Raw genomic sequence first — 111,297 nt, 5'->3', positions numbered from 1 at the left:
GCGCGAGGAGGAACCCGCCGCCCACGCCGAGCAGCCCGGTGAGGAATCCGACGACGACGGCAGCGAGGACGCTCGGCGCCCAGCAGCGGAGCCGCGCGGGCACGGACCCCTTCGCGCACCCGGGCTCCCCGGCGTGCTCGGTCTTCCGGCGCATCGCCGCGAGGGCCGCGATCACCGCCAGGACGGCGACGCCGAGCAGCAGGAACGGTCCGGGTATGTTCTTGCCCACCATCGCCCCGAGCGCCGCGGCCGGGGCGCCGAACGTCGCGAAGGTCGCGGCGATGCCCCAGCGGACATGGCGCCACGCGCCACCCGCGAGGGCGACCACGGCGGCCGCCGTGACGACGAGCAGCGAGGCGGCGACGGCGTCGTGCGCGGACAGGCCGAGCAGCACGAACGCGGGCACGGCCAGGATGCCGCCGCCCGAGCCGAAGAGCCCGATGACGGCGCCCACCCCGAGCGCGGCGAGCAGTCCCAGGAAGAGCGCGCTCACGCCGGGATCTCGACGCGGCGGCCCTCGGCCTGCCACTGCATCATGCCGCCGGCCACGCTGTACGCCTCGTAGCCGAGGGAGGTCAGCGCCTCGGCGATGCGGCCGCTGCGGTTCCCCGAGCGGCACACGACGCTGACGGGCCGGCCCTTGTCGAGCTCGTCCAGGCGCGAGAGCATCTGGCCCATCGGGATGTGCCGAGCGCCCGGGATCATCCCGTCGGCGACCTCGAAGTCCTCGCGGACGTCGATGATCTGGGCGCCCTGTGCTGCTGCTTCGGCGGTCTGCGCGGTGGTGGTCTCGATCATGGTTCCCTCCGGGCTTGTCGTGGTCGTCTGGCCGTCAGTGGCCCTGATCCGAGTATGCGAATACCCATAGGGGTATGTCAAAATACGGGGAGGGGTATAATTCGAAAGAGCGAAACCAAGGAGGAACCGTGAACGTGGAACCGGAGAGCATGAGGTCGGCCATCAACCGGCTCAAGCGCGCGCAGGGGCAGCTGAACGCCGTGGTCCGCATGCTCGAGGAGGGCCAGGACTGCAAGGCGATCATCACGCAGCTCTCCGCCGTCTCGAGCGCTGTGGACAAGGCGGGATTCAGCATCATCGCCACCAACCTGCAGGCCTGCATGGCCAAGCCGGACTCCGACCTCGAGGTCGCCGAGCTGGAGAAGATGTTCATCAGCCTCACCTGAGGCCGCCGGGCCCAGGGGCGGCGTGTGGCAGGCTGGAGCGCATGAGCCTCCGCCGCCTCGCCGCCTCGACCCGCTCGCACGTCCCGCCGTTCGCCGTCATGGACATCCTGGCCCGGGTCGAGGCGCTGCGCGCGGCCGGACGCGATGTCGTGAGCCTGTGCGCCGGCGAGCCCTCCGGCGGCGCGCCGGACCTCGTCTCCGCGAAGGCCGCCCAGATCCACGGCTCGGGCCTCGCCCTGTCCTACACGCCCGCCCTCGGGACCGCCGAGCTCCGCACCGCCATCGCGGGCCACTACCGCCGCTGGTACGGCCTCGACGTCGACCCCGCCCAGGTCGCCGTCACCACCGGGTCCTCGGGGGCCTTCATGCTGGGCTTCCTCGCCGCCTTCGAGGCCGGGGACCGCGTCGCCCTGGCCCGTCCCGGGTACCCCGCCTACCGGAACATCCTCGCCGCCCTCGGCTGCGAGGTCGTGGAGGTCGACGCCGGCCCGGACTCCCGCTACCAGCCCACCCCCGCGATGCTCGACGCCGCGGCCTCCGAGCGCGGGCCGCTCGCCGGCGTCGTGCTCGCCTCGCCTGCGAACCCGACCGGGACGATGGTGGACCGCGAGGAGCTCACGGCGCTGGCGGACTGGTGCGCGGCGCACGACGTGCGGCTCGTGAGCGATGAGATCTACCACGGGATCACCTACCCCGGCTCGGTGGCGGACGAGCACAGCCCGCGCGGGGTGTGCGCCTGGGAGATCGACCGGGAGTCCATCGTCATCTCGAGCTTCTCGAAGTACTGGGGCATGACGGGCTGGCGGCTCGGGTGGATGCTGCTGCCGGAAGAACTCGTCGGGGCCGTGGACGCCCTCGCCGGGAACGTCGCGCTGTGCCCGCCCGCGCCATCGCAGCTCGCTGCCGTCGAGGCGTTCTCGGTGGAGGCGTACGCGCAGGCGGACGCGTGGGTTTCCGGGTACGCCAAGACGCGGCAGACTCTGCTCGAGGCGCTCCCGGCGCTGGGATGGGGGCCAGCCGCACCCGCCGACGGCGCGTTCTACCTGTACGCCGAGCTCGGGGACCGGCTCGAGCGGTTCGGCGACTCACGCGAGTACTGCCGGGCCCTGCTCGAAGCCGAGGGCGTGGCCCTCGTGCCCGGGACCGACTTCGACGCCGTCCACGGATGGCGCGCGGTCCGGCTCTCCTTCGCCGCCGGCCAGGAGGCGGTCGAGAAGGCGATCGAGCGCATCCTGAGGTTCCAGGGCTCCTAGGCCGCTCAGAACCGCGACGAGCTGCCGGCCCCCGAGAAGCTGCCGCCGCTGCCGCCGTAGCCGGTGCTCTGCGACGAGGACCGGGACGAGTTCACAGCGCTGTAGCCGGCGTTGATGCCGTTGCTGTAGGCCATGACATTGATGATCGGGAGCGTCGGGTAGGCGATGTCCAGGATGCTCCCGCGGGTGCGCCGGCCGCGGCGCCAGTCCTGCGCGGAGCTCTCGAGCTTGCCGCGCATGAGGTCGCGCTCCTTCTCGTTCTTCGCGTACTCGTACATCACGGCGTCGGCATGCCGGTCGAGGAGCTCGCCGACCCGCCGCCGCTCGGCCACGAGCTGGTCCAGCGCCTCGTCCGGGCTGACCCTGCGGTCCTCGAGCCGCGCGGCCAGGCGCTCGACCTCGTCACGGGCGTGCTGCGCCCCGGCGCGCAGGGCCGCCGCTGTCTCGGGAGTGCCGGCGGTCTTCTTCTCGGCGAGCATCGTCTCGACCCCGTCGAGCTGCTCGACGAGGTCACCGGCCTGATTGCGCCAGGCCTCGCGCCAGCGCGAGTCGAGGTTGAGAAGCGAGTTCGAGTCCGCGATGGCGTCGTCGAGCCCGTCGAGGGTCTGGCACAGCTCCTCGTAGCGGCGCGCATCGGCGAGGTTCTTGCCCACCGAGCGACCCCTCGCGTCCAGCGCGGTGAGCCTCTCGCGGAGCTCGGTCGCCTCGCGGTGCTGCTGCCGGAAGCTGTGCCAGCGCTCGAGCACGAGCGCGCCGTAGGTCGACTTCTCGGGGATCGTCGAGGCGTTGAGCTCGGTCTCGTCCAGCCGCATCGTCACGGAGGAGTACGAGCGGTCGCCGCTTTCGAGCGCCTCGGCGAACTTCTTCCGCCGCCACGCCCTGATCCCGAGCCACGTCCCGGCGCCCGCGAGCCCGACCAGCCCCGTGACCCCCGCCGTGATGAGGACCGCCGGGGAGAGGTACCACGGCCTGGCGATCCTCGACGCCGCGGACTTGACGCCAGCGATCACGCCGTCGGTCCACTGCGCCTCTCGGAACAGCTGGTGAGTGTCGTCCTGGATGGCGGCCTGCTCGTTCAGGCTGACCTTGCGGTCCTCCCCGAAGTACGTCCCGACCTGCCGCCCGGTGGTGTCGAGGGCGAAGACGAAGAGGCCGTCGGCCCACTTCTGCCCGTCGGCGGAGATCCACTCGGGGTGCCTCTCGCGGGCGAACCGCAGGACCTCCTCATTGAGGTTGTCGCTCGGACTGCCCGCGCGCGTGAAGATGGCGACCTTGGTCGGCTCGTAGAAGGAGATCTGTGCGAGCGCGGGGTCGAGCTGCGGACGGTAGAGGGCACCGGCGGTGTCCTCTACCACCACGTCGGACGGCGGGCTCGCGACTGCGGGCGGCGCCGCGAGCCCGAGCCACCCCAGGACCGCGGCACCGATCCAGAGGAGCACGACGACGGCAGGCGGCAGCTTCTTCACGATTCCCCCGAATCTCGCCTCGGCGTCGGCCCAGAGGTGGGCCGACGACGCCAGCCTAGCCGCCGGCGTCGTGCGCCCCTACCCCCTTTGGTCCCGTCCTCTTTGGTTCGTCCTGCGGGACCATCGGGCACCGGCTATGCGGCCGGGAACTCCTCGGTGTCCACGTCGGCCTGCCCCGCGACCGAGTACCGGCCGCCGGACACAGTGCGCTCGTTCACGAGCTCGTCGACGCTGGCGAGGACAGCGGCGGGCAGCTCGAGCGAGCCCGCGGCGAGGTCCTCGTCGAGGTGGGCGGCGCTGCGCGTGCCGGGCAGCGCGATGACGTGCTCGCCGCGGGAGAGCACCCAGACGATCGCGAGCTGCGCAGGCGAGCACCCGGCGTCGTGCGCGAGGGCGCCGAAGCGGTCGAGGAGGGCGAGGTTCGCCGGCCAGTGGTCGGGGTCGAACCGCGGAACGGTGCGGCGGAAGTCCCACTCCGGGAGCGACTGCGGGTCGCGGAGCACCCCGCCGAACGCGCCGCGGCCCACGGGGCTGAAGGCGACGAACGCGATGCCGAGCTCGCGGCAGGCCTCGAGGGTGCCGAGCTCGGGGTTGCGGGTCCAGGGGGAGTATTCGTTCTGCAGCGCGGCGATGGGGTGCTCGGCGTGGGCCCGGCGGAGGGCGTCCGCGCCGATCTCGGAGAGGCCGACGCCGCCGATCTTGCCTTCGCGCTCGAGCTCGCCGAGGGCTCCCACGGACTCCTCGATCGGGACGCGACGGTCCCAGCGGTGGAGGTAGTAGAGGTCGATCTTCTCGGTGCGCAGCCGGGACAGTGACGCGTCCACGTGGGCTCGGAGGGCCTCGGGGCGGCCGTCGATGACCCGGCCGCCATCCCCGGCAAGCATGCCGCCCTTCGACGCGAGGAAGAACTCGTCCCGCCGCGCCGACAGGGTCTCGCCGAGGAGGGTCTCGTTCGCGGTGGCGCCGTAGATCGTGGCGGTGTCGAAGTGCGTCACGCCCGAGTCGAGTGCGTGGAGGAGGAGCTTCGCGGCGTCCTCGCGCGCGGGCAGCGGGCCGTACGCGTGGTTCAGGTTCATCCAGCCGAAGCCCACAGGCCCCACGGACGTGCCGGCGATTACTCGGGGGTTCACAGTCATGGGCACGAGTCTTGCAGATCGGCGCGTCACCCCACGCTGAATTCCAGCATGAGGGCCGGCAACTCGTCGGCGAGTTCGCGGGCGAGGAACCCGAGGGGACCGAGCCTGCTGGCCAGCCGGTCGCCCGCGGAGGCGTGGAGGTGGGTGCCCCAGCAGGCCGCCTGCACGCTGCTGGCTCCCCGCGCCCGGAGCCCGGCGATCGCGCCGGCCAGGACGTCCCCGCTGCCGGAGGTGCCCAGGCCGCCGTAGCCGGTTGTGACCTGCCACAGCTCCGGTTCCTCTGGATCCAGCCCAGACGGCTGGGCGATGAGACTGTGGCAGCTGACCACGGCGTCGAATCTGCGGGAGATCTCGGCCAGGTCCTTTTCCAGGTGGTCCACGTCGCGGCCCAGCAGGACCGCCGCCTCCTTGGTGTTCGGCGTGAGGATCAGCCTGCCACGCCAGGGGTCCAGGCGGTCCTCGAGCGGCGCGAGGGCGCTCAGGGCGTAGGCATCGAGGACGACGGCGGGCCCTCCCCGCCCGCCAGCGTCGCCGCCGGGCCGGTCTCCACGGGGCCGGTCGCCACCATCGGTCTCGCGTTCGAGGAGCGCGACGAGCAGCTGCGCGGCAAGGTCGGGGTCGTCCAGCCCGGGACCCACCAGGATCGTGTCTGCACCGTCCAGGTAGGAGGAGATCCGGTCCAGCTCGGGCCTGACCGAGCCCTCCGCGGTTTCCGGCAGGCCAATCGAGCCGCACTCGGGCAGCGCCACCCCCAGCTGCGGGGCCACCGATTCGGCCACCGCCAAAGTGAGCTTGCCTGCTCCTGCGCGCAGGGCTGCGACTCCGGCAAGCAGCGCCGCGCCGGGGGTGGCCCGTGCTCCGCCGATCACCAGGACGGACCCGCGCGAGTACTTGTCATGGCCCGGGGCCGGGAGCGGCCACTCCCGCAGGAGCGACGGCGTCACCGGGGTGGCGCCGGAGGGATCAGTGCGGCCGGGCACTGGTGTCTCCCCCGTGCTCAGTGACGGCGACGCCCTGCTCCGTCAGGTGGTCGGCCACGTTGAAGCTCTCCAGCGTCCACGGCCCGACGCCGGAGGGGCGGACGAACCGGGTCATGGAGGCGTTGAGGATGGTCTCGGTGGCCGCCAGGTCCAGCAGTTCCCTTTCGCTGAGGCCTTCCAGCACGTAGCGGAACAGCATGATCACGGCGTCATGGCACACGAGCATCACCCGGTGTCCCATGCCCAGATTGTTCAGCTCCGCAAGCACGGATCGCAGCCGCAGGGCCACGTCCGCCCAGGACTCGCCTCCCGGCGGCCGATAGTAGAGCTTGCCCAGCCATGCCCGCCGCTCGGACTCCTCGGGGTAGCGGTTCTCCACGCCCAAGCGGGTGAGCCGGTCCAGGATGCCGAGCTCGCGGTCGCGCAGCCGCTCGTCTGTGCGCACCTGCAGCGGCCATCCCGCTGTCTCTACCGCTATCTCGGCCGTCTGGCGGGCCCGCGCGTAGGGGGAGGACACGACGGCGTCCGGGCGGAGGTCCGCGACGATCCGGCTCAGGGCCGTGCCCAGCGCCTTGGCCTGGTCCCGGCCGGTGCCCGAGAGGTCGACGTCTGCATCGCGGGCGGGGACGTCGATGACCTCCACGCCGGCCTCACGCGCTTCTGTGGCCGCGACGTTGCCCTCGCTCTCGCCGTGCCGGATCAGCAGCAGCTCGACCGCCCCGGCCTCCTGGACGGCCTCGGTCAGGCCGTCGTCGGTGGTCGAGTCCCTGTTGGCTGACGTCTCCTTCACGAAACCACCCCGTCCTTGCCCTGCCGGATGCCGGAACACAGCAAAGGCCTACCCAGAGGGCACCGGAGAATAACGTACGCGCAGGGACATGACCCCTCATCCCGGGCGGGGTTGAGGGGTCATGTCCGTGCGGGTGGGCTCGCGTTCGGAGCGCACTACGCCCTGCCGCAGGACGAGCTGCTGAACCTGTTCAAGGTCAGCACCGGGGACAGCTGGGTCGCCCGGAACTGGGACTCCGTCTCCGAATGGACCGCGGACACGGCACTGGCGGTGCTCCTGAAGGACCTCAAGGCCGCCCACCTCAAGGGCCTTGAACACAACATCCCGATGCCCTTCAACGCCCTGTCCTCCACCCAGCTCTTCCACTCGATGGGCAAGCAACCGAAGGCCACGTAGACGGCCGAGCAGGATCCCGCTAGCTCCCGCGGCTCTCCCCCCGCAGCCGCTCCATCTCGCGGCGGTCCTTCTTGGTGGGCCGCCCGGCGCCGCGGTCGCGCTGCGGCAGGCCGAGGAACGGCACCGGCGGCCGCTCTGGGGTGTGGTCGGTGTAGCACTTGGACGCTGCCTCGGCCCCGACGCGCTTGACGATGAGCACGTGGACCTCGAGGATCCGCTCGAATCCCGCCTCCCGGAGGCGGATCGTGTCGCCCGGCACGACGGTCTGTGAGGCCTTCACCGGGTTGCCATTGAGCCGTACATGTCCGGCGCGGCATGCAGCCGTCGCGGCGGAGCGGGTCTTGAAGGCGCGGATGGCCCAGAGCCAAGAGTCGACCCTCACAGCTGCGGGGGGCGAGGATCTGGACGATGCAGGAGCAGGCGAAGGGGGCATGGTGCCCAGCATCTTACCGGCGTATCCTTCGTGAACATCGGGGGGATGATCAAAGGAGCTCAGACATGCCTGACAAGCAGCCTCACCAGCCCGAAACCCACAAGAAACCGTCCAAGACCATCAAGGAGCAGCGCGCGGCGAAGAAGGCCAAGAAGGCCGTCGCCCTCGACTCCGATCCGGTGTCGCACCTGCGCAAGCCGCGCAGCAAGTAGCACCGCGCAGACCGAAGCGGACGACGCCGGCCGGGAGGCCGCCGTCGTCCGCTTTCGTGTGTCTGAGGTGCTTAGCGCCCGGCCTTGAGGCCGGCGCGGGCCATCGCGTCGGCGTACGCGCGTCCCATGTCGATGAGCCACTCGGTCTGGCGCTCCTTCGACCCGGCGAACGCGCGGCCATGCAGGGCGCGGGCCTTGTAGACCTTGAGGCCGCGCCGCCAGATGAGCGGGTTGTCGGTCTTGAGGAGCATCTGGGCGAGGCGGTTGGCCTCGGTTCCGTGGGCGACGATCGCGGACACGCGCGGCACCGTCTTGAGGAACGTCAGCAGCGGCTTGAGGCCGGCGTGCAGCTGCTCGGGGGTGAGCTTGCCGTTCGCCTCGCCGGGGGTGAACCAGGGGTATGCGTTCCACGGCATGATCCACTCCGGCCGCAGGCCGAGCTGGTACTGCAGGCCGAGGAGGCGGGTGGCCGCGGCGTCGTCGCCAGCCCAGACGTAGCCGTTCGGGCTCGCCTCGCCGGTGTTGGAGAAGAGGCTCACGATCCGGCACTCGTCCACGGAGTGCATGGGGTCGACGTACGGGACCTCGAGGCCCGGGCGGAGCTTGCGGAGGAACTCGACGTGCTGGTTCACGGGCGCGATGTGCGGGGCAAAGTTCGGATCCGCCGAGGTCACCCCCACCGCAGCCGAGGTCACCCCCACCGCAGCCGAAGTCACCCCCTCCGGCGCCGAAGCGCGCGCGAGCTCAAGCTCCGCGGCGGCCCGAACGGCGGCCTCCTCAGCGTCCGCCGACGCAGCAAGCGCAGCCTGCGCGGCGTGCTCGGCCGCGGAGGCCTCCGCGGCGGCAGCCTTCGCGGCAGCGGCCTTGGCGACAGCTTCCGTCACGGCCTTCTTCGCGGCGGCAGCAGCGGCGTCGGCGGCAGCCCGGGCCTGCTCAGCAGCGGCACGGGCCTCGGCCACAGCGGTCTGAACCAGGGACGGAACCAATCGCAGAGCCACCGGGTCCTCGGCCGGCGCGGCCTCACCAACAGCCGGGGCCTCCTCCACAACCTCAAGCGCCTCTTCCGCGACCGCAGCGGCCGGCGCAGCACTCAGCGGCCGGTCGAGGTCGTCGTCGTCCGCCTCCGCGTCGCGCACCGGCGTAGCTGCCCGCGCCGCGAGGGCTGCGCGGCGCTCGGCGATCGTCGTCACGACCACCTCGGAAGCCTTCGGCGCGGACTTCGAGCTGACGGTCTTCTTCGCGGTGGCGCCGGCCGTCGCGCTCGAGACCGCACTCGCCTTTGCCGTCGCCTTCTTCGGCGCGGCCTTGGGCTTGACCGGCTCGTCGTCATCCTCGTCGTCGAAGATGTTCTCGAACAGGTCGTCGAAGCCGTCGTCCTCGTCCTCGTCATCGAGCTGCGGGCTGAAGCCGAACCCCTCCTCGTACTTGGAATCCAGCTCGGAGCGGAAGTCGGAGTCGAAGTCGTCGTAGTAGTCGGGCTCGGCCAGTGCGGTCATGAGGGGCGGGGTCTCCTCTTCTCGGGCGCGGGCCGGCAGCGGGCACGCTGGCGCGCGACCGTTCCGGTCTGTTCAGGGGGCGGCTCGCAGCCCTGGAGCGGGCGGAGCTTTAAGAGCTTAGCAAGCCGCCGTTGCCGTTCGGTTCCCCCATCGTTCATCCGTGCCGAGCGTCACGCCGCCGAGCCCCCGTCCCTGCAGTCCCCGCACGCCCCCACACCCGCGCCGTCGGGCCCACCTCGCGACGGGCTGAGCCCCGCAGAATGCGGCGTGTCGCAACGACCCGGGCGTGTCGCGTGGGACGCGCGGGGACGCCCGGCACCGGCGCGCCCCCGGTACCTCCCCGCGGGCCCGCGCCAGGCCTACGATCGCACCATGAGCGCCGTGACGATCGTCGGCCTGGTCAAGGCCTTCGGCTCCTTCCGCGCCCTCGACGGCCTGGACCTCGAGGTCCGCGAAGGCGAGGTCCTCGGCTTCCTCGGTCCCAACGGCGCCGGGAAGTCCACGACCCTCCGGGTGCTCCTCGGCCTCCTCCGCGCCGACGCGGGGCGCGTCGAACTCCTCGGCGGAGACCCGTGGCGCGACGTCGTCCGGCTGCACCGCCGCGTGGCCTACGTCCCCGGCGACGTGAGCCTCTGGCCTTCCCTCACCGGCGGCCAGGCCATCGACCTGCTCGGAAGGCTCCGCGGCGGCCTCGACGAGGCACGGCGGGCCGAGCTCATCGAGACGTTCGAGCTCGACCCGAGCAAGCGCGGCCGCACGTACTCGAAGGGGAACCGGCAGAAGGTGGCGATCGTCGCGGCGCTGTCCTCCCGAGCCGAGCTGCTCATCCTGGACGAGCCGACTGCCGGCCTCGACCCGCTCATGGAGGCCCTGTTCCGCGAGGAGATCCGGCGCGAGAAGGCTGCCGGGCGCAGCGTCCTGCTCTCGAGCCACATCCTCTCCGAGGTCGAAGCCCTCGCCGACCGGATCAGCATCATCCGCCAGGGCAGGGTCGTCGAGACGGGGACCCTCGAGCAGATGCGGACCCATGCCCGCACCAACGTCGCTGCGACCCTCGACGACGCGTCCACGCACGCCGCCGCCCTCTCCCGCGTCCCCGGCCTCCGGGACCTGCACGTCGAGGACCACCGGGTCCGCTTCAGCGTCGACTCCGACGGCCTCGGCCCCGCCATGAACGCCCTCGCCGCCCACGGCGTCCGGGCGCTCACCGTGACGCCGCCCAGCCTCGAGGACCTCTTCCTCCAGCACTACGGCGAGCGGATCCCGCCCGACGAGGGCACCGCCGGCCGGAGCCCCGCGCGTGGCGAGGAGACGCACGACGGCGCGGCGCGGCGTCGTGCGCACGGCCGGCACCGCGGTCACCCGCCCGACGAGGGGGAGTGATGACGGCCTTCACGGGAACGTGGCGGCTGCTGCTCCTCGGGCTGCGGACCGACCGGTTCAAGCTCGCGCCGTGGATCCTGATCATCGCGTTCTTCCCCGCCACCGTGTACAACAGCTACTCCACGGTGTTCGCCACCCGGCAGGAGGCCAAGGAACTCGAGCAGACGCTGAGCACCAACCCGGCGTTCACGCTCCTCATCGGCCCCGCGCACCACCTCGACGACCCGTTCGGCTTCACGGTCTGGCGCATGCAGGTCTTCGCCATGTTCTTCGCCGCCCTGATGGCCGTCTTCGCGGTGACCCGGCACGCCCGCGCCGCCGAGGACTCGGGGCAGGCCGAGCTCGTCGACTCGGGGGCCGTGGGCCCGCACGCACGGCTCGCCGCGGCGGTCCTCCTGGCCTGGCTCGCCTCGGCGGCAGTGGCCCTCATCGTCGCGGGGACCCTCGTCGCCTCCGGCGCGCGGACGGCCGAGGCGTTCGCGCTCGGCAGCCTCATCGGCGGCATGGGAGTGGCGTTCGCCGGCGTGGCTGCCGTGACGTCGCAGATCGGTTCCTGGTCACGGACGGCCAACACCCTCGCGGCGGGAGTCCTCGTGGTCAGCTATGTCCTGCGCGGCGTCTCGGACACCCTCGCGGACAGCGAGTGGATGCTGTGGACGAACCCGATGGGCTGGGGCGAGCTCATCAGGCCCGCGAGTGAGCGCAATGTGCTCCCGTTCGTCCTCCTCCTGGCAGCCGGGCTCGTGACCGCCGTGGTCGGAGGCCTGCTGTCGAGGCAGCGCGACTTCGGCGGCGGCCTCGTGGGGCAGCGGCCCGGGCCTGCGCGGTGGAGGGCTGGGATCTGGGGCCACACGGCCACGCTCAACCGCGCCCCGACGCTCATCTGGCTCGCGACCTTCGTGTTCCTCGGCTTCGTCTTCGGCCTGGTGACCGGGACCATGCGCGACTTCTACGAGCGCAACACCTTCGTCCGCCAGCTCCTCGCCGCCCGGGACACCACCGAGGCCGACCTCACGCTCACCTTCGTCTCGATGCTGCTGCTCATGCTGGCCTTGGCCGGCGGCACCTTCGGGATCCAGATCGCTGCCCGCTTCACCGCCGAGGAGGACGAGGGGCACGCCGACTGGCTCCTCTCGACCGGCCTCTCCCGGCAGGGCCACTTCGCCCCCGCGACCGCGGTGGCACTCGTGGCGCCGGCTGTGACCATGTCGACCGGCGGCGTCGTGCTCGCCGTCACCGCGGCGTCGACGGGCGCGCAGGTCGAGGTCGGCGACGTCGCCCGCCAGGCCCTTGCGGCCGTGCCGGCGCTGTGGCTCACCGCCGCCGTCGGGCTCGCGTTCGTCGGTGCGTTCCCCACGCTGCGCTGGATCGCGTGGCTCCTCGTCGTGTACTGGCTCGTCCTGACCCTGTTCGGACCGCTGCTGAAAGCGCCGGACTGGCTGCTGAACACCAGCCCGTTCCACGTCATCCCCCGCGTCACCGCGCCCGACGCCGAGTGGGCGCCGGTGTGGTGGATCCTCGCCATCACCGGTGCCCTGGTCGCGGTGGGCTTCGCGGGGTATCGGGCACGGAACATCAGGGGTGCGTGAACCAGGCCCCGCTCCCGAGTGTGGATTAGCCCAGATTCTGGAAGAATGGTCCTCCAATCATCTGCGCGCGGGAATCGCCCGGCATCTGGCGCAGTTGTACGTCTCAAACGCCGTCCTGAACCACCCTTCCAGGAGCACCCTTGCCTTCCGCACCCCCGAAGCATGAGATCAGCCGCGAGAACCGAGTCGTCGTCACGGTCCTCGTCATCGCCGCATTCGTCGTCATCCTCAACGAGACGATCATGAACGTGGCCCTGCCGCGCCTCATGGCGGAGCTCAGCGTGGACGCCTCGACGGTCCAGTGGCTCGCGACCGCGTTCATGCTGACCATGTCGGTGGTCATCCCCACCACAGGCTTCGTGCTGCAGCGCCTGACCACCCGCACGGTCTACCTCCTCGCGATGGGCCTCTTCAGTGCGGGCACGCTGCTCGCAGCCCTCGCCCCCGGATTCGGCGTCCTGCTCCTCGCCCGCGTCGTGCAGGCCTCGGGCACCGCGATCATGATGCCGCTGCTCATGACGAGCGTGCTGACCCTCATCCCGGTCGCGCGCCGGGGCCAGGTCATGGGGACCGTGAGCATCGTGATCTCGGTGGCACCCGCCGTGGGACCCACCCTGTCAGGCCTCATCCTCCAATTCTTCTCCTGGCGCTTCATGTTCCTCACGGTCCTCCCGATCGCCGTCGCGGCGCTCGTGTTCGGCGCCTCCAAGCTGCGGGGCGCCCCGGAGGGGGAGAAGCCACGCCTCGACCTCCTCTCGGTGGTCCTGAGCGTGCCCGCGTTCGGCGGAGTCGTGTACGGCCTCAGCCAGCTGGGCGGCGAAGGATCCGGCGGGCCGGGACCGGTGCTGCCGCTCGTGGTTGGGGCCGTGGCCCTAGCAGCTTTCGTCCTGCGGCAGCTTGCGCTGCAGAAGTCCGGCTCGCCGCTGCTGGACCTGCGGGCCTTCGCACATCCCATGTACACCATCGCGACCGCACTGCTGATGGTGGGCATGATGGCGCTGTTCGGCATGGTGATCCTCCTGCCGCTGTACCTCCAGCAGCTGCGCGGGCTCGACACCCTGTCCACCGGCCTCCTGCTCCTGCCGGGCGGCCTCGTGATGGGGCTCCTGGCCCCCACGGTGGGGAAGTGGTTCGACCGCGTCGGGCCCCTGCCGCTGACGCTCACGGGGACCTCGCTCATCACGGCGGTGCTGTTCGCGTTCAGCTTCCTCGCCCCGGACACCTCAGTGTGGCTCGTCCTCGGCCTGCACGTCGTGATGTCGCTGGGACTCGCGCTCCTGTTCACCCCGACCTTCACGAGCGGCCTCAACCCGCTCCCACGCCGCCTCTACAGCCATGGATCGGCAATCCTGAGCACGCTCCAGCAGGTGGCCGGGGCGGCGGGGACGGCGCTCCTCGTGGCAGTCATGGCCAGCACGGCGCACTCGGCGGCGAGCACGCTTCCTTCTGCGGACGCGGCGATGGCCGGCTTCCGTGCCGCCTTCCTCGTCGCCGGCGCTGCCGGTGCGGCGGCGGTGGTCCTCGCAGCCTTCCTGCGCAACCGCCCGTCACTCGAGGACGATCACGGCAGCCCGGCAGCGGGACCAGATGCCGAGGTCACCACCGAGACTCCAGCGGAAACCACCCCACGGGGCTGAGAACCGACATTCCCGTCTCGGCATACTCGCTCTCTGGAATACAGGACCTGAACATTCCATAGATGGAATACGTCAGGGTGCCGAGAAGCCGCCGTCCGCATGGAGGAGCTGGCCGTTGACCCAGCCGCCGGCCTCGCTCAGCAGGAAACCCACGACGCCGCCCACGTCGGCCGCGGTGCCGAGCCGTCCCCACGGCTGCCTCGCGGTCAGCGCGCGGCGAGTGTCCTCGTCCATCCACCCGGTGTCCACGGGTCCGGGGTTCACGGCGTTCGCGGCGATGCCGAGAGGTGCGAGTTCCCGGGCCGCGGCCAGCACGATCCTGTCGAGCGCTCCCTTGCTGGCTCCGTACGGGAGGTTGTGCACCGTGTGGTCCGAGGTCAGCGCGACGATCCGGCCCAGACCCGCGAGCTCGGGCGGGAACTGCTCCGCGAAGGCCTTCACGAGGAGCCAGGACGCCCTCGCGTTGACCGCGACGTGTCTGTCGAAGGACTCCGTGCTCGTCGTCAGGATCCCCGAGTCCACGGACTCGGCGTGGCTCAGGACCATCGCGCGGACCGGCCGCCCCGCCCCCGCATCTGACAGCAGCCGGGCGGGGACGCCGGGGTCGGTCAGGTCCGCCTCGACGACTGATACGGCAGCGCCCAGCAGCTCGAGCTCCGCGGCGAGCCGGCCGACGTCGTGCGTCTGGACGCCCCACGGCATGCGCGCGTCGTAGGGGGAGTAGTACGACAAGGCGAGGTCCCAGCCCTGGCGTGCGAGCTCGCGGGCGATGCCCGCGCCGATCCCCACGGCCCTGCCGACCCCCGTCACGAGCGCCAGCGGCCTGCCCGTCCCCTCCATCGCGCCCTGCATCTCGGCCATCCGCCCATGCTAGGCGCCACTCTGCGCCAGACGCCGGACCCTCCACAGACTGTGCACTTCCGGGGGAAAGTTATCCACAGACTGTGGGAAAACCCGTGGATACCGGCTGGTCACCGTGAAGAACACCGCTGTAAGTTATCCACGCGGTGGACAAGGGTGTGGACAGAGGACCCGGGGGAGCGAGCTCAGCCCTCGAACCCGTCGACCACAAGGTCCTGGTACTCCGGGTGCCGCTTGAGGAAGGCGCGCACATAGGGGCAGTAGGGGCGGATGCGCTGTCCCTTGGACCGCACATCGTCTAGGGCGAAGGTCACGAGGCGGCTCGCGAGCCCCAGCCCCGAGTAGCCGTCGCTGACCTCGGTGTGGTCGAACGCCACGACCGCGCCCTCCTCCTTGAGCCGGTACTGGGCAAACCCGACCGTCGCCTCGCCCACGTGCACCTCGTAGCGGTGACGCTGCTCGGCGTGGACGAAGTGGGCGGCATGACGGGCGGCGGTCGATTCCTCAGGCGTGTCCTGCACTGCGGTCATGGGATTCCTTTCTGTCTGCGCGCTGCCGGTGCGCGCGCTCGGACGCGGTCTCAGCCTCACGTGGGGAAGTGGGGGAGCCGGGAGGGGCCCCTCGCCGCCGGTGAGGCCCACGACCGGGGCGAACCGGGCGGCGTCGTCCTCGCCGACTGCCGCCGCCTCGACCCCGATCTGGGCGTTCCACGCGGATCGGTACGCGACGATCTCCTCGTGCGAGCGGCCGACGAAGTTCCACCACATCGTGATCTCCTCGCCGAAGGGAGGCCCTCCGAGGATCACCGCGCGCAGCGGCACCCGGCCCGGGTTGCGGAGGCGGAGGCGGGCGCGCCCGGGGGAGAGGTAGGCGAGGTGGGCGCCCGCGATCCGCTCGCCGTCCACCTCGGCGTCGCCGCCGTCGGGTAGGACCGCGTGCTCGAACTCGGGCTCGACCGCGAAGTCCACGGCGGCACCGGGTTCGAGGACGAGCTCGGCGCCGAGGATCGCGCTGTAGGTCAGCACCGGGGAGGCAGAACCGTGGAGCTCGCCGAGGAAGACCCGCAGCTCGCCGAGCCGCGCCCCGTCGTCGGCCTCGAGCACGACGGCGCGCGGCACGTAGCGCTCGAAGCCCGGCGCAGCGTTCCGGAAGGGTTCGGGGAGGGCGGTCCACAGCTGCACGCCGTGCAGGACGGTGGTGGATGGGGTGGAGTACTCGGAGTGGTTGATGCCCCGTCCGGCCGTCATCAGATTGAGCTCGCCGGGCCTGACCATCGCCTGGTGCCCCGCGCTGTCCCGGTGCTCGATCTCGCCCGTGAAGAGCCAGCTGACGGTCTGCAGGCCGGTGTGGGGGTGTGGCGGTACACGCATGCCGCCCGTGGTCGAGACGTCGTCGGGGCCGTAGTGGTCGAGGAAGCACCAGGCACCTACCAAGGAGCGCTGTTTCGACGGCAGCGTCCTGCGCACCGGCATCGCGCGCGGTCCGCCGAGGGGCACATCGCGCGGCTCGATCACCTCGACGCCGGGCGGCGCCGGGGACTCGGCGCAGAGGGTCTCGGGGGGATCGAGTTCAAGATTGCTCATGGCCGCACCTTCATGGCCAGAGCCTACGCCGGGGCGCCGACAAAGAGCAGGGCCCCTGCCCCTAGGCGCCGATGAAGTCCTCGAGCCGGACCACGGTGAGTCCGGCGGCGAGATGGGCGGCGCGGAAGGCCGCCAGGTCCGCGGCGAACTCCTCGCGGAAGTGCATGAGCACGATGTCCCCGGGGCGCAGCGCATTTCCGTACTGGTAGTCCATCTTGCCGGCGTTCGCCTTCGTCTCCCAGTGGATGATCGCCTTGAGCCCGGCGTCCGCCACCGCCTTCCGCATCGTGCTCGAGTACGCTCCGCCGGGTGGCCGGAAGAGGGTCGGCGCGACGCCGTAGGTCGCGGCGATGTAGTCCTTCATCCCCTTGATCTCGCCCAGCTGGTAGGCATATGCCTTGGTGCTCATAGACGTGTCGTGGCTGAGGGTGTGGTCCTGGATGCGGTCGCCGGTCTTCTGGAAATCCGTGAAGAACCCGGGGTTGTCGCCCATGGCCGACTTCGCGAGGAACAGGGTCGCCGGGTAGTCGTACTGGGTGAGCAGTGCCAGGGACTCGGGATGCTTCACGGCGCCGTCGTCAATCGTGAGGAAGACGACCGGCTGGCTCGTCGCCACTCGCGTGATGACGGGGGCGAGCCCGCCTTGGACCGGCGGGATCGTGTAGTCGGAGACGAAGCGCGGCCGTGTGGGGGTTGGCGTGGAGGTGGGCGACGGCGTGGGGGTGGGGGACGGGGTCGGCGTGGCGGTTCCCGCAGAGGGAGTACTCCCCCCGGAATCTCCATCGGACAACGCCGCCGGGGCGATGTCGTCGCAGCCGGCGGCTGCAGCGCCGATCATCCCGGCCAGGCCCGCGAGGAGTGCCCGCCGACTCACGCGCGGTGCGTCCACCGCTGCCTCCTTCTCCACGCCGCCCAGCGGCGGCTTTGTGCTGATCATAGGTCAGTGCCCGGGCTTTCCTCCGTCAAGCCATGCCCCGCTGTTCCCACAGCGTTGTCCACTTTCCAACAGGGGTTATGCCCAAGGTTGTCCACAGCTGGGGAAAACCTGGGCCGGTGGGCAGCGTGCGCTCCAGCATCCCGCCATCCGCGGCACGGAGTCCGGTGAACTACAGGGATGTAAGTTACGCACACTGTGGATAAGTCCTGTGGATTGACGCTTGACCGCCGGGGGATGCGAGGCGTACCGTCGAAGTATTCAACCAGAAGGTTGATCAACGGATAAGTTGATTGCAGTTGACTGCACCGCATCGTCCGTCCCCCCTTTCGGGGAAGGGACGGACGGCAGACCGGAGGAACGCCATGGCTTCGTCGACTCCCGCTTCCGCGGACCTGGAGACTGCAGCCGCGGACGAGGACCAGCTCAACCGCGCCTTCGCGGCGCTGTCCGATCCGCTGCGGCGGAAGCTCGTGGCACGGCTCGCCCATGGCGACGCGACCGTGAACGAACTGGCCGAGCCGTTCACCGTGACCCTCCAGGCCGTGTCCAAGCACCTCAAGGTGCTCGAGGACGCTGGCCTCATCACCCGCAGGCGCGACGCGCAGCGCCGCCCCTGCCATCTGGAACCCAGCGCATTCGGCCCCCTCGCCCTGTGGATCGAGGCGTACCGGGATCGGACCGAGGAGAAGTACCGCCGCCTCGACGCCCTCCTGGCCGCCGAGGAAGGAAACCAGCCATGACCACCACCACCAACACCACCGACATTCGGGCGGACGCAGGCTCGCCCTACATCGACATCGTCCGGGAGTTCGACGCACCGCGGGAACGCGTCTTCCGCGCCCACTGCGATCCGGAGCTCTTCGCCCAATGGATCGGCCCCGACCGGCTAGAGACGGTCATCGAGCACATGGAGGCGCGCACCGGAGGCTCCTACCGCTTCGTCCAGCGGGACCCGTCCGGAGGGGAGTACGCCTTCCGCGGCTCCTTCCACGAGGTCGTCGAACCCAGCCGCGTCGTCATGACGTTCGAGTTCGAGGGCGCGCCCGGACACGTCGAGATGGACACGAGCACGTTCACGGACCTGCCGGGAGGCCGCTGCCGGCTGGAGATCCATTCGACCTACGAGTCCGTGGAGGACCGCGACGCGATGCTCGCCGCCGGGATGGAGGGCGGCGTCACGGAAGGCTACGCGAAGCTCGACGCGCTGCTGGCGGACGGCGCCCTCTGAACAGACCCGATTCCCGGGTCCCGGCTCGGTCCACAGCCGTCCACAGGGTCGGGGGCAAAGTTGTCCCCAGCATGGGGACGGCCGCCCGTGGACAGGCGCCCAACGACCCGGGATTCGGCCGCCAGCCCCGTCCTGCCGGGGATACGGGCCAGTAACTACAGTCCTGTAAGTTGTGCACAGTGTGGAAAACCCCTGTGGATAGGTCCACAGGGGTTCTCGTTCAGCCCCTTCCGAGGCTGTGCACTTCTACGCAGCCACACCGCCCGGCCCGAGGTCGAGGGCGGCCACCCGCACCACAGTGACGACGGCAAGCACGACGGCGATCGCCACCATCCCGCCCACCTGCACGGGCGTGCGGAGACGGCCGCGCGGCGCATAGGCGATGGCAGCAGTGGCGAGGGCCCCCGTGACGAGGCCGCCGAGGTGCGCCTGCCAGGCGATCTGTGGGATGACGAACCCCAGGACCGCGTTGATGGCGATGAGGACGAGGAGCTGGCGCGAATCGCCTCCGCGCTGGCGCATCACCACGAACAGGGCGCCGAAGAGGCCGAACACCGCCCCCGAGGCGCCCACCACCCCGCCGAGGCCCGGCGGGGTGAGCAGGAAGTACCCGACTGAGCCGCCGACCGCCGAGAGCAGGTACACCGCGAGGAACCGGACGCGCCCGAGCACCGGCTCGAGCGCCTGCCCGAAGATCCACAGCGTGTACATGTTCACCACGATGTGGAGCACGAACGACTGCGCGTGCAGGAAGGCGCTCGTGAGCATCCGGTAGGGCTCGATCCCCGTCAGCAGGGTCGCGTAGGCGAAGTCCTGGTAGACGGCGTCGTTCGGGATGACCCACTGCAGCACGTAGACGAGGGCGCACGCTGCAATGAGCGCGAACGTGACCACCGGGCGGCCGCCCGGCCGGGCGGTGCCGCCGTAGACGGTCCGCGTCGAGGACTGCGCGCTGAGCTCGCGGACGCAGTCGACGCACTGGAAGCCCACGGCGGCCGGACGCTGGCACTCTGGGCACGCCGGCCGGCCGCACCGCTGGCAGCTCACATAGGAGACGCGGTCAGGGTGACGGGGGCAGACCGGGACGGCCTCCGGCCCGGCCGGGCTTCCATAGCTCACAGTTCGTCTGTCCAGTGCTTGTCAGTGCAGGGGGCCGTGCGGCCCTAGAGCTGCTCGACGTCGATCGACGAGATGACGACGTCCTCGACCGGACGGTCCTGCATCCCGGTGCGCACGCCCTCGATCTCGTCGACGACCTTCTTGGACGCGTCGTCCGCGACCTCGCCGAAGATGGTGTGCTTGCCGTGGAGCCAGCTCGTGTCCACCGTGGTGATGAAGAACTGCGAGCCGTTGGTGCCCTTGCCGCCCTGGATGCCGGCGTTGGCCATCGCGAGCTTGTAGGGCTCCTTGAAGGTCAGCTCGGGGTGGATCTCGTCGTCGAAGCGGTAGCCGGGGCCGCCGATGCCCTTGCCCAGGGGATCGCCGCCCTGGATCATGAAGTCCCTGATGATGCGGTGGAAGATCGTGCCGTTGTAGAGGGGCGTGCCGGTCTTGTCCTCGCCCGTCTCGGGGTGCGTCCACGCCTGCTCGCCGGTGGCGAGGCCCACGAAGTTCTTGACGGTCTTCGGCGCGTGGTTGCCGAAGAGGTTGACCACGATGTCGCCGTGGTTCGTGTGGATGGTTGCCTTGGCAGTTGCGATAGCGCTCATGGCCCACATTCTTCCACGGGGCACGTGGGGGTTTCCGGGGAGTCCTCAGGTTCCGCGCTCGGTGAAATCGGGTAACTGTACGGTGTCGCCGGGCGCGGGACCATAGCCCGCGCGCCTGACGTCAACGTAGGCTGGCGTTGGTTCCAGCACATTCCGGAGGTAGCCGTGAAGAAATCAGTCGAGAAGAGCCTGAACAGTACGGAAGCGATCGCCCGCGATGTTGTGCGGGACATCGAACAGAACGTGACCGCCGGCATCGAGACCGCCAGGGACTGGGCGCAGCCTCGGGTCGACGCAGCAGTCCAGTGGGCCGTCCCCCGGATCCAGGAGGGTCTTGACTCCGCGTCGCCGAAGATCCAGGAGGGCCTGAAGTCGGCGGCCCACAACCTCGCCGAAGGGGTCGCGACCGTCACCCCGAGGATCCAGGAGGGCCTGTCCCAGCTCGCCCCCCGCATCACCGATGCGGTGGACAGCGCAGCTCCCCGCCTCCATGGCGCCGTCGACAAGGCGGCGCCCGCCATCAAGGACGCCGCGGACCAGTACCTGCCCAAGATCTCTGAGGGCATCGCGCACGCCGCCGAGTCGGTGAACCGAGGGCTCGCCGTCGCGCCGTCCCGCGTCGACGCCGTTGCCCAGCGCCTCGCCGAGTCCGGCGTCGTCCGGCAGGCGGACGCCGCCGCGAAGGAGGCGGTCGTCGCCGCACAGAAGGCCGCGCACCGGGCGTCGGAGCAGCTCGTCCAGCCCAAGAAGAAGAAGGGCCGGGGCCTGCTCGTCTTCGGCGTCGTCGCAGCCGCGGTGGCCGCCGGCGTCGCGGCGTGGAAGGCTGCCAAGCCGGTCGAGGACCCGTGGAAGACCCCGGTTCCGGTCCAGCCCGCGGGGGGCGCGGCGTCGTCCGCGAGCACCTCCTCGGCGAGCACTCCCGCGCCGGTCCCGGCCAGCGGCACCTCCACGGGCGCTGGCACCTCCACGGGCGCCGTGGGGGCCACGGCTGTCGCCGGTGCCGGCACCCCGACCGAGACGATCCCCGCCTCGGAGGCGTCGCTGACCGAGAACGCCCCGCTGTCCGAGACGGTCGCTGCCCAGGAGGCCGCCGACACCACCGCGTCCACGGCGGCAGAGGCCGAGGCCGAGGCAGCGTTCGACGCCGGCCAGGCCGCGGTGCTCGAGGAGGCACCGGAGCAGGCTGCCGACTCCGAGCGGGCCGACGCCGAGACCGCTGCTGCGGACACCAGCTCGGACTCGCTCGGCGAGGGCAAGCACGTCGCCGAGGACCCGTCCTCCGCCATGCGCTCGGTCCACGAGGCCGCCCAACGCGAGAACGGCAAGGGCGAGAACGGCAAGGGCGGCTCCGCCTCCTGACCCGGGCACGCCGCTCTCCCGGGAGCGGCCGTCACCCCCCGAAGCGGGCCCCGTCATTTTGACGGGGCCCGCTTCACTGCCCGGGCGCTTTGCTAGATTTGTGGATGATGCCTCCCCAACCCGCCGCCTCCCCGACGACGACCCCGGCACCGCCGAGCGTGTCGATCGTCATCCCGGCGTACAACGAGGAGAGCGTGATCCGGCAGTGTGTCACGGCCGCGATTTACCAGTCGGTCCCGGCGCACGAGATCATCGTCGTGGACAACCTGTCCAAGGACACGACGGCGCAGATCGTCCGCCAGCTCGCGCAGGAGTACCCGGAATCGCCCATCCGCCTCCTGACGCAGGACAGGGAACAGGGCCTCATCCCCACCCGGAACTTCGGCCTCGACAGCGCGACCGGGGACGTCCTGGGACGGATCGACGCCGATTCCCTCCTCGAGCCTGACTGGGTCGAGGAGGTCCAGCGGGCTTTCATGGACCCGGAGGTCCAGGCCGCGACCGGCCCGGTGATCTACTACGACATGCCGATGCGCCGCTTTGGGCTCAAGGCCGACGACAAGGTCCGCCAGCTCCTGCTCAAGCTCTCGCGCCACGAGTACCACTTCCTCTTCGGCTCCAACATGGCGATCCGCCGCACTGCGTGGGAGACCATCCGCGGCTCGACCTGCCGCGACGAGAAGGACGAGATGCACGAGGACATCGACCTGTCCCTGCATCTGGCCGAGCACGGCCTGAAGATCCAGTACTGGCCCGAGATGGTCTCTGGCATGTCCGCGAGGCGGCTCGAGGACTCGCCCAAGGACTACCGCTACTACGTCCAGCGCTTCGACCGCACCTACAAGGCGCACAACATCAAGAAGATCGCCCTCCGGGCCCCGATGGCCGTGATCTTCTCGGTGTACTATCCCGCCAAACTGCTCCGCGCGATCCACTCGGCCAACCAGCCTGCGGTCAAGCGGGGCGGCATCTAGCCCGAGGACGGCGCAGGGAGGCAGCGATGGCGGCCGGGCAGCAGAGCGAGGCGGAGCACCACGCGCTCGCGCTGTGGGCCGCCGACTGTGCCGAGCGCGTGCTGCCGCTGTTCGAGCGGGAGAGGCACGACGACGCCCGGCCGCGCCACGCGGTCGAGGCAGCCCGGGCGTGGCTCAGGGGGGAGATCGAGGTTGCCCAGGCGCGCGCCGCAGCCATGGCCGCGCACGACGCCGCCCAGGCGGCCCAGTCGGCCGCCGCCCGTTCCGCCGCCCGGGCAGCCGAGCATGCCGCCGCGACAGCACACGTCGCGAGCCACGCGAAGAAGGCGGCCTCCTACGCCGACCGGGCTGAGCGGGAGGGCGCCGGTGGCAGCTGAGCGCAGACATCCACGCCGGTTGAGCGCAGACACCCACGCCGGTTGAGCGCAGTCGAAACCCACGCCGGCTGACCGCAGACACCCACGCCGGTTGAGCGCAGTCGAAACCCACGCCGGCTGACCGCAGACACCCACGCCGGTTGAGCGCAGTCGAAACCCACGCCGGTTGAGCGCAGTCGAAACCCCGGCCGCCTCAGTCCGCGCCGAGCTCCGCCTGCGCGCGGGCCTCGCGCCGCGTGCGGCGCTGCCCGAGCACCACGACCGCGAGCCCGGCGAGGATGAGCCCGAGGCCGGCATAGATCCCGGCGGGGAGCACCTCGCCGAGGAACGCGGCGGCGAGCAGGGCAGCCCCGGGGATCTCGAGCAGGATGAACATCGACACCACGAGGGGGCTCAGCGTCGCCACGAGGTAGTTGAACGCAGTATGGCCTACGAGCTGCGCAGCGACGGTGATTGCCAGGATCCCCGCCCAGCCCGCAGGCTCGAATCCCGTGAGCCGCTGACCGGTGGCCAGCGCCATGACCGCGACGAGGGCGGCGCAGAGCCCGTAGCACAGGGCTGTGTAGGTTCCCGTGCCCATCGTCTGGCGGGCCTTGCCGCCGGCCATCGTGTAGAGGCCGGCGAGGATTCCGCCAGCGAGGGCGAGGACATCGCCTAGGAGCGCCTGGGGCGAGGACCCGAGGTCCAGACCGGTGATGGCGACCACGCCCGCGAAGGCGAGCCCGAGTCCCACGAGCACGGGCACGGGGAGACGGCGGCCGCGCAGGAGCCCGAACACGGCGATCCAGCCGGACTGGAGGCACACGAGCGCAGTCGAGGCCGCGACGGACGTGAGAGTGAGGGAGCCGATGAAGCACACGAAGTGGAACGCGAGCGCGACCCCGGCCATCGCCGACCAGAAGTACTCGCGCCTCCTGAGCCGCCCGAACTGCCGAGGGTTCCGGACGGCGACCGGCGCCGCCATGACAACGGCGGCGATCGCGTTGCGCCAGAACGCGATCGCGAGGGCCGTCACGGACGTCCCGGCGAGCGTCGCCGCGATGAGCGGCCCGGACGCGGAGACGCCCAGGACGCCGAGCACGACGACAAGGGGGATCACCCGCCCACTCTAGTACCGCCGTCGGGCGCCGAGCCGTCCGCCAGTACCGCCGCAGGCCCCGGCTGTGGTTCTCTGGTGCGGTGGGCTCCATGGGTTCCTCCCGGCTGAAGACGCGGCGCGGACGCTTCGGGCTCCTCGCGGTGCTCGCGCTCCTGCTCGCCGCGGTGCTGGTCGCCACGGTGCTGGTTGTCGGGTGGCTCGTCACGGGCCGCACATCGTCGGTGCCGTACGCGGGGCCGGCCCTGTACCCGGCACCGCAGCACATCTCGGGCGACGGCGCGGCGCTGGACTTCTCCGGGAAGGTCACCCTCGTCATGGACGAGACCACGGACGGAGCGGCGCGAACGGCCCTCGACACGCTCGTGAGGGAGGTCGCCCGGGAGGTTGCTACGACGACATCCGCGCCGCAGGGCGACGCGTCCGCGGCGGGCACGGTCGTGTACCTCGGCACCCAGCACAGCGGCGGCGGTCCGCTCGAGGATGCTCTCAGGGGGGTGCGGTCCGCGGCCGACGACGGCAGCCGCACGGCCGCGCTGGGCCGTCCGGAGGGCTATGTGGTCGCCACCGGGACGGTGTCGGGGCGGCCCACGGCGGTCCTGGCCGGCGCCGACCCCCCGGGCACCTTCTACGCCGTCCAGTCGCTGCGCCGCCTCCTGGACGGCGGGCGGCTCGCCGCGGTGAGCGTCGCCGACTGGCCGCTCATGGGGACGCGCGGGGTGATCGAGGGCTTCTACGGCTTCCCCTGGTCGAGCGAGGCCCGCTCGGCCGTGCTCGATGCAATGGCGCGGTCGAAGATGAACACGTTCGTCTACTCGCCCAAGGACGACCCGTATCTGCGCGCCCGCTGGCGCGATCCGTACCCGGACGACGCCATCGGCGAGATCCGCGATCTCGTCGCGGCCGGCCAGCGCAACCACATCGACGTGGCCTATGCTCTCTCCCCGGGCCTCGACATCTGCTATTCCCGCGCCTCTGACCTCGACACGGCGGCGGCCAAGATTGCGTCGGTCCACGCCCTCGGGATCCGCCAGTTCGTGATTCCGCTGGATGACATCGGCGGCGGCCTCACGTGCCCAGAGGACCGCAGCCGGTTCACCGCGGGCGGCTCGGCCGGGCTCGCGCAGGCGCAGGCCTGGTTCCTCAACCGCCTGCGCGACCGGCTCGAGGCCGACCTGCCCGGCCTCGCCCCGCTCCAGATGGTGCCGACCGAGTACAGCGGGGCCGAGACGAGCCGGTACAAGTCGCGGCTCGGCCGGGACCTCGACGCTCGCATCATCGTGCAGTGGACGGGCGAGGAGATCGTCTCGCACAGGATCACCTCGGCCTCGGCCAGCGCGGCACGAAATACCTATGGGGCACCCGGGAAGGCTCGCAGCATCCTGGTGTGGGACAACTTCCCCGTCAACGACTTCGCCCAGGACCGCCTGTTCCTGAGCGCCGTCGAGGAACGGGACGGCGACCTCTACAAGAGCCTCGTGGGCATGGTCTCGAACCCGATGATCCAGCCGTACGCCTCCCTGCCGGGCATCGCGACGTACGCGGACATGACCTGGAACGGGCCGGCCTATGACCCGGCCGCCTCACTCGACGCCGCGCTTGCCGACCTCGCGGGCGGGGACGCCGACGCCCTCGCCGCCCTCCGGGCCTTCACCGACCTGAACCAGAACTGGCAGCTCGACTACCACCCGCACCCCGCGCCCGCGCTGTCCCAGGATGTGGACGCGTTCTGGTCCGCCTACCGCTCCGGGCGCACGACGCCGGCCGGGCTGGCCGAGCGCGCGCGCCTCCTCGAGCGGGTGCCCCAGCTCCTGACGCACCTCCGCCAGCCCGGGTACGCCACCGATGTCGCGGCGTGGTCCGCCGCCGCGGCGCACTACGGGACGGCGATCGCCAGCGCGGTGCGCATGCTGGGGGCGGTGCACGACGGCGACGCCGGCGCTGCCGACGCAGCCCGGTCCGCCACACTCGCGGCGCGGGACGCCGCCGTTGTGCGCGCCCAGCCGACCCTCGACCGGGGAACGGTGGTGGCGGTGACGGGGGACGGCGTCGTCCAGCAGTTCCTCGACGAGGCGCTGAAGGAGTACGCGAACGCGTTCGGCGGGTGAGCCCTTCTTCATGGGCCACGGGAGCGGCGCGCGCCCGGAGATGCGGAAGGACCCGGCACCGTGGGTGCCGGGTCCTTCCCTGTGGGTGGAGGCAAGGGGACTCGAACCCCTAACCCCCTGCTTGCAAAGCAGGTGCGCTACCAATTGCGCCATGCCCCCGCTGCCCGCGGACGGTGCTACTCGACCGTGTCGGTCGAACCGCTCCAGATGTCCTTCTGGGCTTCGGACTCCTTCGCCTTCCGATACAGGAAAGCGCCCGCAAGAGCGGCGATCACGACTGCGATCATTCTCTTCACGGGCACCTCCGATGCCGGTAAGCAGGGTCCGTGGGCGTACCAGGACTTGAACCTGGGACCTCTTCGTTATCAGCGAAGCGCTCTAACCGCCTGAGCTATACGCCCCTGTGGCCCTCGGGCCGAGACATGACTCTACAGCACATCCCAGCCCGCGGCCAAATCGCCATTGCCGGCGCGGGCGGGTCTCAGTCGTCGGTGAGGGTCACGCCGATGCCGCCCACGAGCGTCGCCGAGATGTTGTACAGAACGGCCGTCAGCATCGCGAGCGCGGTGAGGAGCACGACGTTCACCACGGCGATGATGGTCGCGAACGAGGCCACCTGCCCGAGGGAGGCGACCTTCTTGAGGTCGAACCCTCCGCTCTCCGCGCCGGCGACCTCGCCGAGCAGTCCGTTGATCTTGTCGAAGATCCCGGTGACGTCGAGGATCGTCCACAGGACGATCGACGCGACAACGGTGACGATGCCGAGCGCGACCGAGAGCAGGAAGGCCATCTTGAGCACCGACCACGTGTCGACCTTGCTCACGATCAGCCGGGCACGCCGCTGCTTCGCCTTGGGCGCGGGACGGACGAGCGTGGGCTGGCCGGGGCGCTGGTTCGGGCGCGGGCCCGCGGGACGCTGCTGGGCGGCCGGACGCTGCTGCGCGGCGGTCGCCGTGAGCGGCCGCTCGGCCGGACGCTGGGGGGCGTTCGACGGCGGCGCCGAGGGCCGCTGGGGCGGGCGCGACGGGGGTGCCGCCTGCGGGTAGCCGCCGCTGGACGACGGCGCGTTCTCGGGCGTGCTCACTCGTTACCTCCCGGATTCTGGTCCTGGTCTCCAGCCAACGTTACGGCATCCGCCTGCTCCGGGGCATCGTCGGACTGCCTGCTGGACTCCTCGGCGGTTGCCTCTGGGGACCCCTCGCCGGCCTGGCCGTCAGCAGCTTCCTCGCCCGGCTCCTCGCCGAGGGCCCGCTCGCTGTTCCTGGCCACGGCGATGATGCGGTCGCCCTTGTCCGGCTTGGCGAAGATGACGCCCATCGTGTCGCGCCCCTTGGCGGGGACGCCGGTGACGGCGGAGCGGACCACCTTGCCGCCCTCCATGACCACGAGCGCCTCGTCCTCCTCCTGGACGATGAGGGCTCCGACGAGGTGCCCGCGCTCCTCCTGGTACTTGCCGACCTTGATGCCCAGGCCGCCGCGGCCCTGCACCCGGTACTCCTCGACCGAGGTCCGCTTGGCGTAGCCGCCCTCGGTCACGATGAAGACGAAGGACCCCTCGGTCACGACGTCGGCGGTGAGGAGCTCATCGTCGTCACGGAACTTCATGCCGGTCACGCCGCTCGTCGCACGGCCCATGGGGCGCAGCGCGTCGTCGTCGGCCGTGAACCGCAGGGACTGGCCGTGCCGGGAGACGAGCATGAGGTCGTCCGTCTCGCTCACGAGCTGGGCGGACACCACCTCGTCGCCGTCGCGCAGGTTGATCGCGATGACGCCGGCAGAGCGGTTCGTGTCGTAGTCCTCGAGGCGGGTCTTCTTCACGAGGCCGCCCTTGGTCGCCAGGACCAGGTAGGGGGCCTGCTGGTAGTCGCGCAGGTCCAGGACCTGGGCGATCCGCTCGTCGGGCTGGAACGCGAGCAGGTTCGCCACGTGCTGGCCCTTCGCGTCGCGCCCGCCCTCGGCGAGCTCGTACGCCTTGGCCCTGTACACGCGCCCGAGGTTGGTGAAGAAGAGGAGCCAGTGGTGCGTCGTCGTGACGAAGAAGTGCTCGACCACGTCGTCCCCGCGCAGCTGGGCGCCGCGCACGCCCTTGCCGCCGCGGATCTGCTGGCGGTACTGGTCGCTGCGGGTGCGCTTGACGTAGCCGCCGCGGGTGATGGTGACGACCATCTCCTCCTCGGGGATGAGGTCCTCGACGCTCATGTCCCCGTCGAATCCGGCCACGATGCGGGTGCGGCGGTCGTCGCCGTACTTCTCGACGATCCCGGTGAGCTCCTCCGAGATGATCTGCCGCTGGCGCGCCGGGTCCGCGAGGATCGCGTTGTACTCCGCGATGAGGGCCTCGAGCTCGTTGTGCTCGTCGACGATCTTCTGCCGCTCGAGGGCCGCGAGACGGCGCAGCTGCATGTCGAGGATGGCCTGCGCCTGGATGTCGTCGATCTCGAGGAGCGACTTGAGGCCCTCGCGGGCCTCGTCCACGGTGGGGGATCGGCGGATGAGGGCAATGACCTCGTCGAGCATGTCGAGGGCCTTCAGGAGGGCACGCAGGATGTGCATGCGCTCCTCGGCCTTGCGCAGCCGGAACCGGGTGCGCCGGACGATCACGTCGATCTGGTGGGTGACCCAGTGCCGCACGAAGGCGTCGAGCGAGAGCGTGCGGGGCACGCCGTCGACGATCGCGAGCATGTTCGCGGCGAAGTTGTCCTGAAGCTGGGTGTGCTTGTACAGGTTGTTGAGCACGACCTTGGCCACGGCGTCGCGCTTGAGCACGATCACGAGGCGCTGGCCGGTCCGGCCGGAGGTCTCGTCGCGGAGGTCGGCGATGCCGCCGATCTTGCCGTCCTTGACGAGCTCGGCGATCTTCATCGCGAGGTTGTCCGGGTTCGCCATGTACGGCAGCTCGGTGACCACGAGGCACGTGCGGCCCTGGATCTCCTCGACGTTGACCACGGCACGCATGGTGATGGAGCCGCGGCCCGTGCGGTACGCCTCCTCGATGCCCCTGCGGCCCAGGATCGTCGCGCCGGTGGGGAAGTCGGGGCCCTTGACGCGCACCAGGAGGGCCTCGAGGAGCTCCTCCCGGGTGGCCTCGGGGTTCTCGAGGTACCACTGGACGCCGTCGGCCACCTCGCGCAGGTTGTGCGGCGGGATGTTGGTGGCCATGCCGACCGCGATGCCGGAGGAGCCGTTGACGAGCAGGTTCGGGAACCGGGCCGGGAGGACCGTGGGCTCCTGGTTCTTGCCGTCGTAGTTGTCCTGGAAGTCGACGGTCTCCTCGTCGATGTCCCGGACCATCTCCATGGCCAGCGGGGCCATCTTGGTCTCGGTGTAGCGGGGGGCGGCGGCGCCGTCGTTGCCGGGGGAGCCGAAGTTCCCCTGGCCGAGGGCCAGCGGGTACCGCATGACCCAGTCCTGGATGAGGCGGACGAGGGCGTCGTAGATCGCCATGTCGCCGTGGGGGTGGTACGTGCCCATGACGTCGCCGACCACGCGCGCGCACTTGTTGAACGCGCGGTCGGGGCGGTAGCCGCCGTCGAACATCGCGTACAGGACGCGGCGGTGCACGGGCTTGAGCCCGTCGCGGACGTCCGGCAGGGCGCGGCCCACGATGACCGCCATCGCGTAGTCCAGATAGGACCGCTGCATCTCGGTCTGCAGGTCGACCTGCTCGACACGGTCCAGCAGGACGCCCTCGACGGGGAAGCCGCCAGCCTCGGTGCCGTCGCCGGAGCCGGGGTTCTCGGGAGTCTCGTCGCTCACAGATTCTCTCCTCTAGTTGCTCTCGGGACGGCTCAGATGTCCAGGAAGCGGACGTCCTTGGCGTTCTGCTGGATGAAGTGGCGGCGGGACTCGACGTCGTCGCCCATGAGGACGGTGAACGTCTGGTCCGCGGCCGCCGCGTCCTCCATGGTCACCTGCAGCAGAGTGCGCCGGTCGGGGTCCATGGTCGTGTCCCACAGCTCGGTGTAGTCCATCTCGCCGAGGCCCTTGTACCGCTGGATGCCGTTCTCCTTCGGCAGCCGCTGCCCGTTGGCGAGGCCGGTGCGGATGGCCTCGTCGCGCTCACGGTCGCTGAACACGTAGTCGTGCGCGTGGTTCGACCACTTGATGCGGTACAGCGGCGGCTGGGCCAGGTACACGTAGCCGTTCTCGATCAGCGGGCGCATGTACCGGAACAGGAGGGTCAGCAGCAGGGTGGTGATGTGCTGGCCGTCCACGTCGGCATCCGCCATGAGGACGATCTTGTGGTACCGCAGCTTGGAGATCTCGAAGTCCTCGCCGATCCCGGTGCCGAACGCCGTGATCATCGACTGGACCTCGGCGTTGCCCAGGGCCTTGTCGAGGCGGGCGCGCTCGACGTTGAGGATCTTGCCGCGCAGCGGCAGGATCGCCTGGGTCTCGGGGTTGCGGCCGCGCTTCGCCGAGCCGCCTGCCGAGTCGCCCTCCACGAGGTAGACCTCGCAGCGCGAGGGGTCCTTGCTCGAGCAGTCGGAGAGCTTGCCGGGCATGCCGAAGGACTCGAGCGGGCTCTTGCGGCGTGCGTTGTCCCGGGCCTTGCGGGCCGCCATGCGCGCCTGGGAGGCCTGGATCGCCTTGCGGATCACCTCGCGCGCGGGATTCGGGTTGCGCTCGAGCCAGTCCCCGAGCTGGTCGGTGACGACCCGCTGGACGAAGCCCTTGGCCTCGGAGTTGCCGAGCTTGGTCTTCGTCTGGCCCTCGAACTGCGGCTCGGCGAGCTTGATGCTCACGACGGCGGTGAGGCCCTCGCGGATGTCGTCGCCGGTGAGGTTGTCGTCCTTGTCCTTGATGATGCCCTTCTCGCGCGCGTAGCGGTTCACGAGCGAGGTCAGCGCGGCGCGGAAGCCCTCCTCGTGGGTGCCGCCCTCGTGGGTGTTGATGGTGTTCGCGTAGGTGTGGACCGACTCGGCGTAGGCCGTGGTCCACTGCATCGCGACCTCGAGGGCCATCTTGCGCTCGTGGTCGGTGCTCTCGAAGGCGATGACCTCTTCGTGGATCACCTCGATCTTCTTCGAGGAGTTGAGGTGCTTGACGTAGTCCAGCAGGCCCTCGTCGTACTTGTAGTCGACGACGCGGCGCGTCGGGGTGGAGGCGGACTCCTCGGCGGGCACCGTGGCGTCGGCGTCCTCGCCGGCGACCTCGCTCTCCTCCTCCTCGCCGCGGCGCTCGTCGGTGAGGGTGATGCGCAGGCCCTTGTTGAGGAAGGCCATCTGCTGGAAGCGGGCGCGGAGGGTCTCGAAGTCGAACTCGGTGCTCTCGAAGATCGTCGGGTCCGGGTAGAAGGTCTGGATCGTCCCGGTGGCGTCCGTCGCCTCGCCCTCGTCGAGGCCTCCCACGGGGTGGCCGCCGTCGCGGAAGGACATGCGCCACACGCGGCCCTGGCGGCGCACCTCGGTGTCCACCCGGCTCGAGAGCGCATTCACGACCGAGATGCCGACGCCGTGCAGGCCGCCGGAGACCGCGTACCCGCCGCCGCCGAACTTGCCGCCGGCGTGGAGGATCGTCATGACGACCTCGACCGTGGGCTTGCCCTCGGTCGGGTGGATGTCCACGGGGATGCCGCGGCCGTTGTCCTCGACGCGCACGCCGCCGTCGTCCTGCAGGGTCACCTGGATGTGGTCGCAGTATCCGGCCAGCGCCTCGTCGACCGAGTTGTCGACCACCTCGTACACCAGATGGTGGAGGCCGCGCGGGCCGGTGGAGCCGATGTACATGCCAGGGCGTTTGCGGACAGCTTCGAGGCCCTCGAGCACCGTGATGCTGCTGGCACCGTATTCCTTGGCGTCCCTCCGGTCTCCGCTGGGAGCGCCCTGCTGATCGCTGGACGGGTTCACTGCACTCTCGTCAGCCACAGGCGGTCTCGACCCCTCTTCAGTTCGGCAGGCATAACGTGTCAATTCTACCGGTTCGCGCGCGCGGGAACGGACAACACGGCCGCGGATGCCGCTCAGCGGGCCAGAAACCGTCCAAAGCGACTCTAGACAAGGCCCGATCAAGGGGGAGTGTGGGTCCCGGGCTTCTGAGCGGCCTGCGCGCCGTCCACGGGATCGCCCCTCCTCCCATCTGGGGGTCACCTCCTGGGGGTCACCTCCTGAGGGTCACGCGCAGCGGGTCACCGGGCGCGGCTCACCCGTAGGTGTCCCGCGGGCCCCGGCCGCGCACGTGGCGCGGCCCCTTGCGCCAACTCGGCGCGGCGGGCCCGAGGATCTGCAGCCGGGTCACGACGCCGTCGCCCAGCTCCCGCCGGAAGCGGTCCAGGAGCGCCGTGCTCAACAGGCGCAGCTGCGTGGCCCACGCCGTCGAATCGCAGCGCACCTGCAGGACCGTGCCCTCGAAGGTCTCGGGGGTGCAGTGCGCGGCGACTTCCGGCCCGACCAGCTCGCGCCAGCGGGACATGACGGACCCGACCGCGACCGGCGAGGACCAGCCGCGCTCCGCGACCATCCGGTTCACCACGCTGCCGAGCCCGAGCGGGTCCCGCCCGCTGTAGCCCTCGGGCGCGCGCTGTCGGGACTTCTTCGGGGCCGGTGCGCCGGGCGCGGGCACGAGCGGCCCGGTCGCGCGGACCCGGACCTCCCCCCGGGCCTCCGCGGCGCTGCGGACCCGGTTGAGCGCGGCGCGCGCGGCGTCGACACCTTCCGCGGCACGCTCGGGATTCTCCTTCCCGGGCTGGCCGACGGGATCCTTTTCGCCCCTCGGACCCTCATCCACGGTCGGACTCCGGCACCGGGGCCTCTGCGTCGTCGACGCCACCGGGCACCACGCGCACCCGGCGCCCGCCCAGCTCGGGCGGGATGTCGGCGTCGACCGCGGCGGTGACGAGCACCTGCTCCGCCTTCGCGACGATCGCGGCGAGACGCGCGCGGCGCGTGGCATCCAGCTCGGCGAACACGTCATCGAGGATGAGGATGGGCTCGTCGCCGGCCACGGAAGAGTCGTCGAGCATGACGTAGTAGGAGGCAAGCCGCAGTGCGAGCGCGAACGACCACGTCTCGCCGTGCGAGGCGAAGCCCTTCGCCGGCGCGTCGCCGAGCAGCAGCTCGAGGTCGTCGCGGTGCGGGCCCACGAGCGTGAGGCCGCGCTCGAGCTCCCGCGGCCGCGCCTCGGCGAGTGCGGCCAGGAACCGCTCGCCGATCTCCGCCACGCCGAGCCCCGCGAGTCCGCGGCCGCCGCGCGGAGGCGAGCCGGCGTCGTCGTCCGCTGTGCCGTCCGCAGGTTCCCGGCCCGCCGCCGCGTCCCCGCGCACGACGCCGCCCGCCTCCTCGGGCGCGCCGGCGTCGGAATCGTCGTCGGGCACCGCGCCCTCGATGCTTGACCTGTACAGGGCCCGGGCGACCTTCGACCCGTCGGTGAGCTGCGCGTAGGCAGCGTCGAGATGGGGACCCAGGCGGTCGACGAGCGTGAGTCGCGCCGCGAGCAGCCGGGCGCCGGCCTGGGCGAGGTGCGCGTCCCACACGTCGAGGGTGGACTCCACGGTGGCGCCGCCCGAGGAGTCCCGGGAATCGGGGCCGGAGGACCGGCGGGAGAACCGCGAGGCCCGGGCGCTCTTGAGCAGCGCGTTGCGCTGCTTGAGGACGCGGTCGTAGTCGGCGCGGGTGCCGGCGAGGTGGGGGAGCAGCACCGTCAGGAGCTCGTCGAGGAACTTCCGGCGCGCTGATGGGTCGCCCTTCACGAGGGCGAGGTCCTCGGGCGCGAAGAGGACGGTGCGGGCGATGCCCAGCAGGTCGCGGGCGCGCAGGGGGCTGCCGCGGTTGATGCGGCCGCGGTTCGCGCGTCCTGGGTTGATCTCGAGCTCGAGCGTGGAGCGCTGCGCCCCGCGCACGAAGCCCGCGCGCACGAGGGCACGGTCGGCGCCGAAGCGCACGAGGGGGGCGTCAGAGCTCACGCGGTGGGAGCCCAGGGTGGAGAGCATCCCGAGGGCTTCGACGATGTTGGTCTTGCCGACCCCGTTCTGGCCCACCAGCACGGTCACACCGGGGGAGAGCTCGAGGTCCGCCTGGGTGTAGGAGCGGAAGTCGGTCAGGGAGAGGCGTTCGACGTACACCGGGGCGCGGGGCTCCGCTCTACTTGGCCGGGCGCGTGGCGTGCCCGCCGAACTGGTGCCGCAGCGCCGAGACCATCTTCATCGCCGGGGAGGAATCCGTGCGGGACTCGAACCGGGCGAACAGGGCTGCCGTGATCGCCGGGGCGGGGATTGCGTTGGCGATGGCCTCCTCGACGGTCCAGCGGCCCTCGCCGGAGTCCTCGACGTAGTCGTCGATGTTGACCAGGCCGGGGTCCTCCTCGAGGGCCTTGACGACGAGGTCCAGGAGCCAGGAGCGGACCACGGTGCCCTTCTGCCATGCGCGGAAGGTGCCCGGGAGGTCGGTGATGATGTCCTTCGAGGCGAGCAGCTGGTACCCCTCGGCGTAGGACTGCATGAGCCCGTACTCGATGCCGTTGTGGACCATCTTGGCGTAGTGGCCCGCGCCGACGTCGCCGACGTGCACGAAGCTGTCGGCGCGCTCGCCCTCGGGCCGCAGCGCATCGAAGAGCGGCATGGCGCGTTCGATGTCCTCCGGTGCGCCGCCGGCCATGAGTCCATAGCCGTTCTCGAGCCCCCAGACCCCGCCGGAGACGCCGCAGTCGACGAAGCGGATGCCCTTGGATGTGAGGAGTTCGCCATGGCGCTGGTCCTCGGTGAACCGAGAGTTGCCGCCGTCGATCACGAGGTCCCCGGGCGTTAGCTTCTCCGAGAGCTCTGCGATGACCGCGTCCGTGACCTTGCCGGCGGGCACCATGACCCAGATCGTCCGCGGCGCGGGGACGCTGGCAATGAGCTCGTCGACGGAGGCGACGTCGGTGACGTCCGGGTTGCGGTCGTAGCCGGTGACTTCGATCCCGCCGCGGCGCAGCCGCTCGCGCATGTTGAAGCCCATCTTCCCCAGGCCGATGAGTCCGATGTGCATGGTCGGTGTCCCTTCGTTGAGCGGAGCGGGCTGGTTGGTGCGGGCGGCGGCGAGCGGCCGGCCCTCAGTTGGGCAGGCGGACGGGCATCACGAGGTAGCGGTAGTCGTCCTCGTCTTCGCCCTCGAGCTCGCGCTGGGCGGTGATCATGGCAGGCTTCGGTGCGCTCGTGAACGAGAAGCGGACGAAGGGCGTCTCGATGACGCTGAGCCCCTCGATGAGGTAGTGCGGGTTGAATGCGACCGTGATCTCCTCACCGGTCAGCTGCGCCTCAAGCTCTTCGGACGCCTGGGCGTCCTCGCCGGTTCCGGCGTCGAGGGTGACGAGGCCTTCGGTGAAGGCGAGCCGGACGGGGGTGTTGCGTTCGGCGACGAGCGAGACGCGGCGCACGGCCTCCACGAGCTCCTGGGTGGAGACCACGGCGTGGATGGGGGTTGAGTCAGGGAAGAGCGAGCGGATCTTGGGGTAGTCGCCGTCGACCAGGAGTGACGTCGTGGTGCGGCCGCCGCTCTCGAAGCCGACGAGCCGCGACTCGTCGTCGGCGAGGGCCAGATTCAGCTCGCCCGACCCGCCGAGGGTCTTGGCGACCTCGTTGAGGGTCTTGGCCTTGACCAGGGCTGAAGTCGAGGTGCCGGGATTGGCAGGCTGCCACGGCACCTCGCGCATGGCCAGGCGGTACCGGTCGGTGGCCAGGAGGGTGATGAGCTCGCCCTCGATCTCCATCCGCACACCGGTCAGGATCGGGAGCGTGTCGTCCTTGCTGGCGGCGATGATGACCTGCGAGACGCCCTTGGCGAACGTGTCGCCCGAGACCGTGCCGAGCATGTCGGGCACCGCGGGCAGGGACGGATATTCGCCCTCGGGCATCGTGGCGAGGTGGAACGAGCTGCGCCGGCACGTCAGCGTGACCTTCGTCCCGTCGGTCTCGACGTCGACCGGGGCGGCGGGGAGGCTCCGGCAGATGTCGGCAAGGAGCCGCCCGGAGACCAGGATCGTTCCCTCCTCCCGAATCTCAGCCGGGATCTCCAGCCGGGCGGAGGTCTCGTAGTCGAAGCTGCTCAGGCTCACGACGCCGTCGTGGGCCTTGAGGAGCAGGCCTGCAAGGACGGGGACCGGCGGGCGCGGCGAAAGCGAGCGGGCAGCCCAGCTCACGGCCTCGGTGAGGACATCCCGTTCGACTCGGAACTTCACGGAGGTCTTCCGCCTTTCGTCGCTGTCTCGTCATGGCCGCTGTGGCGCAGGTTCAGGGCAGCGGGCCGCGAATGACACGAAAGGTGCGGACTCGGCGCGCTGACCACAGCTTAGCCCCATGACTGGAGCGGCGTTCAAGCGGGAGTGGGACTGGGGATCGCTGCGTGGGGGTCGGCGGGACGCGGCGACGGGTTGCTGTTATTCAGGGATCTTCAGATTCTTGGGATTCGTGGTGTTAATAACTGCTGTGGAAACTGTGGAAAACCGCTTCTGGCCGCGGAGTGGCGCGGTTCCGGGGTGTTCACGGGATGTTGATCGGCTGCGGATGCAGCCGGGGGAGGCTGTGGACGCCACGATTCCTGTCATTCGTACCTTCCACAGGTCCGGGAGGGGTTTTAAGCCCATGCGCTGCGGATGTGCACTTAACTATCCACAGGCTTGTCCACAGCGCCTTGTTAATAAGGTGCGCGAATGACACGAATCCTTGTGATTCAGCTCCGCAGTGTGGAGGACTAGAGCCCGCGCTGGGCCTGCTTGATCTTGTTGGTCAGCTCCGTGACCTGGTTGTAGATCGCTCGCCGCTCCGCCATCAGTTCCCGGATCTTCCGGTCGGCGTGGATCACCGTGGTGTGGTCCCGCCCGCCGAGCACCTGGCCGATCTTGGGCAGGGACATGTCGGTCAGCTCCCGGCACAGGTACATCGCGATCTGGCGCGCGGTGACCAGCGTGCGGGTGCGGGACTTGCTGTTCAGCTCCTCGACCGAGAGCTTGAAGTACGCCGCGGTCTCGGTGAGGATCTGCTCCGCAGTGATCTCCAGGGCCGAGTCGTCCGTGATGAGGTCCTTGAGCACCATCTCCGCGAGGGCAACATCGACGGGCTGCTTGTTGAGGCTCGCGAACGCGGTCACGCGGATGAGCGCGCCCTCGAGTTCGCGGATGTTTGCTGAGATGCGCGAGGCGATGTACTCGAGCGCGTCGTCGGGCGCCGAGAGGCCGTCGTTGTTCGCCTTCTTGCGGAGGATCGCGATGCGCGTCTCGAGCTCGGGCGGCTGGATGTCCGTCAGGAGCCCCCACTCGAAGCGGGACTTCATGCGGTCCTCGAAGCCGTGCAGCATCTTCGGCGGCTGGTCGGAGGTGATGACGACCTGCTTGTTGCTGTTGTGCAGGGCGTTGAACGTGTGGAAGAACTCCTCCTGGGTGGCGTTGCGCCCGGCCAGGAACTGGATGTCGTCGATGAGGAGCAGGTCCACGTTGCGGTACGTGGTCTTGAAGCTCGTGCCCTCGTCGTCGCGGATGGAGTTGATGAAGTCGTTCGTGAACTCCTCGGAGTTCACGTACCGGACGCGGATGCCGTTGTAGAGCCGGCGGGCATAGTGGCCGATCGCGTGCAGGAGGTGGGTCTTGCCCAGACCCGAATCGCCGTAGATGAACAGCGGGTTGTACGCCTTCGCGGGGGCCTCCGCCACGGCCACTGCAGCGGCGTGGGCAAACCGGTTCGAGGCGCCGATCACGAACGTGTCGAACACGTACTTGGGGTTGAGGCGGCTGACCTCCTGGGAGGTGGTCGGCGGAGTCGGCGCCGGCCGGAGGTCCTCGCGGATCTCGGGCCGCTTGACCGGCTCGAACGTCTCCTCCCGGACCGGGACCATGTCGGTGTCGACGTCGATCGCGCAGCGGATGTCCTCGGAGAAGACGGAGCGGAGGGCGTCGTCGAGCGCGGACTTGATCTGGCCCTGGAGCACTTCCCGTGTGAGCTCGTTCGGGACGGCGACGAGCAGTGTCGAACCGATGAGGCCCTGGGCCTGGGCCAGGGACACGAAGCCGCGCTGGCGCGGCGAGACCCGGTCGTCCTCCTCGAGGAGACGCACGACACGGCGCCACGAACTGCCAAGCGTGTTGGCCTCGTTGGCTTCCTCAGGTCCCATGGACTCCTCTAACTCCTGCCGGCAGGGCGGCGCGTGACGTGATGTGACCGACGATGGCGTCCCCTCGGCGCGGGGTCGCGGTCCAGTTCCCCCGGCCAGCTCCATCCACAGGGATACCCACAGGCGTGGAAGAGGGCACTGGGACAGCCTAGATGATCTGACAACCCGGACGATAGCTGGGTTCAGGGGCCCTATGAATTACACTGGTGAAGTTCGCCGCATGCCCCGCGGGAGGACGGTGTCCACAGGGCTGTGAGTGCCGTTGGACACAGGCTGGGGAAAGAGCGCCGGCAGTCCCGCGGCACAGCTCGCGCGCACCCGAATTGACGCCGCGCGCCGTCGTGCCCTAACGTCGTTAAGTCCTTTGTGTCTGCCTACTGTCCTGTCGCATGCCCTCGGACGCCGCCGCGACGCCAACCCTGAACGGGAAGGCTCCTGGCCGGCGGACGGCATGAGGCGCGGCGGGGCGGCAGGCCCCCAATACGCAGCGTCCGCCAGTTCATTCCCGTTCTGCAGGCGCCCTGGATCCACTGGAGTGAGACCGTGAGCAAGCGGACTTTTCAGCCGAATAACCGCCGTCGTGCCAAGAAGCACGGCTTCCGTCTTCGTATGCGCACCCGCGCCGGCCGCGCCATCCTGGCGGCCCGCCGTTCCAAGGGCCGCGCTGACCTGTCGGCCTGAGTCCTGACTCGGCCCGCCCGGACAGCAGGCACGCGCTGAGGTCGTGAGACGATGCTCGCCGCGACCCACCGCCTGCGCACCGGCGCCGACTTCACGCATACCGTACGTTCCGGCGTCCGACAAGGACGCCGGAACGTCGTGCTGTATGCGGCCGGCACGGGCACCGAAGCGAGCCGCTTCGGATTCATCGTCTCCAAGGCCGTAGGGAACGCAGTCACCCGGAACCTCGTTAAGAGGAGGCTGAGGGAGGCGGCTGCCGCGACCCTCAGACGCCACCCCACCGGCATCGATGTCGTCGTGCGCGCCCTTCCGGCTTCAGCCCAGTCCACTTGGGCCGAGCTCACGAAGGACTACGAGTCCGCGCTCGGTGCCGCCCTGCGAAGGCTGGGGCCCGGTGCCAACGTCGAGGGACGCGGAGAGGAGACGAACCGGCATGACAGCGGCCGCTGAGACTCACGGACCGCCGCGGCGAGCCGGCCTGCCACGGTGGGTCCGCGCCGTCGTGCGTGCAGTCTGGACCTTCCCGCAGCGGGTCCTGATCCTGTTGCTGATGGCCTACCGGGCCGTGATCTCCCCCCTCTACGGACAGGTGTGCCGGTTCTTCCCGACCTGCTCCGCCTACGCACTCGAAGCGGTCACGGTCCACGGCGCTGTGCGAGGATCGTACTTGGCGGTGCGGCGGCTGCTCCGCTGCCACCCGTGGAACGCGGGCGGCATCGACAACGTGCCGGAAGGCCACACGCACTGGCCGGACGATCGCGTCCCCCGGATCGTGGTGCTCAACCACCCCGATCGCTACTGGAAAGACTGACCATGACGACACGAGGAAATAACTGATGGACATCTTGGGCGCAATCATGGAGCCCTTCCGGTGGCTGGTCTCCTTTGTCATGGTGGCCTTCCACGAGGGGCTGACGTTCATCGGCCTGCCCGCGGCGTCCGGCTGGACCTGGACGTTCTCGATCATCGGCCTCGTGATCGTGATCCGCGCCGCCCTCATCCCCGTCTTCGTCAAGCAGATCAAGGCCCAGCGCGGCATGCAGCTGCTGCAGCCCGATCTGCAGAAGCTGCAGGCGAAGTACAAGGGAAAGACCGACCAGCTGTCCCGCCAGGCCATGGCGCAGGAGCAGATGGCGCTCTACAAGAAGCACGGCACGAACCCCTTCTCGGCCTGCCTCCCCATGCTCATCCAGATGCCGTTCTTCTTCGCGCTGTTCCAGGTGCTCTCCGGCATCTCGAACGCGAACAAGAGCGCCACCGGCATCGGTGCCATGACCCACGACCAGGTGGTGCAGTTCGAGCAGGGCTCGATCTTCGGCGCGCCGCTCTCGGCGTCCCTCCTGCACGGCGGCGGCGGCAACGCGGTCTCGGTGGCCGTCCTCTCGATCCTCATGATCGTCGCGATGACCGCCTCGCAGTTCATCACGCAGAAGCAGATCATGGCCAAGAACATGTCCGAGGCGGCCATGGCCAGCCCGTTCATGCGCCAGCAGAAGATCCTGCTCTACATCCTCCCCCTCGTCTTCGGCATCGGCGGCATCAACTTCCCGATCGGCGTCCTCATCTACTGGACCATCTCCAACCTCTGGACCATGGGACAGCAGTTCTACGTCATCCGCCGCATGCCCGCCCCCGGGTCTCCGGCAGCGAAGGCCCTCAATGAGCGCCGGGCCGCCAAGGGGCTCGCCCCCATCGACGTCACCACGGGCAAGACCATGAAGCCCGAGGACATGCCCCCGCCGCCGGAGCCCAAGGCCCAGCGCCAGCAGCCGGTGCGGAAGAACAGGAAGAAGAAGCCATGACGTCAGAGAGCACTGCCGTGAACCTTCCCGAAGGCGACGACGCCGACGACACCGCGGCCATGACCCCGCTCAGCCGCCTCGAGGAAGAGGGCGACGTCGCCGCCGACTACCTCGAGGAACTCCTCGACATCGCAGACATCGACGGGGACATCGACATCGAGGTCCGCAACGGGCGCTCCTACCTCTCGGTGGTGGGCGACGACGACGCCGAGGGACTCGACATCCTCGTCGGCCAGGACGGCGAGGTCCTCGAAGCGCTCCAGGAGCTCACCAGGCTTTCCGTCCTCTCGGCGACCGGCAACCGTTCGCGCCTCGTGCTCGACATCAACGGGTACCGCGGCGAGCGGGGCGTCCGCCTGCAGGAGATCGCGGAGAAGGCCGTGGCGCGGGTCAAGGCCGGGGAGGCCACCGTGCACCTCGACCCCATGAGCTCCTACGAGCGGAAGATCGTGCACGACGCGGTCGCCGAGCTCGGGTTCACCAGCGAGTCCGAGGGTGAGGGCGCCGGCCGGCACATCGTCGTCTCGGCCGACTGAGCTGATGGCAGATCATGCTGAGGCGGCCGACGCCGCGGTGGGAACGGCCCCCGAGCTGGCAGGCGCCGAGCTCGAGGCTGCAACGGAAGTCTTCGGTGACCGGCTCCAGCTCGCGCGCCGCTACGTGGAGCACCTCGCCACCTCCGGCCTCGAGCGCGGCCTGATTGGGCCGCGGGAGGTTCCGCGGCTCTGGAGCCGGCACGTGCTGAACTGCGCCGTCATCGAGTCAGAGTTCCCGGCCGGTGCCGCGGTCGCGGATGTCGGCAGCGGCGCAGGCCTGCCGGGTCTGTGCCTCGCGATCGCCCGCCCCGACCTGCGTCTGACGCTCATCGAACCACTCGAGCGCCGCGTCACGTGGCTCGAGGAGGTCATCGACGATCTCGGCCTCGAGAACGTCACGGTGCTCCGTGCACGCGCAGAGCAGGCTGTCGGAGAGGTCGACGCCGAGTTCGTCACCGCCCGCGCTGTGTCCGCTCTCTCCACCTTGGTTCCCATGACGCTTCCGCTGCTTGCCGGCTCCGGGGTCCTCGTCGCGATCAAGGGCCGAAGCGCCTCCGAAGAGGTGGAGAAGGCTGCCAAGGCCATCAAGAAGTACAAGGGCCATTCACCGGTGGTCCGCACAGTCGGGGAGGACCTCCTCGCCGAGCCGACGACCATTGTGCGCATCACCGTCGGACAGCCCTGACCTGCCTCTGCTGGCGGCTCCAGCCGCTAGTCTAGAAGGAGGCAAACGACGCAAGGTGAGAGTGAGTACCCAGTGAGCAGTGGAGAGACGGCAGCGCAGAGAATCCCTCCGTTCCTGACCCTCGGCTCAGCCCGCCCCCTCGCTACGGCGCCAACTTCGGTTCCGACTCAATCTGTAGAGGTTGTCTCCGCCGTTTCACGTGAAACCTCCTCCTCTTCGTCGGGACCGACCTTCCTCGACCTCCTCGACGAGGGCAGTCCCATCGCGAGCCAGCTTGCCAATGAGGCTCGCCGGCGCGAACGCCTCCAGGGACGAGCTTTCCGACGTCCCGCGAAGACCCGAGTCTTCACTGTCTCCAACCAGAAGGGCGGGGTGGGCAAGACCACGACGACGGTCAACATTGCCGCCGCGCTGGCCTCGGCTGGACTCAATGTGCTGGTCATCGACATCGACCCCCAGGGCAACGCCTCCACCGCGCTCGGCATCGAGCACCACGCGGAGGTCGAGAGCATCTACGATGTCCTGATCAACGACGCTCCGCTCGGCGACGTCGTGGCCCAGTGCCCCGACGTCGAGCACCTCGAATGCGCGCCCGCCACGATCCATCTTGCTGGCGCGGAGATCGAACTCGTCTCGCTCGTGGCCCGTGAGCAGCGGCTCCGCCGGGCGATCGAGAACTACGCCAAGCAGCGCGAGGCCGAGGGGAAGCCCCGGCTCGACTACATCTTCATCGACTGCCCCCCGAGCCTAGGCCTGCTGACCGTGAACGCGTTCTGCGCGGCGAGTGAAGTCCTGATCCCGATCCAGTGCGAGTACTACGCGCTGGAGGGGCTGAGCCAGCTTCTGAAGAACATCGAGATGATCCAGAAGCACCTCAATGCGGACCTCAGGGTGTCGACCATCCTCCTGACGATGTACGACGGTCGCACGAATCTTGCGGCCCAGGTCGCGGCGGAGGTAAGGGAGCACTTCCCTGAGCAGGTTCTCGAGGCCGTGGTGCCGCGGTCGGTGCGCATCTCCGAGGCGCCGAGCTACCAGCAGACCGTCATGACGTACGACCCTTCCTCCACAGGCGCGCTGTCCTATCTCGAGGCTGCGGCCGAGATTGCCGAGCGATAGGGCCTTCGGGTTCCCCGACACGCAGCAAGCACTCAGACAGCCAGTTTGCCCAGTAAACGGTGGGCATGAGGGAGGATTACCGCTATGAGCGAGAAGCGCCGAGGACTGGGCAGGGGGCTGGGTGCCCTGATCCCCAGCACGGCTCCCGCCGCGGGGAATACGACGTCACCTTCATCTCGCCCCGTCGACCTGTTCTTCCCCGACAGTGCCCGACGGTCCGACGCTGCCGTCGGTCCCGAAGAGGGTCAGGCACGCCCGACGACGGGCGCTGACGCAACCGCCGAAAGTGGCGTGACCGAGGCGGAGAAAAGTACTCGCGTGGCTCCGTCCAACGATGGAGACAATACGGCCGCCGAAGGGCCGGCGCCGTCCTCGACCTCTCGGGCTGGGGACGCCGAATCTGCCGGAGGTCAGACTGACACTGGCCGGTCTACAGGCGCGGGGCGGCGTGGCAGCCGGTCGGCCGCGAAGGGAGCCTCGACGGACGACTTGGACCTCGTCGAGGTCCCGGGAGCTCAGTTCGCCGAGCTTCGTGTCTCGGACATCCATCCGAACCGTAAGCAGCCGCGGACCGTGTTCGACGAGGAGGAGATGGCCGAACTCGTCCACTCCGTCAGGGAGATCGGCATCCTGCAGCCGATCGTCGTCCGGAAGTCAACCGAAGACGGTAGTGAACCCTACGAGCTCGTCATGGGCGAGCGCCGCTGGCGCGCCTCCAAAGAGGCCGGCCTCGAGACTATTCCCGCCATCGTCCGCGACACGGGCGACGATGCGCTGCTTCGCGACGCGCTGCTCGAGAACCTCCACCGGAGCCAGCTGAATCCGCTTGAAGAGGCTGCCGCCTACCAGCAGCTCCTTGAGGACTTCGGCGCGACGCATGAGGAGCTCGCCGACAGGATCGGCCGCTCCCGTCCCCAGGTCTCAAATACCATCCGGCTGCTCCGGCTGCCGCCTCTGGTTCAACGCCGCGTGGCTGCAGGAGTCCTGTCCGCTGGTCACGCGCGGGCGCTGCTGTCCCTTCCTGACGACGTGGCAGTCGAGCGGATGGCGCAGAAGATCGTGGCGGAGGGGCTCTCTGTTCGTGCTACAGAGGAAGCTGTAGCGCTCTACCAAGAGCCGGCAGACTCCCGTCGGTCTGCCCCTCGTCCCAACGCGCGCCACGAGCGCCTCGACTTCCTGGCCTCTAATCTTGCTGATCGGCTCGACACGAATGTGAAGATCACGCTCGGTGCCCGGAAGGGCAAAGTGAGCATCGAGTTTGCGTCGGTCGAGGATCTGAATCGCATCATGGCGCTGATCAGTCCCGAAGACGAGTGATCTGAACACGTTGTGGGAAAGAGGGGCGTTTCACGTGAAACGCCCCTCGTTCTATGCCCCCTCGAGTCGCGCTGATATGTGGACGGGTGCGGTGGTGAGCAGTCATGTCATGGCCTCATGGCGCCGTCCGTCGCCGTCACACGGTTGCGCAGCACCGGGATTTGCACCGTCGACCCGGCTTCTCACGGCGCCACGCTCACGCGAGTGAGCGGCTGTGCACAGTTCCGGACAGAGCCCCCGCTCATAGACGCACGGGCCCGGCAGCAGCGCGGCCGAATGCAGCGCGGCATTGAGCGAGAATGGGCGCGGGCTGGTTACGACCAACCAGGGCGCAAGTGCGTGTCTGGCTCGGGTGGATCCAGACGCGGCCAATGGGCGAGACAGGCCACTCGTGAACCCGGCGAGGATGATCGCCAGTCCCGCGCGGTCATCCTGGCAGCATGGCCGTACATCTAGTGGGTCGGTACGTCTATTCGACTTGCCCAATTCCGCTCCGGGGGCGGCGACGGGAAGGGGAAGTGCGGACAGCGATGCCAGGCACGTTCACACGCCCTCGTAAAGCAGCACCGGAAACGGCATGCCGCTTTCTAGGGCGGGCCGAGGAAGGCCTGCCAGCGGGATCGAGCCGCCTTCGCGCCGCGGGCCACCTTCTCGCCAATGTTCAAGTGGCGACGCTTCGCTCGCTCAGGCATAGACGATGGCGAGATCCTGCCTTCCCCGCCGGGGCGATACGGTGGCGGACACGTGCCTAGTCCTTGATCGAGCTAGTGCGGCCGACCGCACAGCGGATCGGCTAAGTTCCGGAACCGAGATTTCTCCTGTTTCACGTGAAACACTCGGCCTGCTTTTCAGCCCCAAAGGACGACCCGAAACGAGCGGTACTCGGAGCGATCTGGGGACGAATAGATTCAGCCGCCATCGTCTCGAATCATCCGAGCTGAATGTCCTGTCCATACGTTTGCACCGCGATCACGGACTTGCCCCGAATGGCGAAGCTACGAAGCCTCGCTGTTAGCAACGCTGCGCAGAGCTCGGCGATCCGGGGAAGGCACGGAAGGAAGGATCGATAATAGCCCCGAACCTCCGTGTGTCGCCGAGTAGGAAGACTCGAGCAAGCCGGCTCTGAGAGATCTACTACGTCCCGGCCTCTTCTTCCTCGACGACCCACGACAACTTTTCCGTCCTGTTTCACGTGAAACCCGAGTCGCTCTTGCCGTGGTGTATCGGAGGCCGGTGCTGGCTCGGCGGAGGAGGTCAACCCAACGGGAAAGTGCCCGCAAGGCCCAGCAGCATGAAAAGCGACTCGGCAGCTTTGCCCCGGTCCGTATCAATGGCCGTGCGCGAGCCCGTCCGCTGGCGCACCTGCTGACTGCCTGCATACCTTGAGCGGATTGCGGTGGCACCTTGCGTGCTAACCGTCCCGGCGGGTTGGGCTCACGGAAGCGGTACGGACCAGTGCGACGTCGAGTTGTCGCCTAGGCTGGACACCGACGAATCTAGCCGCAACGTGGACCGCCTCGATCCGACTCTGGACGATGGCTCGTCACGACTCTGAACCAGGGCTCGACCCGACTCTGGACCAGAACTCGACACGACTCTGGACGAGGGGTTCGCGGGCTGACCCGAGGTTCTGGGTCGTCCTTGTGCGTTCCGAAGGATCACGGGCGTCCTCGTAGGACGATGAGGTGCATGGTTGGAAGAGGTGCCGCGGGTCACTTCGGGCTACCGACGCAAACGTGCTCATCGGGGTAGCCGCCCACATGTGGATAGTTACCTCTCACAGGACGTGCGGCCTGGACTCCTCGTCCTCAGGTTTGGCCCGAGGAGCGTGGGGATTAACCGGCTGGCACCGATGATCGGGGCAAGCGGAGCCTGTGGATATCGGTGTGGGAATCTTGGGGCTGATGCTCCACTCTCCTGTGGATAACTGTGTGGATAGCTGCTGTGGACATTGGCCGGGGGAGTCAGCCCGTCAGCCGTGCGCCTTCCGCGGTGGTGGTGCGCCTCAATTTCACGTAGGTCATGAGGCGTCGGGCTGAGACGGCAGCTCGGGGATGCGCGGGGCGAGCGAGCGCGAGGCGACCGACTTCTACCTGAATCCGCTGCAGAAGGGCTTCGGCGAGGAGAAGACGCCGCGTTCTCCAGCTCTGTGATTCCGGGTTTCGGTCCGCGGAGATGCACCCTCAGTGAACCAGGAGGCGCGTCTCCGGACGGCGGTGAGGTACGTCCGGCTAGGGGAGTGTGGATTGTGCCCGTCCCGCTGTGGATAATGCCTGTGGATTCGGCTGTGGATAAAGCGAGGAAGTTGTCCCCCGCGGGCTGGCGGGTGGCTCGCTGTGGACTGCTCCTGGGCGCGGCCCGGAGCGCTTCCAGTGGGGCCGGTCAGGGGCTCCCGCCTCTCCAGATGAACGCCGCGAGCAGGGTCGGCAGCCGTTCCCATGCATGCCGGTGGCCCGGATCTTAGGCGTCTTCCGGCGACCGGGCGGGGCCAGGCGCACGCACGGCGGGTCGATTGCATATCCCGTATGCTCCGCATGGCAGCGGAGAGCGCGGTGGATGACGTGTGCGCGCCGGCAGCCGCAGACCCCCGGAGGGGCAATGCGGCTCGCGTCGTTTCACGTGAAACGTCGATGCCGAGGGCAGCCAGCTCCTTCGTTCTGTTTCGGGTGACAAGGACAGAGACGACACCGGACACGGTATTAGTGGACGCTACCGCAGGCCGATTCCGAGACGTCAAAGCGCAATACGGCTTCGGCCGCAATGCCAGCTTGATCCAGCACTCGGGGCAGCGTGCATGTTGGTCCTGGTTCGTCACCGACGGAGGCCGGGCCTTGGTCGGGGCGTTCGGTATATGAGGTCACGACGTCCGTGCACCTGTGGTGGCTCCCGGCTGGCGCGGGCGGGGGACGCCGTAGGGGTTCGAGCGGTCATCCTACTGCGAGCCGCCACATTGTGCGTGGTTCGCCTGTCGGGCCCGCACCATTTGTCTTCTCGGTCAACTGATACTACGGGCCGCCTCGGCCGGGAGACAGGGCCGGGCTCGAGCGCGCACCGGTCGGATCCTTGGCGGGTGGTACTTGGTAGATTCCACCTGACTTCTGAGTGGTGGAAAGCTCTTCAAATGGAGGCCGGCTAGTGGATGTGCTATCCGGCAGCGAAGAGACCTGAGCGGCACTTGCAGCGTGTACCTGTTCCCGCGCGCAGAGGTACCTCACTTCTCCCGCGTCCTTTGCGGCACGTGACGCCCGCGGGTGCGCGGCACCTTGCCTCGCGGGGTGTGGACGGTGCCATACATAGCCAAGATGGGCTCCCTAGGCTCCCTAGTCTGGCCCAGCGAGCCGCGTGGTGGATGCTCGAGAAGGCGGAAGACGAGCGGAGCACTCAGCAGCCTTCGAATGAGCACGGAGGCGAGTCGAGGCGGGTGCCTGACAATCTGTGCTCAGTGGTACTGCTGATCAGCGCCAGCCAGTGCCCCTCCTGGAGCCTTACTGCTTCCCTGGACTAAGCACAAAAGGCCGAAGCCCAGCGAACGGCAAAGCTGTGGTTTGGACCCAGGTCTTGTTTCACGTGAAACAAGGTCAGTAGGTCGGGGGGCCGATCGGAGGGGCGACATCGTTAGCAGGCCTGGGGGGCACGATAGTTGGGCCGTGGCGCGCCGAATGCACTATGCGTTGCGCCTGACAGCAGCGCCAGCCTGACAGCAGCGCCAGAACGCCTCTATTTCGACGCTACATCGCCGGCTATCAACAGGACCGAACATCTACCTCACCACTCCGGCTATTGGGCCGACATTGAGCCCGCCTTGTATGTGCACGCAGGACGTCCGATGCGCATGGTGTCTTTCGTGGGGTTTGAACTGCCAGATCTGTCCGATCTTCGCTCGCCCACGAAGGTTGCCGTTCACCGGGTGGTGATACACAACTAGGCACCGTCGGACACAGTAGAGAATGTCGGGCACCGTAGAGAAAAGGGAGCGCGCTCTGCTGACGCTCGCGCTACGACTTGGGAATTCCGCAGACCTGCAGCCGCGCTGCTCGGATTGGGAGGTACTTTGAGTCGAAATCCGGTTGCTCAGTCGGCGAAGAGGGCAGTTCGCCCGTTCAAATGCGGCTTTTTGTCTGGGCTACAAGACGCATCTCGGTCTGGTTCACGTGAAACGATTGGCAGTGACGCCGAGCAGTCCGTACTGGGGCGGCCGACGGAGCTTCATCTTCCAGCGACGTTTGCGCCTCGTTTCACGTGAAACGCGCCGAATCAAACCCCACAAATAAACGGGGAGGGCGCGAACCGTTCGGTTTGCGCCCTCCCTTGGAGCAGTAGAACGTCCTACTTGGAGAGGACCTCGCTCCACTCCTTCTCGAAGTACTGCTTCGGTCGGGCCCCGATCACGGTGCCTGTTACCCGGCCCTTCTCGAAGAGGTAGACCGCAGGGATCGAGGTGATCCCGTATTCGGCGGCGATGTTCGGGTTGTTGTCGACATCCACCTTTACAACCTCGACCTGGTCCGCATACTCGACTGAGATGTCGTCGAGGATCGGCCCGAGCTTGCGGCACGGACCACACCATTCGGCCCAGAAGTCCACAATGACGGGCTTCTCGGACATGAGGACCGAATCGGTGAAATCAGCGTCGGTGACGTTCTTGGCGTTGCTCATACCTGGTATCCGATCTTTTGTGGTTTCTCAGGCCTGCTGCGCGAGGGCGCGCGCTTCGACGTCGGCAAGGTAGTGCTCGACGTCGAGGGCAGCAACGCAGCCGGAACCGGCAGCGGTGATGGCCTGACGGTAGGTGGGATCGACGACATCGCCAGCGGCGAAGACGCCGGGAACGCTTGTCTTGGAAGAGCGACCCTGTACGGCGATCGTGCCCTCCGCCGTCAGCTCAAGGACGTCCTTCACGAGGGCGGTGCGGGGATCATTGCCGATGGCGACGAAGACACCGGTGACGTTGATCTCGGACTCGGATCCGTCGATGGTGCTGCGCAGCCTGAGTGCAGAGACCTTGTCGTCACCGACCACGTCTGCAACCTCGGAGTTCCAAGCGAAGTGGATCTTCTCGTGCGCGAGGGCACGGTCTGCCATGATCTTCGAGGCGCGAAGGCTGTCACGGCGGTGCACGATCGTTACCGAGCGCGCGAACTTGGTCAGGAAGAGCGCCTCCTCCATAGCGGAGTCGCCGCCGCCGACCACCGCAATGTCCTGATCCTTGAAGAAGAACCCGTCACAGGTTGCACACCAGCTGACACCGTGGCCCGAGAGCCGCTTCTCATTCGGGAGGCCGAGTTCGCGATATGCCGAGCCGGTGGCGATGATGACGGAACGCGCGCGGTACGTCTCGCCGCTGGCAAGCGTGACCGACTTGACCTCACCCTCGAGGTCCACCGACTCGACGTCCTCGAACTCGATCTGCGCGCCGAACTTCGCGGCCTGCTGCTCAAGCTTGTCCATGAGTTCCGGGCCCATGACGCCCTCGGGGAACCCGGGGAAGTTCTCCACCTCTGTGGTGTTCATGAGCTCGCCACCAGCCGTCACCGACCCCGCGAAAATCAACGGCTTCAGGTTGGCTCGTGCAGTGTAGATGGCAGCGGTGTATCCGGCCGGGCCAGAACCGACGACAATGACGTCGCGGATGTCTGCGGCGGTCTCTTCAATGCTCACAGGGTTTGTGCCTCTCCCTTTGTTGATCTTGGCGCGGGCCGTTACGAGCCACAACATATCGACGGGCGTCGATATTCCGGGGCGCTCTCGTCCAAGCGTACCCAAGGAAGCAGTGGGGCCCCGGAGAAGTCCGGGGCCCCACGGGCTCATCTTGATGCGCCCGGGAGACCTGCCCTCCGGGACGCCGCTGCTACTCGACCTTGATCTCAGTGAGGCGCAGACCGAAGTTGTACTGCGTCTTCGGTGCGGACAGCCTGGGAAGCGAATTGATCTGGATGATCACGTACTTGGCGCTCGGATTGTTCGCCACCGGGACTGAAACCTGTGGTCCGGTGAACGACGTCGTTCCTGCCAGGGTGGCACCGGAGAGGCTGGGCTGGTCATTCGTGTAGATGCTCAGGTTGCCGCCGGAGCCGCCGGACTGGCTGAGAGTGACCTGCTTGACCGGAACCTTGTCCTTCAGCTCGACGGCGAGGGAGACGCTCCGGACGAACCCGCCCCAGTCCTCCCGCGCGAACTCCATGTCCGACCAGTAGGTCGCTGTGTTCCCGTCGAACGTCGCAGCGAGCTTGCTGTCGTAGTTCAGGGCGAACTGCAGGTCGTTCGGATTGATCCGCGTGACGTTGTCGATGGCCGGCGGCGCGGCCGGCGCGGTGGTCGGCGCATTCGAGGGAGCCGACGGCGCTGGCGAAGCGCCCTGGTTCTGCGTCGGCTGCTGCTGGGCGCCAGCCGTCTGCTGAGGCTGCTGCGGCTGGAAGAGTCCGCCAAGGGTGGTGAAGGCGAAGATGAGGGCAGCGATGAGCACCACGGCGAGCACCCCGCCGACGAGCCACGGCACTGAACGGGGGCGGGTCTCCTCGTCGTCCTCGTCGTCGTAGTCGGTCGACGCCGCAGTCCCCCTCGCCTGCGGAGGGAGCGACGCAGCCGGGCGTGAGGAGGGATAGTGCGGACGGCCCTGGCCGGCGTCCGGCGAGCCTGCTTCCTTCCCGCCCCGGGTGGCTGCGCCTGCAGCAGCACCTGCAGCAGCGCCTGCGGCGGCTCCTCCTGCGGCGGCTGCGCCCGCACGGCCCGCGTCACCGGACGGCAGGCGGGAGGGCTGCGCCCGGGTCGCAGGCTCAGACGAAGGCCGGACTTGAGGCGCCGCCGCAGTGGGCGCCTCCCTGCCGGAGGACTGCTCCTCGGGAGATCCGGGCCGGGCCGGCCACGGAGTCACCTTGGGCTTGGCACCGCCCGCGGTTCCTTCCTCGCCGGGATGGGTGCCGCCCGTCTGGCCCGGCGCAGAGCGCGGCGGAGCCGGCGGGGGCGGCGGGATCGACGCTGCTCCGGCTGCCGCTGCCCCGGCCGCACCTGCTGAAGCGGCGCTCCCCGGCCCCGAAGCCCGACCCGAACCCTGCGAGGGCGCCGGGAAGCGTGACGGCCTCGGCTCCTGCGTCCCCGAGGGGGCGTCGCCGTTTCGTGCCGCACCATTCCGTTGCGACTCGTCCTGGCCGTAGTCGTCGTACTGGATGTACTGGTCGCGGTGGTTGGGATCATAGGAGCCGTCGTATGTCTCGGGCTCGTTGGACCGCCGCTGCCCGAAGATCTCACTGCCCAGGGTGTCCGTGAAGAACGGCTCGACGTAAGGGGTGTCCTGCGGGACGATCAGGTCAAGCAGGTCCGCCGACGACGTGTGGTTGGTGATGAGGTAGGTGGATCCGTGGCTGATGCCGAGGTCGAGGACCTGGACGGCGCCGTGGCGTTCGCCTGTCGCGACCTCACGTGCGCTCTGCGCGAGCTGGTCAGCGTTGGACGGTCCCGAGACGAGGATGCTCACGGGACGGTTGAGGACTTGGTCCACGCCGTCGAGGACGAGATCGCCCTCCTGGGACGACACGATCGAGGACGTGACCTTGTACCGCCCCCCGAGCACTGTGCCGACGTCGATGGACTGGGACACGGAAACCTCCTGGTCGCTGGCGCGGGCGCGGCCGTCGGCGTTGCCCTGTGCTGCTAGTGATCCTAGCGGACCGCGCCCGCGCGCCCCTGAGCGGCCGGACGCTCAGTCCTCCGGGAAATGCGGGTTCTGCCCTGGGGGACCCTGGAACGTGCGCCGCCCGGGCACGCGCTCGATCCGCGCGCTCGAGGGCCGGGCCCGGTACATCACCGGATCGAACTGGCCCGAGATGCGGGGAATGATGCCCGTGTCGTCGGAGATGATCTGCAGTGCGGCGGTGGCCGGGTTCTCATCATCGGCGCGCGCGCGGGCGGCGGCAGCGGCGCCGTCGTGCGCGGCGGCGGGCGACGGCGCTCCCGCGACCCGGGCGCCCAGCCTCCCCAGCAGCGGGCGGAGGAGGTCCTGCAGCTCGGTGACGCGGAAGAGCCGCAGGAGCACGAAGTACACGACGAGCATCGGGACCGCGATGATGGCGATGGCGGCCAGGGCAGCCCAGTTCGAGCTCCAGATGAAGCCCTCAGGCCGGTAGCCGCCCAGGAGCCCGACGGCGACGGCCCCCACAAGCGCCGAACCCGTGGCCGCGTAGCCCATGCGGATGTAGGAGCGGGCCACGTGCGCGCCGTCGAGATGGCCGAGCTGCTTGCGCAGGTAGTGGCTGCTGAGCACGACCGACAGGATGTTGCCCACGGTGTAGAGGCTCGCGATGGAGAAGATGATGTACCGCGGCGGCACGTACTGGATGGCGAAGGCGCCGACCACGTTCAGGATCGCGAGCCACAGCTGGATCTTGAACGGGGTGCGGGCATCCTCTTTGGCGTAGAAGACGCGGGCCATCATGAAGTTCGCGCTCATGAAGGGCGTGCTCAGCGCGAGGATGCTCAGTGTCTGCGCAAGCATGACGCCGTCCGAGGGGCTGCCGCCGGAGAAGAACATCCCCAGCGGTGCGGCGAGGGCGAACAGTGCCAGCGCCGCGAAGACGGTGGCGACGGCCATCGTGCGCAGGCCGTGCGAGAGGGCCTCGCGCACGCCCGCACGGTTGCCCGCCTGAGATGCCTCGGTCATCCGGTTGAAGAGGACCGTCGCCAGGGACAGCGCGATGATCGAGTGCGGCAGCAGGTACAGCTGGGAGGCGATTTCCAGCACGGTGTTGCCGGGGATCTGCTGCCACAGCGGGTCGCCGGCCTCGCGGAGCCGCTCGCGCTCGGCACCGGGCTGGGAGGCGATCTTCATGACATAGAGGAAGGTCAGCTGTCCCACGGCGGTCGTCGCGAGGGTCCACGCGCCGAGGCGTGCCGCCGTCCCGAGGCCGACCCCGCGCCAGCCGAAGGCCGGCCGGAGCCTGAGCCGGAGCCGGATGACCGGCAGGAGCAGCAGGGCCGTCTGGACGAGCACGCCGATGGTCGAGAGCCCGGCGATGAAGAACGTGTGCGCGCCGGTCCAGTTGTCCAGGCTGTGCGGGTTCGTCCGGTTCGCTCCGAAGATCCACACGAACATCCCGAGGCCCGCGATCGCCACGATGTTGTTGACGATGGGCGCCCACATCGCGGGCCCGAAGGCGCCGTGCGCGTTGAGCACCTGGGTCAGGAGGGCGTAGAGGCCATAGAAGAAGATCTGCGGAAGGCACCAGAACGCGAACACTGTCGCGAGTGCCAGCTGCTGCGGGCTGTACCCGGAGGTGGTCAGCTGCATGACCCAAGGCGCGGCGAGCGTGACGGCGGCCGTGAGCGTGAACATCACGAGGACGCCCAGTGTCAGGAGCCTGCTGATGTAGTCAGCTCCGCCGTCTTCCGCCTTGCTCGCCTTGATGATCTGCGGCACGAGGACCGCGTTGAACACCCCGCCTGCCACGAGGAGGAAGATCAGGTTGGGGAGGTTGTTCGCGTTGACGAAGGTGTCCGCGACCGTGGAGCCGAGGCCGAGCGCGAGGATGAGCATCCACGAGCGGATGAAGCCCAGCGCCCTGGAGATGAGCGTGCCGGCGGCCATGATGGCGCTCGAGCGCGCCTCGGACGCCGGGACTGACTTGGGAGAGGCCATGCCTGCCTACCTCACGAGAGCAGGTGCTCGGGCAGCACCTCGCGGGCCAGGTCCGCGATGCGGCGCTCGTTCGGGAAGGACAGGCGCCGGGCAAGCTCCGAGATAGGGACCCACGCGACGTCTACCGCCTCGTGGTCCGGGTCGTTCTCGATGGTCAGGTCCCCCGAGACGGCGCGCAGGAGATAGTGGTGGACGGTCTTGTGCACGCGGTGCCCCGTGACCGTGAACCAGTAGTCGATGCTCCCGAGCGGGGCGAGGATCTCGCCGCGGATGCCCGTCTCCTCGCTGATCTCACGGACGGCGGCGTGCTCATTGGACTCGCGCCCCTCCGGGTGGCCCTTGGGGAGGCACCACTCGAGCCGGCCGCCGCGGTTGAGCCGGGCGATGATCGCGACCGGCAGGTTCGGATCGCTCGTCTCGACGACCACACCGCCCGCCGAGACCTCCTCGACGGTGGGGAGGGAGGAGGGATAGCCCTGCCCAGCCGGGGCGATGTGCGGCCCGATTGCCGACGGCAGGGGTGCACTCCTCCTCTTCTGAGGATCGCTCGGCAACGGGATGACCATGCAGTCCACTGTAACGAACACGGCCCCTGCCGCGATTGCGGCCGGCCCGGGAGGGTCGCCCGCGCCGGGATCTGCCAAGCTTTAAGGACTATGGCATCAGATGAGACGACAGCGCAGGGCAGGCACGGGGCGGGCCTGAAGGACAAGGGCCCCCACAGCAGGGGTCCGAAGGACACCATCGCCGCCGGCGCCAAGGGCGCGGCAGAGACGGCCGCGGCCTTCGAGGTCGATCCGGTGGTCCTCGAGCTCGGCAAGCGCTTCGCGGAGGCGGGCTTCGAGCTCTCCCTGGTCGGCGGCCCGGTCCGCGACCTCTTCCTGGGCCGCACGTCTCCGGACCTCGACTTCACCACCGATGCCAGCCCGGACCAGACGATCGCAGTCATCAGGGGCTGGGCGGATGCGCACTGGGACATCGGCCGGGAATTCGGCACGATCGGCATGCGGAAGGGCGGGCATCAGATCGAGGTGACGACCTACCGGGCGGAGGCCTACGACCCGGACTCGCGCAAGCCCGCCGTCGCCTTCGGCGCCGACCTCGTGGCGGACCTTCAGCGGCGCGACTTCAGCATGAACGCGATGGCGCTCCGCCTGCCCTCGCTCGAGCTCGTCGACCCCTTCGGCGGCCTCGACGACCTCCACGCCGGCGTCCTGCGCACGCCCGGCACCCCGGAGCTGTCCTTCTCCGACGATCCTCTCCGCATGATGCGCGCGGCCCGGTTCGCCTCCCAGCTCGGCGTCGACGTGGCGCCGGAGGTTCGGGCTGCGATGACGGAGATGGCCCAGCGGATCGAGATCATCTCGGCCGAGCGCGTGCGGGACGAGCTCGTCAAGCTCGTCAACGGGACCGCTCCGCGGGCGGGGATCGATCTCCTCGTCGACACCGGGCTCGCCGCCATCGTGCTGCCCGAGATCCCGGCGCTCCAGCTCGAGGCGGACGAGCACCACCGGCACAAGGACGTCTACGACCATTCCCTCACGGTCCTCGAGCAGGCTGCCGATCTCGAGACCGGCCCGGATGGGCCGGTGCCCGGCCCGGACTTCGTGCTGCGGTTCGCCGCGCTCATGCACGACGTCGGCAAGCCGGCCACGCGTCGGTTCGAGCCGGGCGGCGCGGTCAGCTTCCGTCACCACGACGTGGTCGGGTCCAAGCTGGTGAAGAAGCGCATGAAGGCCCTCCGGTTCGACAACGACACGATCAAGGCCGTGGCCCGCCTCGTCGAGCTGCACATGCGCTTCTACGGATACGGGGAGTCCGGCTGGACCGACTCCGCCGTCCGCCGGTACGTGACCGACGCCGGGCCGCTCCTCGAGCGCCTCCACCGGCTCACGCGCTCCGACGTCACGACGCGGAACCAGCGCAAGGCCGACCGCCTCTCCTTCGCCTACGACGACCTCGAACGGCGGATCGCCGAGCTCGCGGAGCAGGAGGAGCTCGCGGCCATCCGTCCGGACCTGGACGGGCAGCAGATCATGGAGGCCCTCGGAATCCGCCCGGGCCCGCTCGTGGGCCGCGCCTACGCGTTCCTGCTCAACGAGCGGATGGAGAACGGGCCGGCTTCCGAGGACGAGGCGCGGGCCAGACTGCTCGACTGGTGGGCGCAGCAGCCAGAAGCAGCCGCAGCGCCCGGCGCCGTGGCAGAGGAAGAGGAGCACTAGATGCACAGCATGGGCCTCCCGGGCGCGGAAGACTACGGCCTCACACGGCTCTGGCTCCTGCGCCACGGCGAGACGGAATGGTCCCGCAGCGGCCAGTACACAGGCCTCACCGACCTCCCGCTCACCACCGAGGGCGAGGAACAGGCACGGCAGGCGGGCAAGACGCTCGACGGCGTCGAGTTCGGTCTCGTGCTGACCTCACCCCTGCAGCGCGCACGCAGGACGGCGGAGCTCGCCGGCTTCCCGGACGCCGAGCTCGAGCCGAACGCGGTGGAGTGGGACTACGGCGACTACGAGGGCGTGCGCTCGGCCGATGTGCGCAAGCAGAACCCGGGCTATCTCATCTGGAACGACGGGGTGCCCAACGGCGAGCTGCTGACGCATGTGGGGGACCGGGCCGATCGGATTGTCGAGAGGGTGAGGACATCCGGCCACGAGAACGTGCTCGTGGTGGCGCACGGCCACTTCTGCCGCATTCTGGCCGCGCGGTGGCTCGGGCTTCCCGCGACTGAAGGGCGGCACTTCATCCTCGGCACGGCCAAGGCCTGCCGGCTCGGATGGGACAAGAGGACTCCTGCCATCGAGGCCTGGGGGCTGTAGCGGCCTGCTCCCGCAATTCTTCTGGTATTTTCTCCGGCCCCCCTTGCCTTTTATCCAGAGGCTGGGCTAGCTTTATTTCCGTGCCCCGGGAATTGTTCCTCGGCGGCCCCGGAATGTTCCCACGGCAGCGAAGGAGGGTGGACCAATGATCGTCACCAAGGTTCTCAACCACGGCGGCAATGATGCGGCGTGGCGGTTCCACGGCGTCCTCCCGTTCCGTGTCGAGGCATCTTCCTGATCTCTTCCTCGACGCGATCCGCGTTCTGACGGGCGGACGGGCCTGACCTCCGCGTACACCCGGCGGCGTCAGCCTCTCGGCGCTTCAGCCCTTGCCGCTTTTGGGTCTGGCGCGCGCCGGGCATCTGACCAGATGCGTCTGCGGCAAGTCCCGCATTCCGTCCCGTGACGTCGCGGCCGTCCTCACGGCAATGGGACCTCGCCGTCTTGGAATTCAATTCCTCTGCATTACCCTTCCTTGAATTCCGTATGGCATTTTGATGGGGACTTCTCTGCCTTTTTCCTGAGCGTTCTCTGCGGGCCGCACAGTTCAATTGCCGACCCGTCTCCGTGCCCTCATCTGCCCTGCGCTGATTCCTGCTGGGCTGATTCCTGCTGCCCCTTCGAAGGAGCTTCCCCATGCCCTCGCACGCCCCCTCCATCGCCTCGTCCTCCCTGACGGACTCCGCGCATGCGGTCACCGTCGCAGCAATGGCGACTAATGCGCCGTCGTCCGTCCCCCTGATCCGGAAGGAGGTGAACAGCGTGTACCGACTCTTCCGCCACCTGCTCTGCCGCCGGATCGACGAGCGCCGCATCGAGCGTCACCGCGAGGACGCATGGCGCGCCATCGGCATGCCGATGCCCATCCACTGAGCGTGAGGTCCAAGTGCCGGATGTGAGCTGGATCTCACGTCCGGCACTTGGCCGCTCCCGGTCTCGTCGTGAAGAATTTTCCCCGTGTGCGCACCGGCGCACGGGGATGGGGAATCATGCGCACGAAACTCGCCGCCGCCCTTGCGGCTCTGATCTCGGTATTCGCCCTCGTCGTGGGCGCAGCACCTGCCCAGGCGAGCACGGGCGGGACAAGCGATACGGAGCACACCGGGGTGGCCTGGATCGTGTCCTATATCCAAGGGCCGCAGGGGACGCAGCGGTCCCGCTGCTCTGCCGTGCTCGTCTCGCCGACGGTCCTGCTGACCGCCGGGCACTGCACCTACGGCGTGGTCGGGAAGACGTACGTGTCGTTCGAACGCGATATTTCTGATGGGCCTACCACGGGTCTTCCAACGGCGACGGATCCCGCCGCCGGCTACACGGCGGACGACGAGCCCATCCACGGCTACATCACCAAGGACTCGGCGGAGCGGACCCTCGGCACGGCCCGGACGCACCCCGGCTACTCGCAGTTCACGGACACGGACAACTGGAACGACCTCGGTGTGATCGTCCTGGACTCCCCGGTCACCCAGCCCGCCTACCCGCTGGCGGGCTTGGGCACTCTGGACGCCATCCGTCCCGGTGACGTGCCCAAGACGATCGTGCGGGCGGTGGGCTACGGCGACGCCATGGGGAAGCCGGATTCCGGCCCCCAGACGCCTACGCCGATTGCCTTCCCAATGGAGCGGCGCTACGTCGACATGCCCCTGCAGGGGAAGATCGAGCACCAGATCGTCCAGGCCAACGGCAATGACAACGACGCACGCGGCACGGGCGGCATCTGCTTCGGGGACTCGGGTGGACCCGTGTTCCTCAACGGGGAAGTCATCGGGATCGTCAGCTTCGGCAGCAACAACTGCCGGTACACGGCCGGAATCCAGCGCGTCGACATCGCCGAAGCACAGGACTGGCTTGCCCGCGTGACGTCGGCGGTCTAGGGCGGAGGGCCGTCTGGCGGCCGGTAGGCTCGGGGGCATGGAGTCGAGAACCGACGAGAGGCCCCCCAAGCGTTACGCGGTGATCTCGCCGACCCGCAACGACCCCCTCCTCCACACGCTCTCCGAGTCGATCGGCGGCCCTCTCGGGGACCATGCGGCGCCCGGCCTCGTCAAGAGCGGCTTCTGGACTCCCGAGCGCGTGCTCATCGTCCTGACCGCGGTCGCCGCCATCATCGGCGTCGTCATCAAGGGATACTGCCGGGTCAACGGCTGGAACACGCCCACCCACTTCTACGCCACGTGCTACTCGGACCTGCCCACGCTCTTCAAGGAGCGTGGGCTTGCCGAGGGTGTCCTGCCGTTCTTCACCCAGGACGCCCTCTTCGAGTACCCCGTGATCATGGGGCTGATCGCGGGGGCGACGGCGCTCCTCGTCCCCGGCTCGGGGGTCTCGGACGCGCGGGCCACCACCTACTTCGACATCAATGCGGCCCTCATCACCGTCATGTGGCTCATCGCGGTCATCGCGACAGCCCGCTCGAACCGACGGCGCCCCTGGGACGCGGCAATGCTCGCGATCGCGCCCGGCGCCATCCTCTCCGGATTCATCAACTGGGACATGTGGGCCGTCGCGCTCCTCGCACTGGGCCTCCTCGCCTTCGCCCGGGACCGGCCGGTGTGGGCCGGGGTGTTCATCGGTCTCGGGACGGCCACGAAGCTGTACCCGATCGTCGTGCTCGGCGCCATCCTCGTGCTCGCCGTCCGTACGGGGAAGTATCGCCCGCTCCTGCTCACAGTCGCCGGCACGGCAGGGGCATGGACTGCGGTGAACCTGCCGATCTTCCTCATGAACCCGCGCGGATGGGGGTACTTCCTCGACTTCACCAGGGAGCGCCCGGCCGGTTTCTCCTCGATCTACTTCGCCTGGAACCTCATCGCCGAGCGGCTCCACTGGATCATGCTCGACGCCCCGGGCATCAACGCGATGGTCACCGTCTCGCTCGTGCTCCTGTGCGCGGTGATCGCCGTGATCGCGCTCCATGCCCCCCGGCGTCCGCGGCTCGCGCAGCTCGCGTTCCTCGTCGTGGCGGCGTTCATCCTGACGAACAAGGTGTACTCCCCGCAGTTCGTCGTGTGGCTCATCCCGCTGCTCGCGCTGGCTCGGCCCCGGTGGCGCGACTTCCTCATCTGGATGGCCGTCGAGGCCGTCCACTGGGCTGCCGTCTGGATGTACCTCGGGCAGTGGACCAGCGGCGGGCCTGCCCAGAACAACATCGACTCGCCCTACTATGTCGGCGCGATCCTCGCGCACATGGGCGCGCTCGTGTACCTGTGCGTCAAGGTCGTCATGGACATCTACAACCCCGCAGGCGACCCGATCCGCCGCAGCCGCCAGGACGACCCGCAGGGCGGCGCGTTCGACGGCGCCCCCGACGTCCTCACCCTCGACAGCCTGCGCAGCTGGTGGGAGCAGCGCCGGAAGGCGCCGGCCCGTCGCTGAGGAAGCTCCGGGCGATCTCCCCAGCGCGCACGGGCGCCGCGGGTAGGCTCGGGGCCATGTTCAGCCGCTCAAGCCCCCCAGCAACGGCAGCCCAGACTCCCCAGCCTTCCCCAAATCCTCCCGCGACGCCGGGCGAGCGGGTCCTCCGCTGGCTCCCCACGGCACTGCACGTGGCCTTCGTGCTCCTGCTTCTGATCGGGACCGTCCGCGCCCTGGCCCCGGCCCCGGACGCAGCCGGGGCCGCACCAGGCATTGTGCTTCCCCTCGCCGGACTCCTCGCAGCGACATACGCGGCCGGGACCGTGCTCCAGAAGCGGCCCGCGAAGGGCCTTCCCTTCGAGCCGGCGCAGTACCGGCTGCACTGGCTCGCGGGCATGTGCGCCCTGTGGGCCGTGCTCGTGGCCGTCAGCGCGGAGTTCGTCTGGGTCGCCATCCCGTTGTTCTTCGTCCAGCTTCAGCTCCCGCTCCCGCCGCAGCCTGCCGCCGCCCGGCGGGCAGAACCCGAACCGAAGCCGCCGCGGGAGGCCCCAGTCCGGCAACCGGCCACGCAGCGCCAGGGCCCCCGCCTCGCAGAGTCCCTCCGGACGCTGTGCGAGCGGACCACCGCCGCATCGTCAGCACGGGGAACGGGCCTCACCTGCCGCTTCGACCTCGAAGGGACCTCCCGCACCCTGCCCGGCGACGCGGAGGACGCGTTCCTCAAGGCCGCCCAGGCGAGCCTCGCGAACGTCTGGCAGCATGCGCAGGCGAGCACCGCCGTCGTGCGCCTGGCCTACCTCGAGGACGAGGTGACGCTCGAGGTCCGCGACGACGGCGCAGGCTTCGACCCCACGGATGCGGACGCCGACGCTGCCGCGGCGCGCGAGAACGGGCTGCGCGTCCTGAGAGAGCGCGTCGAGGAGGCCGGCGCGGCCATGGCGGTCGCCTCGGCGCCGGGCGAGGGCACGCGTGTCACCGTGAGCCTCAGCATGCCCGGGACCCCCACCGGGGACAGCCACTGACCAGCACCCCGGCCCCGCAGTTTTGCGCTTTGTGACGAGCGCTTTTGCGGGCCCGTGCCGTGCCTCGGAACAATCCTGAAGAAGAATCAAGAGATCCGGTGGCAAGCCCTGGCTGGCCGGACGGCAACCCTCCTGCTGTAGCGGGGTGCTCCAGGTGAGGATTCGACGGCGCCGGCAGACCGGCGTCGTAAGTATGGCGCCCCGCGAGCTGGACGCCGTGACACGAAGGACCTCCATGGCCACACAGCTGACCGCGCCCGCCCGCGCAGGGCTCGGGGCGACCCTCCGCGCCAAGCGGCGCATCCTCGCCTCGGCGTTCGTCGGGACAACCATCGAGTGGTACGACTTCTACCTCTACGGCACTGCCTCGGCGCTCGTGTTCAACAAGCAGTTCTTCCCCGACGCCTCGCCGCTCGTCGGCATCCTCGCCTCGTTCGCGACCTACGCCGTGGGCTTCGTGGCGCGGCCCCTCGGAGGGGTGATCGCTGGGCACCTCGGCGACCGGATCGGCCGGAAGGCGCTGCTCGTGTGGTCGCTCCTGACCATGGGCGTGGCCTCGACCCTCATCGGCGTCCTGCCGAACTATGCCGCGATCGGCATCCTCGCCGTGGCCGGGCTCGTGCTGCTGCGGCTCATTCAGGGCCTCTCTGCCGGCGCGGAGTGGGGCGGCTCCGCCCTCCTCTCCGTGGAGCATGCCCCGGCGGGACAGCGCGGCTTCTTCGGCTCGTTCACGCAGGTCGGCTCCGCCGCCGGCATGCTGCTGGCCACCGGTGCCTACGCGCTCGCCCAGGCCTTCCTCACCGCCGACCAGTTCCAGGCCTTCGGCTGGCGCATCCCCTTCCTGTTCTCGGGCGCCCTCGTGCTGGTGGGGCTGTGGATCCGTCTCGGGGTCACCGACGCCGAGGAGTTCACCGCCGTGCAGGAACAGGACCGCGTCGTCGCGCGGCCGGTGGTGCGGGTGCTCCGTGAGCATCCGCGCGGGATCCTCGTCACGGTCGGCCTGCGCCTCGTCCAGCCGGCCATCTACACCCTCATGACCGTCTACATCCTCGGCTACCTCAAGGACCGCCGCGAGGACACGGCGTCGGGGCTTACCGCCATCCTCATCGTCTCGGCGATCGGCCTCTTCTCGGGCCCGTTCTGGGGCTGGCTCTCGGACCGGATCGGCCGCAAGCGGATCGCCGTGGGGGCCGCAATCGGCGTCGCGGTGCTCATTTGGCCGTTCTTCTGGTTCCTGGACCACGGGAACCTCGCGTTCCTGCCCCTCGTCCTGCTCGTGGGGATGAACATCCTGCACGACGCCATCTACGGCCCTCAGGCCGCGTGGTTCGCCGAGCAGTTCCCCACCGAGCTGCGCTACTCGGGCGTTTCCTTCGGGTACCAGGTTGGCACCGTCCTCTCCGCCGCGATCACCCCGCTCGTCGCTGCCTCGCTCCTGCAGGCCGGCGGCGGCCAGCCGTGGCTCGTGTGCGGCTGGTTCGTGTTCCTCGCGATCCTCACCACAGCCGCTGCGCTTGCTGCGAAGGACCCCGCCCGGGGACGTGCTGCCCGGACCGCACTCAAGGAGGCCTCATGACCAAGCCGCTGCTCCTCAACGCGTTCGAGATGCTCGTGCCCGTGCACCAGTCGCCCGGGCTGTGGCGCCACCCCGACTCGGGAGCGCACCGGTTCGCCGAGCTCGGGTACTGGACGGACCTCGCGAAGGCACTCGAGGACGGCGGCTTCCACGGGATCTTCTTCGCCGACATCCTCGGCCAGTACGACGTCTACGGGGGCTCCGCCGACGCCGCCGTGCGTGGGGGCGTGCAGTACCCGACGCTGGATCCGCTGCTCATCGTCTCGGCCCTCGCGGCCGCAACGGAGCGGCTCGGCTTCGGGGTCACGGCCTCGGTCACCTACGAGCACCCGTACCTGCTCGCCCGCAAGTTCGGCACGCTCGACCACCTCACGGGCGGGCGCGTCGGGTGGAACATCGTGACCTCGTACCAGGAGTCGGCCGCCCGGAACCTCGGGCTCGACACCCAGATCCCGCACGACGAGCGCTACGACCGCGCCGAGGAGTTCATGGACGTGGTCTACAAGCTCTGGGAGGGCTCGGTCGACGACGGGGCGGTGGTCGCGGACTCCGCGGCCAACGTGTTCGTGGACCCCGCCGGGGTGCGGGGGATCGGGCATGACGGCGACGTGTACCGGGTGCCCGGGCCAGCGCTCGTGGGGCCGTCCCCGCAGCGGACCCCGCTCCTGTTCCAGGCCGGCGCGTCGGCGCGCGGGCGCGCCTTCGCGGGGCGGCACGCCGAGGCCGTGTTCTTCGCCGCCTCCACCCCGGCCCAGGCACGCAAGTACACGGACGGGCTCCGCGCCGAGCTGGCCGCGGCCGGCCGCGCCCCGGAGTCGGTCAAGGCCTTCAACATCGCCACCGTCATCGTGGCCGAGACCGACGAGGCCGCCGCGGCGAAGCTCGCCGACTACGAGGCGCACGTGGACACCGATGCGGCGCTGGCGCTGTTCGCCGGCTGGACCGGCCTGGACCTCTCCGGCCTCGACCAGGACGCGCCCCTGACGTACATCAGGAGCGAGGCCAACCAGTCTGCCCTCGCGCAGTTCACGCTGCTCGACCCCGACCGCACCTGGACCCTGCGCGAGGTGGCGAAGTTCGTCTCGATCGGCGGCCGCGGGCCGGTGATCGTCGGTTCCCCGACGACCGTGGCGGATGAGCTCGAGCGCTTCGCCGAGGAGGGCGGCATCGACGGGTTCAACCTGACCTCGGCGGTACGCCCCGCGGACCTGCTCGCGTTCGCCCGCCTCGTCTCACCCGAGCTGCGCCGGCGCGGCCTCCTCGCCGAACCCGCTCCCGGGGCGACGTTCCGCGAGGCTGTCCTCGGGAAGGGCCCGCGGCTCGCCGCAGACCATCCCGGTGCCGCCGCACGCGTCCCGGTGGGCTGAGCCGGGAGCCCACGGGCCGTACCCCTGGGCGCGGCACAATGGAGCGGTGACCTCCCCGGCGGCCCCGAAGCCCTTCGACCTCGCGCACATCGGTGCCGGCCTGCCGTTCGCCGGCTCGCTCGGGGAGCTCGAGGCCGTTCTCACACGGGACACGGGCATGGCTGCCGTGGTCCAGGCACCCCCGGGGACCGGGAAGACGACCCTCGTCCCGCCGCTCGTGGCGAACCTCGCCCTGCGGGCCGCGGACCGGCCCCGGACGCCCGTGGCGCACGACGGCGGGGAGCCGCCGCGCGTCGTCGTGACCCAGCCGCGCCGGGTCGCCGTCCGGGCGGCCGCCCACCGGCTCGCGGCGCTGGACAGAAGCCGCATCGGGGAACGCTCCGGCTACACGGTGCGCGGCGAGCGGAAGGCCGGCGGTTCGACCCTGGTCGAGTTCGTGACGCCTGGGGTCCTGCTGCGCCGGCTCCTGGCCGATCCCGGGCTCCACGGCGTGGCTGCCGTTGCGCTGGACGAGGTCCACGAGCGCGGGCTCGAGACCGACCTGCTCGTCGGGATGCTCGCCGAGGTCTGTCAGCTGCGCGGCGACCTCACCCTCGTGGCGATGTCCGCGACCGTCGACGCCCCGCGGTTCGCCGCGCTCCTCGCGGACGACGCCGGCCACCCGGCTCCCGTCGTCAACTGCCCCTCGGCGCTGCACCCGCTCGAGGTGGGGTGGGCGCCGTCGACCGCTCCGCGGCTGGACGAGCGGGGGGTGACGCGCGCGTTCCTCGACCACGTTGCCGACACGGCGGGCGCAGAGCACGCCGCGGCGCGCGCGGCAGGGCGGGACGTCGACGCCCTCGTGTTCGTCCCCGGCGCCCGGGAGGTGCGGCATGTGGCGGAACGGCTGCGATCGCGCGTGCGGGGGACCGATGTCCTCGAGCTGCACGGGCAGGCCCCTCCGGCGGAGCAGGACCGGGCGGTATCGGGCCGAGGCCCGGGGGACGGGCCCCGCATCGTGGTCTCGACGGCATTGGCCGAGTCCTCGCTCACGGTCCCGGGGGTGCGGCTCGTCGTCGACTCGGGACTGGCCCGGGAGCCCCGGCGCGACGCATCCCGCGGGATGTCGGGGCTGGTGACCGTCTCGTGCTCGCGGGCGTCGGCCGAGCAGCGGGCGGGACGTGCCGCGCGCCAAGGGCCCGGGCGGGTGGTGCGCTGCTACGACCAGCGGGCCTTCGCCGCTGCGCCGGCCCATTCGACGCCGGAGATCGCCTCGGCAGACCTGACCGAGGCCGCCCTCGTCCTCGCGTGCTGGGGAGCGCCCGGGGGGCAGGGGCTCGCACTCCCGGACGTGCCCCCCGGCGCGGCACTGGCCAACGCCGTGGCGGTGCTGTCGGCCATCGGGGCCGTGGACGATTCCGGCCACGCGACGGGGTTCGGACGCACCCTGGCGCTCATCCCGGCTGACCCGCGCCTCGGCCGGGCACTGCTCGAGGGGGCTCCGCTCGTGGGCGCACGGATGGCGGCAGAGGTGATCGCGATGGTGGCCCGCGACCTCCGGCCGCCGGGGTCCGACCTCGGCCGGCTCCTCGGCGCGCTGCGCGCGGGCCGCGACCCACAGGCCCGCGCCTGGGCGCACGAGGTGCGGCGCTTCGAGCGCCTCGCCGGCACCGGCGGTGATGCGGGCCCGGGGGGCGACGCCGGCCCGGCAGCGGCGGCGGCGACGGACGCCGAGAAGGCCGGCGTCGTCGTCGCGCTGGCATTCCCGGGATTCGTGGCCCGGCGTGTCCAGGGTGACCGCGAGCAGTACCTGCTCGCCGCCGGCACGCGCGCAGGCCTTCCCGCCGGCAGCCCCCTCGCGGGGCACGAATGGCTCGCCGTGGCCGACGCCGCGCGGGCGGCGGGCCGGGACGCGGCGGGGACGGGCGCCGTCGTGCGTGCCGCCGCCCCGATCACCCAGGAGGCCGCAGAGCTCGCCGCCGCGCACCTGCTCACCGACAGGGTCGAGGCGCGGTTCGAGAACGGCCGCGTCGTGGCACGACGCGAGCGGCGGCTCGGCGCGATCCAGCTCGCCTCCACACCAGTGCGGCCTGGGCGCGAGGAGGGGCACGCGGCGGTCGCCCGCGCGCTGGAGGCCCAAGGGCTCGGGGCGATCGGCTGGTCCGGCGGTGCTGCCGCGCTGCGCCGCCGGCTCGCACTCGTGCGCCGCGAGCTCGGCGACCCCTGGCCCGACGTGTCCGAGCCCGCCCTGCTGGCCCGGCTCGAGGACTGGCTCGCCCCGGAGCTCGACTCGCTGGCCGGCGGGGCGAGCGTGCGGGGGATCGACCTCGCAGAGCCCCTGCGCCGGCTCCTGCCCTGGCCGGAGGCTGCGCGCCTCGACGAGCTCGCGCCCGAGCGGCTCGAGGTGCCCAGCGGTTCGCGCGTGCGGATCGAGTACCCGGAGGCTGCCGACGCGGGTGACGACGGAGCGGCCCGCTCTGGCCCCCAACCGGTCGTCGCGGTCAAGCTCCAGGAGTGCTTCGGGTGGGCCGAGACGCCGCGGCTCGTCGACGGGCGCGTGCCGGTGCTGTTCCACCTGCTCTCCCCGGCCGGGCGGCCGCTCGCCGTGACCGGGGACCTCGCATCGTTCTGGTCGGGGCCGTACGCGCAGGTGCGGGCGGAGATGCGTGGGCGCTACCCCAAGCACCCGTGGCCCGAAGACCCGTGGACGGCCATCGCGACGGCCAGGACCACGCGCCGCATGTAGCGGGTGCGGGCTCAGGCGCGGCGTACGATCGGCCCATGGACGCGCCCCCCACGACGGCCCGCACCCGGCCCGCCACCGCCGACGACTGGCCCCGCATCCGCGACATCTATGCGGCCGGGATCGAAGCCGGTGACGCCACGTTCGAGTCGGCCCCGCCCGCCACGTGGGAGGCCTTCGCCGCGACCAAGGAGTTCGTGCTCGTCGCCGAAGGCTCTGCAGACGGCCACACGGTGCACGTCCTCGGCTGGACGGGCGCGGCCCGGGTGTCTGCGCGCGAGGTGTACCGCGGCGTCGTCGAGCACTCGCTCTACGTGGATCCCGCGGCAGGGCGGCGCGGCGTGGGGACCCTGCTCATGGGAGCGCTCCTCGACGCATCGCGTGACCGCGGCATCTGGACCGTCCAGGCCACCGTTTTCCCCGAGAACCTTCCGAGCCTGGCCCTGCACCGCAAGTTCTGGTTCCGCGAGGTGGGCCGCCGCGAACGCATCGCGCTCATGGCGCACGGCCCACTCGCGGGCACCTGGCGGGACACGGTGCTGCTCGAGCTGCGGCTGTGATCGGTGCGAAACTGCACAGCTCGCGAAAGGATCGCCCGTGAACCACCTCGATACCGCCGTGAGTTGTGCAGTTTGTGACGCAGAGCCGCCGAGCGGAGCACCCTAGGCTGTGGCCATGGGGAATTTCCGTGTGGCCGCTCTCGTCCTCGCCGCCGCCCTCACGGGCGCCGCGCTCACCTCGTGCGACGACGGCCGCCAGACCGCGGCCAAGCAGGCCGCGGGAGAGCTCGCCGCGGCGCTCTCCGCCCTCGACGTCTCGCAGGCGCCGCTGAAGGGGACGGGGCCCGCGGCGGCCCAGGAGAAGCTCGAGTCGACGGTGAAGGGGCTCGGCGAGGCCAAGCCGACCGTCACCGCCGGCGAGCCGAAGCTCGACGGCGACAAGGCTGACGTTGTGCTCGACTACGCGTGGAAGCTTGCCGGGCAGGAGTGGTCCTACCAGACGACGGCGCAGCTCGCCCGGGACGGGGACCGGTGGCTGGCGCAGTGGAAGCCGGACCTGCTCGCGCCCCAGCTTGGCGAGGCCGAGGTCCTCACGCTCGCAACGACCGCCCCGCCGCGCGCGGACATCCTCGGCGCTGGGGGAACTGCCCTCGTCACGGCCCGCCCGGTCCTTCGCGTGGGGATCGACAAGGCGAAGGTCCCCGCCGAGGGCCAGTCCGACGCGGCAGCCAAGCTCGCCGCCCTCCTCAAGGTGGATCCGGCCGAGTACGCGAAGCAGGTCGCCGCCGCAGGGGAGAAGGCGTTCGTGGAGGCCATCGTGCTCCGCGACGAGGCGGGGCGCACTCCCACTGACCTCGAGATCGCCGCCGTCCCCGGGGCGATCACCGTCAAGGACACGATGCCGCTCGCCCCGACGCGCACCTTCGCCCGGCCGGTCCTCGGCACCGTGGGCCCTGCCACTGCCGAGCAGGTCCAGGCCTCCAACGGTGCGCTGCAGGCCGGCGACACCACCGGAGTCGCCGGCCTGCAGGCGCAGTACGACTCGCAGCTGCGCGGGAAGGACGGCCTCGCCGTCTACGCCCAGCCCGCCGACCTCACCCCTGAGAAGCTCCGCACGACGCCGGGTGCGCGCCGCACGCTCTTCGAGTCCGCGCCCGTGCCGGGCACACCGCTCACGACCACGCTGGACCTCAGGCTCCAGCAGCTCGCCGAGGACACACTGGCCGGGGTCGGGCCGGCGTCGGCCATCGTGGCCCTGCGGCCCTCCGACGGCGCCGTCCTCGCCGCGGCCTCCGGGCCCGGCAGCAACGGGTACAACACGGCGATGCTCGGCCAGTACGCGCCCGGGTCGATCTTCAAGACGGTCGACTCGCTCGCCCTCATCCGGCAGGGAGCGACCGCCGAGACCCGCGTGCAGTGCACCCCGACGCTTACCGTGGACGGCCGGACCTTCTCCAATGCCCCCGGCTACCCGGCCTCGTCCCTCGGGGACGTGACGCTGCGGGACGCGTACGCGCACTCCTGCAACACGGCCTTCATCGCGCAGCGGGACAAGGTCTCGCAGGCGCAGCTCGAGTCAGCGGCGACGTCGCTGGGCGTGGCCGTGGACGCGCCCAGACTCGGCGCCGCCGCCTTCCTCGGTTCCGTGCCCGGGGACGCCGCCGGGACCGAGCACGCCGCCTCGATGATCGGACAGGGCAGGATCCTGTTCTCCCCGCTCGCCGCCGCGGTCATGGCCGGCTCGGTCGTGAAGGGCGCGCCCGTTTCGGCGCAGCTCGTCGTCGGCGGGTCGACGCCCTCTGGCAGCGCCCCCCCGAGCACGACGCCGGCCGGGTCGCCGAGTGCCTCGGCCAGCCCCGCGGCGTCGTCCGCGCCGGCCGGGCCCCCGGTCACCGCCGCGGAGGCGGCCGTCCTCCAGGACCTCATGCGCGCTGTGGTGACGAGCGGGCACGCCGGCTTCCTCGCGGATGTGCCCGGCGGACCCGTCGGGGCCAAGACCGGCACGGCCGAGTTCGGCACCGACACGCCGCCGAAGACCCATGCCTGGATCATCGGCACCCACGGCGACCTCGCGGTCGCGGTCTTCGTGGAGGAGGGAGGGCTTGGAGCGACCATCTCCGGCCCGCTGCTCGACCGGTTCCTCACACAGGCCGGGTAGACGCCGCCGGCGCCGGCGTTTGGAGGGTGGCGGCACGGGTAAGCGGACGGTCATGTTCACCCGGGATGCAGCCCCCCGAATCCATCGGCTCGAGCACGCGCGGACCAATCTCTACGTGGTCGAGGACAGCAGTGGACTGACCCTCGTCGACGCGGGGCTCCCCGCAACGGAGGCGCTCCTCGCCCGCGCCGTGCGCGAGCTCGGCCGCGGCCCTGAGGACATCAGGGCGGTGGTCCTGACCCACGCGCACTTCGACCACATCGGCTTCGCGAGGAAGCTCCAGCGGCGCTTCGGCATCCCGGTCTACGCCGATCCCGGGGACCACTACATCGCCGCGCACCCCTATCGCTACAAGCGGGAGCGCAGCCCCCTGCTGTACCCCTTCCGCTACCCGAGGGCGATCCCGGTCCTGACCGCCATGGCCGCCGCTGGCGCGCTCATGGTCCCAGGCGTCCCCGACATGCAGCCGCTCACGCAAGCGGTCCTCGACACCCTTCCCGGCAGCCCCGTCCTCGTGCCGGTCCCGGGCCACACCGCAGGTTCGGTGGCGCTGTGGTTCCGGGAGAGGGACACGGTGGTCAGCGGCGACGCCCTCGTGACGCTCGATCCCTACACGGGGCGGCCGGGGCCGCAGATCGTCGCCCGGGCAGCCACTGCGGACAGCACGCAGGCGCTGGACTCGCTGGCCGCGCTCGGCGACACTGGCGCCTCGATCGTGCTCCCTGGGCACGGTGACCCGTGGATGCACGGCGTGAGGGGCGCTGTGGCACTCGCTCTCGAGGCGTCCGCCCACTGACTGCTCGTGCTGGCGGCGCGCCGCCCAATGGCGCTCAAAATCCGGTCCGGCGGGTCAAACCGGGCTGGCCGGGGCGATCATAGAGGTAGGGGCAGCTTCCAAGCAGAGGGAGCCCCATGTGGCCTGTGGAGTCTTCCCCGCCGGCCGGCCCCTCGTCAGTCAGGTCGAAACCATGCACCCCGAAACGAAGCGGCCCCAGAATGAGGCGTGGGGCCGCAGCTCGCGTTTTCCTGTCCTGGCCTTCCGGGAGGAGCCGCTCCCGCAGCGGCCGTCAGCGGAGCTCCGCTCGTCGGAACGAAGCAGGGAATTGCTCGCATGGCTGCTGTCGGCAGGGTTGACCGAAGACCAGGCCCGTGCCGAGGCGGCGCGCCTCATGGCAGGTGACGTCTGGGGCGGGTAGGACCTTTCTCGTGGACGAAGCGGAGATGGAAGTCCAGGACCGGAAGGCGATGCTGGCCGAGCTGCAGGACCTGCTGCTCGACAGCCCGGATCTGCGCGCCTTCCTGAACCAGCTGACAGACCTCGCAGCGCTCCGTCTGTCCCGAACGGGAACGGCCTTCTGCAGCATCACCCTGCGCCGGCATCGCCGGGGCGTCACCTTCGCCTTCAGCGACCCGGAGGCCGCCCTCTGGGACGAGGTCCAATACGGGCGGGACGACGGACCGTGCCTCGAGGCGATGCGCACCGGTCGGATCGTCGCCACAGCCGACCTCTGGGCCGAGAAGCGCTGGCGCTCCTACGTGGACCATGTCCAGGGGAGGGGACCGCGCTCTCTGATCGCAGCTCCGATTTCGTTGGAGGGCGACGCGGCTGCGGCCCTGAACTGCTACAGCGCTCGCCCCGACGCCTTCGGTGACCAGGACCTCGAGCTTGCCTCCTCTCTCGCCGCTGACGTTTCCTCCTCGGTCAGGATTGCCCTGAAGATCGCTGCGGAGAGCGAATTGGCCGCCGACCTCAGCGCGGCCCTCGGTTCGCGCACGGCCATCAACCTCGCCGCTGGGATTGTCATGGGACAGTCCCAGTGCAGTCAGGAAGAGGCCATGGCGATCCTGATCCAGGCCTCCAACCACCGGAACCAGAAGCTGCGCGACGTGGCCCTCGAGATCATCGCCGCCTACGACCCCTCGGGGCCGAAAACCAGATTCGAATGACAGGGCGCTGTGCTTGCACCCTGACAGACGCCGTGCCTAGGCTCAGAACCGGAGTCCGCGCACGGGGGGAGGGATCATGGATGCGATGAATCCGCAGGGACACCGCGATACGGGAGCCGCCGTGCCGTCCGAACTCCCGCTCGCCCGCGAGCTTGCCGCGCTCACCGCCCATCTGGCTGAACTCCTCCTGACCCATGACACGGTCGATGAAGCGGTCCAGTCCCTCGCGAACGCCGCGAAGGACGCCATCACGGGAGCCTCGGGGGCTGGGGCAAGCCTGATCGACCCGCGGGGGCGGAAGACCAGCAGCGGCGCGACGGATGCGGTGGTCCTCCACGCGGACTCCCTCCAGTACGAGCTCGGCGAAGGGCCGTGCCTGAGTGCGTGGGCCGAGCAGCGCAGCATCACGATGAGCGATTCGCGCGCGGAGACGCGCTGGCCCGGGTGGACGCAGGCCGTTGCCGGTCTCCCGCTCCGCTCAGCGCTGAGCACCCCGCTCATGTCCGGCGACACCGCGATCGGAGCCCTGAAGGTCTACTCCACCGAGCCGGATGCCTTCACCCCGCGGGATATGGAATTCCTCACCCTGCTGGCGCGCCCGGCGGCCCTGATGCTCGCCAACGTGCAGGCGCGCGACGCCGCGCAGCGGCTGAGCAGCGACCTCACCGGGGCGCTCTCGGACCGTGACGCGATCCAGCGGGCCGTGGGGATCATGATGGAACGCGAGGACCTCGCCGCCGATCAGGCGCTTTCGAGAATTGTCGCCCTTTCACGGCTCAGGCAGCGGGCCGTTCGCGACACAGCCCTGGACATTGTCCAAGGGCGCGCGCACAAGGGATAGGGATGGACATTGCGGCGAACGGCGCCGACGGGCAATGGAAGCTCACCCGCAAGGCCATGGACGAGGCCGGTCTGAAGATAGGCGACGTGTGGCTGCGCTACTTCAGCCTCAGCGGCGCAGCGGGCGAGTACGAGCTCGAGGCGTACCTGAGCGGCCTCGTGACGCTCCCGCCGATCCAGAGGGACCTCGTCTCGCACGCCGTGAACGAGCTCATCGATGAGCGTCCGCCCCCGCGGAAGGCGCCCTACAGCGACGAGCTCGGCGAGGGACGCCAGCAGTAGCCAGGGCGTCTCAGCCTTCGGAGAGCCGGCCGCTCTTCTTCTGCAGCCTGTCGATGTGCTCGGATGCCTCGGCCTTGGTCAGGTCGGCGGGAAGCTCCTCGCCGGCCTCGCGTGCGAGGGTGTCGAGATAGCTGCGTTGGGCGGCGGTCATCGGCTCGTCCCCGGTCACCCAGTCTTCGGGGTCCCTGTCCAGACCGCCGCGCGGCTCCGGTTCCGGGCTGCCGATCGTCTCCTTGTCGTTCATGGACTGGCCCTGCCCAGCGCGGCTGCGGCCCAAACCGGGCGTGTCCGGCGGCGGCGCACCGCCGCGGGCGTGGGGCCGGATATCCTCGTGACCGACCACGGGCGCACACCCACGAGACCGCACACCCCACCGACCACGGCATCGAGGCACTCACCGCATGAGCTCCCGCACCGCCAGTCCCGCAGCCCTCCGCGCGGCTGCCCTCGCGACCTTCACGGTCTTCGCGACCAACGGCTTCATCTTCGCGTCCTGGGCAGCGCGCATCCCCTCGGTCACCTCGACCCTCGGGATCACGACTGGCGAGATGGGACTCCTGCTCTTCGTCGGTGCGATCGGCTCCCTCATCGCCCTTCCGCTCACGGGCACGGTCGCCGACCGGATCGGCCTGAAGCGCACGGTCCGCCTCGGCGGCGGCCTCGCAATCACCGGCGGCGCCGTCATCGCCGTCGGCCTCCTGGTCCGCTCGCCTATCGCCGTGGCTGCGGGCCTGGCCGTCTTCGGGGCCGGGATCGGATTCTGGGACGTGGCCCAGAATCTCGCCGGCGCCGATGTCGAGCACCGCCTCGGCCGGACCATCATGCCGCAGTTCCACGCGGCCTTCAGCGGCGGCGCGTTCCTCGGCGCCGTCGTCGGCGCGGGACTCAGCGCGGCGGGCGTGGACCTGCCGCTGCACCTCTTCGGGATCATCCTGGCGGTCGTGCTCGTCATGGCTGTGGCCCCGCGGCACTTCCTGCCGCACACGCACGACGCCGACCACACCGGTGACGCCGCCGGCGCGCCCGGGGAGGTGGCCGCCTCTGGCAAGGGGGGCGCGCTCGAGGCGTGGCGGGATTCGCGCACCGTGCTGATTGGCGTCGTCGTGCTCGGGGCGACGCTGACCGAGGGGGCGGGCAACGACTGGATCTCCAAGGGTGCGGTGGACGGCCTCGGGGCCAGCGAGGCCGCGGGCGCAGGGCTGTTCGCAGCGTTCGTCGGTGCCATGACGCTCGCCCGCTGGTTCGGGGGCCCGGTGATCGACCGGATCGGGCGCGTGAGTGCGCTGCGCATCAGCATGGTCTCCGCGTTCATTGGCCTTGTGGCATATTCCCTTGCCGGCACCTATTGGGTTGCGGCCATCGGCGCCGTCCTGTGGGGGATCGGAGCCGCGCTGACCTTCCCGATGGGCATGTCTGCCGCAGCAGATGACCCGCGCAAGGCCGCCGCCCGCGTCTCGGTGGTCTCGACGGTCGGGTACGTCGCGTTCCTCGCCGGGCCCCCCTTCCTCGGCCTCCTGGGCGACCACGTGGGCCTGCGCCCCGCACTCCTCGCGATCCTCGTGCCCATCGCGGTCGCCCTCCTCCTCGCGGGCGTGACACGCAAGGAGACCGTGACGGCCGAGGAGACCGCGCAGTAGGGTTCTCCCCATGAGCCCCTCCCGCCTGAGCGTCCGCCGGCTGCGGCCGCCCGGCATACCGTTCCATGTCGTGGCGGGCATGGACCGGAGGATCGTCCGAGCAGTTGCCGCGCTGCCCGCTGGCCCGTGGGACGGGGCATTCTCCTGGCTCACGCGCGCTGCCACCCGCTCCGTCCTGTGGATCGCCATCGCGGCGGGCCTCTCGACCCGGAAGGGGCCCCCGCGGCGTGCTGCCGCCCACGGTCTGCTCGCCGTCGCAGTCGCCTCCGCGGGCGTGAACCTCATCGCCAAGCGTCTCCTGCCGCGCACGCGCCCCCACCCGGAGAGCCTCCCGGCCTACCGGTTCCTCCACCCGCAGCCGACCAGCTCCTCCCTCCCGAGCGGCCACTCGGCGTCGGCCGTCGCCTTCGCCGCCGGCGTCGGGATGGTGAGCCCTGCCCTCGGCGCCGCGCTCGCCCCGCTCGCAGCCGGCGTCGCGTACTCGCGCGTGCACACGGGTGCCCACTGGCCGAGCGACGTCGTCCTCGGCTCGGCGCTCGGCGCTGGGGCCGCCCTCGCGACCCGGACGTGGTGGCCGCGCCAGGAGGCCGCGCCGGAGCCGCGGTCGACGCCGGCCCCCGCACCCGCCCTCGAGGGCGGTGAGGGCCTCGTGATCGTGGTGAACCCGCTCAGCGGGAGCACGGAGGAGAGCGTCCGATCGAGCCTGGCTACCCTGTTCCCCCGCGCGGAGGTCCACGAGCTGCGGGAGGACGAGGACGCGCTCGAGGCCGCCCGCGCCCTGGCCGCCCGTCCCGGGGTGCACGCCCTCGGAGTATGGGGCGGCGACGGCACTGTCGGGGCCATCGCCGGGGTCTGCGCGGAGACCCGCCTCCCCCTCGTGGTGCTGCCCGGCGGGACCTTCAACCACTTCGCGCGGGACGTCGGCGCGCTCGAGCCCGACGAGGTCGCCGAGGCTGTCGGGGCGGGCCATGCCATCCGCTGCGACCTCGGCCGGGTGCGCGTGGAACGCGGAGCCCTCGAGAAGCCGGACGTGAGCCACACTGTCATGCTCAACACCGGCAGCATCGGCGTGTACCCGAACCTCGTGCGCCGCCGTGACCACCTGCTCCGCCGCTTCCCGGCCCTGGGCAAGCGGGCGGCCGCAGCGCTGGCGGCACTCGCCACGTTCTCGGCCTCGACCCCCACACGGCTTGCGGTCGACGGCGGCCGGCACAGGCTCTGGATCCTCTTCATCGGCCGAGGCCGCTACTGGCCGCGCGACCTCGCGCCGCTCGAGCGCCCCATCGTGGACGACGGCGTCCTCGACCTCCGCGCGATCGGCGCCGGCCCCCGCTTCGCCCGCCTGAGGGTCCTCGGCGCGGTCGCCACGGGCACCACCGAGAAGAGCCCCGTGACCCACACGTGGGAAGCCGGGACCCTCGACGTCGCCGCCCGCAAGGGCGCGCTCATCCTGGCGGTCGACGGCGAGGTCATCCCCGGCGTCCGCCGCGCCACCATCAGGGTCGAGCCGGGCGCGCTGACCGTCTACTCGCCGCGGGGGGCAGCCGAACCCGCGGACTGACGGCGCCGTCAGCCCGCCGTCGTGAGCGGGCCGTCAGGAACCGGACGCCGCTGTGGACGGAAGCGCCGACGGGCTGGGGCTGGAGGGAGCCTGCGACCGCTGGCCGCGGCGATCGGTGCTGCCCGTCTGGTCGCCCGCACCGGTGCCGCCGCTCTGCGTTCCGACCTGGAACTGGCCCGCACGTCCAGCCGCGCCCGAGCGCGCGTCCACGGCCTTCTGCAGACCAGCCCCGCCGAGGCCCCCAGCCAGGACGAGGCAGACGCCGGCGAGGACCTTCGTGGCCCTCCCGGGGCGCCAGCGCGGAGCCGGGACGAATTCCTGGTCCTCCGGCTCGTCGAAGGCGTCCCCGACCGCTGTGGGCAACGGGGAGATGCGCTCCGTGGGGGCAGTGGTCTCAGGGAAGGGCTCTGTCATGGCGGCTCTATTCATAGCGGAGGGCGTCGATGGGGCGGAGCTTGGCGGCCTTGTTCGCGGGATAGATGCCGAACACCAGCCCGATCCCAGCGGATACGGCCACGCTGAGCCACACGGTCCACCACTGCACCTCCGGCTGGATCCCGAAGAGCTGGAACGCCGAGGCACCGAAGCCCAGGAGGATCCCGACCAGTCCGCCGAGCACCGAGATGATGAGTGACTCGACGAGGAACTGCAGCACGATGTTCCCGCGGGTCGCACCGATGGCCTTGCGGATCCCGATCTCGCGCGTCCGCTCCGTCACCGTCACGAGCATGATGTTCATGACCCCGATCCCGCCCACGAGCAGGCTGATCCCCGCGACCGCCCCGAGGAGGATCGTAAGGGTCTGGGTCGTCGAGGTGGCCGTGGAGAGGACCTGGGCCTGGTTGCGGACCTGGTAGTCACGGTTGTCGGAGGTGACCTGGTGCCGGGCGTCGAGGATCTGCTGGATCTCGTTCTGCGCCTGGGTCATGACGTCCGCGCTCTTGGCCTGGACCGCGATGGAGGACAGGCTCTGGGTATAGCCCGTGAACGTCCCCTGCGCCGTCTGGATCGGCACCATCGCGACGTCGTCCGGATCGTTGAGCCCGCTCGTCCCCTTGGGGGCGAGCACCCCTGCCACCGTGAAGTTCTGGCTGTTGAGCGTGACGGTCTGCCCCACGAGCGAGGAGACGTCCTGGGCGAGGTCGGCCGCCACGCTGTTGCCGAGCACGACGACGGGCTGGCCTGCGTCCGCGTCGTCGAGCACCCGGCCCGCAGCGGCCGTGAACGCCGTGATTCCGAAGTACGACGGCGTGGTGCCCAGCGTCGACGCGATCGAGTGCGTGGACGAACCGAGGGCGGCGGTGACGGACTGGGCCTGGACCACGGGGGCTGTCGTGGCGATGTCCGGCGCGAGGACTGGGTCGTCGAGGGACTGCTGGTCCCCGGTGGTGAGGAACGTGGACCGGGTGCGGACCGCCGTCGCGCTTCCGCCGGTGGTGCGGCCGCCCGTCGCGACGGCGCGGTTCACGGTGAGCACGTTGGTGCCGAGCCGCCCGATCTGGTCCTTGATCATGTTCGTGGTGCCTGCGCCCACGGCGAGGAGGGTGATGACTGCGCTGATCCCGATCACGATGCCGAGCGTGGTGAGGACCGAGCGCATCTTGTTGGCCGCGATGCCGGAGAGGGCGAACCGGACCGCCTCGGCGATCACGCCGTGCCTCCCTGCGTGCCGCTGCCTGCCGGGGACGCTGCCGAGTCCCCGATGATCCGGCCGTCCTGCATCCGGACGACGCGCTCGGCGCGGGCCGCGACATCGGGCTCGTGCGTGATCATGACGATCGTGCGGCCGCGCGCGTGGAGGGCGTCGAAGAGATCGAGGATCTCGTGCGAGGAGCGGGAGTCGAGTGCACCGGTCGGTTCGTCCGCGAGGAGCAGGACGGGCTCACCCACGAGCGCCCGGGCGATCGCGACGCGCTGCTGCTGGCCGCCCGAGAGCTGCGAGGGAAGGTGCCCGGCGCGCGGGGAGAGGCCGACGGCGTCGAGCGCCTCGAGCGCGCGGGCGTGCCGTTCGCGGCGGGGAACTCCGCGGTAGGCGAGGGGCATCGCCACGTTGTCCACGGCCCGCGTCCGGGCGATGAGGTTGAAGCTCTGGAACACGAAGCCGATCTTGCGGTTGCGGATCTGGGCGAGCTGGAACTCGTCGAGCTCGCCCGTGGCGATCCCGTCCATGAGGTACTGCCCGTGGGTGGGGGCGTCGAGGCAGCCGATGATGTTCATCATGGTCGACTTCCCCGACCCGGAGGCGCCGACGATGGCCACGAACTCGCCGCGGCCGATGGTGAGGCGCACGCTGTCGAGCGCCCGGACCTCCGCCTCTCCCTGGCCGTAGACCTTCCGCACGTCCCTGAGCGCGATGACCGGTCGCGGCCGCCGTCCCGGCCGACCGGGTCCCAGAGCCGCGGTGGCGACGCCGCCCGCCGCGTCAGCGGCCGGTGCCGGAGTTGCTGCCGCCACCCGTGCCCCCTCGTGCGCCGTTGCCGTTCGTCCCGCCGTTGCCGTTTGTCCCGCCGCTGCCACCGGCCCCGCCGCCGAACAGACCGCGGGGGCTCTGGGTTGGCGTGTCCGTGGTGCCGGTGACGCTGGGCAGGACGATCTCGTCGCCCTCGCCGAGCCCCGTGAGCACCTGGGTGCGGCCGTTGGCCGTGATGCCGGTCGTCACGGTGACCGGAGTGTCCGCGCCGTCGCGCCGTACGGTCACGGTCTGGCGGGTGCCCGCGGTGGTGATCGCGAGGGTCGGCACCACGAGCGCGTTGTCCGCCGACGCCGTCGTGACCGCCACGGTGGCGCTCTCGCCGAGCCGCACGACGGCGGGCGGGTTCGCGATCGACGCCGTCACGGCGTAGGTCACGACGCCGTTCGTGGTGGTCGAGGTCGCCGCGATCGAGGTGACCTTGCCCGTCACGGGTGCGGCGACGGCGTCGGCCTTGAGCGCGGGGAAGCTCAGGGTGGCCGCCTGGCCGACCTTCATCGCGGCGACGTCCGACTCCGAGAACGCCGCACTCACCTGGAGGTGGGCCGTGTCGCTCAGCGTCACGAGTCCTGCCGAGCTGCCTGAGCCGCCAGTCGCCGCCGCGGCCCCGCCCGTGCTGCCTGAGCCGGAGCCGCCCGAGGAGCCGGAGCCGCCCGATGCCCCCGAGGAGCCGGACGCGCCTGACCCGCCGGATCCGGCTGACCCGCCGGCGCCCACGACCGCACCCACGGCGGTCACCGTCCCGTCGGCCGGCGCCTTCACCACGCACTCGGCCAGAGTGCCCTGCGCGGTCGTGAGCGCGATCTGGGCGCTCGTCGTGTTCGCCGGTGCCGCGTTGGCCTGCGAGTTCTGGGCGGAGGTGAGCGAGACGTTCGCCGACGCGAGCTGCTGCTGGTCCTTGAGGGCCGAGGAGGCCTGCTGGTTCTGCGCCTGCGTCAGCGCCTGCTGGTCCTTCGTCAGCTGCGTCTGCGCCGCCGTCAGCGCGTTGGCCGCCGCCGTGCTGCTCGGGCTGGCCGAGGCGGCCGCCTGGTCCTGGGCGACCGTCCCCTGGTCCGCGTCGACCTGCTTCTGGGCCGCCGCGACGGCCGCGGCCTGCTGCTGGGCGTCGAGGGCCTGGGTCTGCTGGGCATTCGTGACCTGCTGCTGGGCCTGGGCCACGGCGTTCGCCGCACCCGCCGCCTGCTGCCCGGCCTGGGCGTTCGCGGCGTCGAGCTGCGCCCGCGCAGAGTCGACCGCGTTCTGGGCACTGGTGGGGTCGAGGTCCACGAGCTCGTCGCCCGCCTTGACGCTCTGGCCCACCGCGACCTTGACCGCGGTGACAGCCCCCGTGCAGTTGCCGCCACCCACGCTCGTGGTCGTCGAGGAGGAGACGCTTCCGGAGGCGGTCGCGGTCTGGTCGAGCGAGGCCCGCGAGACGGCAACCGTCCTGCTGCTCACGGCGCTGGCAGGGCGCGCGGTCGCAGAGACGGTGGCCCAGATGCCCCCGCTCAGCAGCAGTGCAGCCGCGCCGAGGGCGCTGTTGATCACGATGGTTCGGCGGTTCACGCCAGAACCGTAGGGCGTCAGGCTATGCGAGGGCTGTGCAGGCACTCGGGGAAGGCTGAATGGGGCGTGCCCGAGGGCACAATTCATCCTTGGGGAGGATACGGGGCGGCGACGGCCCGGAAGGTTCATCCTCGCGGGCGTCGCGGCGGCCCCCTGAGCGGCCTAGCGTGGAGGTGTCGATCCACAGCGAACCCAAGGGGAGTGTCATGATCCAGGCCCGAGACCTGGCCAAGGTCTACGGCGCGAAGACCGCCGTCGACGGCGTCACCTTCACCGTCCACCCCGGTCGCGTGACCGGCTTCCTCGGCCCCAACGGCGCCGGCAAGTCCACCACGATGCGCATGATCATGGGCCTCGACGCCCCGACCCGCGGCACCGTGACCGTCAACGGCGAGCCGTACGCGAAGCACCGGGCGCCGCTGCGCGAGATCGGCGCGCTCCTCGAGGCCCGCGCCGTCCACCCCGGCCGGAGCGCCTACAGCCACCTGAGGGCCCTCGCCGCCACCCACGCCATCCCGACCTCGCGCGTCGACGAGGTCATCGACATGACCGGGCTCGGCGCCGTCGCCCGCAAGAAGGTCAAGGGGTTCTCCCTCGGCATGGGCCAGCGGCTCGGCATCGCCGCGGCGCTCCTGGGCGACCCCCAGGTCGTGATCCTCGACGAGCCCGTCAACGGCCTCGACCCCGAGGGCGTCCTGTGGGTGCGCAACCTCGTCAAGTACCTCGCCTCGGAGGGCCGCACGGTGTTCCTCTCGAGCCACCTCATGAGCGAGATGTCCCAGACCGCGGACCACCTCATCGTGATCGGCCGCGGCAGGATCATCGCGGACGCGCCGATCCAGGACATCCTCGACGGCCGGGGAGAGACGCGCACGCGCGTCCGCACGGACCGGCCCGAGCAGCTGGCCGCGCTTCTGGCCCGCGAGGGCGTGAGCATCCGGGCCCAGGAGCGCGAACTCCTCGAGGTCTCCGGGCTCGAGCCGCGCGAGATCGCCCAGGCAGCACTCGGCGCGGGTGTCCTCGTCTACGAGCTGACCCCCCTGACGGCAAGCCTCGAGGAGGCCTACCTCGAACTCACGAAGGATGATGTCGAATACCGCTCAGAGACGGGCCACGCGCACGACGCCGGCCCCTCGCCAGAGCAGGCCCCCGCACCCGCCGCTGCGCAGGGTGCCCAGAACCAGGAGGCGAACCGATGAGCACCGCAGTCCATCCCGCCCGCCGCGCCGGCGCGCCGGCGCTCACCGGCCCGAACTTCTTCCGGGTCCTGTCCTCAGAGCGCATCAAGCTCTTCTCGCTCCTGTCCACGCGAATCCTCCTGCTCTGCGCCGTCGCGCTCATGGTCGGGTTCTCCGCACTCCAGGCATGGGGAGTCGGGCAGGCCCTCACCGCGCAGCGCAACGGCGCGACCGGGCCGCGCGAGGCGATCGACGTCGCCTCGATCGTGCCGCAGCTGCCGTCGGCGGGCGTGTCCTTCTCCCAGCTCATCATCGGCTCCCTGGCCGTGCTGATGATCAGCGCTGAGTTCACGTCGGGCATGTCGCGCGCCACCTTCGCCGCGGTTCCCAAGCGCTGGCCCGTGCTCAGCGCCAAGGCCGTCTACGCGGTCGTCCTCGGATTCGTCGTCACCTACGTCGGCGCGTACCTCGGCGGGCTCGTCGCCCAGCCCATCCTCGGCAACTACGACCTGCACCTCGACATGGCCAGCTGGGACATCCAGCGGCACATGCTCCTGAGCGCCGCGTATGTCGCCGCGGTCGCCCTCATGGGCCTCGGCCTCGGCGCGCTCCTGCGGAATTCGGCAGGCGCGATCGTGCTCCTCGTCGCGGCGCTGTTCGTCCTCCCGATCATCTTCCAGCTCATCCCCGGCGACTTCTTCAAGGAGGCGCGCAAGTACCTCCCGACGAATGCCGCAAACGCCATGATGGAGGCAGGCTCGACCGCCCCGCTCAACACGGCGTACCTCGAGCCGTGGCAGGGCACCCTGGTCCTTGCCGCCTATGTCGTGGCGCTGCTCGTGGCGGCGTTCGCGACGCTCCGGCAGCGGGACGTCTAGGAACGAGCCCGGACAAGCCAGGAGAGGAAGTGCACGCGCCACCCGCGCCGTCCACCGCGTTCGCGGTCCCGCCACGGCGGGGCCGCGTCCGCGCGTACCTCGCCGACCACCCGCTGACAATGGACTGGATTGTCGTGGGTGCCGCGGTGTTCCTTGCCGTGCCGCTGCTCGTCGAGCTCGCCGTGCACGGGCGCTGGTGGCTGTTCGCCCTCCTGGGGATCCAGCAGGTCGCCCTCGCCGGGCGGCGCCGCTCCCCGTGGGCGGTCCTCGTCGTCACCGTCGCGATCGACGCTGCCCTGCTCTACCAGTCGCCGAACAGTTCGGTGATGAGCGCGGCGATCTTCTTCGCGCTCTATGCCGTGGCCGTCGTGGCCCCTGCTCCGGTCGCGTTCGGGGCCTCGGTCCTCGCCTCGGTGCCCGCGTCCGTGTACTACGCGTTCGTCTACACCCCCCACGGCCCGGAGATCCCGGACAACGCGCGGTACGTGGGCCTGGTCGCGGCCGTCTCCGTGCTCCTCATGGACCTGCTCGCCGCGGGATTGGGCATCTGGGTCCGCGGCACGCGCGAGCACCAGGCCGAGGTGCGCGCCTGGGCCATGCGGCACGCCGAGCTCGCCTCGGCGCAGGAGCGCAACCGGATCGCCCGCGAGATGCACGACGTCGTGGCGCACTCCCTGACGGTCATGATCGCCCTGAGCGACGGCGCGGCGAAGGTGACGGGCAAGGACCCTGTGCGGGCGCAGGACGTCCTCGGGGAGCTGTCGCGCACCGGCCGCACCGCCCTGTCGGACATGCGTCGGGTCCTCGGAGTCCTGCGCGAGGACTCCGGGGACGCGAGCCGCACGCCCTCACCCGGGACGGAGAGCCTCCAGTCGCTCGTCGCGGGCTTCCGCACTGCGGGCCTCCCCGCCGCCCTGACCCTCACCGGTGCGCCGTTGCCGGCCGACCCGGCGTTCCAGCTCGCGGTGTACCGGATCGTGCAGGAGTCGCTGACGAACGCGCTGCGGTACGCGCGCGCCGTCGGACGGGTGGGGGTCGAGGTGGCCCGGGAGGGGGGCACCGTGCGGATCCGTGTCGAGAACGACGGCGCAGCGCGGGACGGCGGGTCGGCCCGCCTCGGCACCGGGGGCGGGATCGCGGGCATGCGGGAACGCGCGGCGCTGTACGGCGGGACGCTGCACGCGGGTCCGCGGGACGGGGGAGGATGGGTCGTGGAGGCCACGCTGCACTGGAACGAGGGGGACGCATGACGGAGGCTGGCGACGGAGCCGGGGACGGGACGCTGAGGCTCCTGCTCGTCGACGACCAGCCGCTGCTGCGGATGGGCTTCCGCCTCGTCCTCGAGTCCGAGGACGGCATCGAGGTGGTCGGCGAGGCCGGCGACGGCGCCGAGGCCGTGCGGCTCACCGCGGAGCTCGCGCCCGACGTCGTGCTCATGGACGTGCGCATGCCGGTCATGGACGGGATCGAGGCCACGAGGCAGATCGCCGCGGCGCACAGCGCCGCCCGCGTCATCATCCTCACCACGTTCGACCTCGACGAGTACGCGTTCGCCGGCCTGCAGGCCGGCGCGTCGGCGTTCCTGCTCAAGGACGTCGCCCCCGCCGAGCTCGTGACCGCCGTGCGCCTCGTGGCGAGCGGCGACGCCGTCGTGAGCCCGCGCGTGACCCAGCGGCTCCTCGAGACCTTCGTGCGCGGCCAGGGCGCGGGCCCTCCGGCTGCCCAGCCCGCCCCGGACCCGCTGCTGAAGGACCTCACACCTCGGGAGCTCGAGGTCCTCCGCACCATCTGCGAGGGCCTGAGCAACGCCGAGATCGCGCACCGCTTCTTCCTCTCCGAAGCCACCGTGAAGAGCCACGTGCGGCGCATCCTCACCAAGCTGCACCTGCGGGACCGCGTGCAGGCGGTCGTCTACGGCTACGAGACCGGGCTCATCATTCCCAGCAACCCGGACTACTGAACCGCCCCCTGCGCTGAGGGGTCATTTCCCTGCGCCGCGTGACGCGGTGCCCGTCCGGGACGACAATGGCCCCCATGAGGCCCTTCCTCCTGATCGGCTCCCGCGACCACGACGAGGTCGCCGACGACGAGTACCGTGCCTTCTGCGCCTACGGCGGCCTCGCCCCGGAGCAGCTGCACCGCGTCCGTGCGGAGGCCGCGCCGCTGCCGGAGATCCGCCTTGAGGACTACTCGGGCGTGATCCTCGGCGGGAGCCCGTTCACCGCATCCGATCCGGTCTGGGAGAAGTCGCCGCTGCAGAAGCGCGTCGAGGCGGACATCCGGGTGCTCCTGGACCAGATCGTGGCCGAGGACTTCCCCTTCTTCGGCGCGTGCTACGGCGTCGGGCTCCTCGGGACGCACCGCGGCGCCGTCGTCGACCGCCGCTTCGGGGAACCGGTGGGACCCGTGAAGGTGAGACTGTCCGCCGTCGGGCTCGCCGATCCGCTCTGTGCCGGCGTGGACACCGCGTTCGACGCCTACGTGGGGCACAAGGAGGCCGTACGGAGCCTGCCGCCCGACGCCGCGCTGCTCGCCGGGTCGGACACGTGCCCGGTGCAGATGTTCCGCTTCCGCCGGAACCTCTACGCGACCCAGTTCCACCCCGAACTCGACCTCGCCGGCCTCGAACGCCGCATCGATGCCTACCGGCATTCGGGGTACTTCCCGCCCGAGGAGGCGGAGGCCGTCAAGGAGCGGGCCAGGGGAGCGCGCGTGAGCGAGCCGCAGAAGATCCTGCGCAACTTCGTGCAGCGGTACGCGCGGCTGTGAGGGGAGGCCGGCCGCTGGCCGCTGGCTAGACTCGAGCCATGCCTACCGCCGCGCACCGCCACGCCCAGGATCTCGGACGCTTCGTGATGGCCTCGCCGTCGAGCTTCCACGCCGCCGCGGAGGGCGCGCGGCGGCTCGCGGAGGCGGGTTTCGAGCTCCTGTCCGAGACCGAGGAATGGCCGAGCGCCCCCGGCGCCTACGCCGTGGTCCGCGACGGCGCCCTCATCGCGTGGACCGTGCCCGACGGCGCCCGGCCCACCACGCCCTTCCGCATTCTGGGCGCCCACACCGACTCGCCCACCTTCAAGCTCAAGCCCAGGCCCACCACCGGCCGGCTCGGCTGGCTGCAGGCCGGCGTCGAGGTGTACGGCGGCCCGCTCCTGAACTCGTGGCTGGACCGCGAGCTGCGCCTCGCCGGCCGCCTCGTGACGCACGACGGCGCGCAGCACCTCGTCGCGACAGGTCCCCTCGCGCGCTTCCCCCAGCTCGCGATCCACCTCGACCGGGCCGTCAACGACGGGCTGAAGCTCGGCAAGCAGCAGCACATGAACCCCGTCTGGGGGCTGGGGGACCCCACGACGACGGACCTGCTCGCGCTGCTGGCCGAGCAGGCGGGCGTGGACCCGGCCGAGGTGGGCGGGTACGACATCGTCCTCGCGGACACGCAGGAGCCCGCCGTGTTCGGGGCCGACGGCGGCTTCTTCGCGTCCGGCCGCCTGGACAACCTCTCGTCCGTCCACGCCGGCCTCGCGGCCCTCCTCGCCCAGCACGCGAACCCGGTGGTTGAGCGCAGCGCAGCGGAGTCGAAACCCATCGCCGTCCTCGCCGCGTTCGACCACGAGGAGGTCGGCTCAGCGTCCCGCTCCGGTGCAGCAGGGCCCTTCCTCGAGGACGTCCTGGGGCGCATCGGCGACGGCCTCGGCGCGTCGGCGACCGAGCGCCGTCGCGCGTTCGCCGCATCCTGGCACCTCTCCGCGGACGCCGGCCACGCTGTCCACCCCAACTATGCCGAGCGGCACGACCCGGCCAACCACCCTCTCCTCAACGGCGGCCCGCTGCTGAAGATCAACGCGAACCAGCGCTATGCGACCGACGGGCCGGGGGCTGCGCTGTGGGCGCGGCTGTGCGGCGAGGCGGAAGTGCCGTACCAGGAGTTCGTCTCGAACAACGACGTGCCGTGCGGCTCGACGATCGGCCCGATCACGGCCACGCGCCTCGGGATCCGCACGGTCGACGTCGGCATCCCGCTCCTGTCGATGCACTCGGCCCGCGAACTGGCCGGTGTGCAGGACCCGTGGCGGCTGTCCAAGACGGCGGAGCGGTTCTTCGTCGGCTGAGGCCGGCGGCGGTGTTCAGGAGCCCTGGCCGGCGAGCCCGATCACGAGGTTGATCGTCGCCGCGAGGATGAGGGTCGCGAAGACGAAGGCGAGGATGCTGTGCTTGAGCGCCTCGACGCGGATCTCGTGGCTCTTGATGGCCGTGTCCGAGACCTGGTAGGTCATGCCGAGGCTGAACGCCATGTACGCGATGTCCGTGTACTGCGGCGGGTCGTCCTGGTTGAAGTCGATCCCGCCTGCCGGGGAAGCGCCGTAGTACAGCTCGGTGTACCTGAGGGTGAAGAGCGTGTGGACCATGAGCCAGGACGCGGCGACGACCACGAGGGCGAGGAGCGCGAACGCGGCTTTGGCTGCGCCGTCGGCCTGGTTCCCGGCGACGATGACGATCACGACGGCGATGATCGCCGCCACGTTGGCGCTCAGGATCAGGAAGTCCCGCGTGCTGCGGCGGGGATCCTCCTGGCGCGCGTGGTGACGCGTCTGCTCCGGATCCATCGGCGCGATGCGCACCCAGATCCACACGTCGTACAGGATGGCCGCGGCGCCCCAGCCGGCCGCGGGGGCGTACCACCAGGACGTCAGCAGGCCCGTGGCGACGAGGACCACGAGTCCGACGCCGGCCATCCACCACATTCGCTGCCGGGCGACGCGGGCGCGGTGGGACAGCTCGGGGCCGGAGTCAGTGCTCATGCGCCCGATCTTCGCACCTCTTGCTGGACGGTCCATGGACGGTCCTGCCGTGTTCCGCATTCCTACCGGAGCGCGATGAGCAGCATCTCCGAGGTCCCCGGGATGCATGTCTGGAGGAAGATCGGCGGGTACCCGCCGGCGAAGCCGCCCAGGACGCCTTCCTTTGCCCCCCGCGGGACGACCATTCGCTGGACCGCGGTGAAGGTGCCGTAGCCCTGCACCGAGACGACGGTATCGGGCTGGATCCAGCCCATCCGGTCCCACCCGCCGCAGAGGTCGTGCTCCGCGATGCTGACCGACACCGTGACCGGGGTGAAGCGGACCGGGCCCGCGCACGCGTCCACTGCGGCCTGGCCCCCGGCCGCGACCACGGGGATGAAGACCGCGGCGGGCTGCGGCGCTGGCGCGGGCTGGGCCTGCTGCGCTGGCTGGGCCTGCTGGGCTTCTGCCTGTAGCTGCGCTTCGGCTTGGGCTTTGGCCTGTTGCTGGGCTTCGGCCTGGCGTTGAGCTTCGGCCTGTGCCTCCGCCCGGTGCTGCGCCGCGGCCTGGTGCTGTGCCGCGGCGGCCTCCTGGTCCGCTCGGAGGTCCGGACTCCCTGCCGCGGTGAGGACGGACTCGACGCCGGTGCCGCGCCGGTCTTCCTGCGGGTCCAGCCTGACACCGCCTGATGCCATGCCGGCAGGCAGCGCCGGAGAGACCGGGACGGCCGAGGAGAGTCCCGAGACCGCCAGCAGCCCCGCGGCGGCCGCAGCCGCGAGCCGATGGACCCTGAAGGCTGGGCGTGCCGCCATTCGTCCCCCCTGACCGCCGGCCGGTCGGTCTCCGGCCTCTGGTTCAAGGTCCTCAGAAGCAGGGGTGTGCGGTACAGGGGTTCACGGAGAATAGAGTGCGCATCGGAGCAGATTCGCGTGGTCGGCACCGCCGTCCGCACCCGGACCTGCGTACCCGACCGTCGCCTCGATGGACGGTTGTCCACATGCGCGTCCGTGAGACTGTGGGGCGTCCGGTAAGATAGTGCAGTCTGTGTGTCAGGCCGTCCGCGGCCGGGGGCACGGGCACACGCACATGAACCTCCTGTTGCGGAGAGACCGCAACCGCTTAGCCCAAAGGAGGTGGGTTCACACATGCGTCCTTACGAACTGATGGTCCTCATCGACCCCGAGGTCGACGAGCGCACTGTCCAGCCGTCGCTGGAGAAGTTCCTCTCGGTGATCACCACCGACGGTGGAACCGTCGACAAGGTGGACATCTGGGGCCGCCGTCGCCTCGCCTACGACATCAAGAAGAAGAACGAGGCGATCTACGCCGTCGTCAACTTCACCGCTGAGCCGGCCACGGCCCAGGAGCTGGACCGCCAGCTGTCGCTCAACGAGACGATCCTCCGCACGAAGATCATCCGCCCCGAGGACCAGAAGGTCTCCGCCAAGTAGTCTTGGCGTGATTCCCTCACCCACCAGTACGACGAATCTCTAGTACGCAGGCACGGAACCAGGAGGAAGCATGGCAGGCGAGACCACCATCACGGTGATCGGCAATCTGACGAACGACCCGGAGCTGCGGTTCACACCGTCCGGCTCGGCCGTCGCCAACTTCACCGTGGCCTCCACCCCGCGCACGTTCGACCGCCAGGCCAACGAGTGGAAGGACGGGGAGACCCTGTTCCTCCGCGCGTCGATCTGGCGCGAAGCCGCTGAGAACGTCGCAGAGTCCCTCACCAAGGGCATGCGCGTGATCGTGAGCGGCCGGCTGAAGAGCCGCTCGTACGAAACCAAGGAAGGCGAGAAGCGCACCGTCATCGAGCTCGAGGTCGACGAGATCGGCCCGAGCCTGCGCTACGCCTCCGCGAAGGTCAACCGCACCCAGCGCTCCGGCGGCCAGGGCGGCAACTTCGGCGGAGGCCAGGGCGGGAACTTCGGTGGCGGCGGTGGCCAGTTCGGCGGCGGCAACGCCGGCGGCAACTGGGGCGGCGGCCAGGGTTCGCAGAACCAGGGCGGCGGCTCCGGCGGCTGGGGCGGGAGCTCCGGCGGCGGCCAGCAGCAGGACGACCCGTGGGCAACCCCGGGCGTCAGCAACTCCGGCGGCGGCTGGGGCAACGGCAACGACTCCGAGCCCCCGTTCTGATCCGTCCTTCCATCAACAAACACCAACCATCCCGTGGCGAAGTCCACGGGCTCCAGAGACTGAAGGAGCTCCACGATGGCCAAGGCTGAAATCCGCAAGCCGAAACCAAAGTCCAACCCCTTGAAGGCCGCTGACATCACTGTCATCGACTACAAGGATGTCGCCCTGCTGCGCAAGTTCATCTCGGACCGCGGCAAGATCCGCGCGCGCCGCGTGACCGGGGTGTCCGTGCAGGAGCAGCGCAAGATCGCCCAGGCGATCAAGAACGCCCGCGAGGTTGCCCTGCTCCCCTACTCCGGCGCTGGCCGCGGCTGAGAAGGGAAGCAATAAACCATGGCAAAGCTCATTCTGACTCACGAGGTGTCGGGTCTCGGCACCGCCGGTGACGTCGTCGAGGTCAAGAACGGCTACGCGCGCAACTACCTGCTGCCGCGCGGCTTCGCGCTCACCTGGACCAAGGGTGGCGAGAAGCAGGTCGAGCAGATCCGCGCCGCCCGCGAGGCGCGTGCGCACAAGTCGCTCGAGGCTGCTCAGGCCCAGGCCGCTGCCCTGAACCAGACGCCCGTGCGTCTTGAGGTGAAGGCCGGCAAGGAGGGTCGCCTGTTCGGGACCGTCCGCCCTGAGGCTGTCGCCGGCGCCGTCGAGGCTGCTGGCCTCGGTGCCATCGACAAGCGCCGCGTGCTCCTGCCGGGTCACATCAAGACCACCGGCAAGTACGAGGTCACCGTGCGCCTGCACGACGAGGTCTCCGCTGTCGTCAACCTCGAGGTTGTCGCCGGGAAGTAGTCCTCGCGCGACGCTCCCGCACTGCGGGACGTTGGACTTCAAGGGCCCCCGCCGCCATGTGCGACGGGGGCCCTTGCGCGTCCCGGCCCGGCTGACCCGGTCAGCGGGACAGGTCCGGGAATAGCGTCCGCCCTCCCGCGGTTGAGCAGGTAGATGCAAACGCATGGATCCGGCGTCCGGGTCCGCCGAGCGAAACGAGGCACCATGGCAGTCACCACGAACATCGTCGTCATCTCCGCGGGACTCGGCGTCCCGTCCTCCAGCCGGCTGCTCGCCGACCAGCTGAGCGCGGCCACGGAGAACGCTGCGCGCCAGGCCGGCCTCTCGCCCGTCGTCACGACCTTCGAGCTGCGCGACCTCGCCGTCGACATCGCGAACAACTTCGTGACCGGCTACGCCGCGCCCAACCTCGCCGAGGCGATCGCCGCCGTCGAGCGCGCTGACGCCGTCATCGCCGTGACGCCCGTCTTCAGCTCGAGCTACAGCGGTCTCTTCAAGTCATTCTTCGACGTCGTGGACCCGCGCGCGCTCGAGGGAACCCCGGTCCTGCTCGGTGCCACCGGCGGCTCCGCCCGCCACAGCCTCGTGATCGACTTCGCCATGCGCCCGCTCTTCAGCTACCTCCGCGCCCGCATCGTGGCTACGGGCGTGTTCGCGGCGCCCACCGACTGGGGCCAGGGCGAGGGGGAGCGCTCCCTCAACGGGGGCCTGTCGGCCCGTGTGGAGCGCGCCGCCGTCGAGCTCGTCCGGGAGCTCGCCGACCGCGCGGACGCCGCGCCGGCAGCCGCCGCACGCCTCCCCAAGGTCGCGACGCGGCCCGAAGACAAGTCCTTCGAGGAGCTTCTCGCGGACCTCACCGGCGCGGTCTAGAAACCCCGTCTGGGGTCACCCTCTGGGGTCCCATCGGGTGACCCCCAGAAGGTGACCCCCAGACGTACGATGACGTGATGCAGCCTGCCCCCGGTCCCGCCCAGCGCCACCACGCCCCCGAGCCCCACGCACCCGAGCCCCACGCACCCGAGCCCCACGCACCGGTCTTCGACGGGCACAACGACCTTCCGTGGGCGCTGCGCCAGGACTTCGGCTACGACGTGCAGGCCGCTGGCCTCGCCGACGGCCAGCCGCTCCTGCACACGGATATCCCGCGGCTGCGCGCGGCCGGGGTGGGCGCGCAGTTCTGGTCCGTCTTCGTCCCGTCGACGCTCAGCCCGGAAGCGTCCGTCGTGGCGACCCTCGAGCAGATCGACTGCGTCCGCCGCATCGTCGAGGCGCACTCCGACACGTTCGAGCTCGCCACGACCGCCGCGGACGTCCGCGCCGCCGCCGAGCGCGGACGGATCGCCTCGCTCATGGGCGCCGAGGGAGGGCACAGCATCGCGGGGTCACTCGCTGTCCTGCGCATGCTCGCCCGTCTCGGCGTCCGCTACATGACGCTGACGCACAACGACGACACCCCCTGGGCCTGCTCCGCGACCGGGGAGGCGATGGGCCGCGGCGAGGACACGGGGCTCAGCCCGTTCGGCCGCGAGGTCGTCTCCGAGATGAACCGGCTGGGGATGATCGTGGACCTGTCCCACGTGTCTCCCCGCACCATGGAGGACGCCCTCGACGCCACCAGCAGGCCGGTCCTCTTCTCCCACTCCTCCTGCCGGGCGGTCTGCGGCCACCCCCGCAACGCACCAGACGCCGTGCTCGAGCGGCTGCCCTCCAACGGCGGCGTCCTCATGGTCACGTTCGTGCCCAAGTTCGTCTCCGAGGCCTGCCGCGCCCACGCGCTCGCACTGCGGGACAAGCGGCTCGAACTCGGCCTCCCGGTGGGCTTCCACGACGTCGCGCCTGCCGAGGACCCGGAGGCCGCGGCCGCGTTCTCGCAGTGGCTCGAGCGCAACCCCACGCCCGAGGCGACGGTCGACGACGTCGTGCGCCACCTCGAGCACGCGCGCGAGCTCGTCGGTCCGCGGCACATCGGGCTCGGGGGCGACTTCGACGGCACGGTCGACCTCCCGGTGGGCATGGACGGCGTGGCCGGCTACCTGCCGCTTCTGGACGCGCTCGGGGAGCGCGGCTGGTCGCGGGAGGACGTGGATGCCCTGTGCTGGGGCAACGCCCTCCGCGTGCTCGAGGAGACCGAGGTCTAGGGCGGTCCCGGGCTCGACCGCCCGGAAGCGGGCAGGGCGCTTCGGCCTGAGGTCAGAGCAGCGCGACGAACGCGCGGGCCTCATCGATGCTGATGTCGGAGTGCCGGCGCAGCATCTGGGCCGCGTCCTCGGCGTCGCCGATCTGCGCGAGGGCCTTGATCTCCCCGTAGATCTCGTCGTTGAGCATGTTGCTCGCGACCTCGAGGGTCTGGCGCCCGTCGCTCACGATCGCCCGGTAGCGGTACGGGAAGCGCTGCGGCCTCGGCTCGTCGGCGGCGGCCCGGGCTGAGGCAGGCCTGGCCTCGGCTTCGGCCTCGGGATCGCGGCCGGTCGCCTCCGCGGAAGGCACGACGTCGTCGGGCGGCTCGGGCGCCGCGGGTGCCGCGGGCTCGCGGTGGGGTGCGGGCACTGCCGGCGCCTCGGGCGTCGATGGGGGCTCCGCCGTGGCAGCGGGGCCCTCCGCGGCCTGCTCGGCGTTCTGCGTTGGTTCCCCGGCCGCCCTGCCGCGGAAGGGCTGCGGGTAGCGCTCCAGGAGGAGGACGGCGTTGCGCGCCTCGACCAGACTGGTGGCCGTGGCCTGCCGGTAGACGGCGATGGCCTGGACGGCGAGCCCTCTCGCGATGAGGGAGTAGATCGCCTGGTGCTGGTCTTCGGTGAGCCGGGCCGATGCGGCGGCCGCAGCCTCGGGGCCCCCGGCCATGGCGGTGTCGAGGGATGCCCGGCTTCTGCGCGAGCCGAGACGGATCAGGATGACGACGACGGCCGCGACGGCAACAAGGATGAGGAGCGGGGGCAACAGGTTTTCCATCAGGGCTTCTCGGGTGGCGGAAGGGGTGCTTCCAGCGTAGTCGCTGACGATGGGGCCGACGAGGCGGAACGGGCGATATTCCGCCGCGGACATGGCATAAAGGGCCCCGGGAGGAATATATGTGGCTCATGTCACATTTATCGCCCAACATGAGCGAAAGCACATCAGTCGGCGCCGGGACGAATTCGCAGGCTGTGGATTGCCCCTGTGGAAAAAAATCTTTGGTCCACATGCTGTGCATCCCGTTTCCGCAGGTCAGAGCAGGGTTATCTGAGATCCGGCGAAGATATCCACAGTTGTCCACAGCTTCTGTGAACAACGACAGCGGCGAGTTCCACAGGTTGTCCACAAGGGGGGTGGACAGCGGGCTTCACGAGTGTCGGAGGGTCCCGTTAGCGTTTCCTCATTCCTCCGGAGAGGCGTCGCGCAGGCGCCGTCTCCGGGACGATAGCTAGTGCCCGAGGTGTTGCCGGTGTCCGCTTCCCACGTCGATTCAGCGCCGTCCTTCAGGGACTCCGACGCGGCCCGCACCCCACCGCAGGACATTGTCGCCGAGCAGTCCGTGCTCGGCGGCATGATGCTCTCCAAGGACGCCATCGCCGACGTCGTCGAGGTGATCCGGGGGGTCGACTTCTACCGGCCCGCCCATGAGGCGATCTACGAGGCGATCATCGACCTCTATGGCCGCGGCGAGCCCGCGGACGCCGTCACGGTCTCCGATGAGCTCACCAAGCGCGGGGAGATCAACCGCGTAGGCGGTCCCGCCTACCTGCACGAGCTCATCCAGTCCGTCCCCACGGCCGCGAATGCGGGGTACTACGCCGAGATCGTGGCCGAGCGCGCAGTCCTGCGCCGCCTCGTGGGCGCAGGCACCAAGATCGTGCAGCTCGGCTACGGGCAGGACGGTGAGGTCGAGGACCTCGTGAACCAGGCCCAGGCGGAGGTGTACGCCGTGGCCGAGCGCCGCACGGCAGAGGACTACGTCCCGCTCTCCCAGGTCATGGAGGGGGCCATGGACGAAATCGAGGCGGCGGGCCACCGCGGCGGCGGCATTACCGGGGTCCCGACGGGCTTCTACGAGCTCGACGAGCTCACCCACGGCCTCCACCCGGGCCAGATGATCGTCATCGCGGCGCGCCCGGCCGTCGGCAAGTCGACCTTCGCGCTCGACTTCGCGCGCTCTGCCGCCATCAAGCACAGGATGGCCACCGTCTTCTTCTCCCTCGAGATGGGCCGGAACGAGATCGCCATGCGACTCATGAGCGCCGAGGCATCGATCCAGCTCCAGGACCTGCGGCGCGGCACGCTGCGGGACGAGCAGTGGTCGAAGATCGCCTCGGTGCTCGGCCCGCTGAACGAGTCGCCCCTGTTCATCGACGACTCGCCGAACATGTCGCTCATGGAGATCCGGGCGAAGTGCCGCCGCCTCAAGCAGCAGCACGACCTCAAGCTCGTGGTCCTCGACTACCTCCAGCTCATGAGCTCCGGGAAGAAGGTCGAGAGCCGCCAGCAGGAGGTCTCCGAGTTCTCCCGTGCGCTCAAGCTCCTCGCCAAGGAGCTGCAGGTCCCCGTGATCGCCCTGTCGCAGCTCAACCGCGGGTCCGAGCAGCGTCAGGACAAGCGGCCCATGGTGTCCGACCTCCGCGAGTCGGGCAGTATCGAGCAGGATGCCGATATGGTCATCCTTCTCCACCGCGAGGACGTCTACAACAAGGAGTCGCCCCGCGCCGGGGAGGCGGACATCCTCGTGGCCAAGCACCGCAATGGTCCGACCAAGGACATCGTCGTGGCGTTCCAGGGCCACTACTCGCGCTTCGCCAACATGGCCGCCGACTCGGGCGGCGAGGGGGGCGGGTTCTAGCCCTGTCCAAACGGCCGTGATCCGTGCCACTCTGGTGGGACCGCCCCGTCTGGGGCAGGGATCCCGGCCGAGGAGGTGCGCGTGATGCAGCCGCGCCTCGAGGCTGCCCTCACGGTCTTCGACGACCCGGCCGCCAAGGCCCGCGAGCTGCTGCGCCTCCACCGCGCCTGGCAGTCCACCCATGAGGTTCCGGGCGTGCTGCGTCCCGTGATCGCCCGGGCATGGCAGCGGCAGGGGAGCCTTCCGCCTCAGCATCGTCCCCTCGGGGACCAGCAGGTCGCCGAGCGTCGCGAGCGCGCGGAGGACCTTGCCGCCGTCGTGCCCCTGCTCCAGGAGAGGCTCCTGCCGCTCGCGGCCGAGGCGGGCAACGAGCTCGTCGTGAGCGATGACGAGGGCTACGTGCTCTGGGTGACCGGCCCCGGTCCCGTCCGGCGCAAGAGCGAGGAGCTCGGCTACGTCCAAGGCGCGCGGTGGCGCGAGCGGGACGTCGGCGTCAACGCCCTGGGGACGGCCATGGAGGAGCGCCGGCCGGTCCAGATCTTCGGGCCGGAGCACGGCGACGAGGACCAGCATCCGTGGGTCTGCACGAGTGCGCCGCTCCTCGACCCGCGCACCGGTTCGCTGCTCGGCGTCGTGACGCTCAGCGGCTCCTATCGGACCGCCCACCCGCACACCCTCTCGCTCGTCACAATCGCGGCCCGGGAAGCGACGGACCTCCTGGGCCGGAAGCACGACGGCGCGCTCCGCCGCCTCGCACTCGAGGCCGCCCGGTGCTGGCCCGCCGGTTCGGGCCCGGCCCTCGTCGTGGACGACGCCGGCTGGGTTGCCTCGGCGGACGGCTTCGGCGTGGGCGAACGGGTGCGCCTTCCAGCGGGCCTTGCGCCCGGCACCGCGTGGCTGCCGGGCCTGGGCCAGGTACGCGCCGAGCCGCTCGAAGGCGGCTGGGTCCTCCGCGCGGCCAGCGGCGCCGCCGAGCTCGAGCTCCGGCCCGGTCCGCGGCCCATGGCCGTGCTCCGCGCAGGCGGCCACACCACGGAGATTCCCCTGAGTGCACGGCACTTCGAACTCCTCGGCTTGCTTGCCGCCCACCCACGGGGCGTTGGGACCCGCGAGCTGCTCGCGTGCCTCGACGGAGCCCAGACTGCGGTCACGGTCCGCGCCGAGCTTTCCCGCCTGCGCAAGCGCCTCGGCGGGCTCATCGAGAGCCGGCCCTACCGCCTGACGGTACCGGCCGCCGTCGTGCGCGCCTGACCGTCACCGCAGGGACATGACCCCTCAGCGAGGGGGGCGAGCGTGGACCGCGGGTTTGCAACGTTCTGCAACGCTCCCGTGAGTGTGACGCGCGCCATACCGTCATACGCATCAGCTCAGGCGTTCAAGGGAGAAGTGCAATGAGTGATGCAAGCACATCAGATGCGGCGCTGGAGGGGGCGAGGGCGTGGTTCGCGGACCTCGAGGCGGCGTTCGCGGCGGGCGACGTCACGGCTGCCGCCGTGCTGTTCGGCGACGAGAGCTACTGGCGGGACCTCGCGAGCCTCACGTGGAACATCCACACGGCGGAGGGGCGTGACGAGATCGCGGCGATGCTCACCGCCGTGGGGCCGGAGGCGTGGCCGCGCGACCTCGAGGTCACGGGCGCAGCCGATGCCGACGGCGTGACCGAAGCCTGGTACACCTTCCGCAACAGGGCGTTCCACGGCAAGGGACTCGTGCGGCTGCGCGACGGCAGGGCGTGGACGCTGCTGTCCAGCGCGCAGGGCCTCAACGACTTCCCCGAGCCTGCAGGCCGACGACGAGAGCGGGGGGCGGAGCACGGCGTCAACGTCTCCACCGAGAACTGGCTCGACCGGCGCAACGCGCGGGCCGAATCCTTCGGCATCGACGAGCAGCCCTACGTGCTGGTCGTGGGCGGCGGGCAGGGCGGCATCGGCCTGGCGGCGCGGCTCAAGCGGCTCGGGGTTCCCGCCCTCGTGATCGACAAGCACCCGCGGCCCGGCGACCAGTGGCGCTCGCGCTACCACTCGCTGTGCCTCCACGATCCGGTCTGGTACGACCACATGCCGTACCTCCCCTTCCCGGACCACTGGCCGGTCTTCACGCCGAAGGACAAGATGGGCGACTGGCTCGAGCACTACACCCAGATCATGGAGCTCGACTACTGGCCCAGCACCGAGGCCACGAGCGCGTCCTTCGACGAGGACGCGCAGCGCTGGACCGTCAGGGTGGTCCGCGACGGCCGTGAGCTCACCCTGACCCCGACCCACCTCGTCATGGCCACCGGCATGTCCGGCATCCCGAGCGTCCCCAGGCTGCCTGGCCAGGAGGTTTTCCGCGGCGACCAGCACCACTCCTCCCAGCATCCGGGCGGCGCGAAGTACGCCGGCAAGAAGGTCGTCGTCGTGGGATCGAACAACTCGGCCCACGACATCTGCGCCGACCTGTGGCAGAACGGTGCCGAGCCGACCATGCTCCAGCGGTCGAGCACGCACATCGTCCGCTCGGACTCGCTCATGGAGGTGGTCTTGGGCCCGCTGTACTCGGAGGAGGCCCTGGCGAACGGGATCGACCACGAGACGGCCGACCTCATCTTCGCCTCCATTCCGTACAAGGTCCTCCCGGACTTCCAGCGGCCCGCATTCGACGAGATCCGCGAGCGGGACAAGGAGTTCTACGCTGGGCTCGAGCAGGCCGGCTTCCAGCTCGACTTCGGCGACGACGGCTCGGGCCTCTTCCTCAAGTACCTCCGTCGCGGCTCGGGCTACTACATCGACATCGGCGCGTCCGAGCTCATCGCCAAGGGTGCGATCCGGCTCGCGAACGGCCAGGTCTCACACCTCGAGCAGGACGCGGTGGTGCTCGACGACGGCACCCGCCTCGAGGCGGACGCGGTCGTCTACGCCACGGGGTACGGCTCGATGAACGGCTGGGCGGCGAAGCTGATCTCCCAGGAGGTCGCGGACAAGGTCGGCAAGTGCTGGGGCCTGGGCTCCGACACCACCAAGGACCCGGGGCCTTGGCAGGGCGAGCTGCGCAACATGTGGAAGCCCACCCAGCAGGAGAACCTCTGGTTCCACGGCGGCAACCTGCACCAGTCGCGGCACTACTCGAAGTACCTGGCCCTCCAGCTCAAGGCCAGGTTCGAGGGGCTGGAGACCCCGGTCTACGCGCTGGCCGAGACCCATCACACCCACTGAGACGTCAGGAGGCATCGTCACCGCCGGCAGGACGTCTCACTGCTGGCAGAGGCAGAAGGGGTGACTGGCCGGGTCGAGGAAGACCCGGAAGGTTGTGCCCGGCTGGTGCTCGTGCTTGGTCGCGCCGAGGCCGATCACGGCCTCCTCGGCGGCGTCCAGGTCGTCGACGACCACGTCGAGGTGCATCTGCTGGGGGTGCTCCTGCCCCGGCCACTCCGGCGCACGGTAGTCCGCCACGCCCTGGAAGTCGATGCGCCGGCCGTCCTCGCCGTGGAGCTCGACCCAGTCGGAGGCCTCCTCTTCGACGCGCCAGTCCAGGAGCGTTCCGTAGAACCGGGCGAGGGCGGCGGGGTCACGGCAGTCGATGACGAGGGAGGGTGTACGTGCGATAGCCATGGAGCCCACGGTAGCGAGAGCCGCGGACAGGGGCTGTCCGCAGCGCCGATGGGGAGTGTCAGGCGAGATCGAGGCGCATGAGCACCCGCGGGAAGCCCCCGGACACGGACGTCGTCTCCGCCGCCGGGGTGAACCCCGCCTGCTCGAACATGGAGCGCGTGCCGACATACGCCATTGTGAGGTCGACCTTCTTCCCGTGGTTGTCCACGGGGTAGCCCTCGATGGCAGGCGCGCCGTGGTCCCGTGCGAACCGGACCGCGCCGGCCAGGAGCGCCTGCGCGACTCCCCGCCTGCGGTACCCGGGCCGGACCCGGAAGCACCACACGCTCCACACGGGTGCGTCGTCGACATGGGGGATCCTGGTCGAGCGGGCGAAGGGGTGGGCCGCCGCCCGCGGCGCGACCGCGGCCCACCCGCACACCTCGCCGTCGAGGTACGCCAGGACGCCCGGCGGGACCTGACGGGAGCAGAGCCCCCGGACGTACTCGCGCCGCTCGCGTCCCACGAGCGACCGGTTCGTCTTCGAGTCGAGGCGGTGGCTCAGACACCAGCAGACCGTCGCGTCGGGGTTCTTCGGGCCGAGGATCGTCGCGACGTCGTCGAACCGCTCCGCCGTCGCCGGCCGGACCTCAATGGTCCCGGCGGGTGCCATCAGCGCACCACCGAGTACCGGGCGCAGGCGAAGTCCCGGTTGCGCGCCACGTCCTCGAGCCGGAGCTCGAGGCGCCGCGGGAGGAGCGGGAAGCCTGCCCCAAGCGCGACCGGCGCGTACTGGACCCACACCTCATCCAGGAGGCCAGCGTCTGCAAACTGGCCAGCGAGGTCGCCCCCGCCCACGACCCACACATTGAGCCCATCGGCGGCGGCCGTCATCTCCGCATGGACCTCGGCCACGGGAGCCGAGGTGAAGCGGATGTCCCCGTCCATGGGCTCAAGGCCGCCGTGCGTGAAGACCCACGTCGGCTGTTCGTAGGGCCAGCCCTCGCCGACCGCCTCAGGGTGGTCCAGGAGCCACCGGTACGTGGTGGCTCCCATCGCGAGGGCGCCCACGCCGGCGATGAACGCGTCGTAGCCCATCGGCCCTGCGGAGTCGACGTCCCGGCTCAGGAGCCAGGAGAGGGACTGTTCGGGGTCGGCGATGAAGCCGTCGATGCTCGACGCGGTGAAGAACTGGGTGGCCACGCCGCCAGTATGGCGCGTCCGGCCCTCGCGATGTGAGCCGTGCAACGCGGGAGGGTGGCCGAGGCTACGTTTCACGCAGGTTGCAAGGCATTTCCTGGGTAACAGCAGTTGTCTGCGAGTAAACCATTTTGGTCGTCTGCATCACGCCAACGCAAAAAGTTTGTGCAATGTCCACGGCATGCTCGCCCGGCATGGGTTCACCATTAATTCCGGCATTGCACCCCCTCACGGAAGTTGGCCCCCATGGCTTCCCAACCCGAACTCCACAAGACCCTCAAGCCGCGGCACCTGTCGATGATCGCCATCGCCGGCGTCATCGGCGCCGGCCTGTTCGTCGGCTCCGGCGCAGCCATCCAGCAGGCCGGGCCGGGCATCCTGCTCGCCTACGCGGCTGCGGGCGTCGTCGTCATCCTCGTCATGCGCATGCTCGGCGAAATGGCGGCGGCGAACCCTGAGACCGGCTCGTTCTCGTCCTACGCGGACAAGGCGCTCGGGCGCTGGGCCGGGTTCAGCATCGGCTGGCTCTACGCCTGGTTCTGGATCATCGTCCTCGGCATCGAGGCGACCGCGGGCGCCGCGATCATGCACCGCTGGATCCCCGGCGTCGACCAGTGGATCTGGGCCCTCGCGCTCATGATCGCCCTCACGCTCACCAACGTGTGGAGCGTCAAGTCCTACGGCGAGTTCGAATTCTGGTTCGCCTCGGTCAAGGTCACCGCGATCGTCCTGTTCCTCGTCGCCGGCGTCGCCGCGATCCTCGGCCTGATCCCGGGCGTCCCCGCCCCGGGCACCTCGAACCTCCTCGGCCACGGCGGCTTCATGCCCAACGGCGCCGACGCCGTGCTCGCCGGCATCCTCGTCGTCGTGTTCTCCTTCTTCGGCGCGGAGATCGCCACCATCGCCGCCGGCGAGTCGAAGGACCCGGTCACCGCCGTCCGCAAGGCCGTGAACTCGACCGTGTGGCGCATCCTCGTCTTCTACATCGGCTCGATGGCCATCGTCGTCACGCTCCTGCCCTGGGACGATGCCTCCGTCGCGAAGAGCCCCTATGTCGCCGTGATCGAGCGCTTCGGGATCCCCGGTGCCGGCACCATCATGGACATCGTCGTCCTGACCTCGGTGCTCTCGTGCCTCAACTCGGGCCTGTACACGGCCAGCCGCATGATCTTCTCCCTCTCCACCCGCGGCGACGCCCCCACCTCGTGGGCCCGCATCTCGAGCCGCGGGGTCCCGGTCCGCTCGGTCCTGGTCTCCACCGTGGTCGGGTTCATCACGGTGGGCCTGAACTACCTCTGGCCGGACACCGTGTTCCTCTTCCTCGTGAACACCTCCGGTGCGATCGCGCTGTTCGTCTGGCTCGTCATCTCGATCTCCCAGCTCATCCTGCGCCGCCGCGCGGACGCTGCCGGCACCAAGCTCGAGATCCGCATGTGGCTCTTCCCGTTCCTGACCTGGTTCTCGATCATCGCCATCGCCGCGCTGATCGTCGGCATGGCCTTCTTCGACAGCACACGCGACTCCCTGTGGCTCTCGATCGGCCTCGCCGCGGTCGTGGTCGCTATCGGGGCGGTGCGCTACCGGCGCCAGCGCGGCCCCGTCGGCCCGCACGAGCACACGCCGTCCGAGGACACCGCAGAGGTCCTCGAGGTCGACGCCGAGGCCCACGGCCACGGCGCCTGACCCGGCGCTCGGCGTTCCGACGAGCGCGTGAACCTGCACAGCTCAGGGCCGGTGCGAGCCTTCCGAGGCCGCTTCCGGCCCTGAGCTGTGCAGTTTCTGACCACCGGGAGCGGTCGTGCCCACCAAGGCCTCGACCGCGTCCGCCCCGGCGACGGCCCCGCCGGCGGCCTGATAGCCCGCCGCCACACGCCGCGCGCCGTCGGCCATTCCGACCGCCCGGTGGACGGCCTCGCGCAGCCGTTCCGGGCTCAGCTTCCCCTTGGCGATCCGGACTCCGGCACCCGCATGGACCACGCGCGCCGCGACCTCGAGCTGGTCCCGGCCGAACGGGACCACGACGCACGGCACCCCCGCCGCGAGGGCCTTCTGGGTCGCGCCCATGCCGCCGTGGGTCACGGCGACGGCAGCACGCTCCAGGATCGGACCGTGGGGGACGAACCGCTCCACCCGGACGTTGGGCGGCAGCGGCCCGAGGTCCGCGACGCCGGCGGGCATCGTCACCACGACGCGGTACGGCTCCCCGCCGAGGCCCTCGACGGCCGCCCTGGCCAGCGACTCGTCGGCCTGGTACTCGGAGGATGTCGTGACGAGCACGAACGGGTCGCCCGCGTCCTCCACCCAGCGCGGCGCCGGGCCCGGCGGCTCCCAGGGGAGGGCGCCGATGAGGCGGATCTGCGGCCCCCAGTCCGGGTGCGGGTAGTCGAACGGTTCCGCGGTTGCCACGAGGGTCAGGGGTGCGGACTGGAAGAACTCGTCTACAGTCGCGACACCTGGGAGCCCGTTCGCAGCCAGCACTCGATTGATGCCGGGGCGGAAGCGCTTCTCGAGCTGGCCCATGACAAGAGGCCGCAGCAGAGCGTCGCGGAGCCGCCCCAGAGGCCCCGCGAGGGGCGCGAGGCCCGGGCCGAACGGGGGCGTTCCGCGTGAGCTGAGCGGGGGAATGTAGGGGCAAAACGTCACCCACGGACCGCCCCACGCCTGGGCCGCGGCGCGTGCGCCCCAGGGGTTGAGATCGACGATGACCGCGTCCGGGTTGGTGTCGCCGATCGCCGCGGCCAGGTCGGCGCCGTCGAGTGGTGCTCGGCGGACGAAGACCTCCGCGGAGGCCGAAAGGGCCTCGAGGGTATTGCGTGCGCCGAAGTCGTGGTGCTCGATGGCAGCGGTCCTGCCGTCTGTGGGCGCCGTCGCGAGTCCCAGACCGAGCAGGAGGTCCACTTGGTCGGCCCGGGTGCGCACCTCGACGCGGTGGCCGCGCCGCTTCAGCTCGAGGAGCAGCGGGACCAGGGGATAGAGGTCGCCGATGGAGGGGGAGGTGTAGGCGAGGACGGTGGGCATCATGGCCTCCGAGTGAGCGGCTCGAGGAGCTCGAGGAGCGCCTCTCTGTATTCCGTCGGGCTCAGTCCGGCATCGAGCCGGAGGAGCTTCCAGACGTAGACGTCGCACACGGCGACGAACTGGGCGAGGCGGCGCCCGCGCGCGGCGTCGTCCAGCCCCTCGAGGCAGGGCGCGAAGACCCGCTCGCACCAGGAACGGTGGTAGGCGCGTCCGGCGCCGGTGACGGCTGCCATGAACGGCGATGAGGCCTCCTCGGCAAGGAGGCGCAGTGAGAGGCCCCCGTCGCGCTCGTAGTGCTCTGCGAGGTTGGCGACGGCGTCCTCCAGGTTGCCCGCCACTGCGATGTCCCGTTCGGCCGCGACGCGGGCGGCCTGCCGCTCGGCGGTGGCGGCGAAGAGCGTGTCCTTGTCGCCGAACCTCCGCAGGACGGTCTGGACGCTCACCCCGGCGCGGGCGGCGACGGCGTCGAGCGTGATGGCGGCGATCGCGGCGCCGTCCTCGAACTCCCCTGCCGCCGCATCGAGGATGCGCTCGGCCGTGGCCGCTGCGGACTCGGCCCGCTTGGTCATGACGTACGTCCGGGACGAGGCCGCGGATTTCATGTCAATAAGACTAACTCGAATATCGCGGGCTGAACAGAGGCCCGCCCCTTCTCGGCTTTCTGTCGGCGCCCTCTCATAGGGTTGGTCCCGTGACCCCGTCCACCGCCTCGTCCCGCCTCCAGCCGGGCTCCACCCCCCGCGAGATCCTGCGCCTCGCCGTCCCAGCGTTCTTCGCGCTCATCGCCGAGCCCCTGTTCCTCCTCGCGGACTCCGCGATCGTGGGCCACCTCGGCGTGGAGCAGCTCGCGGGCCTCGGCCTCGCGACCACGGTGCTGCAGACCGCCGTCGGGCTCATGGTCTTCCTCGCCTACGGGACCGGGCCGGCGGTCGCACGGTTCCTCGGCGCCGGGAAGACGGGCCACGCGATGGCGGCGGCGCGCGACGGCGCGTGGCTCGCCCTGCTCCTGGGGGTGGCCCTCGCGGTGCTCGGCTGGGTTGCGGCACCCGCGGTGATTGGCGTCCTCGGCGGGTCTGCACAGGTCCAGGCCTACGCGATCGAGTACCTGGTGTGGTCGATGCCCGGGCTCGTGGGCATGCTCCTCGTCTTCGCCGGGACCGGCGCCCTGCGCGGACTGCAGGACACCCGCACGCCCCTTGTCGTCGCGACCGCCGGTTTCACGGGGAACATCCTGCTCAATCTGGCCTTCGTGTACGGGCTCGGCTGGGGGATCGCGGGCTCGGCGATCGGCACGAGCCTGGCGCAGCTCGGAATGGCCGCGGTCTACATGGGCATCGTCCTGCACAGGATGCGGTACGAGGGGGTCGGCATGCTCCCGAGCCGCCGCGGGCTGCTCGCAGCCGCGCATGTTGGGTCGTGGCTCATGCTCCGGACCCTCACGCTCCGGGCCGCGATCTTCGCGGCCGTCGTCGTCGCGGCGCAGCAGGGCCCGGCCAACCTCGCCGCCCACCAGCTCGCCATGACCCTCTTCAGCTTCCTCGCCTTCGCGCTGGATGCCCTCGCGATCGCCGCACAGGCCCTCATCGGCAAGGAGCTCGGCGCCTCGAATGCCGCGCGGGCGCGCGAGCTGACCCGCGTCATGGTGCGCTGGTCGCTGGGCTTCGGCCTCCTCACCGGCGCGATCCTCGCCGCGGCGGCTCCCTGGATTGGCTGGATCTTCACGCCCGATCCCGAGGTCCACGAGGCCCTGTGGCCGGCGCTGCTCGTGCTGGCCGCGAGCCAGCCCGTCTCGGGGTACGTCTTCGTGCTGGACGGCGTGCTCATCGGCGCCGGCGACGCCCGCTACCTCGCCCTTGCCGGCGTGCTCAACCTCGTCGTGTACGCGCCGCTCGTGGTCTGGGTCGGCGCCGCCGGCGTCGCAGGCCCGGTCGGGCTCATGTGGCTCTGGGCGGCCTTCGCCGGCGGGTACATGCTGGTCCGGGCCGTGACCCTCGGCCTCCGCGCCCGCTCGAACGCCTGGATGGTCCTCGGGGCGCACTGACCTGCGGAACAGGGCTCGCTAGACTTGGTCCGTGCCCGACACCCCCTCGACCCCCGCCCCCGGCGTGCCCTCCGACCCGTCCACGTCGGCCGGAGCGCCCGGCCCGGCCCTGTGGCGGCCCATCGCCCTGCGCGCCGCGGTCGCCCTCGCCTTCGGCGCGGTGACGGTGTTCTGGGGCCAGCCCACCACGGCGGGAGCCGCCTGGGCGCTGGGCGCATACTTCGTGGGGCTCGCCGTCGCGCAGGCGTGGCAGCTCAGGGAGGAGGGCCGGTCCGCTGAACCCGAGGCGCGGCCCAGCGGCACCCAGAGGACCGTCGCTTCGGCGGCCTACGGGCTCGCGGCAGCGGTCGCGATCGCGCTCGGCGCCGCCCCGGAGCCGATCGTCCTTGCAGTCGGCGGCGCCGCGGCCCTCGTGCTCACCGGCGCGTCGGACCTCTTCCGCGGCATCGCCGGCCGAGGCCGGAGCCCGCTCGCCCGCGACGAGGTGATCACCGGCGTCGTGCATCTCGGTGCAGGAGCGATCCTGCCGTTCTTCGCCGGTCTCGGAGCCCACGCGCTCCTCGGCGTCTCAGGCGGCGGAGCGATCATCACCGGCGTGCTCCTGGCCATCGCGGGCCTGAGCCTGCGGCATGATTCCTCGCCACGCGGCGTCGTGGCCTAGAATCACTAAGGTTCTACTTCTCGTAGAACACCACGAATCCCACCCCGGCCAGTTCAGGAGGGCCCATGTCCGAATCGCCACGCGGACCGCGCGTCGGGATCAAGGGACCCCTCCTGTTCTCCGCGTTCTTCGCCGTCATCACGTTCTTCGCGGTGCTGTTCTTCGCGTCCGGGGGGACGAACAAGGGCCTCCGCTTCGACCTGGCGTTCAGCGGCGCCGGCATCGCCTTCATCGTCTGCCTCGTGGCCGCCGCCATGCTCTCGATGAGCTACAAGGAGAACGCCGACCACCTCGGCAAGGGCTCCGGCATCAACCTTCGCTCCTCCGACCGCACCCAGCCTCGATCCGAGGGCGGGGACGGCGGTGCCGAGGGCACGGACACGCACGACGGCGGGCCCTCCTCGCGCTAACTGGCCGCCCTGCGCTCCCGATAGGCGCGCACATGCGCACGGTTGGCGCAGTTCCCGGTGTCGCAGTAGCGCTTCGACCGGTTCTTCGAGAGGTCGATCAGCACGGCCTCGCAGTCCTCGGCGGCGCAGACGCGCAGCCGGTCGAGCTCCTTCGAGCGGATCACGTCCACGAACGCCATCGCGGCCTCGGTCCCCATGCGGTCGGCGAGCGGTGCCTCCGGCGTGGTGGCGTGCAGGTGCCAGTCCCAGTGGTCATGCCTGACGAGCTGCGGGAGCGCCCGGGCCTCGCGCAGGAGGGCGTTCACGATCTCGACCGCCTCGTCCTCCGGGACGTCCCACAGCCGCCGCAGGCGCGACCGCAGGAGGCGGACGGCGGCGAGCTCCGCGTCGTCGTGCGTGCGGGAGCCGCTGAACCCCTCCTCGTCCAGGAAGCGGTCCAGGTCGGAGCCGGTGGCGAGCAGCTCGCCGCGGTCGGCGTCGAGGGTGTTGACGAGGTTGACGGCGCTCTTGAGCGCCACCTCCGTGTCATGGGCGAAGATCATGTTGACTCCTGACGGTGCCCGGGTGTCTACTGTCATTACCATACCCATGTTTGACCCCTGACATCACGTGTGACTTCTGCCCTGGGAGGTGCTCTGTGCGTGCCGTGAATGGATCCGCCGCGAACCGCTCCGCGTCCGGACTCGTCTTCGCCCTGCTGTCCGCAGCGACATTCGGGATCTCCGGCCCGCTCGGGAAGTCCCTCCTCGAGTCCGGCTGGACTCCCGGCGCCGTGGTGGGAGCGCGCATCACCCTCGCGGCCCTCGTCATGGTGGTCCCGGCACTGTGGATGATGCGCGGGCAGTGGGGCCGGCTCCGCGGCGCCGTCGGGCTCATGGCCGCCTACGGCGCGGTGGCGATCGCCCTGTGCCAGTTCTTCTACTTCAACGCGGTGGCCCGCATGAGCCCGCCGGTGGCGCTGATGCTCGAGTACCTCGCGCCCATCATGATCGTCGGATGGCTCTGGCTGCGCACGCGTCGCCGCCCCGGCGCGCTCACGGTCGCCGGAACGGCCGTGGCGATGCTCGGCCTCGTGCTCGTCCTCGACCTCCTGACGGGCGCGACCGTGGACCCGATCGGCGTCCTCTGGGGGGCCGCCGCCGCTGTCTGCCTCGCCGTGTACTTCGTGCTGACGGCCAAGTCCGACGGCGTCCTCCCGCCCTTCGTGACCGTGGCCGGCGGCATGGTGTTCGGCGCTGCGACGATCGGAGTCCTCACCGTGGTGGGGCTGCTGCCGGTCGCGGCGACGTTCGGCAGCGTCGAGCTCATGGGGGAAGAGGTCAGCTGGCTGGTCCCGGTCCTCGGCATCACCCTCATCGCTGCCGTCGCCGCGTACGTCTTCGGCATCGTCGCCGGGCAGAGGCTCGGCTCGAAGGTGGCGAGCTTCGTCTCCCTCACCGAGGTCCTGTTCTCGGTCGTCGCGTCGTGGCTCATGATCGGCGACGTCCCCGGGCCGGTGCAGTTCCTCGGGGGCGGGCTCATCGTGGCCGGCGTCATCATGGTCCGCATGGACGAGCTCCGCGCCCCCGCGGAGCAGGCCGTTCCCGACACGGCGCCGGAGGCCCTGCCGGCGGCTGATCTGGAGGTGCGAGGACTCGGCTCCGAGCTCACGACCGGGGCCCTGCCCATCGTGGAGCGACCCGCCTAGCATTGACGGCATGTGCCGCAACATCAGAGTCCTGCACAACTTCGAGCCCCACGCGACGAACGAGGAAGTTCACGCCGCAGCCCTGCAGTACGTGCGCAAGGTGAGCGGGAGCACCCATCCGTCCAAGGCGAACGAGGAGGCCTTCAACAGGGCCGTCGAGGAGATCGCCCACATCACGGCGCACCTCCTGGATGACCTCGTGACGAGTGCCCCTCCCCGGAACCGGGAGGACGAGGCGGCGAAGGCGAAGGCGCGGGCCGCCGTCCGCTTCGGCACGGCCTGACCCCGCCCGGCCCGCCCCCACCATCACCCCGCCCCGCCCAGCCCCCCGTCTCGGGTACGCGAAATCACCTCCCCACCCCTTTCGGGTACGCGGAATCACCCTCAGGACGGTCTCGGGTACGAGCATGCTGCGGCGCCTGTACCCGAGAGGGTGGGTGGGGCGCCTTATGTGTACCCGAGAGGGGGAGTGGGGCGCCTTATGTGTACCCGAGAGGGGAAGGCCCTACCGGCCGAAATGCGTGAGCCGCAGCGAGTTCGCTACGACGAGCACCGAGCTCGCAGCCATCGCCGCACCCGCGATCATCGGGTTGAGCAGCCCGAGGGCTGCGACGGGGATTCCAACGGCGTTGTAGAAGAACGCCCAGAACAGGTTCGCCTTGATGATCGCGAGCGTGGCACGCGACAGCTCGATCGCCGTGGCCACCTGTCCCAGGTCGTCGCCCATGACCGTCAAGTCGGCGGCCTCCCTGGCCACGTCGGTGCCGGAGCCCATCGCGATCCCGAGGTCCGCCTGCGCCAATGCGGGCGCGTCGTTCACGCCGTCGCCGGCCATCGCGACCCGGGCGCCCCCGGCCTGGAGCCGCTTGACCGCCTCGACCTTCCCCTCCGGCCGGACCCCGGCGTGGACGTCCTCGGGGGCAATCCCCACCTCGGCGGCCACGCTCGCGGCGACCGCGGCATTGTCGCCCGTGAGCAGGACGGGCCTCAGCCCGAGCGCCCTGAGCCGTGCGATGCCCTCCGCGGAGCCGGGCTTCACCGTGTCGCGGAGGCTCAGGATGGCCGCCGGCACGCGGTCGACGACGACCCATACCGCCGTCGCGCCCGCCGCCTCGCGCTCGGCGAACCGGGCCAGTTGGCTGGCCCCCGGCGCTTCGGCGCGCTCCGCGATCCAGTCGGTGCGGCCCACGAGCACCTCGTGCCCGTCCACCGTCCCCTCGACCCCGCCGCCCGCCGACGACCGGAACCCGACGACGCCGGGCAGGCCCGCGGCGTCGTGCGCGACGCCGTCGTGCGCACCGCCTGTGTGGGAGGTTCCCCGAGCGGCAGGCACGTGGGCTCGGGCCGCGTCCACGACGGCGCGTGCGAGCGGATGCTCGCTGCCGGCCTCGACGGCGCCCGCCAGCCGCAGCACCCCGGCCTCGTCCCAGGAGCCGAAGGCGTCAACGGCATCGAGGGCGAGGCGGCCGGTCGTGACTGTGCCGGTCTTGTCCAGGACGATGGTGTCGACGGCGCGGGTGTCCTCGAGGACGTGCGCGCCGCGGATCAGGATCCCCAGCTGGGAGCCGCGCCCGCTGCCCGCGAGCAGGCCGACCGGCGTGGCGAGTCCCAGAGCGCAGGGGCAGGCGATGACGAGCACCGCGACCGAGGCAGTGAACGCGTCGCCCAGCGATCCGCCGAACGCGAGCCATGCCGCGAACGTCAGGGCTGCGACGACGAGGACCACCGGCACGAAGACGCCGCTGATACGGTCCGCAAGCCGCGCGATCGGAGCCTTGCCCGTCTGGGCCTCGGACACGAGGCGTGCCATCGCGGCAAGGGTGGTCTCGGAGCCGACCCGTGTTGCCTCGACCACGAGGCGGCCGGAGGTGTTGACGGTCGCACCCGTGACCGGATCGCCGGCCCTCACCTCGACCGGCACGGACTCGCCCGTGATCAGGGACGTGTCCACCGCAGAGGAGCCCTCGCGGACGGTGCCGTCGGTCGCGATCGTCTCGCCCGGCCGCACCACGAAGAGGTCGCCGGGCACGAGGCTCTCGGCCGCCACCACCGTCTCGACGCCGCCGCGCAGCACCGTGGCGCGCTTCGCCCCGCGGTCCAGGAGGGCGCGCAGCGCGTCCCCCGCGCGCGACTTGGCGCGGGCCTCGAGCCACCGGCCCAGCAGCAGGAAGGTCGTGACGACCACTGCGGTCTCGAAGTAGAGCCCTCCGCCGCTCCCTGACATCTCCATCCCGGGGTGCTCGGTCATCCGGGGTTCGGCGACGAGCTGGGCGAGGGAGTAGAGGTAGGCCGCGGCGACGCCGAGGGACACGAGCGTGTCCATGGTCGAGCCGAGATGGCGGGCGTTGATGGCCGCGGCGCGGTGGAACGGCCACGCCGACCACGTGACGACGGGCAGCGCGAGCGCCGCCGCCCACCAGCCCCAGTGGGCGAACTGCGCGCCCGGCACCATCGAGATGACGAACACCGGGATCGTCAGGGCGGCCGCGACCGCGAGTCGGGGGAGCAGGACGTCGGCGCGGCTCCGGGCAGGGGAGGCGGGGGCGGCCTCCGCGGTCGGCTCGCCCGCAGGGTCGGCTGGCAGTGCCAGGCCCCTCGCCTCGGGCGCGGGCACCGGGACGGACGACGGCGTGTGGCCGGCGTCCGTGGCCCCGGCACCCGAGCTGCCGCCGTCCTTGAGCCGGGCCGTGTACCCGGCGGACTCGACGGTGGCGAGCAGCTGCTCATCGGTCACGCCGGCGGGCACTTCGACCCGGGCGGACTCGAGGGGCAGGTTCACCGAGGCGTGGACGCCCTCGATCTTGCCCAGCTTCCGCTCGACCCGGTTGACGCATGACGCGCAGGTCATGCCCTCGATGTCGAGCTCGACGATCCGCGGGGCCTCTGGTGTGGATTCCAGGAAGGTACCCATCGGCTATGCGTCGTTGGCCACGACCAGGTAGCCCGCCTCGGCGACGGCCTCGCTGATGGCCTCGTGCTTGATCTTGCGGGTCGAGTCGATCGTCACCTCGGACACGCCACCCGCCTTGAGGTCGACGGAGACGCTCTCGACGCCGTCGATCGCCTCGAGCTCCTCGGTGACCGAGCTGACGCAGTGGCCGCAGGTCATGCCGTCGACGTGCACGGTGGTGGTGAAGTGGGTCATCGCGAGGCTCCTTGGCTGGGAAAGGTCTGGCTGAAGGGGTGTCTGGCCTGTTCCCGCCGCGAAGCGGGACAGGGGGATGAACGTGTCTGAGCCGGTGCAGCAGCCGGAGCTACCGCAGCAGTCGTCCGATGGCATCGGAGGCCTCCTTCACCTTGGAGTCGATCTCGCCGGCACGCTTGGCCGGGTCCGGTTCATTGGCAGCGCCCACCACGCAGTGGCCGATGTGCTCTTCGACGAGGCCGAGGCTCACCGCGTGCAGGGCCTTCGTGACCGCCGACATCTGGGTCAGGATGTCGATGCAGTACTTGTCCTCCTCGACCATCCGGGCAATTCCGCGCACTTGGCCCTCAATCCTCTTGAGGCGCCGCAGGTAGGCCTCTTTGTTGGAGGAGTACCCGTACGGCGGTCCTCCATGCGTCTCGGTGTCCACGACGTGCTCCATGCCGGCCAACCTATACCCGGGAGGGGTATAGGTCAAGTACCCCACGGGGGTATCCGGTCGAGGCTGGAGGCCGGTGTGTAACGAAGGGCACAGGCGGCGGATTTGGAGGAGGACGGTCGTGGCCGGTAATGTTTTCTGAGTCGCCGGGGCGGCCGAGAGAACATCGAGGCAGTCCAGAGCGGCAAATCCCCTTCGAGAATGGCCCGGATGGCCGCTGATTGAGTGCGCCTCCGGAACCCTGATCGCTCGCAGTCGTGAAGCAGTTTCCAAGAAAAACGGAATTTGCAGAGCGGGTGCGAAGAAGGTAGGATTGAATCTCGTTGCCGCGAGGAGATAAACCGGAAGAAATCCGGTCGATGCACTTGCGGGGCCTGTTGTTTGAGAACTCAATAGTGTGCCAAGTTCGTTGATGCCATTTTTTTGATGGTGTTGATTGCCTGGTTGCGTGCACCCCCGTGTGCGTGGCCGGGTTTTTATGCCAGTTTTGGATTGTGCTGGCCGGTGTGGGTGTTTTCCCGCCCTTCCGGCTGGTTCTTCTGTTTTTGACGGAGAGTTTGATCCTGGCTCAGGATGAACGCTGGCGGCGTGCTTAACACATGCAAGTCGGACGATGAAGCCCTTTCGGGGGTGGATTAGTGGCGAACGGGTGAGTAACACGTGAGCAACCTGCCCTTGACTCTGGGATAAGCCTGGGAAACTGGGTCTAATACCGGATAGGACCCC

At 70.3% G+C, this 111,297-nt stretch carries 103 protein-coding genes, 2 tRNA genes and 1 riboswitch (1 of these 106 cut by a window edge); of the genes, 58 read left to right on the top strand and 47 right to left on the bottom strand.

Annotation, left to right across the window (positions count from 1 at the left end; genetic code table 11):
* Together CGQ25_RS17290 and CGQ25_RS17285 are read right to left on the bottom strand one after the other, a co-directional pair.
* Positions 1–493: the 5' portion of a sulfite exporter TauE/SafE family protein gene (locus CGQ25_RS17290; protein WP_208711035.1), read on the bottom strand. 296 nt of this gene lie to the left of the window's left edge; only the first 493 of its 789 coding nucleotides appear in the window; it begins with the start codon at positions 491–493; its stop codon lies off the left edge, out of view.
* Entirely contained in the window at positions 490–798 is a 309-nt protein-coding gene (locus CGQ25_RS17285; protein WP_208711034.1) for a rhodanese-like domain-containing protein, read from the bottom strand. The genes CGQ25_RS17290 and CGQ25_RS17285 overlap by 4 nt, the downstream gene beginning before the upstream one ends.
* A 149-nt stretch (positions 799–947) precedes the next feature.
* Between CGQ25_RS17285 and CGQ25_RS17280 the strand changes: the two genes are divergently transcribed.
* Together CGQ25_RS17280 and CGQ25_RS17275 are read left to right on the top strand one after the other, a co-directional pair.
* Positions 948–1,184 (top strand): metal-sensitive transcriptional regulator, encoded by a 237-nt coding sequence (locus tag CGQ25_RS17280; protein ID WP_208713166.1) that lies wholly within the window; start codon positions 948–950, stop codon positions 1,182–1,184.
* Positions 1,185–1,225: 41 nt separating this feature from the next.
* The gene (locus tag CGQ25_RS17275; protein ID WP_208711033.1) at positions 1,226–2,437 is read left to right on the top strand and encodes an aminotransferase class I/II-fold pyridoxal phosphate-dependent enzyme; all 1,212 of its coding nucleotides are present in this window, start codon (positions 1,226–1,228) and stop codon (positions 2,435–2,437) included.
* 5 nt (positions 2,438–2,442) lie between these two features.
* Here the strand turns inward: CGQ25_RS17275 and CGQ25_RS17270 are convergent, their stop codons facing one another.
* The 4 genes from CGQ25_RS17270 to CGQ25_RS17255 form a co-directional block, all read right to left on the bottom strand.
* Positions 2,443–3,903, bottom strand: a complete 1,461-nt coding sequence (locus tag CGQ25_RS17270) for a DUF5129 domain-containing protein (RefSeq protein WP_255405419.1) — start codon at positions 3,901–3,903, stop codon at positions 2,443–2,445.
* 134 nt (positions 3,904–4,037) lie between these two features.
* A complete protein-coding gene (locus CGQ25_RS17265; protein WP_208711032.1) occupies positions 4,038–5,039 on the bottom strand; it encodes an aldo/keto reductase in 1,002 nt (333 codons plus the stop codon).
* Between the two features lie 26 nt (positions 5,040–5,065).
* Complete coding sequence (locus CGQ25_RS17260; protein WP_208711031.1) at positions 5,066–6,019, bottom strand: ADP/ATP-dependent (S)-NAD(P)H-hydrate dehydratase; 954 nt, start codon at positions 6,017–6,019, stop codon at positions 5,066–5,068.
* On the bottom strand, positions 6,003–6,809 hold the full coding sequence (locus tag CGQ25_RS17255) for a histidine phosphatase family protein (RefSeq protein ID WP_255405418.1): 807 nt from the start codon (positions 6,807–6,809) through the stop codon (positions 6,003–6,005). Before CGQ25_RS17255 ends, CGQ25_RS17260 begins: the two co-directional genes overlap by 17 nt.
* A 111-nt stretch (positions 6,810–6,920) precedes the next feature.
* On the opposite strand from CGQ25_RS17255, the gene CGQ25_RS17250 reads away from it, so the two are divergent.
* Positions 6,921–7,205 (top strand): hypothetical protein, encoded by a 285-nt coding sequence (locus tag CGQ25_RS17250; RefSeq protein ID WP_222703676.1) that lies wholly within the window; start codon positions 6,921–6,923, stop codon positions 7,203–7,205.
* Between the two features lie 19 nt (positions 7,206–7,224).
* Here the strand turns inward: CGQ25_RS17250 and CGQ25_RS17245 are convergent, their stop codons facing one another.
* Positions 7,225–7,638, bottom strand: a complete 414-nt coding sequence (locus CGQ25_RS17245) for an RNA-binding S4 domain-containing protein (protein ID WP_208711030.1) — start codon at positions 7,636–7,638, stop codon at positions 7,225–7,227.
* 65 nt (positions 7,639–7,703) lie between these two features.
* Here CGQ25_RS17245 and CGQ25_RS17240 point away from each other — a divergent pair, with 65 nt between their 5' ends.
* Positions 7,704–7,850 carry a hypothetical protein gene (locus tag CGQ25_RS17240; protein WP_208711029.1) on the top strand — a complete coding sequence of 49 codons (147 nt, stop codon included), beginning with the start codon at positions 7,704–7,706 and terminating at the stop codon, positions 7,848–7,850.
* A gap of 71 nt (positions 7,851–7,921) precedes the next feature.
* Here CGQ25_RS17240 and CGQ25_RS17235 read toward each other — a convergent pair whose 3' ends face one another.
* Positions 7,922–8,416, bottom strand: a complete 495-nt coding sequence (locus CGQ25_RS17235) for a uracil-DNA glycosylase (RefSeq protein WP_369802333.1) — start codon at positions 8,414–8,416, stop codon at positions 7,922–7,924.
* Positions 8,417–9,718: 1,302 nt separating this feature from the next.
* On the opposite strand from CGQ25_RS17235, the gene CGQ25_RS17230 reads away from it, so the two are divergent.
* From CGQ25_RS17230 to CGQ25_RS17220, 3 genes are all read left to right on the top strand, one after another.
* A complete protein-coding gene (locus CGQ25_RS17230; RefSeq protein WP_208711028.1) occupies positions 9,719–10,729 on the top strand; it encodes an ABC transporter ATP-binding protein in 1,011 nt (336 codons plus the stop codon).
* Positions 10,729–12,318, top strand: coding sequence for an ABC transporter permease (locus CGQ25_RS17225; protein WP_208711027.1), 1,590 nt, complete (start codon positions 10,729–10,731; stop codon positions 12,316–12,318). Before CGQ25_RS17230 ends, CGQ25_RS17225 begins: the two co-directional genes overlap by 1 nt.
* Positions 12,319–12,458: 140 nt before the next feature.
* Positions 12,459–13,955, top strand: a complete 1,497-nt coding sequence (locus CGQ25_RS17220) for a DHA2 family efflux MFS transporter permease subunit (RefSeq protein WP_255405416.1) — start codon at positions 12,459–12,461, stop codon at positions 13,953–13,955.
* 72 nt (positions 13,956–14,027) lie between these two features.
* On the opposite strand, the gene CGQ25_RS17215 is transcribed toward CGQ25_RS17220, so the two are convergent.
* The 3 genes from CGQ25_RS17215 to CGQ25_RS17205 all read right to left on the bottom strand — a co-directional run bounded on the left by CGQ25_RS17215 (position 14,028) and on the right by CGQ25_RS17205 (position 17,288).
* Positions 14,028–14,816, bottom strand: a complete 789-nt coding sequence (locus CGQ25_RS17215) for an SDR family oxidoreductase (RefSeq protein ID WP_255405415.1) — start codon at positions 14,814–14,816, stop codon at positions 14,028–14,030.
* Positions 14,817–15,001: 185 nt separating this feature from the next.
* Complete coding sequence (locus CGQ25_RS17210; protein ID WP_208711026.1) at positions 15,002–16,399, bottom strand: bifunctional pirin family protein/GNAT family N-acetyltransferase; 1,398 nt, start codon at positions 16,397–16,399, stop codon at positions 15,002–15,004.
* Positions 16,400–16,460: 61 nt separating this feature from the next.
* Positions 16,461–17,288, bottom strand: coding sequence for a polysaccharide deacetylase family protein (locus CGQ25_RS17205; protein WP_255405414.1), 828 nt, complete (start codon positions 17,286–17,288; stop codon positions 16,461–16,463).
* Positions 17,289–17,698: 410 nt separating this feature from the next.
* Between CGQ25_RS17205 and CGQ25_RS17200 the strand changes: the two genes are divergently transcribed.
* Entirely contained in the window at positions 17,699–18,076 is a 378-nt protein-coding gene (locus CGQ25_RS17200; protein ID WP_208711025.1) for a helix-turn-helix transcriptional regulator, read from the top strand.
* Entirely contained in the window at positions 18,073–18,564 is a 492-nt protein-coding gene (locus tag CGQ25_RS17195; RefSeq protein ID WP_208711024.1) for an SRPBCC family protein, read from the top strand. The genes CGQ25_RS17200 and CGQ25_RS17195 overlap by 4 nt, the downstream gene beginning before the upstream one ends.
* Before the next feature lie 246 nt (positions 18,565–18,810).
* Here CGQ25_RS17195 and CGQ25_RS17190 read toward each other — a convergent pair whose 3' ends face one another.
* A complete protein-coding gene (locus CGQ25_RS17190) occupies positions 18,811–19,683 on the bottom strand; it encodes a rhomboid family intramembrane serine protease (protein WP_208711023.1) in 873 nt (290 codons plus the stop codon).
* A gap of 44 nt (positions 19,684–19,727) precedes the next feature.
* Positions 19,728–20,273, bottom strand: a complete 546-nt coding sequence (locus CGQ25_RS17185; RefSeq protein ID WP_208711022.1) for a peptidylprolyl isomerase — start codon at positions 20,271–20,273, stop codon at positions 19,728–19,730.
* A gap of 165 nt (positions 20,274–20,438) precedes the next feature.
* On the opposite strand from CGQ25_RS17185, the gene CGQ25_RS18745 reads away from it, so the two are divergent.
* The 3 genes from CGQ25_RS18745 to CGQ25_RS17170 all read left to right on the top strand — a co-directional run bounded on the left by CGQ25_RS18745 (position 20,439) and on the right by CGQ25_RS17170 (position 22,983).
* Entirely contained in the window at positions 20,439–21,632 is a 1,194-nt protein-coding gene (locus tag CGQ25_RS18745) for a hypothetical protein (RefSeq protein ID WP_208711021.1), read from the top strand.
* Between the two features lie 107 nt (positions 21,633–21,739).
* Positions 21,740–22,606, top strand: a complete 867-nt coding sequence (locus tag CGQ25_RS17175; RefSeq protein ID WP_255405413.1) for a glycosyltransferase family 2 protein — start codon at positions 21,740–21,742, stop codon at positions 22,604–22,606.
* 26 nt (positions 22,607–22,632) lie between these two features.
* Complete coding sequence (locus CGQ25_RS17170) at positions 22,633–22,983, top strand: putative immunity protein (RefSeq protein WP_208711019.1); 351 nt, start codon at positions 22,633–22,635, stop codon at positions 22,981–22,983.
* A gap of 193 nt (positions 22,984–23,176) precedes the next feature.
* Here the strand turns inward: CGQ25_RS17170 and CGQ25_RS17165 are convergent, their stop codons facing one another.
* Positions 23,177–24,082: a DMT family transporter gene (locus CGQ25_RS17165; RefSeq protein WP_208711018.1), complete on the bottom strand. Its 906-nt coding sequence runs from the start codon at positions 24,080–24,082 to the stop codon at positions 23,177–23,179.
* A gap of 89 nt (positions 24,083–24,171) precedes the next feature.
* Here CGQ25_RS17165 and CGQ25_RS17160 point away from each other — a divergent pair, with 89 nt between their 5' ends.
* Positions 24,172–26,187 (top strand): beta-N-acetylglucosaminidase domain-containing protein, encoded by a 2,016-nt coding sequence (locus CGQ25_RS17160; protein ID WP_208711017.1) that lies wholly within the window; start codon positions 24,172–24,174, stop codon positions 26,185–26,187.
* Positions 26,188–26,273: 86 nt separating this feature from the next.
* Here CGQ25_RS17160 and CGQ25_RS17155 read toward each other — a convergent pair.
* The 11 genes from CGQ25_RS17155 to dnaA form a co-directional block, all read right to left on the bottom strand.
* Positions 26,274–26,346: transfer RNA gene (locus CGQ25_RS17155), tRNA-Ala, on the bottom strand.
* A gap of 17 nt (positions 26,347–26,363) precedes the next feature.
* Positions 26,364–26,474, bottom strand: a complete 111-nt coding sequence (locus CGQ25_RS18335) for a DLW-39 family protein (protein ID WP_255405811.1) — start codon at positions 26,472–26,474, stop codon at positions 26,364–26,366.
* A 40-nt stretch (positions 26,475–26,514) separates the two neighbouring features.
* Positions 26,515–26,588 (bottom strand) — tRNA-Ile (locus CGQ25_RS17150).
* Positions 26,589–26,668: 80 nt separating this feature from the next.
* The gene (locus tag CGQ25_RS17145; protein ID WP_208711016.1) at positions 26,669–27,271 is read right to left on the bottom strand and encodes a DUF3566 domain-containing protein; all 603 of its coding nucleotides are present in this window, start codon (positions 27,269–27,271) and stop codon (positions 26,669–26,671) included.
* A complete protein-coding gene (gyrA, locus tag CGQ25_RS17140; RefSeq protein ID WP_208711015.1) occupies positions 27,268–29,943 on the bottom strand; it encodes a DNA gyrase subunit A in 2,676 nt (891 codons plus the stop codon). The genes CGQ25_RS17145 and gyrA overlap by 4 nt, the downstream gene beginning before the upstream one ends.
* 32 nt (positions 29,944–29,975) lie before the next feature.
* On the bottom strand, positions 29,976–32,036 hold the full coding sequence (gene gyrB, locus CGQ25_RS17135; RefSeq protein ID WP_208713159.1) for a DNA topoisomerase (ATP-hydrolyzing) subunit B: 2,061 nt from the start codon (positions 32,034–32,036) through the stop codon (positions 29,976–29,978).
* Between the two features lie 292 nt (positions 32,037–32,328).
* Positions 32,329–32,913 carry a DUF721 domain-containing protein gene (locus tag CGQ25_RS17130; RefSeq protein ID WP_208711014.1) on the bottom strand — a complete coding sequence of 195 codons (585 nt, stop codon included), beginning with the start codon at positions 32,911–32,913 and terminating at the stop codon, positions 32,329–32,331.
* On the bottom strand, positions 32,906–34,246 hold the full coding sequence (gene recF, locus CGQ25_RS17125; RefSeq protein WP_208711013.1) for a DNA replication/repair protein RecF: 1,341 nt from the start codon (positions 34,244–34,246) through the stop codon (positions 32,906–32,908). The genes CGQ25_RS17130 and recF overlap by 8 nt, the downstream gene beginning before the upstream one ends.
* 19 nt (positions 34,247–34,265) lie before the next feature.
* Positions 34,266–35,150: a phosphogluconate dehydrogenase (NAD(+)-dependent, decarboxylating) gene (gene gnd, locus CGQ25_RS17120; protein WP_208711012.1), complete on the bottom strand. Its 885-nt coding sequence runs from the start codon at positions 35,148–35,150 to the stop codon at positions 34,266–34,268.
* A 64-nt stretch (positions 35,151–35,214) separates the two neighbouring features.
* Positions 35,215–36,339: a DNA polymerase III subunit beta gene (gene dnaN / locus CGQ25_RS17115; protein WP_208711011.1), complete on the bottom strand. Its 1,125-nt coding sequence runs from the start codon at positions 36,337–36,339 to the stop codon at positions 35,215–35,217.
* A gap of 512 nt (positions 36,340–36,851) precedes the next feature.
* On the bottom strand, positions 36,852–38,264 hold the full coding sequence (dnaA, locus tag CGQ25_RS17110) for a chromosomal replication initiator protein DnaA (protein WP_208711010.1): 1,413 nt from the start codon (positions 38,262–38,264) through the stop codon (positions 36,852–36,854).
* Between the two features lie 543 nt (positions 38,265–38,807).
* Between dnaA and rpmH the strand changes: the two genes are divergently transcribed.
* From rpmH to CGQ25_RS17070, 8 genes are all read left to right on the top strand, one after another.
* The gene (gene rpmH, locus CGQ25_RS17105) at positions 38,808–38,945 is read left to right on the top strand and encodes a 50S ribosomal protein L34 (protein ID WP_208711009.1); all 138 of its coding nucleotides are present in this window, start codon (positions 38,808–38,810) and stop codon (positions 38,943–38,945) included.
* Between the two features lie 51 nt (positions 38,946–38,996).
* The gene (gene rnpA, locus CGQ25_RS17100; protein ID WP_208711008.1) at positions 38,997–39,395 is read left to right on the top strand and encodes a ribonuclease P protein component; all 399 of its coding nucleotides are present in this window, start codon (positions 38,997–38,999) and stop codon (positions 39,393–39,395) included.
* Positions 39,379–39,756 carry a membrane protein insertion efficiency factor YidD gene (gene yidD, locus CGQ25_RS17095; RefSeq protein WP_208711007.1) on the top strand — a complete coding sequence of 126 codons (378 nt, stop codon included), beginning with the start codon at positions 39,379–39,381 and terminating at the stop codon, positions 39,754–39,756. The genes rnpA and yidD overlap by 17 nt, the downstream gene beginning before the upstream one ends.
* Before the next feature lie 25 nt (positions 39,757–39,781).
* A complete protein-coding gene (yidC, locus tag CGQ25_RS17090; protein WP_208711006.1) occupies positions 39,782–40,747 on the top strand; it encodes a membrane protein insertase YidC in 966 nt (321 codons plus the stop codon).
* Positions 40,744–41,283: a R3H domain-containing nucleic acid-binding protein gene (locus tag CGQ25_RS17085; RefSeq protein ID WP_208711005.1), complete on the top strand. Its 540-nt coding sequence runs from the start codon at positions 40,744–40,746 to the stop codon at positions 41,281–41,283. The genes yidC and CGQ25_RS17085 overlap by 4 nt, the downstream gene beginning before the upstream one ends.
* 4 nt (positions 41,284–41,287) lie before the next feature.
* Positions 41,288–41,968, top strand: a complete 681-nt coding sequence (gene rsmG, locus CGQ25_RS17080; protein ID WP_208711004.1) for a 16S rRNA (guanine(527)-N(7))-methyltransferase RsmG — start codon at positions 41,288–41,290, stop codon at positions 41,966–41,968.
* Between the two features lie 72 nt (positions 41,969–42,040).
* Positions 42,041–43,087 carry a ParA family protein gene (locus CGQ25_RS17075; RefSeq protein ID WP_304442225.1) on the top strand — a complete coding sequence of 349 codons (1,047 nt, stop codon included), beginning with the start codon at positions 42,041–42,043 and terminating at the stop codon, positions 43,085–43,087.
* Between the two features lie 84 nt (positions 43,088–43,171).
* On the top strand, positions 43,172–44,404 hold the full coding sequence (locus CGQ25_RS17070; protein WP_208711003.1) for a ParB/RepB/Spo0J family partition protein: 1,233 nt from the start codon (positions 43,172–43,174) through the stop codon (positions 44,402–44,404).
* 4,326 nt (positions 44,405–48,730) lie between these two features.
* On the opposite strand, the gene trxA is transcribed toward CGQ25_RS17070, so the two are convergent.
* From trxA to CGQ25_RS17045, 5 genes are all read right to left on the bottom strand, one after another.
* Positions 48,731–49,060, bottom strand: a complete 330-nt coding sequence (gene trxA / locus CGQ25_RS17065; RefSeq protein ID WP_208711002.1) for a thioredoxin — start codon at positions 49,058–49,060, stop codon at positions 48,731–48,733.
* Positions 49,061–49,087: 27 nt separating this feature from the next.
* Complete coding sequence (gene trxB, locus CGQ25_RS17060) at positions 49,088–50,062, bottom strand: thioredoxin-disulfide reductase (RefSeq protein WP_255405408.1); 975 nt, start codon at positions 50,060–50,062, stop codon at positions 49,088–49,090.
* 190 nt (positions 50,063–50,252) lie between these two features.
* Positions 50,253–51,998: an ABC transporter substrate-binding protein gene (locus CGQ25_RS17055; RefSeq protein ID WP_208711001.1), complete on the bottom strand. Its 1,746-nt coding sequence runs from the start codon at positions 51,996–51,998 to the stop codon at positions 50,253–50,255.
* A gap of 102 nt (positions 51,999–52,100) precedes the next feature.
* Positions 52,101–54,032: a murein biosynthesis integral membrane protein MurJ gene (gene murJ, locus CGQ25_RS17050; protein ID WP_208711000.1), complete on the bottom strand. Its 1,932-nt coding sequence runs from the start codon at positions 54,030–54,032 to the stop codon at positions 52,101–52,103.
* An 11-nt stretch (positions 54,033–54,043) separates the two neighbouring features.
* Positions 54,044–54,550: an NUDIX hydrolase gene (locus tag CGQ25_RS17045; protein WP_208713156.1), complete on the bottom strand. Its 507-nt coding sequence runs from the start codon at positions 54,548–54,550 to the stop codon at positions 54,044–54,046.
* Between the two features lie 138 nt (positions 54,551–54,688).
* Here CGQ25_RS17045 and CGQ25_RS17040 point away from each other — a divergent pair, with 138 nt between their 5' ends.
* The 14 genes from CGQ25_RS17040 to CGQ25_RS16975 all read left to right on the top strand — a co-directional run bounded on the left by CGQ25_RS17040 (position 54,689) and on the right by CGQ25_RS16975 (position 72,622).
* Positions 54,689–56,254 carry a CCA tRNA nucleotidyltransferase gene (locus CGQ25_RS17040; protein ID WP_208710999.1) on the top strand — a complete coding sequence of 522 codons (1,566 nt, stop codon included), beginning with the start codon at positions 54,689–54,691 and terminating at the stop codon, positions 56,252–56,254.
* Entirely contained in the window at positions 56,255–56,854 is a 600-nt protein-coding gene (locus CGQ25_RS17035; protein WP_255405407.1) for a histidine phosphatase family protein, read from the top strand.
* Positions 56,855–57,843: 989 nt separating this feature from the next.
* Complete coding sequence (locus CGQ25_RS17030) at positions 57,844–58,728, top strand: trypsin-like serine protease (RefSeq protein ID WP_208710998.1); 885 nt, start codon at positions 57,844–57,846, stop codon at positions 58,726–58,728.
* A 37-nt stretch (positions 58,729–58,765) separates the two neighbouring features.
* A complete protein-coding gene (locus CGQ25_RS17025; RefSeq protein WP_208710997.1) occupies positions 58,766–60,229 on the top strand; it encodes a glycosyltransferase family 87 protein in 1,464 nt (487 codons plus the stop codon).
* 56 nt (positions 60,230–60,285) lie between these two features.
* The gene (locus tag CGQ25_RS17020) at positions 60,286–61,230 is read left to right on the top strand and encodes a sensor histidine kinase (RefSeq protein ID WP_208710996.1); all 945 of its coding nucleotides are present in this window, start codon (positions 60,286–60,288) and stop codon (positions 61,228–61,230) included.
* An 84-nt stretch (positions 61,231–61,314) separates the two neighbouring features.
* Positions 61,315–61,430, top strand: a riboswitch (SAM riboswitch).
* 35 nt (positions 61,431–61,465) lie between these two features.
* Positions 61,466–62,806: an MFS transporter gene (locus tag CGQ25_RS17015; protein ID WP_208710995.1), complete on the top strand. Its 1,341-nt coding sequence runs from the start codon at positions 61,466–61,468 to the stop codon at positions 62,804–62,806.
* Positions 62,803–64,173, top strand: coding sequence for an LLM class flavin-dependent oxidoreductase (locus CGQ25_RS17010; RefSeq protein ID WP_208710994.1), 1,371 nt, complete (start codon positions 62,803–62,805; stop codon positions 64,171–64,173). The genes CGQ25_RS17015 and CGQ25_RS17010 overlap by 4 nt, the downstream gene beginning before the upstream one ends.
* Positions 64,174–64,219: 46 nt before the next feature.
* Positions 64,220–66,898, top strand: coding sequence for an ATP-dependent helicase HrpB (gene hrpB / locus CGQ25_RS17005; RefSeq protein ID WP_255405405.1), 2,679 nt, complete (start codon positions 64,220–64,222; stop codon positions 66,896–66,898).
* Positions 66,899–66,933: 35 nt separating this feature from the next.
* On the top strand, positions 66,934–67,455 hold the full coding sequence (locus CGQ25_RS17000) for a GNAT family N-acetyltransferase (protein ID WP_208710993.1): 522 nt from the start codon (positions 66,934–66,936) through the stop codon (positions 67,453–67,455).
* Positions 67,456–67,570: 115 nt separating this feature from the next.
* The gene (locus CGQ25_RS16995) at positions 67,571–69,553 is read left to right on the top strand and encodes a penicillin-binding transpeptidase domain-containing protein (protein ID WP_208710992.1); all 1,983 of its coding nucleotides are present in this window, start codon (positions 67,571–67,573) and stop codon (positions 69,551–69,553) included.
* Positions 69,554–69,605: 52 nt separating this feature from the next.
* On the top strand, positions 69,606–70,349 hold the full coding sequence (locus CGQ25_RS16990; RefSeq protein ID WP_208710991.1) for an MBL fold metallo-hydrolase: 744 nt from the start codon (positions 69,606–69,608) through the stop codon (positions 70,347–70,349).
* A gap of 410 nt (positions 70,350–70,759) precedes the next feature.
* A complete protein-coding gene (locus CGQ25_RS16985; protein WP_208710990.1) occupies positions 70,760–71,500 on the top strand; it encodes a GAF and ANTAR domain-containing protein in 741 nt (246 codons plus the stop codon).
* A 76-nt stretch (positions 71,501–71,576) separates the two neighbouring features.
* On the top strand, positions 71,577–72,341 hold the full coding sequence (locus tag CGQ25_RS16980; protein ID WP_208710989.1) for a GAF and ANTAR domain-containing protein: 765 nt from the start codon (positions 71,577–71,579) through the stop codon (positions 72,339–72,341).
* Positions 72,342–72,343: 2 nt separating this feature from the next.
* Positions 72,344–72,622, top strand: coding sequence for a hypothetical protein (locus tag CGQ25_RS16975; RefSeq protein ID WP_255405403.1), 279 nt, complete (start codon positions 72,344–72,346; stop codon positions 72,620–72,622).
* Between the two features lie 10 nt (positions 72,623–72,632).
* On the opposite strand, the gene CGQ25_RS16970 is transcribed toward CGQ25_RS16975, so the two are convergent.
* Entirely contained in the window at positions 72,633–72,866 is a 234-nt protein-coding gene (locus CGQ25_RS16970) for a DUF3072 domain-containing protein (protein ID WP_208710988.1), read from the bottom strand.
* Between the two features lie 157 nt (positions 72,867–73,023).
* Between CGQ25_RS16970 and CGQ25_RS16965 the strand changes: the two genes are divergently transcribed.
* Complete coding sequence (locus CGQ25_RS16965) at positions 73,024–74,259, top strand: sugar MFS transporter (RefSeq protein ID WP_208710987.1); 1,236 nt, start codon at positions 73,024–73,026, stop codon at positions 74,257–74,259.
* Between the two features lie 10 nt (positions 74,260–74,269).
* Positions 74,270–75,820, top strand: coding sequence for a phosphatase PAP2 family protein (locus CGQ25_RS16960; protein ID WP_208710986.1), 1,551 nt, complete (start codon positions 74,270–74,272; stop codon positions 75,818–75,820).
* A gap of 33 nt (positions 75,821–75,853) precedes the next feature.
* Here CGQ25_RS16960 and CGQ25_RS16955 read toward each other — a convergent pair whose 3' ends face one another.
* Genes CGQ25_RS16955 through CGQ25_RS16940 form a run of 4 tightly spaced genes read right to left on the bottom strand, consistent with a single transcriptional unit; the run spans position 75,854 to position 79,835 of the window.
* Entirely contained in the window at positions 75,854–76,234 is a 381-nt protein-coding gene (locus CGQ25_RS16955; RefSeq protein ID WP_208710985.1) for a hypothetical protein, read from the bottom strand.
* Between the two features lie 7 nt (positions 76,235–76,241).
* Positions 76,242–77,471, bottom strand: a complete 1,230-nt coding sequence (locus CGQ25_RS16950; RefSeq protein WP_255405402.1) for an ABC transporter permease — start codon at positions 77,469–77,471, stop codon at positions 76,242–76,244.
* Positions 77,468–78,274, bottom strand: coding sequence for an ABC transporter ATP-binding protein (locus CGQ25_RS16945; protein WP_369802251.1), 807 nt, complete (start codon positions 78,272–78,274; stop codon positions 77,468–77,470). The genes CGQ25_RS16950 and CGQ25_RS16945 overlap by 4 nt, the downstream gene beginning before the upstream one ends.
* On the bottom strand, positions 78,243–79,835 hold the full coding sequence (locus CGQ25_RS16940; RefSeq protein ID WP_208710984.1) for an HlyD family efflux transporter periplasmic adaptor subunit: 1,593 nt from the start codon (positions 79,833–79,835) through the stop codon (positions 78,243–78,245). The genes CGQ25_RS16945 and CGQ25_RS16940 overlap by 32 nt, the downstream gene beginning before the upstream one ends.
* A 206-nt stretch (positions 79,836–80,041) precedes the next feature.
* On the opposite strand from CGQ25_RS16940, the gene CGQ25_RS16935 reads away from it, so the two are divergent.
* The 6 genes from CGQ25_RS16935 to CGQ25_RS16910 all read left to right on the top strand — a co-directional run bounded on the left by CGQ25_RS16935 (position 80,042) and on the right by CGQ25_RS16910 (position 85,997).
* Positions 80,042–81,034, top strand: coding sequence for an ABC transporter ATP-binding protein (locus tag CGQ25_RS16935; protein WP_208710983.1), 993 nt, complete (start codon positions 80,042–80,044; stop codon positions 81,032–81,034).
* Positions 81,031–81,891: an ABC transporter permease gene (locus CGQ25_RS16930; protein WP_208710982.1), complete on the top strand. Its 861-nt coding sequence runs from the start codon at positions 81,031–81,033 to the stop codon at positions 81,889–81,891. Before CGQ25_RS16935 ends, CGQ25_RS16930 begins: the two co-directional genes overlap by 4 nt.
* A gap of 29 nt (positions 81,892–81,920) precedes the next feature.
* Entirely contained in the window at positions 81,921–83,141 is a 1,221-nt protein-coding gene (locus CGQ25_RS16925; RefSeq protein WP_255405400.1) for a sensor histidine kinase, read from the top strand.
* Positions 83,138–83,851, top strand: coding sequence for a response regulator transcription factor (locus CGQ25_RS16920; RefSeq protein WP_208710981.1), 714 nt, complete (start codon positions 83,138–83,140; stop codon positions 83,849–83,851). Before CGQ25_RS16925 ends, CGQ25_RS16920 begins: the two co-directional genes overlap by 4 nt.
* Positions 83,852–83,925: 74 nt before the next feature.
* A complete protein-coding gene (locus tag CGQ25_RS16915; protein WP_208710980.1) occupies positions 83,926–84,660 on the top strand; it encodes a glutamine amidotransferase in 735 nt (244 codons plus the stop codon).
* A gap of 38 nt (positions 84,661–84,698) precedes the next feature.
* A complete protein-coding gene (locus CGQ25_RS16910; protein ID WP_208710979.1) occupies positions 84,699–85,997 on the top strand; it encodes a M18 family aminopeptidase in 1,299 nt (432 codons plus the stop codon).
* A gap of 15 nt (positions 85,998–86,012) precedes the next feature.
* Here CGQ25_RS16910 and CGQ25_RS16905 read toward each other — a convergent pair whose 3' ends face one another.
* Both CGQ25_RS16905 and CGQ25_RS16900 read right to left on the bottom strand, forming a co-directional pair.
* Positions 86,013–86,687, bottom strand: a complete 675-nt coding sequence (locus tag CGQ25_RS16905; protein ID WP_255405399.1) for a DUF1345 domain-containing protein — start codon at positions 86,685–86,687, stop codon at positions 86,013–86,015.
* Between the two features lie 62 nt (positions 86,688–86,749).
* Complete coding sequence (locus CGQ25_RS16900; RefSeq protein ID WP_208710978.1) at positions 86,750–87,478, bottom strand: hypothetical protein; 729 nt, start codon at positions 87,476–87,478, stop codon at positions 86,750–86,752.
* A gap of 333 nt (positions 87,479–87,811) precedes the next feature.
* Here CGQ25_RS16900 and rpsF point away from each other — a divergent pair, with 333 nt between their 5' ends.
* The 6 genes from rpsF to CGQ25_RS16870 all read left to right on the top strand — a co-directional run bounded on the left by rpsF (position 87,812) and on the right by CGQ25_RS16870 (position 91,732).
* Complete coding sequence (gene rpsF / locus CGQ25_RS16895; RefSeq protein WP_208710977.1) at positions 87,812–88,117, top strand: 30S ribosomal protein S6; 306 nt, start codon at positions 87,812–87,814, stop codon at positions 88,115–88,117.
* 70 nt (positions 88,118–88,187) lie between these two features.
* Complete coding sequence (locus tag CGQ25_RS16890) at positions 88,188–88,808, top strand: single-stranded DNA-binding protein (protein WP_208710976.1); 621 nt, start codon at positions 88,188–88,190, stop codon at positions 88,806–88,808.
* Between the two features lie 75 nt (positions 88,809–88,883).
* A complete protein-coding gene (rpsR, locus tag CGQ25_RS16885) occupies positions 88,884–89,123 on the top strand; it encodes a 30S ribosomal protein S18 (protein WP_026820365.1) in 240 nt (79 codons plus the stop codon).
* Between the two features lie 18 nt (positions 89,124–89,141).
* On the top strand, positions 89,142–89,594 hold the full coding sequence (gene rplI, locus CGQ25_RS16880) for a 50S ribosomal protein L9 (RefSeq protein ID WP_208710975.1): 453 nt from the start codon (positions 89,142–89,144) through the stop codon (positions 89,592–89,594).
* A gap of 204 nt (positions 89,595–89,798) precedes the next feature.
* Positions 89,799–90,464, top strand: a complete 666-nt coding sequence (locus CGQ25_RS16875) for an FMN reductase (protein WP_208710974.1) — start codon at positions 89,799–89,801, stop codon at positions 90,462–90,464.
* A gap of 77 nt (positions 90,465–90,541) precedes the next feature.
* Positions 90,542–91,732 carry a dipeptidase gene (locus CGQ25_RS16870; RefSeq protein WP_208710973.1) on the top strand — a complete coding sequence of 397 codons (1,191 nt, stop codon included), beginning with the start codon at positions 90,542–90,544 and terminating at the stop codon, positions 91,730–91,732.
* A 52-nt stretch (positions 91,733–91,784) separates the two neighbouring features.
* Here the strand turns inward: CGQ25_RS16870 and CGQ25_RS16865 are convergent, their stop codons facing one another.
* Entirely contained in the window at positions 91,785–92,540 is a 756-nt protein-coding gene (locus CGQ25_RS16865; RefSeq protein WP_208710972.1) for a hypothetical protein, read from the bottom strand.
* 472 nt (positions 92,541–93,012) lie between these two features.
* Between CGQ25_RS16865 and dnaB the strand changes: the two genes are divergently transcribed.
* The 3 genes from dnaB to CGQ25_RS16850 all read left to right on the top strand — a co-directional run bounded on the left by dnaB (position 93,013) and on the right by CGQ25_RS16850 (position 97,595).
* Positions 93,013–94,401 (top strand): replicative DNA helicase, encoded by a 1,389-nt coding sequence (dnaB, locus tag CGQ25_RS16860; RefSeq protein ID WP_208710971.1) that lies wholly within the window; start codon positions 93,013–93,015, stop codon positions 94,399–94,401.
* An 84-nt stretch (positions 94,402–94,485) separates the two neighbouring features.
* Entirely contained in the window at positions 94,486–95,652 is a 1,167-nt protein-coding gene (locus CGQ25_RS16855) for a helix-turn-helix domain-containing protein (RefSeq protein ID WP_208713148.1), read from the top strand.
* 140 nt (positions 95,653–95,792) lie between these two features.
* A complete protein-coding gene (locus CGQ25_RS16850) occupies positions 95,793–97,595 on the top strand; it encodes an NAD(P)/FAD-dependent oxidoreductase (RefSeq protein ID WP_208710970.1) in 1,803 nt (600 codons plus the stop codon).
* A 36-nt stretch (positions 97,596–97,631) separates the two neighbouring features.
* Here the strand turns inward: CGQ25_RS16850 and CGQ25_RS16845 are convergent, their stop codons facing one another.
* Genes CGQ25_RS16845 through CGQ25_RS16835 form a run of 3 tightly spaced genes read right to left on the bottom strand, consistent with a single transcriptional unit; the run spans position 97,632 to position 99,173 of the window.
* On the bottom strand, positions 97,632–97,991 hold the full coding sequence (locus CGQ25_RS16845; RefSeq protein ID WP_208710969.1) for a VOC family protein: 360 nt from the start codon (positions 97,989–97,991) through the stop codon (positions 97,632–97,634).
* A 58-nt stretch (positions 97,992–98,049) separates the two neighbouring features.
* Positions 98,050–98,643 carry a GNAT family N-acetyltransferase gene (locus CGQ25_RS16840; protein ID WP_208710968.1) on the bottom strand — a complete coding sequence of 198 codons (594 nt, stop codon included), beginning with the start codon at positions 98,641–98,643 and terminating at the stop codon, positions 98,050–98,052.
* Entirely contained in the window at positions 98,643–99,173 is a 531-nt protein-coding gene (locus tag CGQ25_RS16835) for a dihydrofolate reductase family protein (RefSeq protein ID WP_208710967.1), read from the bottom strand. The genes CGQ25_RS16840 and CGQ25_RS16835 overlap by 1 nt, the downstream gene beginning before the upstream one ends.
* A 243-nt stretch (positions 99,174–99,416) precedes the next feature.
* On the opposite strand from CGQ25_RS16835, the gene CGQ25_RS16830 reads away from it, so the two are divergent.
* Entirely contained in the window at positions 99,417–100,853 is a 1,437-nt protein-coding gene (locus tag CGQ25_RS16830; RefSeq protein ID WP_208710966.1) for an amino acid permease, read from the top strand.
* Positions 100,854–100,895: 42 nt separating this feature from the next.
* Here the strand turns inward: CGQ25_RS16830 and CGQ25_RS16825 are convergent, their stop codons facing one another.
* Positions 100,896–102,191 (bottom strand): glycosyltransferase, encoded by a 1,296-nt coding sequence (locus CGQ25_RS16825; protein ID WP_222703674.1) that lies wholly within the window; start codon positions 102,189–102,191, stop codon positions 100,896–100,898.
* The gene (locus CGQ25_RS16820; protein ID WP_208710964.1) at positions 102,188–102,790 is read right to left on the bottom strand and encodes a TetR/AcrR family transcriptional regulator; all 603 of its coding nucleotides are present in this window, start codon (positions 102,788–102,790) and stop codon (positions 102,188–102,190) included. Before CGQ25_RS16820 ends, CGQ25_RS16825 begins: the two co-directional genes overlap by 4 nt.
* A gap of 89 nt (positions 102,791–102,879) precedes the next feature.
* Between CGQ25_RS16820 and CGQ25_RS16815 the strand changes: the two genes are divergently transcribed.
* The 3 genes from CGQ25_RS16815 to CGQ25_RS16805 all read left to right on the top strand — a co-directional run bounded on the left by CGQ25_RS16815 (position 102,880) and on the right by CGQ25_RS16805 (position 105,300).
* Positions 102,880–104,229 (top strand): MATE family efflux transporter, encoded by a 1,350-nt coding sequence (locus tag CGQ25_RS16815; RefSeq protein WP_208710963.1) that lies wholly within the window; start codon positions 102,880–102,882, stop codon positions 104,227–104,229.
* Between the two features lie 31 nt (positions 104,230–104,260).
* Positions 104,261–104,890, top strand: coding sequence for a hypothetical protein (locus CGQ25_RS16810; RefSeq protein ID WP_208710962.1), 630 nt, complete (start codon positions 104,261–104,263; stop codon positions 104,888–104,890).
* Between the two features lie 65 nt (positions 104,891–104,955).
* Complete coding sequence (locus CGQ25_RS16805; protein WP_255405398.1) at positions 104,956–105,300, top strand: hypothetical protein; 345 nt, start codon at positions 104,956–104,958, stop codon at positions 105,298–105,300.
* Here the strand turns inward: CGQ25_RS16805 and CGQ25_RS16800 are convergent.
* Positions 105,297–105,842, bottom strand: a complete 546-nt coding sequence (locus tag CGQ25_RS16800) for an ABATE domain-containing protein (RefSeq protein WP_208710961.1) — start codon at positions 105,840–105,842, stop codon at positions 105,297–105,299. The genes CGQ25_RS16805 and CGQ25_RS16800 overlap by 4 nt on opposite strands.
* 95 nt (positions 105,843–105,937) lie before the next feature.
* Between CGQ25_RS16800 and CGQ25_RS16795 the strand changes: the two genes are divergently transcribed.
* Together CGQ25_RS16795 and CGQ25_RS16790 are read left to right on the top strand one after the other, a co-directional pair.
* Positions 105,938–106,987 carry a DMT family transporter gene (locus tag CGQ25_RS16795; RefSeq protein ID WP_255405397.1) on the top strand — a complete coding sequence of 350 codons (1,050 nt, stop codon included), beginning with the start codon at positions 105,938–105,940 and terminating at the stop codon, positions 106,985–106,987.
* 10 nt (positions 106,988–106,997) lie between these two features.
* The gene (locus CGQ25_RS16790) at positions 106,998–107,270 is read left to right on the top strand and encodes a DUF2277 domain-containing protein (protein ID WP_208710960.1); all 273 of its coding nucleotides are present in this window, start codon (positions 106,998–107,000) and stop codon (positions 107,268–107,270) included.
* Positions 107,271–107,492: 222 nt separating this feature from the next.
* Here CGQ25_RS16790 and CGQ25_RS16785 read toward each other — a convergent pair whose 3' ends face one another.
* The 3 genes from CGQ25_RS16785 to CGQ25_RS16775 form a co-directional block, all read right to left on the bottom strand.
* Entirely contained in the window at positions 107,493–109,898 is a 2,406-nt protein-coding gene (locus CGQ25_RS16785) for a cation-translocating P-type ATPase (RefSeq protein ID WP_208710959.1), read from the bottom strand.
* A 3-nt stretch (positions 109,899–109,901) separates the two neighbouring features.
* A complete protein-coding gene (locus CGQ25_RS16780; RefSeq protein ID WP_208710958.1) occupies positions 109,902–110,132 on the bottom strand; it encodes a heavy-metal-associated domain-containing protein in 231 nt (76 codons plus the stop codon).
* A 109-nt stretch (positions 110,133–110,241) separates the two neighbouring features.
* Positions 110,242–110,574: a metal-sensitive transcriptional regulator gene (locus tag CGQ25_RS16775; protein WP_208710957.1), complete on the bottom strand. Its 333-nt coding sequence runs from the start codon at positions 110,572–110,574 to the stop codon at positions 110,242–110,244.
* Positions 110,575–111,297: the final 723 nt, after the last annotated feature.

Source organism: Sinomonas sp. R1AF57 (assembly GCF_002224485.1).
GTDB classification, from domain to species: Bacteria; Actinomycetota; Actinomycetes; order Actinomycetales; family Micrococcaceae; genus Sinomonas; species Sinomonas flava.
This window is presented reverse-complemented; position numbering and strand designations above follow the sequence as displayed.

What these genes read in the sequence shown, in the direction of transcription:
- CGQ25_RS16825 (WP_222703674.1), bottom strand. Translation starts at nt 102,191, where the DNA reads ATGATGCCCACCGTCCTCGCCTACACCTCCCCCTCCATCGGCGACCTC.
- CGQ25_RS16935 (WP_208710983.1), top strand. Translation starts at nt 80,042, where the DNA reads ATGATCCAGGCCCGAGACCTGGCCAAGGTCTACGGCGCGAAGACCGCC.
- CGQ25_RS17025 (WP_208710997.1), top strand. Translation starts at nt 58,766, where the DNA reads ATGGAGTCGAGAACCGACGAGAGGCCCCCCAAGCGTTACGCGGTGATC.
- CGQ25_RS16990 (WP_208710991.1), top strand. Translation starts at nt 69,606, where the DNA reads ATGTTCACCCGGGATGCAGCCCCCCGAATCCATCGGCTCGAGCACGCG.
- CGQ25_RS16845 (WP_208710969.1), bottom strand. Translation starts at nt 97,991, where the DNA reads ATGGCTATCGCACGTACACCCTCCCTCGTCATCGACTGCCGTGACCCC.
- CGQ25_RS16870 (WP_208710973.1), top strand. Translation starts at nt 90,542, where the DNA reads ATGCAGCCTGCCCCCGGTCCCGCCCAGCGCCACCACGCCCCCGAGCCC.
- CGQ25_RS17160 (WP_208711017.1), top strand. Translation starts at nt 24,172, where the DNA reads ATGGGTTCCTCCCGGCTGAAGACGCGGCGCGGACGCTTCGGGCTCCTC.
- CGQ25_RS16915 (WP_208710980.1), top strand. Translation starts at nt 83,926, where the DNA reads ATGAGGCCCTTCCTCCTGATCGGCTCCCGCGACCACGACGAGGTCGCC.
- CGQ25_RS17010 (WP_208710994.1), top strand. Translation starts at nt 62,803, where the DNA reads ATGACCAAGCCGCTGCTCCTCAACGCGTTCGAGATGCTCGTGCCCGTG.
- CGQ25_RS17275 (WP_208711033.1), top strand. Translation starts at nt 1,226, where the DNA reads ATGAGCCTCCGCCGCCTCGCCGCCTCGACCCGCTCGCACGTCCCGCCG.
- CGQ25_RS16830 (WP_208710966.1), top strand. Translation starts at nt 99,417, where the DNA reads ATGGCTTCCCAACCCGAACTCCACAAGACCCTCAAGCCGCGGCACCTG.
- CGQ25_RS17040 (WP_208710999.1), top strand. Translation starts at nt 54,689, where the DNA reads ATGGCATCAGATGAGACGACAGCGCAGGGCAGGCACGGGGCGGGCCTG.
- CGQ25_RS17000 (WP_208710993.1), top strand. Translation starts at nt 66,934, where the DNA reads ATGGACGCGCCCCCCACGACGGCCCGCACCCGGCCCGCCACCGCCGAC.
- CGQ25_RS16840 (WP_208710968.1), bottom strand. Translation starts at nt 98,643, where the DNA reads ATGGCACCCGCCGGGACCATTGAGGTCCGGCCGGCGACGGCGGAGCGG.
- CGQ25_RS16865 (WP_208710972.1), bottom strand. Translation starts at nt 92,540, where the DNA reads ATGGAAAACCTGTTGCCCCCGCTCCTCATCCTTGTTGCCGTCGCGGCC.
- CGQ25_RS16920 (WP_208710981.1), top strand. Translation starts at nt 83,138, where the DNA reads ATGACGGAGGCTGGCGACGGAGCCGGGGACGGGACGCTGAGGCTCCTG.
- CGQ25_RS17225 (WP_208711027.1), top strand. Translation starts at nt 10,729, where the DNA reads ATGACGGCCTTCACGGGAACGTGGCGGCTGCTGCTCCTCGGGCTGCGG.
- CGQ25_RS16995 (WP_208710992.1), top strand. Translation starts at nt 67,571, where the DNA reads ATGGGGAATTTCCGTGTGGCCGCTCTCGTCCTCGCCGCCGCCCTCACG.
- CGQ25_RS16900 (WP_208710978.1), bottom strand. Translation starts at nt 87,478, where the DNA reads ATGGCGGCACGCCCAGCCTTCAGGGTCCATCGGCTCGCGGCTGCGGCC.
- rnpA (WP_208711008.1), top strand. Translation starts at nt 38,997, where the DNA reads ATGCTCGCCGCGACCCACCGCCTGCGCACCGGCGCCGACTTCACGCAT.
- CGQ25_RS17235 (WP_369802333.1), bottom strand. Translation starts at nt 8,416, where the DNA reads ATGCACTCCGTGGACGAGTGCCGGATCGTGAGCCTCTTCTCCAACACC.
- CGQ25_RS16780 (WP_208710958.1), bottom strand. Translation starts at nt 110,132, where the DNA reads ATGACCCACTTCACCACCACCGTGCACGTCGACGGCATGACCTGCGGC.
- murJ (WP_208711000.1), bottom strand. Translation starts at nt 54,032, where the DNA reads ATGGCCTCTCCCAAGTCAGTCCCGGCGTCCGAGGCGCGCTCGAGCGCC.
- CGQ25_RS16855 (WP_208713148.1), top strand. Translation starts at nt 94,486, where the DNA reads ATGCAGCCGCGCCTCGAGGCTGCCCTCACGGTCTTCGACGACCCGGCC.
- CGQ25_RS17185 (WP_208711022.1), bottom strand. Translation starts at nt 20,273, where the DNA reads ATGAGCGCTATCGCAACTGCCAAGGCAACCATCCACACGAACCACGGC.
- CGQ25_RS17280 (WP_208713166.1), top strand. Translation starts at nt 948, where the DNA reads ATGAGGTCGGCCATCAACCGGCTCAAGCGCGCGCAGGGGCAGCTGAAC.
- yidD (WP_208711007.1), top strand. Translation starts at nt 39,379, where the DNA reads ATGACAGCGGCCGCTGAGACTCACGGACCGCCGCGGCGAGCCGGCCTG.
- CGQ25_RS17085 (WP_208711005.1), top strand. Translation starts at nt 40,744, where the DNA reads ATGACGTCAGAGAGCACTGCCGTGAACCTTCCCGAAGGCGACGACGCC.
- CGQ25_RS17240 (WP_208711029.1), top strand. Translation starts at nt 7,704, where the DNA reads ATGCCTGACAAGCAGCCTCACCAGCCCGAAACCCACAAGAAACCGTCC.
- CGQ25_RS16955 (WP_208710985.1), bottom strand. Translation starts at nt 76,234, where the DNA reads ATGACAGAGCCCTTCCCTGAGACCACTGCCCCCACGGAGCGCATCTCC.
- rpsR (WP_026820365.1), top strand. Translation starts at nt 88,884, where the DNA reads ATGGCCAAGGCTGAAATCCGCAAGCCGAAACCAAAGTCCAACCCCTTG.
- CGQ25_RS17245 (WP_208711030.1), bottom strand. Translation starts at nt 7,638, where the DNA reads ATGCCCCCTTCGCCTGCTCCTGCATCGTCCAGATCCTCGCCCCCCGCA.
- CGQ25_RS16785 (WP_208710959.1), bottom strand. Translation starts at nt 109,898, where the DNA reads ATGGGTACCTTCCTGGAATCCACACCAGAGGCCCCGCGGATCGTCGAG.
- rplI (WP_208710975.1), top strand. Translation starts at nt 89,142, where the DNA reads ATGGCAAAGCTCATTCTGACTCACGAGGTGTCGGGTCTCGGCACCGCC.
- CGQ25_RS16890 (WP_208710976.1), top strand. Translation starts at nt 88,188, where the DNA reads ATGGCAGGCGAGACCACCATCACGGTGATCGGCAATCTGACGAACGAC.
- CGQ25_RS16975 (WP_255405403.1), top strand. Translation starts at nt 72,344, where the DNA reads ATGGACATTGCGGCGAACGGCGCCGACGGGCAATGGAAGCTCACCCGC.
- CGQ25_RS16820 (WP_208710964.1), bottom strand. Translation starts at nt 102,790, where the DNA reads ATGAAATCCGCGGCCTCGTCCCGGACGTACGTCATGACCAAGCGGGCC.
- CGQ25_RS16775 (WP_208710957.1), bottom strand. Translation starts at nt 110,574, where the DNA reads ATGGAGCACGTCGTGGACACCGAGACGCATGGAGGACCGCCGTACGGG.
- CGQ25_RS16875 (WP_208710974.1), top strand. Translation starts at nt 89,799, where the DNA reads ATGGCAGTCACCACGAACATCGTCGTCATCTCCGCGGGACTCGGCGTC.
- CGQ25_RS18335 (WP_255405811.1), bottom strand. Translation starts at nt 26,474, where the DNA reads ATGATCGCAGTCGTGATCGCCGCTCTTGCGGGCGCTTTCCTGTATCGG.
- CGQ25_RS17070 (WP_208711003.1), top strand. Translation starts at nt 43,172, where the DNA reads ATGAGCGAGAAGCGCCGAGGACTGGGCAGGGGGCTGGGTGCCCTGATC.
- CGQ25_RS17035 (WP_255405407.1), top strand. Translation starts at nt 56,255, where the DNA reads ATGCACAGCATGGGCCTCCCGGGCGCGGAAGACTACGGCCTCACACGG.
- CGQ25_RS16850 (WP_208710970.1), top strand. Translation starts at nt 95,793, where the DNA reads ATGAGTGATGCAAGCACATCAGATGCGGCGCTGGAGGGGGCGAGGGCG.
- CGQ25_RS17170 (WP_208711019.1), top strand. Translation starts at nt 22,633, where the DNA reads ATGGCGGCCGGGCAGCAGAGCGAGGCGGAGCACCACGCGCTCGCGCTG.
- CGQ25_RS16965 (WP_208710987.1), top strand. Translation starts at nt 73,024, where the DNA reads ATGAGCTCCCGCACCGCCAGTCCCGCAGCCCTCCGCGCGGCTGCCCTC.
- gnd (WP_208711012.1), bottom strand. Translation starts at nt 35,150, where the DNA reads ATGCACATCGGACTCATCGGCCTGGGGAAGATGGGCTTCAACATGCGC.
- CGQ25_RS17015 (WP_208710995.1), top strand. Translation starts at nt 61,466, where the DNA reads ATGGCCACACAGCTGACCGCGCCCGCCCGCGCAGGGCTCGGGGCGACC.
- CGQ25_RS17195 (WP_208711024.1), top strand. Translation starts at nt 18,073, where the DNA reads ATGACCACCACCACCAACACCACCGACATTCGGGCGGACGCAGGCTCG.
- CGQ25_RS16905 (WP_255405399.1), bottom strand. Translation starts at nt 86,687, where the DNA reads ATGAGCACTGACTCCGGCCCCGAGCTGTCCCACCGCGCCCGCGTCGCC.
- trxA (WP_208711002.1), bottom strand. Translation starts at nt 49,060, where the DNA reads ATGAGCAACGCCAAGAACGTCACCGACGCTGATTTCACCGATTCGGTC.
- CGQ25_RS16960 (WP_208710986.1), top strand. Translation starts at nt 74,270, where the DNA reads ATGAGCCCCTCCCGCCTGAGCGTCCGCCGGCTGCGGCCGCCCGGCATA.
- CGQ25_RS17230 (WP_208711028.1), top strand. Translation starts at nt 9,719, where the DNA reads ATGAGCGCCGTGACGATCGTCGGCCTGGTCAAGGCCTTCGGCTCCTTC.
- CGQ25_RS16980 (WP_208710989.1), top strand. Translation starts at nt 71,577, where the DNA reads ATGGATGCGATGAATCCGCAGGGACACCGCGATACGGGAGCCGCCGTG.
- rsmG (WP_208711004.1), top strand. Translation starts at nt 41,288, where the DNA reads ATGGCAGATCATGCTGAGGCGGCCGACGCCGCGGTGGGAACGGCCCCC.
- yidC (WP_208711006.1), top strand. Translation starts at nt 39,782, where the DNA reads ATGGACATCTTGGGCGCAATCATGGAGCCCTTCCGGTGGCTGGTCTCC.
- CGQ25_RS17210 (WP_208711026.1), bottom strand. Translation starts at nt 16,399, where the DNA reads ATGAGCAATCTTGAACTCGATCCCCCCGAGACCCTCTGCGCCGAGTCC.
- CGQ25_RS16800 (WP_208710961.1), bottom strand. Translation starts at nt 105,842, where the DNA reads ATGATCTTCGCCCATGACACGGAGGTGGCGCTCAAGAGCGCCGTCAAC.
- dnaA (WP_208711010.1), bottom strand. Translation starts at nt 38,264, where the DNA reads ATGGGACCTGAGGAAGCCAACGAGGCCAACACGCTTGGCAGTTCGTGG.
- CGQ25_RS16970 (WP_208710988.1), bottom strand. Translation starts at nt 72,866, where the DNA reads ATGAACGACAAGGAGACGATCGGCAGCCCGGAACCGGAGCCGCGCGGC.
- rpsF (WP_208710977.1), top strand. Translation starts at nt 87,812, where the DNA reads ATGCGTCCTTACGAACTGATGGTCCTCATCGACCCCGAGGTCGACGAG.
- CGQ25_RS16805 (WP_255405398.1), top strand. Translation starts at nt 104,956, where the DNA reads ATGTCCGAATCGCCACGCGGACCGCGCGTCGGGATCAAGGGACCCCTC.
- CGQ25_RS16910 (WP_208710979.1), top strand. Translation starts at nt 84,699, where the DNA reads ATGCCTACCGCCGCGCACCGCCACGCCCAGGATCTCGGACGCTTCGTG.
- CGQ25_RS17175 (WP_255405413.1), top strand. Translation starts at nt 21,740, where the DNA reads ATGCCTCCCCAACCCGCCGCCTCCCCGACGACGACCCCGGCACCGCCG.
- CGQ25_RS16790 (WP_208710960.1), top strand. Translation starts at nt 106,998, where the DNA reads ATGTGCCGCAACATCAGAGTCCTGCACAACTTCGAGCCCCACGCGACG.
- CGQ25_RS17020 (WP_208710996.1), top strand. Translation starts at nt 60,286, where the DNA reads ATGTTCAGCCGCTCAAGCCCCCCAGCAACGGCAGCCCAGACTCCCCAG.
- CGQ25_RS17285 (WP_208711034.1), bottom strand. Translation starts at nt 798, where the DNA reads ATGATCGAGACCACCACCGCGCAGACCGCCGAAGCAGCAGCACAGGGC.
- CGQ25_RS17215 (WP_255405415.1), bottom strand. Translation starts at nt 14,816, where the DNA reads ATGGCCGAGATGCAGGGCGCGATGGAGGGGACGGGCAGGCCGCTGGCG.
- CGQ25_RS17265 (WP_208711032.1), bottom strand. Translation starts at nt 5,039, where the DNA reads ATGACTGTGAACCCCCGAGTAATCGCCGGCACGTCCGTGGGGCCTGTG.
- CGQ25_RS17200 (WP_208711025.1), top strand. Translation starts at nt 17,699, where the DNA reads ATGGCTTCGTCGACTCCCGCTTCCGCGGACCTGGAGACTGCAGCCGCG.
- CGQ25_RS16930 (WP_208710982.1), top strand. Translation starts at nt 81,031, where the DNA reads ATGAGCACCGCAGTCCATCCCGCCCGCCGCGCCGGCGCGCCGGCGCTC.
- CGQ25_RS17030 (WP_208710998.1), top strand. Translation starts at nt 57,844, where the DNA reads ATGCGCACGAAACTCGCCGCCGCCCTTGCGGCTCTGATCTCGGTATTC.